Source organism: Arthrobacter sp. MYb227, from assembly GCF_002975435.1.
In the GTDB taxonomy this organism is placed as follows: Bacteria; Actinomycetota; Actinomycetes; order Actinomycetales; family Micrococcaceae; genus Paeniglutamicibacter.
Genome location: NZ_PCPT01000003.1, coordinates 170,474 through 281,026, shown reverse-complemented (window position 1 = coordinate 281,026; position 110,553 = coordinate 170,474). Strand labels below are relative to the sequence as shown.

General features: G+C 55.1%; 127 protein-coding genes and 2 pseudogenes (1 of these 129 running past the window's edge). 66 read left to right on the top strand and 63 right to left on the bottom strand.

All coding sequences use genetic code 11. The annotated features are described in order from the left end of the window. The first annotated feature begins 44 nt into the window (after positions 1-44). Both CQ018_RS08870 and CQ018_RS08865 read left to right on the top strand, forming a co-directional pair. A complete protein-coding gene (locus CQ018_RS08870) occupies positions 45-941 on the top strand; it encodes a LysR family transcriptional regulator (RefSeq protein ID WP_105549628.1) in 897 nt (298 codons plus the stop codon). 69 nt (positions 942-1,010) lie between these two features. Then, entirely contained in the window at positions 1,011-1,322 is a 312-nt protein-coding gene (locus CQ018_RS08865) for a putative quinol monooxygenase (protein WP_105549627.1), read from the top strand. Between the two features lie 53 nt (positions 1,323-1,375). Here the strand turns inward: CQ018_RS08865 and CQ018_RS08860 are convergent, their stop codons facing one another. From CQ018_RS08860 to CQ018_RS08850, 3 genes are all read right to left on the bottom strand, one after another. Then, positions 1,376-2,077, bottom strand: a complete 702-nt coding sequence (locus tag CQ018_RS08860) for a class I SAM-dependent methyltransferase (RefSeq protein WP_105549626.1) — start codon at positions 2,075-2,077, stop codon at positions 1,376-1,378. Positions 2,078-2,216: 139 nt separating this feature from the next. Continuing rightward, a complete protein-coding gene (locus CQ018_RS08855; protein WP_105549625.1) occupies positions 2,217-3,491 on the bottom strand; it encodes an MFS transporter in 1,275 nt (424 codons plus the stop codon). After that, entirely contained in the window at positions 3,488-4,528 is a 1,041-nt protein-coding gene (locus CQ018_RS08850) for a MerR family transcriptional regulator (protein ID WP_105549624.1), read from the bottom strand. The genes CQ018_RS08855 and CQ018_RS08850 overlap by 4 nt, the downstream gene beginning before the upstream one ends. A 179-nt stretch (positions 4,529-4,707) precedes the next feature. On the opposite strand from CQ018_RS08850, the gene CQ018_RS08845 reads away from it, so the two are divergent. Then, positions 4,708-5,355, top strand: coding sequence for an HAD family hydrolase (locus CQ018_RS08845; protein ID WP_105549623.1), 648 nt, complete (start codon positions 4,708-4,710; stop codon positions 5,353-5,355). Between the two features lie 17 nt (positions 5,356-5,372). Here CQ018_RS08845 and CQ018_RS08840 read toward each other — a convergent pair whose 3' ends face one another. Then, positions 5,373-5,987 carry a hypothetical protein gene (locus tag CQ018_RS08840; RefSeq protein ID WP_146111864.1) on the bottom strand — a complete coding sequence of 205 codons (615 nt, stop codon included), beginning with the start codon at positions 5,985-5,987 and terminating at the stop codon, positions 5,373-5,375. Between the two features lie 540 nt (positions 5,988-6,527). Between CQ018_RS08840 and CQ018_RS08830 the strand changes: the two genes are divergently transcribed. Beyond that, a complete protein-coding gene (locus CQ018_RS08830; RefSeq protein ID WP_146111863.1) occupies positions 6,528-7,211 on the top strand; it encodes a hypothetical protein in 684 nt (227 codons plus the stop codon). Between the two features lie 250 nt (positions 7,212-7,461). On the opposite strand, the gene CQ018_RS08825 is transcribed toward CQ018_RS08830, so the two are convergent. The 3 genes from CQ018_RS08825 to CQ018_RS08815 form a co-directional block, all read right to left on the bottom strand. Continuing rightward, on the bottom strand, positions 7,462-8,142 hold the full coding sequence (locus tag CQ018_RS08825; RefSeq protein WP_105549619.1) for a hypothetical protein: 681 nt from the start codon (positions 8,140-8,142) through the stop codon (positions 7,462-7,464). 279 nt (positions 8,143-8,421) lie between these two features. Continuing rightward, a complete protein-coding gene (locus tag CQ018_RS08820) occupies positions 8,422-8,649 on the bottom strand; it encodes a hypothetical protein (RefSeq protein ID WP_105549618.1) in 228 nt (75 codons plus the stop codon). After that, on the bottom strand, positions 8,625-9,089 hold the full coding sequence (locus CQ018_RS08815) for a VOC family protein (RefSeq protein ID WP_105549617.1): 465 nt from the start codon (positions 9,087-9,089) through the stop codon (positions 8,625-8,627). Before CQ018_RS08815 ends, CQ018_RS08820 begins: the two co-directional genes overlap by 25 nt. A gap of 365 nt (positions 9,090-9,454) precedes the next feature. Between CQ018_RS08815 and soxR the strand changes: the two genes are divergently transcribed. The 3 genes from soxR to CQ018_RS08795 all read left to right on the top strand — a co-directional run bounded on the left by soxR (position 9,455) and on the right by CQ018_RS08795 (position 11,675). After that, the gene (gene soxR, locus CQ018_RS08805) at positions 9,455-9,940 is read left to right on the top strand and encodes a redox-sensitive transcriptional activator SoxR (protein WP_105549615.1); all 486 of its coding nucleotides are present in this window, start codon (positions 9,455-9,457) and stop codon (positions 9,938-9,940) included. A 308-nt stretch (positions 9,941-10,248) separates the two neighbouring features. Further along, complete coding sequence (locus CQ018_RS08800; RefSeq protein WP_146111862.1) at positions 10,249-10,620, top strand: hypothetical protein; 372 nt, start codon at positions 10,249-10,251, stop codon at positions 10,618-10,620. A gap of 386 nt (positions 10,621-11,006) precedes the next feature. Then, positions 11,007-11,675 carry a hypothetical protein gene (locus CQ018_RS08795; protein WP_105549613.1) on the top strand — a complete coding sequence of 223 codons (669 nt, stop codon included), beginning with the start codon at positions 11,007-11,009 and terminating at the stop codon, positions 11,673-11,675. 460 nt (positions 11,676-12,135) lie between these two features. Here CQ018_RS08795 and CQ018_RS08790 read toward each other — a convergent pair whose 3' ends face one another. From CQ018_RS08790 to CQ018_RS08755, 8 genes are all read right to left on the bottom strand, one after another. Continuing rightward, on the bottom strand, positions 12,136-12,888 hold the full coding sequence (locus tag CQ018_RS08790) for an ABC transporter permease (protein ID WP_105549612.1): 753 nt from the start codon (positions 12,886-12,888) through the stop codon (positions 12,136-12,138). Between the two features lie 3 nt (positions 12,889-12,891). Then, positions 12,892-13,644, bottom strand: a complete 753-nt coding sequence (locus CQ018_RS08785; protein WP_105549611.1) for a hypothetical protein — start codon at positions 13,642-13,644, stop codon at positions 12,892-12,894. Further along, positions 13,641-14,381 (bottom strand): ABC transporter ATP-binding protein, encoded by a 741-nt coding sequence (locus CQ018_RS08780; RefSeq protein ID WP_105549610.1) that lies wholly within the window; start codon positions 14,379-14,381, stop codon positions 13,641-13,643. The genes CQ018_RS08785 and CQ018_RS08780 overlap by 4 nt, the downstream gene beginning before the upstream one ends. 128 nt (positions 14,382-14,509) lie before the next feature. After that, entirely contained in the window at positions 14,510-15,208 is a 699-nt protein-coding gene (locus CQ018_RS08775) for a response regulator transcription factor (RefSeq protein WP_105549609.1), read from the bottom strand. Then, a complete protein-coding gene (locus CQ018_RS08770; protein ID WP_146111861.1) occupies positions 15,201-16,322 on the bottom strand; it encodes a sensor histidine kinase in 1,122 nt (373 codons plus the stop codon). Before CQ018_RS08770 ends, CQ018_RS08775 begins: the two co-directional genes overlap by 8 nt. A 441-nt stretch (positions 16,323-16,763) precedes the next feature. Beyond that, positions 16,764-17,009, bottom strand: a complete 246-nt coding sequence (locus CQ018_RS08765; protein WP_105549607.1) for a hypothetical protein — start codon at positions 17,007-17,009, stop codon at positions 16,764-16,766. A gap of 21 nt (positions 17,010-17,030) precedes the next feature. Beyond that, complete coding sequence (locus tag CQ018_RS08760; RefSeq protein ID WP_105549606.1) at positions 17,031-18,029, bottom strand: SRPBCC family protein; 999 nt, start codon at positions 18,027-18,029, stop codon at positions 17,031-17,033. Continuing rightward, positions 18,026-18,271, bottom strand: a complete 246-nt coding sequence (locus CQ018_RS08755) for a hypothetical protein (RefSeq protein ID WP_105549605.1) — start codon at positions 18,269-18,271, stop codon at positions 18,026-18,028. The genes CQ018_RS08760 and CQ018_RS08755 overlap by 4 nt, the downstream gene beginning before the upstream one ends. Positions 18,272-18,685: 414 nt before the next feature. On the opposite strand from CQ018_RS08755, the gene CQ018_RS08750 reads away from it, so the two are divergent. Further along, positions 18,686-19,195, top strand: coding sequence for a nucleoside deaminase (locus CQ018_RS08750; protein ID WP_105549604.1), 510 nt, complete (start codon positions 18,686-18,688; stop codon positions 19,193-19,195). A gap of 499 nt (positions 19,196-19,694) precedes the next feature. Here the strand turns inward: CQ018_RS08750 and CQ018_RS08740 are convergent, their stop codons facing one another. Together CQ018_RS08740 and CQ018_RS08735 are read right to left on the bottom strand one after the other, a co-directional pair. Further along, positions 19,695-20,387, bottom strand: a complete 693-nt coding sequence (locus CQ018_RS08740; RefSeq protein WP_105549602.1) for a hypothetical protein — start codon at positions 20,385-20,387, stop codon at positions 19,695-19,697. A 261-nt stretch (positions 20,388-20,648) separates the two neighbouring features. Next, positions 20,649-20,918, bottom strand: coding sequence for a hypothetical protein (locus CQ018_RS08735; protein ID WP_146111860.1), 270 nt, complete (start codon positions 20,916-20,918; stop codon positions 20,649-20,651). A 127-nt stretch (positions 20,919-21,045) separates the two neighbouring features. On the opposite strand from CQ018_RS08735, the gene CQ018_RS08730 reads away from it, so the two are divergent. The 3 genes from CQ018_RS08730 to CQ018_RS08720 all read left to right on the top strand — a co-directional run bounded on the left by CQ018_RS08730 (position 21,046) and on the right by CQ018_RS08720 (position 23,292). Further along, on the top strand, positions 21,046-21,882 hold the full coding sequence (locus CQ018_RS08730; protein WP_105549600.1) for an esterase family protein: 837 nt from the start codon (positions 21,046-21,048) through the stop codon (positions 21,880-21,882). 559 nt (positions 21,883-22,441) lie between these two features. Further along, a complete protein-coding gene (locus CQ018_RS20800) occupies positions 22,442-22,738 on the top strand; it encodes a GNAT family N-acetyltransferase (RefSeq protein WP_105549599.1) in 297 nt (98 codons plus the stop codon). Positions 22,739-22,980: 242 nt separating this feature from the next. After that, a complete protein-coding gene (locus CQ018_RS08720; protein ID WP_181149810.1) occupies positions 22,981-23,292 on the top strand; it encodes a GNAT family N-acetyltransferase in 312 nt (103 codons plus the stop codon). Between the two features lie 88 nt (positions 23,293-23,380). Here CQ018_RS08720 and CQ018_RS08715 read toward each other — a convergent pair whose 3' ends face one another. Next, positions 23,381-24,340: a hypothetical protein gene (locus CQ018_RS08715; protein WP_105549597.1), complete on the bottom strand. Its 960-nt coding sequence runs from the start codon at positions 24,338-24,340 to the stop codon at positions 23,381-23,383. Positions 24,341-24,627: 287 nt separating this feature from the next. After that, entirely contained in the window at positions 24,628-25,104 is a 477-nt protein-coding gene (locus tag CQ018_RS08710) for a GNAT family N-acetyltransferase (RefSeq protein ID WP_105549596.1), read from the bottom strand. Positions 25,105-25,561: 457 nt separating this feature from the next. Here CQ018_RS08710 and CQ018_RS08705 point away from each other — a divergent pair, with 457 nt between their 5' ends. Both CQ018_RS08705 and CQ018_RS08700 read left to right on the top strand, forming a co-directional pair. Next, entirely contained in the window at positions 25,562-25,924 is a 363-nt protein-coding gene (locus tag CQ018_RS08705) for a PadR family transcriptional regulator (protein ID WP_105549595.1), read from the top strand. Further along, entirely contained in the window at positions 25,921-26,355 is a 435-nt protein-coding gene (locus tag CQ018_RS08700; RefSeq protein WP_105549594.1) for a hypothetical protein, read from the top strand. The genes CQ018_RS08705 and CQ018_RS08700 overlap by 4 nt, the downstream gene beginning before the upstream one ends. A gap of 189 nt (positions 26,356-26,544) precedes the next feature. On the opposite strand, the gene CQ018_RS08695 is transcribed toward CQ018_RS08700, so the two are convergent. Next, positions 26,545-26,982, bottom strand: a complete 438-nt coding sequence (locus tag CQ018_RS08695; RefSeq protein ID WP_181149809.1) for a hypothetical protein — start codon at positions 26,980-26,982, stop codon at positions 26,545-26,547. A gap of 261 nt (positions 26,983-27,243) precedes the next feature. Between CQ018_RS08695 and CQ018_RS08690 the strand changes: the two genes are divergently transcribed. After that, the gene (locus CQ018_RS08690; protein WP_181149808.1) at positions 27,244-28,287 is read left to right on the top strand and encodes a DUF1963 domain-containing protein; all 1,044 of its coding nucleotides are present in this window, start codon (positions 27,244-27,246) and stop codon (positions 28,285-28,287) included. A 189-nt stretch (positions 28,288-28,476) separates the two neighbouring features. On the opposite strand, the gene CQ018_RS20795 is transcribed toward CQ018_RS08690, so the two are convergent. After that, positions 28,477-28,890, bottom strand: a complete 414-nt coding sequence (locus CQ018_RS20795) for a GNAT family N-acetyltransferase (protein ID WP_374954183.1) — start codon at positions 28,888-28,890, stop codon at positions 28,477-28,479. A gap of 190 nt (positions 28,891-29,080) precedes the next feature. Continuing rightward, a complete protein-coding gene (locus CQ018_RS08680; RefSeq protein WP_105549591.1) occupies positions 29,081-29,638 on the bottom strand; it encodes a TetR/AcrR family transcriptional regulator in 558 nt (185 codons plus the stop codon). Between the two features lie 30 nt (positions 29,639-29,668). Here CQ018_RS08680 and CQ018_RS08675 point away from each other — a divergent pair, with 30 nt between their 5' ends. The 4 genes from CQ018_RS08675 to CQ018_RS08660 all read left to right on the top strand — a co-directional run bounded on the left by CQ018_RS08675 (position 29,669) and on the right by CQ018_RS08660 (position 34,331). Beyond that, complete coding sequence (locus CQ018_RS08675; protein ID WP_105549590.1) at positions 29,669-31,234, top strand: MFS transporter; 1,566 nt, start codon at positions 29,669-29,671, stop codon at positions 31,232-31,234. 447 nt (positions 31,235-31,681) lie between these two features. After that, the gene (locus tag CQ018_RS08670; protein WP_146111859.1) at positions 31,682-32,107 is read left to right on the top strand and encodes a hypothetical protein; all 426 of its coding nucleotides are present in this window, start codon (positions 31,682-31,684) and stop codon (positions 32,105-32,107) included. Between the two features lie 1,025 nt (positions 32,108-33,132). Next, a complete protein-coding gene (locus tag CQ018_RS08665) occupies positions 33,133-33,675 on the top strand; it encodes a hypothetical protein (protein WP_105549588.1) in 543 nt (180 codons plus the stop codon). A gap of 146 nt (positions 33,676-33,821) precedes the next feature. Further along, the gene (locus tag CQ018_RS08660) at positions 33,822-34,331 is read left to right on the top strand and encodes a tetratricopeptide repeat protein (RefSeq protein ID WP_105549587.1); all 510 of its coding nucleotides are present in this window, start codon (positions 33,822-33,824) and stop codon (positions 34,329-34,331) included. Here the strand turns inward: CQ018_RS08660 and CQ018_RS20790 are convergent. Beyond that, the gene (locus CQ018_RS20790; protein ID WP_105549825.1) at positions 34,273-34,683 is read right to left on the bottom strand and encodes a putative quinol monooxygenase; all 411 of its coding nucleotides are present in this window, start codon (positions 34,681-34,683) and stop codon (positions 34,273-34,275) included. The two genes, CQ018_RS08660 and CQ018_RS20790, sit on opposite strands and share 59 nt — an antisense overlap. A 239-nt stretch (positions 34,684-34,922) precedes the next feature. Next, positions 34,923-35,396: a GNAT family N-acetyltransferase gene (locus CQ018_RS08650; RefSeq protein ID WP_219844035.1), complete on the bottom strand. Its 474-nt coding sequence runs from the start codon at positions 35,394-35,396 to the stop codon at positions 34,923-34,925. Between the two features lie 280 nt (positions 35,397-35,676). Here CQ018_RS08650 and CQ018_RS08645 point away from each other — a divergent pair, with 280 nt between their 5' ends. Continuing rightward, positions 35,677-36,153, top strand: a complete 477-nt coding sequence (locus CQ018_RS08645) for a GNAT family N-acetyltransferase (protein ID WP_105549585.1) — start codon at positions 35,677-35,679, stop codon at positions 36,151-36,153. Positions 36,154-36,241: 88 nt separating this feature from the next. On the opposite strand, the gene CQ018_RS20300 is transcribed toward CQ018_RS08645, so the two are convergent. Beyond that, a complete protein-coding gene (locus CQ018_RS20300) occupies positions 36,242-36,829 on the bottom strand; it encodes a hypothetical protein (protein ID WP_146111858.1) in 588 nt (195 codons plus the stop codon). A gap of 276 nt (positions 36,830-37,105) precedes the next feature. Here CQ018_RS20300 and CQ018_RS08640 point away from each other — a divergent pair, with 276 nt between their 5' ends. The 4 genes from CQ018_RS08640 to CQ018_RS08625 all read left to right on the top strand — a co-directional run bounded on the left by CQ018_RS08640 (position 37,106) and on the right by CQ018_RS08625 (position 38,615). Further along, positions 37,106-37,369 carry a type II toxin-antitoxin system Phd/YefM family antitoxin gene (locus CQ018_RS08640; protein WP_105549584.1) on the top strand — a complete coding sequence of 88 codons (264 nt, stop codon included), beginning with the start codon at positions 37,106-37,108 and terminating at the stop codon, positions 37,367-37,369. Between the two features lie 131 nt (positions 37,370-37,500). Beyond that, positions 37,501-37,626: a type II toxin-antitoxin system RelE/ParE family toxin gene (locus CQ018_RS20295; protein WP_219844034.1), complete on the top strand. Its 126-nt coding sequence runs from the start codon at positions 37,501-37,503 to the stop codon at positions 37,624-37,626. A gap of 214 nt (positions 37,627-37,840) precedes the next feature. After that, positions 37,841-38,026, top strand: a complete 186-nt coding sequence (locus tag CQ018_RS20290) for a hypothetical protein (protein WP_105549583.1) — start codon at positions 37,841-37,843, stop codon at positions 38,024-38,026. A gap of 4 nt (positions 38,027-38,030) precedes the next feature. Next, entirely contained in the window at positions 38,031-38,615 is a 585-nt protein-coding gene (locus tag CQ018_RS08625; protein WP_105549582.1) for a hypothetical protein, read from the top strand. 300 nt (positions 38,616-38,915) lie between these two features. Here the strand turns inward: CQ018_RS08625 and CQ018_RS08620 are convergent, their stop codons facing one another. Continuing rightward, positions 38,916-40,157: a hypothetical protein gene (locus tag CQ018_RS08620; RefSeq protein WP_105549581.1), complete on the bottom strand. Its 1,242-nt coding sequence runs from the start codon at positions 40,155-40,157 to the stop codon at positions 38,916-38,918. Between the two features lie 88 nt (positions 40,158-40,245). Beyond that, positions 40,246-40,476, bottom strand: a pseudogene (locus tag CQ018_RS08615) (ISAzo13 family transposase); the annotation flags it as partial. A 366-nt stretch (positions 40,477-40,842) separates the two neighbouring features. Here CQ018_RS08615 and CQ018_RS08610 point away from each other — a divergent pair. Continuing rightward, positions 40,843-42,051 (top strand): MFS transporter, encoded by a 1,209-nt coding sequence (locus CQ018_RS08610; protein WP_105549579.1) that lies wholly within the window; start codon positions 40,843-40,845, stop codon positions 42,049-42,051. Between the two features lie 149 nt (positions 42,052-42,200). Here CQ018_RS08610 and CQ018_RS08605 read toward each other — a convergent pair whose 3' ends face one another. Further along, positions 42,201-42,806, bottom strand: coding sequence for a TetR/AcrR family transcriptional regulator (locus CQ018_RS08605; protein WP_181149805.1), 606 nt, complete (start codon positions 42,804-42,806; stop codon positions 42,201-42,203). Between the two features lie 128 nt (positions 42,807-42,934). On the opposite strand from CQ018_RS08605, the gene CQ018_RS08600 reads away from it, so the two are divergent. The 6 genes from CQ018_RS08600 (at position 42,935) to CQ018_RS08575 (ending at position 49,246) form a co-directional block, all read left to right on the top strand. Then, positions 42,935-43,855 carry an ABC transporter ATP-binding protein gene (locus CQ018_RS08600; protein ID WP_105549577.1) on the top strand — a complete coding sequence of 307 codons (921 nt, stop codon included), beginning with the start codon at positions 42,935-42,937 and terminating at the stop codon, positions 43,853-43,855. A gap of 171 nt (positions 43,856-44,026) precedes the next feature. Beyond that, positions 44,027-44,596, top strand: a complete 570-nt coding sequence (locus CQ018_RS20285) for an ABC transporter permease (RefSeq protein ID WP_258142469.1) — start codon at positions 44,027-44,029, stop codon at positions 44,594-44,596. A 94-nt stretch (positions 44,597-44,690) separates the two neighbouring features. After that, positions 44,691-46,169: a serine hydrolase gene (locus CQ018_RS08590; RefSeq protein ID WP_181149804.1), complete on the top strand. Its 1,479-nt coding sequence runs from the start codon at positions 44,691-44,693 to the stop codon at positions 46,167-46,169. 124 nt (positions 46,170-46,293) lie between these two features. Next, positions 46,294-47,181: an NAD(P)H-binding protein gene (locus CQ018_RS08585; RefSeq protein WP_105549575.1), complete on the top strand. Its 888-nt coding sequence runs from the start codon at positions 46,294-46,296 to the stop codon at positions 47,179-47,181. Positions 47,182-47,421: 240 nt separating this feature from the next. Further along, on the top strand, positions 47,422-48,111 hold the full coding sequence (locus tag CQ018_RS08580; protein ID WP_258142468.1) for a CPBP family intramembrane glutamic endopeptidase: 690 nt from the start codon (positions 47,422-47,424) through the stop codon (positions 48,109-48,111). A 337-nt stretch (positions 48,112-48,448) separates the two neighbouring features. Continuing rightward, complete coding sequence (locus CQ018_RS08575) at positions 48,449-49,246, top strand: DUF4240 domain-containing protein (protein ID WP_181149803.1); 798 nt, start codon at positions 48,449-48,451, stop codon at positions 49,244-49,246. Between the two features lie 43 nt (positions 49,247-49,289). Here the strand turns inward: CQ018_RS08575 and CQ018_RS08570 are convergent, their stop codons facing one another. Together CQ018_RS08570 and CQ018_RS08565 are read right to left on the bottom strand one after the other, a co-directional pair. Next, a complete protein-coding gene (locus CQ018_RS08570; protein WP_105549573.1) occupies positions 49,290-49,607 on the bottom strand; it encodes a transcriptional regulator in 318 nt (105 codons plus the stop codon). Continuing rightward, the gene (locus tag CQ018_RS08565; RefSeq protein WP_105549572.1) at positions 49,597-50,067 is read right to left on the bottom strand and encodes a hypothetical protein; all 471 of its coding nucleotides are present in this window, start codon (positions 50,065-50,067) and stop codon (positions 49,597-49,599) included. Before CQ018_RS08565 ends, CQ018_RS08570 begins: the two co-directional genes overlap by 11 nt. A gap of 74 nt (positions 50,068-50,141) precedes the next feature. Between CQ018_RS08565 and CQ018_RS08560 the strand changes: the two genes are divergently transcribed. Beyond that, positions 50,142-50,561 carry a hypothetical protein gene (locus CQ018_RS08560; protein ID WP_105549571.1) on the top strand — a complete coding sequence of 140 codons (420 nt, stop codon included), beginning with the start codon at positions 50,142-50,144 and terminating at the stop codon, positions 50,559-50,561. A gap of 1,024 nt (positions 50,562-51,585) precedes the next feature. Here the strand turns inward: CQ018_RS08560 and CQ018_RS08550 are convergent. Then, positions 51,586-51,786, bottom strand: coding sequence for a hypothetical protein (locus CQ018_RS08550; RefSeq protein ID WP_105549569.1), 201 nt, complete (start codon positions 51,784-51,786; stop codon positions 51,586-51,588). Between the two features lie 297 nt (positions 51,787-52,083). On the opposite strand from CQ018_RS08550, the gene CQ018_RS08545 reads away from it, so the two are divergent. Next, entirely contained in the window at positions 52,084-53,295 is a 1,212-nt protein-coding gene (locus CQ018_RS08545; RefSeq protein WP_219844032.1) for an MFS transporter, read from the top strand. Positions 53,296-53,320: 25 nt separating this feature from the next. On the opposite strand, the gene CQ018_RS08540 is transcribed toward CQ018_RS08545, so the two are convergent. Then, entirely contained in the window at positions 53,321-53,794 is a 474-nt protein-coding gene (locus CQ018_RS08540; RefSeq protein ID WP_105549567.1) for a hypothetical protein, read from the bottom strand. Positions 53,795-54,275: 481 nt separating this feature from the next. Beyond that, complete coding sequence (locus CQ018_RS08535; protein ID WP_105549566.1) at positions 54,276-54,575, bottom strand: hypothetical protein; 300 nt, start codon at positions 54,573-54,575, stop codon at positions 54,276-54,278. A 205-nt stretch (positions 54,576-54,780) separates the two neighbouring features. On the opposite strand from CQ018_RS08535, the gene CQ018_RS20280 reads away from it, so the two are divergent. The 7 genes and pseudogenes from CQ018_RS20280 to CQ018_RS19840 all read left to right on the top strand — a co-directional run bounded on the left by CQ018_RS20280 (position 54,781) and on the right by CQ018_RS19840 (position 59,206). After that, on the top strand, positions 54,781-55,146 hold the full coding sequence (locus CQ018_RS20280) for a hypothetical protein (RefSeq protein ID WP_146111856.1): 366 nt from the start codon (positions 54,781-54,783) through the stop codon (positions 55,144-55,146). Between the two features lie 155 nt (positions 55,147-55,301). Beyond that, the gene (locus CQ018_RS08530) at positions 55,302-56,669 is read left to right on the top strand and encodes a TrkH family potassium uptake protein (RefSeq protein ID WP_105549565.1); all 1,368 of its coding nucleotides are present in this window, start codon (positions 55,302-55,304) and stop codon (positions 56,667-56,669) included. A gap of 25 nt (positions 56,670-56,694) precedes the next feature. Continuing rightward, positions 56,695-57,360, top strand: a complete 666-nt coding sequence (locus tag CQ018_RS08525; protein WP_181149829.1) for a TrkA family potassium uptake protein — start codon at positions 56,695-56,697, stop codon at positions 57,358-57,360. A gap of 47 nt (positions 57,361-57,407) precedes the next feature. Beyond that, on the top strand, positions 57,408-58,016 hold the full coding sequence (locus CQ018_RS08520) for a flavin reductase family protein (protein WP_105549564.1): 609 nt from the start codon (positions 57,408-57,410) through the stop codon (positions 58,014-58,016). A 299-nt stretch (positions 58,017-58,315) separates the two neighbouring features. Further along, on the top strand, positions 58,316-58,465 hold the full coding sequence (locus CQ018_RS20055) for a hypothetical protein (protein WP_181149802.1): 150 nt from the start codon (positions 58,316-58,318) through the stop codon (positions 58,463-58,465). 104 nt (positions 58,466-58,569) lie between these two features. Continuing rightward, positions 58,570-58,770: pseudogene (locus CQ018_RS20470) on the top strand (transcriptional regulator); the annotation flags it as partial. A gap of 217 nt (positions 58,771-58,987) precedes the next feature. Then, entirely contained in the window at positions 58,988-59,206 is a 219-nt protein-coding gene (locus CQ018_RS19840) for a hypothetical protein (protein WP_146111855.1), read from the top strand. 262 nt (positions 59,207-59,468) lie between these two features. Here the strand turns inward: CQ018_RS19840 and CQ018_RS08510 are convergent, their stop codons facing one another. Both CQ018_RS08510 and CQ018_RS08505 read right to left on the bottom strand, forming a co-directional pair. Further along, positions 59,469-59,894 carry a hypothetical protein gene (locus tag CQ018_RS08510; protein WP_105549563.1) on the bottom strand — a complete coding sequence of 142 codons (426 nt, stop codon included), beginning with the start codon at positions 59,892-59,894 and terminating at the stop codon, positions 59,469-59,471. A gap of 192 nt (positions 59,895-60,086) precedes the next feature. After that, positions 60,087-60,977 carry an EamA family transporter gene (locus CQ018_RS08505; RefSeq protein WP_105549562.1) on the bottom strand — a complete coding sequence of 297 codons (891 nt, stop codon included), beginning with the start codon at positions 60,975-60,977 and terminating at the stop codon, positions 60,087-60,089. A 45-nt stretch (positions 60,978-61,022) separates the two neighbouring features. Between CQ018_RS08505 and CQ018_RS08500 the strand changes: the two genes are divergently transcribed. Beyond that, complete coding sequence (locus CQ018_RS08500; protein WP_105549561.1) at positions 61,023-61,508, top strand: MarR family winged helix-turn-helix transcriptional regulator; 486 nt, start codon at positions 61,023-61,025, stop codon at positions 61,506-61,508. A gap of 246 nt (positions 61,509-61,754) precedes the next feature. After that, on the top strand, positions 61,755-62,057 hold the full coding sequence (locus tag CQ018_RS08495) for an antibiotic biosynthesis monooxygenase (protein ID WP_105549560.1): 303 nt from the start codon (positions 61,755-61,757) through the stop codon (positions 62,055-62,057). Between the two features lie 570 nt (positions 62,058-62,627). Here the strand turns inward: CQ018_RS08495 and CQ018_RS20465 are convergent. From CQ018_RS20465 to CQ018_RS19835, 6 genes are all read right to left on the bottom strand, one after another. After that, the gene (locus CQ018_RS20465; protein ID WP_258142465.1) at positions 62,628-62,834 is read right to left on the bottom strand and encodes a hypothetical protein; all 207 of its coding nucleotides are present in this window, start codon (positions 62,832-62,834) and stop codon (positions 62,628-62,630) included. A 123-nt stretch (positions 62,835-62,957) separates the two neighbouring features. After that, entirely contained in the window at positions 62,958-64,061 is a 1,104-nt protein-coding gene (locus CQ018_RS08485; RefSeq protein ID WP_105549559.1) for an ABC transporter permease, read from the bottom strand. Next, complete coding sequence (locus CQ018_RS08480; RefSeq protein ID WP_105549558.1) at positions 64,058-64,702, bottom strand: ABC transporter ATP-binding protein; 645 nt, start codon at positions 64,700-64,702, stop codon at positions 64,058-64,060. The genes CQ018_RS08485 and CQ018_RS08480 overlap by 4 nt, the downstream gene beginning before the upstream one ends. Beyond that, a complete protein-coding gene (locus tag CQ018_RS08475) occupies positions 64,699-65,727 on the bottom strand; it encodes a peptidoglycan-binding protein (protein ID WP_181149801.1) in 1,029 nt (342 codons plus the stop codon). The genes CQ018_RS08480 and CQ018_RS08475 overlap by 4 nt, the downstream gene beginning before the upstream one ends. Before the next feature lie 40 nt (positions 65,728-65,767). After that, on the bottom strand, positions 65,768-66,481 hold the full coding sequence (locus tag CQ018_RS20050; protein WP_181149800.1) for a hypothetical protein: 714 nt from the start codon (positions 66,479-66,481) through the stop codon (positions 65,768-65,770). 299 nt (positions 66,482-66,780) lie between these two features. After that, positions 66,781-67,164, bottom strand: coding sequence for a hypothetical protein (locus tag CQ018_RS19835; protein ID WP_146111854.1), 384 nt, complete (start codon positions 67,162-67,164; stop codon positions 66,781-66,783). 30 nt (positions 67,165-67,194) lie between these two features. Between CQ018_RS19835 and CQ018_RS20275 the strand changes: the two genes are divergently transcribed. From CQ018_RS20275 to CQ018_RS08460, 3 genes are all read left to right on the top strand, one after another. After that, positions 67,195-67,416 (top strand): hypothetical protein, encoded by a 222-nt coding sequence (locus CQ018_RS20275; RefSeq protein ID WP_146111853.1) that lies wholly within the window; start codon positions 67,195-67,197, stop codon positions 67,414-67,416. 576 nt (positions 67,417-67,992) lie between these two features. Further along, a complete protein-coding gene (locus CQ018_RS08465; protein WP_105549555.1) occupies positions 67,993-68,979 on the top strand; it encodes an NAD-dependent epimerase/dehydratase family protein in 987 nt (328 codons plus the stop codon). A 26-nt stretch (positions 68,980-69,005) separates the two neighbouring features. Then, positions 69,006-69,644: a class I SAM-dependent methyltransferase gene (locus CQ018_RS08460; RefSeq protein ID WP_105549554.1), complete on the top strand. Its 639-nt coding sequence runs from the start codon at positions 69,006-69,008 to the stop codon at positions 69,642-69,644. A 334-nt stretch (positions 69,645-69,978) separates the two neighbouring features. Here the strand turns inward: CQ018_RS08460 and CQ018_RS20270 are convergent, their stop codons facing one another. Further along, positions 69,979-70,530, bottom strand: a complete 552-nt coding sequence (locus CQ018_RS20270; protein ID WP_105549552.1) for a hypothetical protein — start codon at positions 70,528-70,530, stop codon at positions 69,979-69,981. A gap of 177 nt (positions 70,531-70,707) precedes the next feature. Here CQ018_RS20270 and CQ018_RS08445 point away from each other — a divergent pair, with 177 nt between their 5' ends. The 3 genes from CQ018_RS08445 (at position 70,708) to CQ018_RS08435 (ending at position 73,054) form a co-directional block, all read left to right on the top strand. Continuing rightward, complete coding sequence (locus CQ018_RS08445; protein WP_146111852.1) at positions 70,708-71,208, top strand: hypothetical protein; 501 nt, start codon at positions 70,708-70,710, stop codon at positions 71,206-71,208. Between the two features lie 284 nt (positions 71,209-71,492). Continuing rightward, positions 71,493-72,095 carry an RNA polymerase sigma factor gene (locus CQ018_RS08440; protein ID WP_105549550.1) on the top strand — a complete coding sequence of 201 codons (603 nt, stop codon included), beginning with the start codon at positions 71,493-71,495 and terminating at the stop codon, positions 72,093-72,095. Next, the gene (locus CQ018_RS08435; protein ID WP_105549549.1) at positions 72,092-73,054 is read left to right on the top strand and encodes a hypothetical protein; all 963 of its coding nucleotides are present in this window, start codon (positions 72,092-72,094) and stop codon (positions 73,052-73,054) included. Before CQ018_RS08440 ends, CQ018_RS08435 begins: the two co-directional genes overlap by 4 nt. A gap of 190 nt (positions 73,055-73,244) precedes the next feature. Here the strand turns inward: CQ018_RS08435 and CQ018_RS08430 are convergent, their stop codons facing one another. From CQ018_RS08430 to CQ018_RS08420, 3 genes are all read right to left on the bottom strand, one after another. After that, on the bottom strand, positions 73,245-73,487 hold the full coding sequence (locus CQ018_RS08430; protein WP_105549548.1) for a hypothetical protein: 243 nt from the start codon (positions 73,485-73,487) through the stop codon (positions 73,245-73,247). A gap of 154 nt (positions 73,488-73,641) precedes the next feature. Beyond that, entirely contained in the window at positions 73,642-74,676 is a 1,035-nt protein-coding gene (locus tag CQ018_RS08425; protein WP_105549547.1) for a CU044_5270 family protein, read from the bottom strand. Beyond that, positions 74,651-75,238, bottom strand: a complete 588-nt coding sequence (locus CQ018_RS08420) for an RNA polymerase sigma factor (protein ID WP_258142464.1) — start codon at positions 75,236-75,238, stop codon at positions 74,651-74,653. The genes CQ018_RS08425 and CQ018_RS08420 overlap by 26 nt, the downstream gene beginning before the upstream one ends. A 316-nt stretch (positions 75,239-75,554) precedes the next feature. Here CQ018_RS08420 and CQ018_RS08415 point away from each other — a divergent pair, with 316 nt between their 5' ends. Beyond that, a complete protein-coding gene (locus CQ018_RS08415; RefSeq protein ID WP_105549546.1) occupies positions 75,555-75,803 on the top strand; it encodes a type II toxin-antitoxin system Phd/YefM family antitoxin in 249 nt (82 codons plus the stop codon). A gap of 256 nt (positions 75,804-76,059) precedes the next feature. Here CQ018_RS08415 and CQ018_RS08405 read toward each other — a convergent pair whose 3' ends face one another. Further along, positions 76,060-76,560 carry a hypothetical protein gene (locus CQ018_RS08405; protein WP_105549545.1) on the bottom strand — a complete coding sequence of 167 codons (501 nt, stop codon included), beginning with the start codon at positions 76,558-76,560 and terminating at the stop codon, positions 76,060-76,062. Positions 76,561-76,682: 122 nt separating this feature from the next. On the opposite strand from CQ018_RS08405, the gene CQ018_RS08400 reads away from it, so the two are divergent. From CQ018_RS08400 to CQ018_RS08390, 3 genes are all read left to right on the top strand, one after another. Continuing rightward, the gene (locus CQ018_RS08400) at positions 76,683-77,198 is read left to right on the top strand and encodes a hypothetical protein (RefSeq protein ID WP_105549544.1); all 516 of its coding nucleotides are present in this window, start codon (positions 76,683-76,685) and stop codon (positions 77,196-77,198) included. A 128-nt stretch (positions 77,199-77,326) separates the two neighbouring features. After that, positions 77,327-77,911, top strand: coding sequence for an N-acetyltransferase (locus CQ018_RS08395; RefSeq protein ID WP_105549543.1), 585 nt, complete (start codon positions 77,327-77,329; stop codon positions 77,909-77,911). A gap of 115 nt (positions 77,912-78,026) precedes the next feature. Continuing rightward, the gene (locus tag CQ018_RS08390; protein WP_105549542.1) at positions 78,027-78,500 is read left to right on the top strand and encodes a DUF5956 family protein; all 474 of its coding nucleotides are present in this window, start codon (positions 78,027-78,029) and stop codon (positions 78,498-78,500) included. Here CQ018_RS08390 and CQ018_RS08385 read toward each other — a convergent pair. Further along, positions 78,497-79,252, bottom strand: a complete 756-nt coding sequence (locus CQ018_RS08385; RefSeq protein ID WP_181149827.1) for an SOS response-associated peptidase — start codon at positions 79,250-79,252, stop codon at positions 78,497-78,499. The genes CQ018_RS08390 and CQ018_RS08385 overlap by 4 nt on opposite strands. Positions 79,253-79,443: 191 nt before the next feature. Here CQ018_RS08385 and CQ018_RS08380 point away from each other — a divergent pair, with 191 nt between their 5' ends. The 6 genes from CQ018_RS08380 (at position 79,444) to CQ018_RS19825 (ending at position 83,781) form a co-directional block, all read left to right on the top strand. Continuing rightward, entirely contained in the window at positions 79,444-79,938 is a 495-nt protein-coding gene (locus CQ018_RS08380) for a DUF1801 domain-containing protein (RefSeq protein WP_258142463.1), read from the top strand. 141 nt (positions 79,939-80,079) lie between these two features. Next, positions 80,080-80,352, top strand: coding sequence for a glutaredoxin domain-containing protein (locus CQ018_RS08375; protein WP_105549540.1), 273 nt, complete (start codon positions 80,080-80,082; stop codon positions 80,350-80,352). Positions 80,353-80,462: 110 nt separating this feature from the next. After that, the gene (locus CQ018_RS08370; RefSeq protein WP_105549539.1) at positions 80,463-81,548 is read left to right on the top strand and encodes an S-(hydroxymethyl)mycothiol dehydrogenase; all 1,086 of its coding nucleotides are present in this window, start codon (positions 80,463-80,465) and stop codon (positions 81,546-81,548) included. Further along, positions 81,548-82,177, top strand: a complete 630-nt coding sequence (locus tag CQ018_RS08365) for an MBL fold metallo-hydrolase (protein WP_105549538.1) — start codon at positions 81,548-81,550, stop codon at positions 82,175-82,177. Before CQ018_RS08370 ends, CQ018_RS08365 begins: the two co-directional genes overlap by 1 nt. 567 nt (positions 82,178-82,744) lie before the next feature. Next, positions 82,745-83,218: a hypothetical protein gene (locus CQ018_RS08360; RefSeq protein WP_105549537.1), complete on the top strand. Its 474-nt coding sequence runs from the start codon at positions 82,745-82,747 to the stop codon at positions 83,216-83,218. A gap of 167 nt (positions 83,219-83,385) precedes the next feature. Beyond that, positions 83,386-83,781, top strand: coding sequence for a hypothetical protein (locus CQ018_RS19825; protein WP_146111851.1), 396 nt, complete (start codon positions 83,386-83,388; stop codon positions 83,779-83,781). A gap of 218 nt (positions 83,782-83,999) precedes the next feature. On the opposite strand, the gene CQ018_RS08345 is transcribed toward CQ018_RS19825, so the two are convergent. Both CQ018_RS08345 and CQ018_RS20045 read right to left on the bottom strand, forming a co-directional pair. Beyond that, a complete protein-coding gene (locus tag CQ018_RS08345) occupies positions 84,000-85,619 on the bottom strand; it encodes a DUF6636 domain-containing protein (protein ID WP_105549534.1) in 1,620 nt (539 codons plus the stop codon). A 1,268-nt stretch (positions 85,620-86,887) separates the two neighbouring features. Beyond that, positions 86,888-87,061, bottom strand: coding sequence for a hypothetical protein (locus tag CQ018_RS20045; protein ID WP_181149797.1), 174 nt, complete (start codon positions 87,059-87,061; stop codon positions 86,888-86,890). Between the two features lie 3 nt (positions 87,062-87,064). Here CQ018_RS20045 and CQ018_RS08340 point away from each other — a divergent pair, with 3 nt between their 5' ends. Both CQ018_RS08340 and CQ018_RS08335 read left to right on the top strand, forming a co-directional pair. Next, entirely contained in the window at positions 87,065-87,490 is a 426-nt protein-coding gene (locus CQ018_RS08340; protein WP_105549533.1) for a hypothetical protein, read from the top strand. 198 nt (positions 87,491-87,688) lie between these two features. Then, positions 87,689-89,140, top strand: a complete 1,452-nt coding sequence (locus CQ018_RS08335) for an APC family permease (RefSeq protein ID WP_105549532.1) — start codon at positions 87,689-87,691, stop codon at positions 89,138-89,140. 273 nt (positions 89,141-89,413) lie between these two features. Here the strand turns inward: CQ018_RS08335 and CQ018_RS08330 are convergent, their stop codons facing one another. Next, the gene (locus CQ018_RS08330; RefSeq protein WP_219844030.1) at positions 89,414-90,382 is read right to left on the bottom strand and encodes a DMT family transporter; all 969 of its coding nucleotides are present in this window, start codon (positions 90,380-90,382) and stop codon (positions 89,414-89,416) included. Positions 90,383-90,468: 86 nt separating this feature from the next. Beyond that, complete coding sequence (locus CQ018_RS08325; RefSeq protein ID WP_105549531.1) at positions 90,469-91,212, bottom strand: lipoate--protein ligase family protein; 744 nt, start codon at positions 91,210-91,212, stop codon at positions 90,469-90,471. A 37-nt stretch (positions 91,213-91,249) separates the two neighbouring features. Between CQ018_RS08325 and CQ018_RS08320 the strand changes: the two genes are divergently transcribed. Together CQ018_RS08320 and CQ018_RS08315 are read left to right on the top strand one after the other, a co-directional pair. Then, positions 91,250-91,861 (top strand): uridine kinase, encoded by a 612-nt coding sequence (locus tag CQ018_RS08320; protein WP_105549530.1) that lies wholly within the window; start codon positions 91,250-91,252, stop codon positions 91,859-91,861. A gap of 112 nt (positions 91,862-91,973) precedes the next feature. After that, on the top strand, positions 91,974-92,534 hold the full coding sequence (locus tag CQ018_RS08315) for a hypothetical protein (protein ID WP_105549529.1): 561 nt from the start codon (positions 91,974-91,976) through the stop codon (positions 92,532-92,534). 95 nt (positions 92,535-92,629) lie between these two features. Here CQ018_RS08315 and CQ018_RS08310 read toward each other — a convergent pair whose 3' ends face one another. Next, positions 92,630-93,457, bottom strand: a complete 828-nt coding sequence (locus CQ018_RS08310; RefSeq protein ID WP_105549528.1) for a thioesterase family protein — start codon at positions 93,455-93,457, stop codon at positions 92,630-92,632. Between the two features lie 233 nt (positions 93,458-93,690). Between CQ018_RS08310 and CQ018_RS08305 the strand changes: the two genes are divergently transcribed. Beyond that, positions 93,691-95,235 (top strand): DUF4357 domain-containing protein, encoded by a 1,545-nt coding sequence (locus CQ018_RS08305; protein WP_105549527.1) that lies wholly within the window; start codon positions 93,691-93,693, stop codon positions 95,233-95,235. Positions 95,236-95,260: 25 nt separating this feature from the next. Here CQ018_RS08305 and CQ018_RS08300 read toward each other — a convergent pair whose 3' ends face one another. Next, positions 95,261-96,238: an NAD(P)/FAD-dependent oxidoreductase gene (locus CQ018_RS08300; RefSeq protein WP_105549526.1), complete on the bottom strand. Its 978-nt coding sequence runs from the start codon at positions 96,236-96,238 to the stop codon at positions 95,261-95,263. Between the two features lie 116 nt (positions 96,239-96,354). On the opposite strand from CQ018_RS08300, the gene CQ018_RS08295 reads away from it, so the two are divergent. Then, the gene (locus CQ018_RS08295; protein WP_105549525.1) at positions 96,355-96,957 is read left to right on the top strand and encodes a helix-turn-helix domain-containing protein; all 603 of its coding nucleotides are present in this window, start codon (positions 96,355-96,357) and stop codon (positions 96,955-96,957) included. Between the two features lie 92 nt (positions 96,958-97,049). Beyond that, the gene (locus tag CQ018_RS08290; RefSeq protein ID WP_105549524.1) at positions 97,050-98,120 is read left to right on the top strand and encodes an alkene reductase; all 1,071 of its coding nucleotides are present in this window, start codon (positions 97,050-97,052) and stop codon (positions 98,118-98,120) included. A 50-nt stretch (positions 98,121-98,170) separates the two neighbouring features. On the opposite strand, the gene CQ018_RS08285 is transcribed toward CQ018_RS08290, so the two are convergent. From CQ018_RS08285 to CQ018_RS08275, 3 genes are read right to left on the bottom strand one after another with little or no spacing between them, the layout of a single operon-like run. Then, on the bottom strand, positions 98,171-99,328 hold the full coding sequence (locus tag CQ018_RS08285) for a hypothetical protein (protein WP_105549523.1): 1,158 nt from the start codon (positions 99,326-99,328) through the stop codon (positions 98,171-98,173). Then, positions 99,325-100,425 (bottom strand): hypothetical protein, encoded by a 1,101-nt coding sequence (locus CQ018_RS08280; RefSeq protein WP_105549522.1) that lies wholly within the window; start codon positions 100,423-100,425, stop codon positions 99,325-99,327. The genes CQ018_RS08285 and CQ018_RS08280 overlap by 4 nt, the downstream gene beginning before the upstream one ends. A 15-nt stretch (positions 100,426-100,440) precedes the next feature. Then, positions 100,441-101,136, bottom strand: a complete 696-nt coding sequence (locus CQ018_RS08275; RefSeq protein WP_105549521.1) for a DNA alkylation repair protein — start codon at positions 101,134-101,136, stop codon at positions 100,441-100,443. A 201-nt stretch (positions 101,137-101,337) separates the two neighbouring features. Between CQ018_RS08275 and CQ018_RS08270 the strand changes: the two genes are divergently transcribed. Both CQ018_RS08270 and CQ018_RS08265 read left to right on the top strand, forming a co-directional pair. Further along, a complete protein-coding gene (locus CQ018_RS08270) occupies positions 101,338-102,129 on the top strand; it encodes an SGNH/GDSL hydrolase family protein (protein ID WP_181149796.1) in 792 nt (263 codons plus the stop codon). A 45-nt stretch (positions 102,130-102,174) separates the two neighbouring features. Beyond that, positions 102,175-103,518: a hypothetical protein gene (locus tag CQ018_RS08265; protein WP_105549519.1), complete on the top strand. Its 1,344-nt coding sequence runs from the start codon at positions 102,175-102,177 to the stop codon at positions 103,516-103,518. A 158-nt stretch (positions 103,519-103,676) separates the two neighbouring features. Here CQ018_RS08265 and CQ018_RS08260 read toward each other — a convergent pair whose 3' ends face one another. The 7 genes from CQ018_RS08260 to CQ018_RS08230 all read right to left on the bottom strand — a co-directional run. Continuing rightward, positions 103,677-104,258, bottom strand: coding sequence for a dihydrofolate reductase family protein (locus tag CQ018_RS08260; protein WP_105549518.1), 582 nt, complete (start codon positions 104,256-104,258; stop codon positions 103,677-103,679). Between the two features lie 333 nt (positions 104,259-104,591). Beyond that, positions 104,592-105,572, bottom strand: a complete 981-nt coding sequence (gene nrdF / locus CQ018_RS08255) for a class 1b ribonucleoside-diphosphate reductase subunit beta (RefSeq protein ID WP_105549517.1) — start codon at positions 105,570-105,572, stop codon at positions 104,592-104,594. A gap of 134 nt (positions 105,573-105,706) precedes the next feature. Then, positions 105,707-107,827, bottom strand: a complete 2,121-nt coding sequence (nrdE, locus tag CQ018_RS08250; RefSeq protein ID WP_105549820.1) for a class 1b ribonucleoside-diphosphate reductase subunit alpha — start codon at positions 107,825-107,827, stop codon at positions 105,707-105,709. A 17-nt stretch (positions 107,828-107,844) separates the two neighbouring features. Further along, positions 107,845-108,324 (bottom strand): class Ib ribonucleoside-diphosphate reductase assembly flavoprotein NrdI, encoded by a 480-nt coding sequence (gene nrdI / locus CQ018_RS08245; protein ID WP_105549516.1) that lies wholly within the window; start codon positions 108,322-108,324, stop codon positions 107,845-107,847. Positions 108,325-108,374: 50 nt separating this feature from the next. Next, a complete protein-coding gene (gene nrdH / locus CQ018_RS08240) occupies positions 108,375-108,620 on the bottom strand; it encodes a glutaredoxin-like protein NrdH (RefSeq protein WP_105549515.1) in 246 nt (81 codons plus the stop codon). 760 nt (positions 108,621-109,380) lie between these two features. After that, the gene (locus tag CQ018_RS08235) at positions 109,381-109,836 is read right to left on the bottom strand and encodes a DIP1984 family protein (RefSeq protein WP_105549514.1); all 456 of its coding nucleotides are present in this window, start codon (positions 109,834-109,836) and stop codon (positions 109,381-109,383) included. A gap of 37 nt (positions 109,837-109,873) precedes the next feature. Continuing rightward, on the bottom strand, positions 109,874-110,553 hold the 3' portion of the coding sequence (locus CQ018_RS08230) for a bifunctional hydroxymethylpyrimidine kinase/phosphomethylpyrimidine kinase (protein WP_105549513.1). 133 nt of this gene lie beyond the right edge of the window; the window shows 680 of its 813 coding nt (coding positions 134-813); the start codon falls outside the window, past its right edge — the gene reads right to left on this strand; the stop codon is at positions 109,874-109,876.

The window sequence follows — 110,553 nt, the reverse complement described above, 5'->3', positions numbered from 1 at the left end:
GAGAATTGACGATATACCGTTCATAAATCATGGACAATAGGTGAATGGACACCCGTCGCCTGCGATATCTTCACGAACTAGCTCAGCTCGGTTCCATGCGCGCCGTTGCAGATGTGCTGGAAACCACCACGTCAACCGTCTCCCAACAGATTGCCGCGCTTTCCAAGGAAACCGGTGCTCAACTGCTTGAACCCGTTGGGCGGGGTGTGCGGCTTACCGCTGCGGGGCGCCGACTAGCCGAACATGCCCGGAAGATCCTTGCAGCCGTTGACGCAGCACAATTAGACCTTGATCCAAGTGCCGAGCCATCGGGCACACTTCGAGTTGGCGGTTTTGCCACAGCCATCAGAATCACGTTGATGCCAATCATCAAGGAGCTCTCAACGCTTCACCCGGCCGTAAACATAGTGGTCTTTGAACACGAACCCGCCGAAGCGCTGAATCAGCTTGGCGTCGATGATCTCGATCTGGCACTCACCTACGACTACAATCTGGCACCCGATCCCCCGAACCCTGGAATCGAGAGCATCCAGCTGTGGAGCACTCCCTGGGGCTTAGGAGTTCCGAGCCAAGATGCCGAATCACTTCGCACGGCCAAGGACCAACCCGATGCCGCGGGAATCTTTGCTACATTCAAGGAACGAAATTGGATTGGTAACTCACGCAATATCGCCGATGAAACTGTCCTGCGGCTGATTTCCTCCATGGCTGGCTTCCAACCAGCCATGCGTCACCAATCCGACAGTTTAGATTTGGTAGAGGACTTGATCTTGGCCGGACTTGGTGTGGGTCTCTTGCCAGAAAATCGTCCGCCACGAGAAGGAATTACCATCCTTCCACTGCACAACCCGGATCTTCATTTGCGTTCCTTCGCACGAGTTCGTGCCGGGCGTAGCGCATGGCCGGCCTTGCGCTTAGTTCTCGATCGAATGGGCGCATAGTGCTTGTCCCATACAGGCATTCCCGTCCTCCAAAGAGTCTCCAGATTGCTCCGTGAAAGAATCCAAGATATGCGGAATATCAAATTAGCTGGCCAGCTCATCTGTCACAACAACGCCGAAGCTGCCCTCGTGGAAAAGCACCTGGCTCGGCACATTGAACTAACACGTGCCGAGCCAGGGTGCCTATCGTTTGAGGTGGTACTAACTGAAGATCCGCTGGTGTGGAATGTGGCAGAGCGTTTCCAAGACGCCGCTTCTTTTCGCTTCCACCAAGCACGCGCGACGGCTAGCGCTTGGGGACGGGCAACTGCGGCCATCAAACGTAGCTATACGGTCACGGGTCTCTATAGAACAGACAGTAAGAGCCCCGTGGAGAAATAACTGCTCGTTCTTCCACCACCTGTATCCGCGGTTTATGGCCGGCGAAAAGTTTCTTACACTGCTCGCAACGCAAAGAAGATGAAACTCAGAAAAGATGTTCGATCTTTGAACTGTGGTGGAACAATCTCCGCCGGTGCGTCGCTCGAATATGGAGGCTCGCTAATCGTTTCAATCTGGAATCCAGCCTTGCTAAAGGCGTCAGTCATGGCGTGTAAGGGGCGATGCCAATACGTCAAGGTGCCCGGTTGGCCGTTGAATACGTGCTCGTCCGAATACCGGGTGGGTTTGAAATAGTCGGTGCCGGGGTTAGACCATGGGTAAAGGATCGGATGATTCACCGACATAATGAGCCTGCCACCAGGCTGCAAGACGCGACGGATTTCTTCCAACGGACCTACCCAGTCCTCCAAATAGTGGAAGACCAATGAAGCAACCACATCGTCGAATGAATCATCAGCATAGGGTAGCGACTGGCTCAAATCAGCGACGCGTAAATCCGTCTGATCTCCAAGCCGTTTCCTTGCAAGATTGATCATCTCTTCACTGGCATCAAAGCCGCTCACGCGGGCGCCACGTTCGGTGAGCGCCTGAGCTAGTGGGCCCGAGCCACAGCCAGCGTCAAGGATTCGATGGTTGCTGACATCTCCGGCCAGTTTTAGCACCGCGGGCCGTTCATAGAAGGCATTGAGCAGACTGGTTTCGTTTTCTGCCGAGTACGCTTCGGCGAAAGTGTCGTAATTCGTGTCCTGCAACATCTATGTTTTCCTCCGAAGTCCTGAGCGAATAATTCATGAGCATAACAGGCTGACCTCAGCGTTTAGCTACAAGAGAGGTCCCACCGGCCAAACGTTACGACCCGGAGATCTTGACCACCGATGACGTAGCTACCTGCAGTTATGCGGCGACTTTTTGCTTCTTCTCGGCTTCACGAACACGGCGGGAACTACGCAATTGCGTTGATCCCAGAGCAAGGATTGCCGTCAAAACAAGCAGGACCGAGCAAAAAACTAGCGCAACCCGGGCGCTGGTGAATTGTGCCAAGGACCCCAGCATAAAGTTGCTCACTAACAATGGCAGGCTCTGTGCGATCGCCACGACAGCTTGCACCCGCCCCAGATGCGTTAGTGGGGTTCCACCAAGCAAAAGCGGGCCAATATGGGTGCTGAAGAGACCCACACCGAGGCCAACCAGCGCGCCGGAAGTAACCAACAATGCTTGCCCCGGAAGCGTCGCCAGTCCCAGAATTCCCACAGCGGCGATACCAAGACCGCCGCATCCGGCAAGCCCGGGCTGAGTAAAGCCTCCAGTGAGCAGAACCCACAAGGCAACGATCGCTGTAAATGCCGTAGATACCCCATAGATGAGACCCACATGGGTCGCTTCCCAACCTTGCTGGCGGGCCAGTACCGGAAGAAGCAATGAAAGTACCGGCAGCAAGAACGCGGCGCACCCAATCAGCATCAAAAGCCCTGGCCGCAAAATGGGGTCAGTGAGCGAAATGCGTAATCCTTCCAACGCTGCTTGGCCAAACTTTGCCTTCTTAGTTTCAACCGGAGCCGGCTCGATTTGTTGCACGCCATTTGTGGGACGGATAAGCAAGAGAATCAAGAACATCACGGCATAGGCCGAAGAGTTGACGATAGCTGCGGCAGCAATTCCCACGCTTGCCACCACGAAGGCACCAATCGGTCCGCCCACAACTGCCGCTAGCTGAACACTGATTTGCCTTGCCGACATGGCTTGGGCAAGTTTTTCATCGGGCACGAGTCGTCGCGGCATAGAACCCGACGCTGGCATATAGAACGCGTCGACCGTGCCCATGAGAATTGCAACTAGAAGCAGTAGCCACGGGCTAGGACCCCACACTAACAAGGCGCCGGCAAAAATACCGGTTACCAGTGTCATGACTGCATCACCGCAAAGCATCACACGCCACGCACCCACTCGGTCAACAACCGCTCCACCGAGCAGTAACAGCAGTGTGCGTGGGAGGTTAATTGCTGCAAGCACTAATCCGGCAAACGCCCCGCCGTATCCAGCCGCAACCCAAGCCATCGCAAAACCAAGAATTTGGGTACCCAGAGAGGCAAGGCTCAAGCCACCGAGCCAAACCCAAAAGCGTGTAGGAATGGGCAGTGCCGAAATTTGCGGCCCCGGCACCACATTCATGGTTTGTCTCGGCGGATCGGCATCAGGATCGAAAAGGCTCCAGGCTTATCTGTTCGACGAATGGCTAATGGAGCAAACTGTCCATTTATTTCCAAGCTCAGCTGTCCACTACCTGCTGCCTCAATAGCTTCCGAAAGATACTGTGCCTGCAGGAGCAGGTGTTGTTCACTGCGTGCTTCGTCTTGAGAACCAACCAGAAGCTCACCATCGGCGTCAATCTCTATCAGCCAGCGTTCGGCCACAAGGTCTTCTCCAAGTGTCTGGCGTAGCCATTCACGATCCACCTCGGCCCGGCAACCTTCCTCAGGGAACGTTGTGAGGTGCGTCAAATCGGGGAAGTCGACATCTAACAGCCGGCAGGTCAAGGTCCCTCCGCCAAGAACGAGGTGAAGATCATCGGCGAATGTCAGGGTTACTTCACCTTGAGGTTGAAGGAATTCGTTCAATTCCTCTACAGCTGATTTTGCTAGAACCTTTCGAAGCGTGGATACTCCTGTGGCCGCTTCCATGCTGTAGAACGCAGCACGGAAGCGGTCCGTTGCACTCACGTTCAAGAACCCCTCCGCTGCTTCAAAAAGAATTCCATGCAATGCGGGGAACTGCTCGTCATCCCCCATCGCAAAACGCACCGAGCTCAAGGCAGCTCTCAGCTCTTGTGAACTTACCTTAATCTCTGCGCTGGCCTCTACGCCCTCATCGGTCCCCCAGCGGGCCACGATTTGGCCAACCTTTGCCTTGGCCGAAGTCAGTCCCTGTTCAAGGCGAACCACGTGTTCGGCAAGAACTTCTCGCAAAACATCTTTGTCATGATCGGGCGACAGAATCAGAGAAATTTCGGGCAGTGCCAAGCCCACACGGCGCAGGACAGCGACCAACTCGGCAGTATGAATTTGTTCCTGTGAGTACCAGCGATACGCAGTTGCTGGATCTACCCACGCCGGCACCAGCAGACCCACACGATCATAGAACCGCAGGGCGCTTACGCTTAACCCGCTCTGACGTGAGGTATCACCGATACTGAAGAGTTCGTTTTCCATACCCTCAATAATGAGCCCTCAACCCGCTTGAGGGTCAAATGGTGAACCAGCCCGGTGAAAGTCCCAGAGATGCACGGAATTCCTGTGCTGAGGAATGCTCAAATTTGTATAGCCCACTTCTAAAAGATGATTTCTAGGAGCACCAAAGAGATTCGCAGTCGTCAGCTTAGGGTTGAAGCATGCTACTTCTCGTGGATTTGGATAACACGTTGATCGACCGCGCCTGGGCGTTTAATTCATGGGCCGCCAATTTCGTTTGGTCGATCGGCCTACCCGCTCCGGAGGCAGAGTGGCTTATTGAAGCTGACCGTGATGGCTATGAACCCAGGGACTCCCTGGCCCGGCAGATCAAAAGTCGATTTGAAATAGACATGGCACTCGAAATTCTCGTGGACAAGCTTCTCTATGAACATGTGGATGCCATGACCCTTGGGACTTCGACAAAGCATGCACTCGCGAATGCCAGAGATGCTGGCTTCAAGATAGCCATTGTCACGAATGGAACGGTCTCTCAACAAACGCTCAAACTCCAAAAAACTGGTCTTGGCGCATACGTGGATGCCGTCGTCATCTCCGAAGCCGAAAACGTTAAGAAACCAGATCCCGCAATCTTCCGTATTGCGGCTCGTCAGCTAGATACCGAATTGGACGGTGGTTGGATGGTCGGTGATCATCCAACCGCAGATATTGCTGGTGGCCAAGCAGTTGGTCAAGAGACAGGCTGGGTTTCGCGCGGCATGGCATGGCCAGCAGAAGCCGTAGTTCCCACTCTCAGCGCGGGCACTGCGGCCAAGGTCGTCGAAGAAGTTGTTCGTCGCTTGCAATAACGATTCCTTCCGCACCACTAGTCCGTTGGCTTCTCGGCCGAGCGCCTTCCTCTGATATTTCGGCCTGTTTTCTTCTGGCGTTCGAAACCTGCAGGGAGTAACCAGTCGATTACAAAGAGAGCCAAGATTAGTGAAAAACCGACAATCCCTACGGGCAGGAATACATCACGAGCTAAATTCGGTTCCCAATACTCGGGGTCTCCCACTCCGACTGTCCACAATGGATCGACGGTATCGATGACGTACGCTACGGTGTCGCCAGGGTGAACCTCAAGAGTGTCGAGCGCTTCGCTGTGTCCAAGCGTGAATCGATTTCCATTGGATTCAACCACGTACTCCGTGGGTCCCCGAAAATGTTCACGTACCTCTACTACCGTGGCGACTTGTCTAGGTGCTGTCTCCACCAGATTCTTATACTCAGCCGATGTATCTGAACCGAGAAAAACAGCACTTACTGCCAGCGCAGGCAGCCCGAGAGCAATAATGACGGCAAGAACACGCCGGAGCACTAGTCGCATCAATTGAACTGATACAGATGGGGACTCTTTTTCACTTCTCCAGTCTAGAACGCGACTCCATGTCCAAGGCATCTCGGAAAACGACACGTTCACAACATCATCAGACGAGAGCATTGACCCGCGTTCTATAGCTCTTGAAAACTAATTCAGCTCTCAGCCGCCGACAATCGAATCCGTCTCCAGCGCAAGATGTCTTTTCCCGCACTCATAAACCCGTGAATTAAGCTCCTACTACACCCGAACATGCGCCAAGCTCTGCTTGCAAGAAGGATAAGGTACTGCAGCGAATACGAGTGGGAACCAAAGCGCGGCGTTTCCAGTCCACCCGACGCCCACACCGTCGTCTCCGGAAAACGCCGAACATTCGAGGAAAAGGCCCAGAAATGGATCGCCCCCACTTGCATAGCCACGGAAAGTATCCCAAAGATCGCCTCTTTAATAGCAATAACGTCCAAAGTGAATAAGCCCGGCATCGAGTAGCTTCACGTTTCATGCCCCTCGGGTAGAGCAAATCCATCGACACAAAGGTGGCATCATGTAGTAGGTCGATTTGTTTCCCGTCTGGTGATTCGTTCCCAACGCTGTCGGAACTGCTCGCATGACAAACCAACGCCAACCTGATGTTTCGTTCGACTGCGCAGTACTGGATTCCACGTGAAAGGCACCTACTTGGCTCCGCCAAAGATGACCCGGTCCCAACGCAAGGCGAGCGCCGAGTTGCGTGAATCAAGACGAACCGCCGAACGGCTTCGGCGGCAACGTGCTTCATATCGAAAACGTAATAAGCCTGGAATTTTCACACGGTTATTGGGCGCGCTCCATTCATGGCACGTCGCCATTCGAGGATTCCTTCTTGTGCTGGTGGTGATCGTAGGAATCATATGGATTCATACGGAAAGCACCGCCGCCGAAGAGCATCGAATAGCCGATATAGCTCTGGTGCAGAGCGTTAAGCCCCAAGAAGCTCTCGTCGTGAATAGACCCTGGTGGTCAAATGGGAAAACCGAAACCACATACGTTGAAATACAAGGACAGCGTGTGCTTCTGTGCCACAGTGGCTACCCGGATGTTGGCCCGTCAGTAGGAAGCACAATTCAAGTGGTAGTGGATCCAGCGGATAAGTCACATATCGTTGCGACCAACTTTGACGACCCGTATGTACCCACCGACTTCCTTGATTACTTAGTATCGTTTATCCCGATCGGTCTCATAATTCTTTTTTCGTTGACCGGCACGTACTTGATCGCGTTTCTTTTCCTAGGGCCGGAGCTGCTGGCACTTACACGTAAAGTGCGGAAGAAGTTTCTGCCGAACTGGAAGAAATCAGACAACACCTAGTGGCCCCCTAGGCCCAAAAACTTCAAAGACGGTGCACCATAATAGAGCTTGGGGCGCTTCGGGTGCGATGCCGCCCTTCAGGTATGAGTCACTGACGGCGCTCTGTGGCTACCAAAGCTCATCAGCGATTCCGTCTCCAACGTTGTAAGGCCAAAAAGCGCTGAAGTACGGCCAGCTCTTCCCTTTTTGGGATGGTCGCTGATGCTGGAACGCCAGCGCACATTTACCAACAAACTGAGTTAAACGCTGCTCATCGTTGCTGGAAATAGCGCACGAGGTGTGCCTCGCGAATTAGGGCCGTCGCGATGCCGGCGGTGATCCACCAAGCAGCCGCGGCAGCACCAACAACACGGGCACCGGCAAACCAAGCCGCCAGCAACGGATCGGGATTTTGCCATGCGGCCAGGAAGGCAAAGGTGCTCAGCGCGATGACGCACGCCGGTACCAGCCAGATCGTCGTCTCGGCAAGGGTGACGCCGACCAAATCAGGGCCGGTGACCCCGATGTGCCGTGCGGAGGCAAGCTCAAGTCGACGAAGCCTGACACTGGTCAGCGCGAGCACCGCCGAGATCGCTGCGGCTGCGATGGTCAGCTCCGTGAGCGGCAATGCATGGAACGCTTCTGGCGGGTTGAAGATGCGGCCAAGGCTTGAGTTCCATTGCACGGCCTCGCTGGCACCGTGGTTTGCGGTCACGGGGATACTTAGCAGCTCAAGGGGATTGCCCGCCGGTGGCCAGAACCGAACCCAACAGGAATCAAAGGCATTCTGATCCGCCGCGATACCGAGCGCTGCCCCGCTAAGTGTCGCATCCCGCCCATCATCGGGATGTTCAAAGGTTCCGGCTATCGGAACCTGTTCCGCGCCGGTTGCCAGATAGGTGCCCGCCGGTACTCGCCCAATACCCAAGGATGCGCCAAGTTCCGCATCCACGATCAGCCCGGCACCCGGGATACCGGGAATCCCCCAATCAACTTCGCCATCCCGGGCGTGACCTCAAAGTACGGGGATGGCAAATCCGGCAACGTGGCAAATCGAAGTGCTTCGCCGTTGCGGCTCGCCCCGGCCTCGTCGACACCGTCCACGGAAGCCAGTGCGTCACAGGCTGCGGGGTCCCAATAAGGGTTGGCCCGTACGGGCGTTCTAACTCAGCACAGAGGACTTCGAGTATCAGTGCAGTCCTCGTCAGAAGACAAACCAAGACCTTAGCCGTCAGCTCACTATCGAGATATTTGAGCTGAGATTCACCGGAAATTTCCCCGCAAGTGGTTCGACCCGAACGGTCAGGGGTCCACGAGCTGATTTAGATACCTTGGTGGGGAACCAGAACCGGTCCTGCTGCACAATGATCAGGAGGCCATCGTGGCTGCCCATCGAGGCGAAAGTGCTGGAAAGATCATAGTAGTTGGGGATGGCTAATTCTTCGGACAGTGTTGCCACGCTGGCCAGCACGTCCTCCACACCAATTCCAACCTCGCTGATGGACAGCATGTGCGGATTTCGCCCACGCTGGGAACCGTGGACGCGTCAGCGTCGCGGGCGATGAACTCCAAGATGATGCCTTCGGGTCCCAAAAAATAAAGGGAGCGGGATTTCCAGTCATCCGAGCCCAAGATGACATCTGAGCCATCCGATTGGAGCAGGGAGACGCGTCTGGCAAGCCACTCGTGGGCTAGCTCAAACTCCGCGGGCAGGATTCCAAAGGCAAGGTGATGGACACCGTCAAAACTTTCCCCCATGTTCAGCGTCAGCGTGCTTGAGCCGATGTTGACCTCCGTTCCAGCGGGTGTAGATTCGACCGGCAGTAGCAAAACATCGCGGTAGAACTTCCCCGCCTTCGCTAGGTCACTGACGGTGATGGAAACGTTGAGAATTTTCATTTTGGAACTTCCTTCTCATAGAAATGAGTTCTAAAGGTGTACTTTTCAGGTCAGATGATTCTCGAGCCAAAACTTCCAGCTAAAAGCATCCGGAGTGATTCGTGCGGTAGCTGGATGCTTGCGTTTCGGCTTGAGTTTCTTCCCTCGCGGAACAGTCTCCTCAGCAGCCTCAATCTTCGGCTTTTATCACGGGTGGAGATTACAATCTGCATCGGGGCTTGTTCACTATTCCCCGCGGTAGTGGCTTCGCATCCCTTGTGGATCAATATGGAGGTCATGGTTTTCCTTGAGCCCGAGGTCGTACGCACCATCGAACTAGGTAAAGCTAGCTTGAGGTCAAGCTGGCGGCATGCAAACATGGGCATATGACCCACGTCACACCCGGAAGCCTCCTGCCCATCGGCGAAATCGCAAGCAGGACAGGCTTATCGGTACCCACAGTGAGGTATTGCGAGTCCCGCAACTTGATCACCTCTGAACGGACCGCCGGCAACATGCGAGTCTTTCGCAGGTATACCCTGCGGCGATTGGCCGTCATAGCCGCGGGACAACGGGCAGGGCTGACCTTGGCCGAGATTGCTGAAGCCCTCGCCGGACTCCCCTCGGATAGGGCCCCGACCCAAGACCAGTGGCATCAGCTCAGCACGCACTGGGCACAAATGGTGGCACGAAGAATCCGCCAGCTTGAAAAACTCCAGGGGTCACTCGATGACTGCATCGGCTGCGGTTGCCTCTCCCTGAAGAAGTGTCACCTCTTCAATCCGCGAGATGAGGCGGCATCCGAGGGCCCAGGTTCGCGCTGGATGCGAAAGAGCATGGAATACGACGAAGATACGGATTCATACGGCTGAAAACTGTCGCTTCTCGTCCTTGCATTGAGGAGACTTTACGGGACACCGCCCGGTAACGCCCTTCGGTATACGGGCAGGGAAGAGCTAAGCAAATGAGGGCTGAGTCTTGTGCGGATGGACTCTGAACATGGCACCATGCGGGTGGCATTGCGTAAAGAAAGCGCTGCATAGGCTTAGCCTGATCGAAAGAAATAGTTGTTGAAAACCTACTGATCACCAGAGACTGTGTCCAGCAGGACCGCTTGACACAGTCTCACAAGAGTACTCCACTGAGGAATCGATTCGCTTGTATCTCTGAAGGAATGTATTTGATGATTGCAGTGGCGATATTTGGAGTAATTTACGGAATCGTGCTGACTATTTATCTTGCAATCATATGTTCCGCGGCAATGGCTAAGGGGCTTCTTGGAACTCTGATAGCAGGCACGTTAGTGACCCTGCAGGGGCTGGTTCTTATCTTTGAAACTTCATGGGCACCGCGTCCCACACGTGTTGCTGAATACTTAGGGATTAGCGTCACAAGTGATGCCAGAGTGACCATGTTTGCGACCATTTTTGCAGTCGTTGCGGGTGGGTTTGCACTTGCATATTTCAGTGGATTAGTCCGGTGGCTATCACGCGGGATTGATAACTCTAAGCCTAATGCTTTGTCCGTTACTGAAGGGCAATCGCAAAAATAATCGGGTGTTGTTTCCGTTGCGCAGGAACGGTAAATCTTCGATTTCCGCCTGGTTCAGTAGCCCTACTGAATTCGTTGCACTTGCGAGAACGAAAATTTAGATAGTTGCCGGCATGCCAATCATGACTGCGCTGTTGTTGGATGGAATGAACGACACCCTGCCCTTCTCATAGCTTCCCCTTCGTGCGGCGCACTGCGGAAGATTTCCAACATTCAGCCCAGTCCCCTTGAAAATGGCATTTGCAAAAATTTAGAAGTCGCCTGCACGTGCCGGGATGAACGACCCGCTTGCTGGACGCATCGAGAGCAGCTCGATCCGCACACGCACAATTACGTGAACTGTCATTCAATGGTTGACATCCCTCATCTTTGAGTTAGGTTTGACCAATGACAGGACGTACGGATTCACCACTTGAAAGGCTTGCTGAGCTCCTTGCTGATGCTTCAAGCCTCGGAACAGCACCAACCACCGGGACTGACGCACTCAACGCCGTCGAAATCGGCAACCATCTAGAACAGGCAGCTCGAGCACATTTGGAAGAATCCGTCGCCGTAGCTAGGGCACGAGGGGTGTCATGGCAGGACATTGGAGATGCCTTCGGCATCACCCGACAAGCAGCATTCAAGCGCTTCGAAACCATATCAGCGGCAACACCAAGAGAAGGAACGATGGGCAACCCAATCATCGACCTCGTCTCGCGAACCGAAGAAGTCTTTGGACATCTCAGCAAAGGCGAATACGGCTCCGTGAAATCGCTAATGACCTTCACTTGCACCCGAGCCCTGACGAAGAAAAAACTCATGGGCGTCTGGGACCAGATCGTGGTAGGCAGTGGCAGGTTCGGGTCTTGTTCCAACACCACCATTCAAACCGCTGATGGAACAAATGTTCTTGCACAGAAACTGAACCAGTTTCTAGCTGGCGGCCTGACAGGACAGACCCAACTCAATCACGAATCAGGTGAATGGATCGGCCGAGTTGCCTACAACGGTGCAGGAAAAATCACCGGAATTCTGATTGTTCATCCACTGCAGACGGACAATCTCCCCTTCTAGCGAGTCCATTGATGTTCGCTGCGAACTAGGCGACACCAAAGGCGTTGCCCACTTATGGCTCCAATCACCAACAGAGGCTCCCAATGGAAAAAATAGTAAACGTTGCATGTACCCTGCTCACAGTCGTAGTCCTCTTCGCTGTTTTGGGCGCATGGGCAGTCGATGAATCAGAGCGGTTTATTTGGGCGGCCCTGTTTGCGGTAGCCTTCGGCTTCATCTTCTTCAGAACAAGCAAAAAATCTGAAAAATGAATCCTATCCGCTTGATTGTTGCTCATCCCAGGCACCCTTGAAGCATTTCCCCTCCACAAGCGATGCGTTGTTTCACTCGTAGTGATTCCGAGAAACCGGAGCGACACCTAAGGTAATCCCTGCCTACGCCTTCTTGGAAGTGACGTCTCGCAGAGCGTCCCCTTGCGGGCACATTTCTCGTGGGAGCCGCTGATGGCTGCTCCGGGCTTCTAGCTGGTTCCTACATCCCGGGTAGAGAACAGCCACCACCCAATAATTCCAAGTCCAAGTGCCCAGATCATCATGACGAGCGCACCATGTATCGATTCAAGAAGACCGATACCGGGGTATGCGGTCAGGAGTTGGATTCCCGCCAAATCGGGAAGGAATTTCAGTAACGGGATTGCCCCGACCAAAGAGATTGTCAGTCCAAGCACCATCGGGACAAGAACCACGATGGCGGCAATGTAATTCCGCATGATCATCGTCGCACTGGCAGCGATCAAGCCGAGCAGGCTGTAGTTGACGATTACCCCCAGCAGGTTCCATGCCATGGCTGTTGAGAATTGGCCCAAATCCAGTCCGTGGTCATCGAGGACAGCATGTTTGAGGAGCACGGCAACCGCCGTGGAGAGCGCAGCAACAACCGCGGACAGAAGTGCGGTAATCATGAGTTTGGCCCCGAAAATTCTGGCCCGTGACGGTGTCGCGATGAGCGTTGTTCGCACTTGAGCATCCAAGTACTCGGTGCCCACCAACAAAGCCGCAAACAGGATGATGATCGGTTGTCCAAAGCCTGCGGTCTCAAAGCCATGTGACTCAACGGGAAACCCACCCGATGCAGTGCGAGTGGGATCGAAAGCGAGACCTGAGAAGAACGCCAACAAAGGCGGTACCAAGACAGCCGCAAGTAAAGTCGCCTGGATACTGCGTAAGGTGAGCGCCTTGGTGAGTTCGGAACGAAAGGTATTTAGCATGGCCATGTCTCAGACATCTCTACGACAAAATGAAACGTAGGCAACGCCGAGCAGCCCGAGTGCCCAGAGACCTTGAACGATTCCACCGGTGACTGGGGTGAGGTAGGTTCCTGCGGCGGGATGGCTATACATGGAGGCTCCGGCTGCCACGGGCAAGTACTTTGCGCCACTCCAGAACATGGCAAGAAAGTCACCGATGCCGATGACCAAGGGAGTGATCAGCAGCAGTGGCAGGATAGCCGTGCGGGCGAGGGACCCGATGGCAAAAGAGATGAGCGCGGTCAACGTCCAAGCGAGGGTCACCCCGCCAAGGTGCTCCCATGTTTCGGGCGACAGCTCCCATGGGTCAAGGCCGGAGCTTGAAGCCATATGGGTGATGATGATGGTGCCGGTCATCGTGATGAAAGCGATGATCCCGACGCTCACCGCCAGCAATAATGCTTTTGTCAGGAAGAGCCGTCCGCGTTTCGGAGTGGCCATGAGACTGGTACGGATCTGCATCCCACTGCCATACTCGCTTCCTGCCCAGAGCGCTGCCAGAACGACCACGAGCACATATCCGAACCCTGCCATCTCGAATCCTTGGAACTTTAGTGCAATGGGTTCTGATGAAAAGAGCCGCGGATCATCGGCCGGTAGATTTGAGGCTCCCGCGTTGCTCAGGGCCATCGGCCAAGTCGCCAGGACCGCGACACCGGCAATGACCCAGGTTGAAACGTTAGTGAACAACTTTGTGGTTTCGGATCGAAAAAGAATCATCATGCTTGTTCGACGCCATCGATTCTGCCGGAAAGATATTCTGTTTGTCCTTCGGTAAGTGCGAAGAATGCTGTCTCTAGATTGCTGTGGTTTCCGCGGACTTCGTCTCCCGTACCTTGTGCGACAACGCGACCCTGGGCGATGACAACAAAGTCATCAGCGGTTTCTTCCATCTCTCCCATCAGGTGACTGGAAACAAGAACTGTTTTCCCCTCCGCCGCCATGGAACGCAAGAATCGGCGTATCCAGCGGATCCCGTCGGGATCAAGCCCATTGGTTGGCTCATCGAGCACCAATATCTCAGGATCTCCCAGTAGCGCCGCAGCAATGCCCAGGCGTTGGCCCATCCCGAGCGAAAATCCGCCGATCCTGGTGCGACTGGCGCCGCTCAGGCCGGTCATCGCGAGGACCTCGTTGATCCGAGAGACCGGAATACCGTTGCTTTGTGCGATCCATGTGAGATGGGCTTTGGCAGTGCGGCCCTTGGTGGCGCCTGGACCATCGAGCATCGCCCCCACGGTCCTCAGCGGATTGCGCAAGCTTCGATAAGTGGCTCCGTTAATCAGCGCCGTGCCGGCGGTGGCCCTGTCCAGTCCCAAAAGAATGCGCAGCGTGGAACTTTTCCCGGCTCCGTTCGGTCCGAGGAAACCGGTGACCCGGCCAGGGTGCGCGGTGAAGCTGAGGTCATCGATGACATTGCTGGTGCCGTGGCGTTTGACGAGATTACTGATTTCGATCATGAGTTCAAGTCAAACAAGATACGAGATAGTTCTCTGCCCCCTGGTGTTGACACTTCGGAATAACTTGGCAGTCAACTACCAGTGCTCAAGGATGAATGCAGTCCGCGAATGTTGACAGTTTTGCTCGGTCAACGTTGAGATGCCTGGTTCTCAGGGGTGATGAATCCTGTTTCGTAGGCGATGACGACAAGTGAGGCGCGGTCGCGGGAATCTAGTTTGGTGAGGATGCGACTGACGTAGGTTCGCACCGTCATGCGGGACAGGTGGAGCTCGGCGGCGATTTCGTCGTTGGATCTGCCGCGCGCGATTAACGCAAAGGTTTCACGTTCTCGCACTGTTAACCTCTCCAGCCGTGTATCCGAGCACGGTGCACCTGTACTCATGGCGGAAACATTCGACGAGGGTGCCAACGTGGCGATGAGACGTTTGGTGATTTCGGGGGCCAACAGGGCGTTACCCTCGTGAACTACCTTGATCGCGCGCAACAATTCGGCGGGAGGCGAGTTCTTGAGCAGAAAACCCGAAGCCCCGGCACGAAGCGCCTCATAGATGTACTCATCGAGGTCGAACATCGTCAGCACAATGACCTTCGGCCCATCTACCTGTGAACAAAGCGCACGGGTTGCCTCTAGCCCACTCATTCTGGGCATCTGCACATCCATCAACACCACATCTGGACGATGTTCGGCGCACAATGCGCTGGCTTCTTCTCCGTCGGCAGCCTCGGCAACGACCATCATGCCCGGGTCACTATCGACCAGAAGCCTGAAGGTCCCTCGCAAGAGTTCTTGGTCATCTGCGATCAGAACCCGTATTACGTCACTCATGCTCACCATCTTCGCATTGGGCCAAGGGCAGTACGGCCGATACTTCGAATCCCCCGGTATCGGAAGTCGCCGCATGGAACGTTCCACCGAGCAGATCCACCCGCTCTTGCATTCCCAGCAGTCCGAAGCCTTCATGTACGTGCGGGATATCGCCACAGCCATTGTCGGTGACGGTGATGGCCACAGATCGTTCCGTTGCAATGACCTCGATGTCGCAACGGGTTGCCCCGGAGTGCCTCATCATGTTGCTGACTGACTCTCGCACAATGCGATGTGTGGTGATGTGGTGTGCGACCGGCAAATCCTCGATACCGGTGGCCGTGATGCTCGTCAAGACACCAGATTGTTCGGCCGTACGTGCGGTGTCGGCCAGCAAATCAGACAAATCCGCCGCAAATGCGGCTGTGTCATCCGTGCCACGCGTCATGCTGAGCAGCGTCTTGAGCTCGGCAATGGACGAACGTGAAAGTTGTTCGATTTCTCGCAGGGTGGAGCGAAGCTGCACCTGGCTGAGCCCGTCAACATGTGCTGCAACGCCTGCCTGGACACCGATCGATCCTAAAGAATGGGAAAGCACATCGTGGACATCTCTCGCCAAACGCATACGCTCTTCGATCGCCGCGTTCGCTGCGATTAGATCCCGTGCCGTTCGAGTTTTCACACCCATGGCCCACGCCACGCACAACGTGATCCCGCTGAACAACACGGTGCGCATGTCATCTTCGGAACCGGCAACGTCAAGAAATAGCGCTACGAATGCCCCGGCAAAAGCCACGCCCAGCATCCACGGAGCAAAAGCCCTGCGACCACGCCGGGCTGCGACCGAATTCAAGGCGATACCAGCCAGCAATAATGGATCAACGGTAAGTCCCAACGCCATCGCAACGACCGTGCTGACGAATGCGAGGCTGAATGCCGTCCGTGGGTAAAGATGGCGTAGTCCAACACCGGTGATCGCCACGATCCCGAGCGCGATCTGGGTGATTTTCAACGTCAGATCGGGAGCTGGAATGGTCACCCACAGGACAAGGACGACCATGATCGAGGCCAGCACCTGGAGCATAATCCGTTTGAGCTGCTGCCCAGCCTTGCGCCGAATATTTGCGTGGATCACCTCGGTTTGACGAGTTTCGTGATTGAACTGAACGAGAATTCCCTTCCGCGGGCCCGGAGTATGCGCACTTGATCTAGCCTACCGGCCAATTTCAACAGCAGAACGGATTCAAGGTGCTGACTGCGGGAGGCAAGCGGCAGCTTTGGCTAAGTGCTCTCCCTACGAGGCAACTAAGATGCCTTGAAGGATCAGCTTCAGCCTACGCATCGGACTACTGCGCAAGCGACTGTCCTAAGGTGTCACAGCAGAGCGTTCCCTCTGCGGGCGCTGCAGCTCAGTGCAGGGGACTTTGGACGGTGCAGTCGCCTTAGAGGAAAATGACATTCGAAACATTTCCGAAGGCGGCTGCATGCGTTCCGGTGAACGACCGGCTTGCGGGAACCTTGAAAATCCCGGGGCTTCGTTCCACGGCCCTGACGAGTCTGACGTGCCTCAGGCTACTTAAACATCTATTTCAGGATCTCCGGAAATACCGCCGTGCCCTTCCTTGCGGCCGTGAGCCCATGCGTTCGCGATGAGTGCGGTACCGCCGAGAAAGCTGAGCATGGCAAAACCTTGAAAGGCCCAACCGACAAGAGTACTGCTGCTCGCCCACTCGTTGAGAGGTTCTTCATGCCGCGAGATCAACCATGCGAAGAGCACGACGATCATGACGATGCCGAGAACAACTTGTGCGACTCGTTTCATTGCATTGTTCTTCTCGGCTATTTAGCGGAATACTCGACTGATACCGCCGCTCAGTTGCGACAGCTGCATCCAGATCCCGAAGCGCACGAACGGGCGGACAAGCACCCCGCGGATCAGGCGAGCGGGCAGAGTGGAATTGCGTTCCCATTCCAATGAGATGCGTAGCTGAGTACCGCCAGCGGCGGGCTCCAATTCGATCCGAATGCGCTTCACGTTAGCCCGTGCTGAATCGGGATAAGCGAACTGCCACTCGATCAGTGCCCCTTCTGTGCATGCGACAAGCTCGACAACCTGCCTCTGGAATTCGGGCTTGATCCGAATCGGTTTTCCATCAGACCGCTGCGTGCGGGCGTGAGTTGTCCAGCGATCGCCGATCCGCGGTTCTGTCTGCGTTCCTTCGAGCGCGACATCACCAATCATCGGTTCCCACTCAGGCATCCGTGTTGGAATGGCAAGCAATCCCCAGACTTGCTTGACCGGAGCCGGGACGAAGGCCTCGCAGGCTCCCGAGCGCCGGCCTGACTGGATGGCACGTTTCGGCGTGAACGCCGGGTAGCGCTGAACTTCGTCGAGTCGTGCCATCACCAGATCGGGCGTGGAGCCCAGACGCTTTAAGACTTGGTCGATCATGCCGCTTGGCTCCGTGACGAGTTCGCGCAGTACAGCGGCAGCGTCGCCACGCTTCTCGCCCCGGCTCGCACGCTTGAGGATTTCCAAGGCCCGGTCACTCCACTCGTAGCCTCCAGTTTCGTGGAAGACGATCCGGTCTTGCGGCGGGAGGCGGGTGCCAATGCCGAGTGAGGCCAGTTGTGCTGAATGCTGCCCTACTACCGCCTCCCGCGCCGCTTCAAGCGTGATCCCCTCACTACGCAATACCTGCCCGGCAACCTGTTCGCTGACCACCAAGGCAAGAAACATGTGGTCAATGTCGGTGCTGCGCTGGCCGAAGCGGGAGGCTTCCTCCATAGCTGCGACCGAGAGGGTGTGCGATGTCGTTGCCGCGTCGGTGAACTTACTCACTGGTTCCTCCTTGGAACGGGGATGCTCTGGTCTACCTTCTTCGCGTACTTTTTATGCACTGCCTGCCTGGAAACTCCGAGAGCATCGGCGATGTTCTGCCAGCTCATACCCAAAACCAGACCCGCCTCAACTTGAGCGAGTTCGAGTCTCTCAGTGAGCGCACGGAGGGAAGCGATGGCTCGAAGCCCGGCGCGCGGGTCACTGGTGTCTGAGGCGACAGTTGCGATCTGTACTGACTTCATGCTGTCAACTTACATTGCTAAAACAGTTTTCGTCAACCATGGTTGCTAACGGGCAGCTGTTTGCACATGTCCAGCTCCGCTGTCCCGCAGACCGGTTTACCGGACGCTTTGCCAATGTCTATCCGGGCCCCATTCGGGACGGCGCAACCGTTCTGGCTGCAAAGAAGCGCTCGTGTCGGTGACGGTCGAAAAGTGAGCCATCGTGACAGCCCACGAAAGGGCTCACTATTTGACCAGCGCTGACAGCTCTGTCCCGTACCGAGTGCAGGACTCTGGTGTCGCCACCGTGAAACCTGTGTTGCAGAGGGCAATGGATTACGAACTGGATTAGGATCGACTCGTTTGTTATTCGCCAGGGGCTGGGCAGGTGGGTAGACCGTCGCCTATGCCTGATGAGAGAGTTCGGGGATTGTCATGGGGCCAGAGGATGCTGTTCGTCTTGCTATTGAGGTTGCAGAAGATGGCTTGAATGCCGGGGAGATGCCTATCGGCGCCCTTGTGTTGCGTGGGGACCAGGTGGTAGCGAAGGACTTCACGCACGAGCGAGCTTTGGGCCGCCGTATTGTTCATGCCGATTTGATGGCAATGCTGGAAGCCGACCGGAGCATCGGGTTTAGCCGTTCGTCCCTGCCCCTGACGCTGGTGGTCAATCTCGAACCGTGTCTCATGTGCATGGGCGCTGCCATTACTCTGGGGGTAGACCGGGTCTGGTTCGGGCTGGAGTCCCCCAACGACGGCGCTGTTGAGTTGTTGGAGCAGTGGCGCCCTCCGGTTGAGCAACCGTTCTTTAGGAGGCCACAGGAAATCCTTGGCGGTATCCACCGGACGGCTGTTCAGGACCAGTTCGCCCGCTATGCCACTTCGTCAGCGCCGGCCGGAATGCGTGAATGGGCCCACGGGCTTTCAGTACAGCCTATTCCGTAAGCAGAGCGTTCCTCATAGGACGCGATGAAGAAGGCAAGCGTTGCTGTGTTTGAATGAAGTGTGAAAGCTTCTAGTAAGGCCGTTTGCCTGACCATAGGACTCCTGCTGACTCTCGCAGGAGCAGCAGGTAGTTTCGTGATGCTCTTGCAGCCATGGCGGAGCTGTCCTGAGATTGATGACAGTTCTGCGGGTTGCCCTGCGACATCAAGCGACACAGCCTTACTGGGTCTTGCCATAGCTGTGTTTCTCTTTGGCGTAGCGTTCTTGATCATGTCCAGGAAGCCAGAGCGGATTCCGCTCGACGCTGCCGGCCCCTTTGGGAAACTCGACTAAAGTCCGATAACGAGTCGCACCAGCAATTGAGCGACGCTCTGCATCTACCCTGCACCGTCCCAGCGAGCGTTCCCGAACCGGACGCCGCGAGAACCCCGGCCACGGACCCCAGTTCGTGCGTTTTCAGCATGTCGACGACCAGCCTCCGGGTGCCATGGAGCGCTCGCTAGCTCCGCGTCACGAAATGGAGCAGGATGTGCTTGAGTGCGGTGCGCGGAAGCACCGCGGTGACGACGACGCCTTCCAATTCCGCACCGACGCCGTACACGAACGGATCCGTATCGATCTCCACGGCGGGCACATCGACACCATTGACAAGGACGCTGCCCCGTCCGCTCACCGACCGGCCGGTGACTGTGGGTCCGGTTGCTCGACGGCCCCATTGGTTGCGGCCCAGCCCCCGTTCCCTTCGGTAATAGTTCCTGAGGATGTCGTTGATGTGCTCCACCAGCAGGTCGCCCACCGTGGGGCGCTCGGTTGGGTCAGGGTGCCAGGTAGTTCGCACGGCCTCCATGAGCAGTGGGTATCGTATTCGCTCCACCTGCTCGAGCATCCATGCGGGTCTCGGCGAATGTGGTGGTACGTCCTCGATGGCGCTTGGTCGCTGCTCATCGGGGTCCGCGAGGTTTATCGGGTCCGAGCGGTCGTCCGGGTTTCGCCAGAGTGTGTAGGTGACGCTCGCTGACATTTCGGTGTATCCGCGGCCATCCCATTTAGATTGGATTCCTACGTCACCTGTGTCCTCCACCGAGGGCTGGGGCGCGAGCCCCATCACCGCGATGGGCATGAGTTTCAGGAGCCAGGCTTTCTCGATGCGTGGGTTGGGTTCGTCGTCCGGGAGAATCCTATCGAATCTCATATCTCGATTGTGCACTAATTCACGTGATCAGGAGCCGGGATTTCGGAAAAGAGATTTCCGGTGCACCTCGTCCCCACAGAGTCCGATTAGGGCACGCGATCCAGCAAATTTTCCGCTTTATCCCAGCGTGCCATGGTTCAATTTCTCCCACAGCCGATCGTGCTCGATACCTGTGATCTGGGTTGCCGCAAAGCTCACTCCTTGACCGCTCAAGGTGTCACTTGTGACAACGTATCCACCCGGTAGATCTTCAACTGAGTACTATCCGGGGCCGTGGCCTTCCCCCATGTATTCATGCTTGCCGTCAAACCAATGTACTTGGGACCACAGCTGTTCCTGCTTGTCCCAAAAGATCGGGAATGACCGCATGATACCGACGGAGGTAGTCAGCCACCCTCCGCTCTCGCCGTCTAGGGCAAGCTCCCACACGGCATCACAGAACACATCCACCGGGGGATCCCGCGGCCAGCCTGTTTCGCCGAACCACTTATCGAGCAATCCCATTCCATAAGTGCTACCGGTTCTTGCCACGGATCTAGTGACGACCAGCTCGCGAGGAATCCCGCAAATACCGCAGACAGTCAACTGAATCTAGCACCACAACCGGTGAAGGTTCCTTGCGGAGCAAGTTCGGGAGCCACCGCTAGACTTACTATTTGTGACGATCAAGCTCCCGTACCAACCGCTGCCAATCGACCAGTCCTCCGTGCGCTATGAACATGGGCCCGACTCAATTCTTCAACCCGGAGTCCCGGTAGGAAGCATCATCAAGTTTGAATGGAACCACAGCGTTATCTATCCAGAGACCTCTCGGCAGTTCTGGGTCTATGTCCCGCAGCAGTATCGTGCTGGAGAGCCGGCTTCGCTGATGGTCCTCCAAGACGGTTGGCTCTACCTCGATCCCGAGGGAGAGGTTCGTGGCGGAATTGTCTTGGACAATCTCATCCACAAGGGCGATGTCCCGGTCACTATCGGGATCTTCGTCAATCCTGGGATATTCGCCGACTCCGAACAGCCGAAGAACCGCAACACAGAGTATGACGCTTTCGATGACCGGTACGTTGAATTTCTGCTTACCGAGATCATCCCGCAGGTCACCACGCGCTACTCGATCTCCGAAGATCCAGACACATGGGGAATTTGCGGTGGGAGCAGTGGGGGCAATTGTGCCTTCACCGCCGCGTGGCTGCGCCCAGACAAGTTCCGTGGTGTCATCGGGTTCCTGTCGAGCTTCGCGCAGATACCCAACGGAAATCCCTACCCCGAACTTATCCCGAACACTCCCACCAAGCCGCTTCGCATCTTCATGCAGGCCGGTCACCGTGATCTGCATTGGAACGAACCAGACTGGAACTGGCTATCAAATAACCTTCGCGTCTCGACAGCTCTTGCCGAGGCAGGCTACGACTTCCGCCTTGTCCTCGGCGACGGTGGCCATAGCCCCAATCACGGTGGCGTCCTACTCCCCGATGCCTTCCGCTGGCTGTGGAGGTAACATCCCAAACATGCTCGGACCCATGAAGTACACGGCAGGTGCACCCAAGTTTAATATTCCTTATAAAAGCTCGGTTTGCCGGACGCCATTCTCGTTTCATGGTGACGATTCCGTTGAACCGAGGCCAAATCGATTTAAGGGTCTCTGGCATAAGATGCATTCAACTGAAGGGACCATGTCAGCGTAGAGGCCGCGTCTCAAGGTAGGTGATGATTACGGAAATGCTAAATGATTGGAATATGACAATTAATTGGGAAGTAGAGGATGCCGCGGCATACGGTGTCAGCGTACTTCGTGGCGATAAAGTACGCTTCCGTGCGCTGAGGGAAAGTGATCAACCGTCGCTTGAAAAGTGGTGGCCAGGCCCGAATGCGCGGTGCTTCAACAAGCCACCATCAAGCCGCGCCCCGAGGGCTCAACTGCAGACTTGTTCAGGCAATGGGGCACGAACACCACACCCGGCAGCACCGGATTCAGCATTGAGACGAGCGAAGCAGGAAGCTTCTTCGGATATGTGAGACTCTACGGGGCATCGATGCCGTAACGAGCTGCAAGTCTGATGATCATCATCGCCCCAGCGGAAACGGGTAAGGACTATGGTACAGACGCAGTGAGGACTGCTATCGATTACGGTTTTCACCAAATGGGACTAAACCGAATAGAGCTGCGAGTCTGGGCTTTCGACAACCGAGCACGCAAGGCGTACTCCAATTCCGGGTTCACCGAAGACGGGCGACTCCGTGAAGTGACCTATTTCAATGGCACCCACCACGACGCGATAGTCATGAGTGTCTTGCGGAGCGAATGGGAGCTCTTCCGTCAATCTGGTTCTTCAACCTCCGCCAACTCGAATTGACCACAGTTGATCCCCGTCGTGGGAACGGCGTCCACGCATTCGTTCCCAAGTGGGGTATCAACAGGAAAGATTGAATTAAAAAATGCTGATCCGCCCTTACACTGAATCCGATGCCCCAGCCACCCTGAACGTTTTCCTATCGGCGATAACCGAAACGGCTGCTACTGACTACACGCCAGAACAGATCGAGGGCTTGGTCTCGCCCTCAAGAACGAGACATCCACCAAGGGAATTCCGCGCGCTTGTCCTTGAACACAATCGCGGCTGTCTTCGGTGGCGAGGTCGCAAGATTTTCTGACGTTAGCGAGTACGGCTACATCGACATGATGTTCGTGGCCCCAAGGTACGGCAGGCAAGGCGTGGCCAGTGCGCTCCTTTCGCATCTTTATGAGAGAGCCGTAGTTGAGGGCGTTTCCGAACTGTGGACCCAGGCCAGCATCACCGCACGCCCGTTCTTCGAAAGGCACGGCTTTATCGTGGCTGCCGAGCAATATCCAATCACCCACGGAGCGCGAATGATCAACTACCGGATGACGCGACAGCTCACACCCTGATTCGCCCGGCCCGTCGTTTTCTATACACGGACGCTGTTCCACTTTCCCACTCACCGTTGGGTTGTGGGAATGTCGTGGTGAGCAGGGATTAAACGCTTGTTGTGGATTCAAGGCAGTCGGGCAGCCGCGGGACCGGGGCGGTGAAATTGTGTCGCTTCCCGCAGTCCTCCAAGACCATTTGAAGATCGATCTGCGCGTTCTTCCGGATGTCTTCGATGCCAAGCTTTCGAGTAGCTGATTCGATCAGGTTTACGCGAATTTTCAAGACGCTGCCGGTATTGGTGTGGCGCACTCCCCTGATCCGGGAATCGCCCGCGCTGGTGCCCATCGCGCTGGTCTTGGATTCTGGCGGAGATGCCTTTTCAAGAGTGAGTTCGATGCGGTGCCACGGTCCGCTCCGAAGCCACGACCACCACTGGTCACTTTCGTTGAGGCCCGAGACCATATTGTCCACAGCATCCCAGTAAAGCCTGACCTGTTCGGGAACCCTTGAGCGACCAAGACACCGAGGGTTTATGTAATCAAGGACCCGGCTTGAGTGCATCTGACCACTGGCCCGGATATGACGTGACCAAGGTTCGGAGGTGACGGCCTCGTAGGCTCGTGGAAAGTCCTCGTCCAGGAAGTTCTGCCCGAGGACCCCGTTAAGGTAAAGCCATTGGCTCTTTCGGATGTACGAACCAAGCGTGTCCTTGTCTTTGTCAGCCTTATGCTCCAATGGCTCGACGTAGGCAGGTTCTTCGTCCGTTAGTTCCGTGTGTGCGTGGAGGCCGGCAAGACAATGGTTCAGCCGACGGTAATAGGCCGGCAACGCTGTCGCCACGGAAGGTACGGGGTGCCGTGCGAAGTAAACGGGAAGTACGAATTCATTGATACCCACGCGAGAGGATGCGGCAATGGCCCTAGCGTAGAGTTCCTCGTGCAGCCCCAGGATCTCGGTCCCGCTCATTTTCTTGAGCGCCTTCACCAGGTACTCGGAGGGCTCGTCGTAGCTCCAGAGTTTTGCCGATGCAATCAACCCATCGAGACCAGATACTGCCATTTCCATCCGAGAAACCCTTCCCAACATTTGCTGTCCAGTCTACGTGGCACAGCATCGATACTTCTGTGTCTCACCGCCCATCGAACGGCGAAACACATCATCAATGCGATCCGGTACGAAACCAATCCTGTAGCAAAACGAGAACCCCTACAACCAGAATCAGCGCCAGCCGAAAACGCTGCCACAGTATAACGTTCCGACTTACCAGCGTCGTCCAACAAAAATCCTGACGTTTGATGTTGCGAGACTTATCGCTACAAGTCACATGCCTTGGACACAGCAAGCCTGACTAATCATGTGTTGGCCGAACGTAAGTCGAGGGTAAATCCTGGGTATTCTGGGAAATCACCGACTCGGTCGGCTTCAAATCCCAATGATTCATAGAAGGAAACCGATCCAGGCGTTGCCTGCCAGTCCAGAATCATCGGCAATGGACGGGCTTTTGCCCACTCGAAGGCGAACTTCACCAATGAACGACCAATTCCGCTTTCGCGCGCATTTGGATCCACAAATAGGTCGTGGATCCGGCCCACGGTAAAAGAACCTCGTAGTCCGCGCCCATAGTCTTGAGCTGCAACATATCCTGTCAGACGGCCCCCATCCTCTGCAACGGCAACCAACCAGCTAGAGCCCTTCAACAAGGAACGAAAGTGGGCCTCAAATTCACTCACGCTCGTCTCCAACCCGGGAGTGAACATATTTGCAAGGTCAAAAAGTGCTGCCGCATCCTCGGCTGTTGCGACCCTAATCTCAACCCTGTCGATAATCATCTTTGAAGCCTAACGGCTTATCTCCGGAATTCTCGGAAAAATTCCCCGGGCCTCCGAGAGAATGTTTAGCTCTGACCGAATATTTGAATATCTGCAACCGGCCTGTGTCCCGTCAAACGCCGTTCATCTTACGGGCGCACCAGCTGGATGCAGTCGTCTTCTGAAAATGTCAGCAGGTCAGGAACGAGGAGTGTCCGGTGATAACCCTTGTGGAATGCCTTCAATATACGCTCAACTCCAGCATATTAGTTCTGCCGGCCCCAGCGACCAACCGCTATACGGGGCTGCATCAACGATGCGTCCCACATTATTCACAAGCCTGTTTCAATGTCTGGCCAAGATCACAAGTCCGTCCACCTCGAACCGACACAACCACGGGCAGGTCATTGAGTGAAAATAATGATCACTCGTCATTGGCAATTGCCATAGTCTTGTGACGCAAGGTATCTTTTAACGCATGGCACAGAACACTGCAAGTACTCAACTCCGACGAGGAGTGATCGGGCCATGCATTCTCGTCTTGCTATGCAGCGGCCCCCGCTACGGACTGCAACTCGTCAGGGAACTCGATGAGGTAGGCGGCCTACTGACCAGCCAAGGCACGATCTACCCGCTACTCAATCGACTGCAAGAAAGCGGATTCGTGACAAGCCAATGGGAAGTTGAAAGCGATGAACGGCCCAAACGCTACTACCAGATCACCCAAGCCGGACGGGAAGAAGCAGAAACCTTCAAGCGTGACTGGGGACACTTCACACAATCCGTAGCAACACTGCTAGACCAACTGCCAACCAAAAACACCGACGAGGAAACCAAATGAGCAGCTTCGAAAACAACCCGTCTGTAAAGAAGTACATGTCATTCTTCGACGAGCAAGCCAAAGTTCTTCCTAGATCTCGCCAAGTAACCCTCCGCGCAGAGATCCTTTCCCACATCTCTGCACTGCTTCCTGAAAATGCTGAACCGGAAGCTGTTTCTGTAGCGCTGAGGCAACTCGGTTCTCCGGTGGAAATCGTGAGCCAAGAGCTTGAAATGAGCCCAGAACCAACTACGACTAAGGGCGGCCGCGCTGACCGCGTTGCCCTAGTGGTGATCGCGGTGCTCGCCACGATTTGGCTCGGTCTTGCGGGAACGCCATTGCTTCTGACTACAATTGCTCCTACACCAGGTTGGCTTCTCATTGCTTGCGGTTTCGTCATGATCATCAGCGCCGTCGCCTTGGTCATGTCCCTTCGACGCTTGCGCCATTGAATATCCATGAGGGAAGAGCTTGCTGGACCACGTGGACTAGGCAGAGCTGCCTAGATCAGGCCTAGAGTAAATTCTCGCCCAGACGCCTCCAACTGCTTCAATTTAACTGTGGGCGACCGACCAACCATATGGATCCTTTCCCCATCAGGACTGAGCCGCATCTCCACCGTTGCCCGCTCAATATTCGGACTACGGGCCATCAATATCAAGTACAAGCGAGCCGTGCACGCGACAACACAGGCATGGTGGAGCCTCCATTAGGTCCGTCCTATCCGAGTGGCGAAGGCCGATGACCGCCGGAGGCAATATCTTTTCGAAGCGGCCCATCTCCACGGATTCACCGGCGTTAGGATTACTTCCGAGCAGGCGTACCAGCCCAGTCTTCCGCGAAGTGCCAAACGGCGCCTCAGGCTCGAAGTCCATCTCGGCGAACAACTCAAATGTGCGTCCGTTCGCGTGTTCGTCAACCCACCCGAGCGCCTCGGATACGTCCCGGACCTCAACCAGCACGTAAGCGTCAAGAACCCACGAATACCCGGGACGCGGTTGCACCCAAAAGTTAACGCGATAGCACGGCGAATCCATCGAGTCGCGTGGTTCAGCGTGATCTGTCTGTATTGCGCGCATGGCACCAACATACAAGCCGGTGCCATCAAATTCCTAGGACACCCACCCTGACCGAATGCTAATCATCGACGACGATAAATAGCATTCGGTCAGGGTTCGGCTTCCGGACGTCTGCAGGAGTAGAAACAACGACCGTGGAAATTGTCCCGTTGTTCTGCAGCTTTTTGGTCGCCTTCAAGATGTTCGAGCGTGTCCTAACCAGACTGCGAGATTTACCGGTAAGAAGCAAAACAGATCTGTCGGAAGCTAATGATCAAATCAATGAGGGTCTACGACCGATTCTCGCACCCAAAATCGTGCGACAGCGTCGCCACGGCCCGTATCTTTATCTTGCTTGAACTTGAAAGGTCAACGTTGGTGGAACAAACCTTCCCGGATCCCTATACCTATTTGTGGGCCCCCGATGCGTATGCGCGTGACCTTCGGGAACCTTTGCCAGGTGTCGACCCCGAGCCGAAAGTCGCTTTGGGGCTCGGTGCCATGGAATTCAAGCAGCCGAAGAAAATGCGAAGAGAACTGGATGACGAGCCCACCAGGTTCGGTGCTTCCTGGTTCGGCGGACGACCCTTCGCTACCGGCCAGTCGTGGCCAGTAGGACCGGACGGCATCCCCCTGACACACATCGTCCAGGTCGATCTCGGCTACGAAGCAGTCAACGTTGGAGACCACGGCTTCGAGCCAACAGGCCTTCCACCTGAGGGCATCATCCAGCTGTTCCATGACACCGAGAACATGGGAGATCCTGAAGACGTTGAGGATCTGGCGTCTCCTCCATGGGCCGTCAGGTATTTCATTCCAGCATCCGATGAGATCGATACTTTCGAAATCCTCGACACTCCAGCGGGCGTCCGTGACCCAATCCCGCTGATCCCGTTGGATATCGACGGATTCATGACCGTGAAAGATCAGTTCTCCATCAAGTTCACAAACGAACGTGTGCATGATCGGTACTCGGAGCTCTTCGAACTAGCCGAGTTCGAAATCTACGACAGACTACTGAGGTTCGAGGCACCGAGGCTAGAGCATCGCCCCGGTGATCCGGGGTTTCATGCCGAGGAACGGATCAGCAGGATGTCTGGATGGAGTCCAGGTGAGATCCGGGAGGAATACGAAGGCATCCTGCCCGAGGTATTGCCCCTCGCCGACACGAGCGACGGGTATGTGCTGTTGTTCGAATTCAACCCACGTACCTTTGACACGCCCGGGTGGTTCCACGAGCCGCCGCTTCAGGTATGGATCCTCAAATCCGACCTTGATGCCCGCCGCTTCGAAAACGTGCGGTGCTTGATCTGGACAGATTCCTAAGTAGAGATTCTCCCCCATCGACGCACCACAGAATAGTGCCCGGTCAAGGTTCCGCTAGCGGGGTTATCTCGCGCGGGAAATCGGGTGCCTCCTGCAATGCCGGTCAGTCGCTTACGATAGGTCTTTGACAGGCAGTTGATCGCGTTCATTGGCCTGCTGGACATTTCCATTGTCCGAGACCCATGCGTATTAACTGACATCCGCAATCCCGGTCTTCCGGTACCCCAGACTCAGATACAAGCGCTCAGCATGGGGATTTCCATCGGCCGCACCGACCGCTTCTTGGAGCCTTCCCTCGCACCAGATTAGTCGCTCCGCTGCTGCGATCAACGCAGTCCCGACCCCTTGGCCGCGACAGTCGTTGCGGACCTGCAAATGGTTAATCTCCACGGCCCGGGAGAACATCTGCCGAGCTTTAGTTCTAAGGCATCCATCCCACTGCACGACTCCCGAAATCAGAGGCTCTTCACCCCTCCCAGCAACCACGTACGTAGTGTCATCGGCGAGCTGGCCTAAAGGGTGCTCTTCGTGGACGCACCCATAGACTTTCCACCTTGAGGAAGGTATGGCGAGGTCATCGTCGGTGCACGGGCGTATCTCCATGCCCCCGCGTTCAACACTACATGGCATAAAGGGCGGCAATAGCGGTCGAATACAGGCCGTTGTCTGGCGGTGCTGAACAGAAATGCACAATGTGTCCTGTGAAGGTTCTTACGAGCGCAACAGCTCAATGGAGGGAACTTCGCTCTGTGCAATCGGCATTAGAGAAAAATGACACCTTGCATTTGATGGATTAGATGATGAGCAAATGACTGATGATAGGTCGTAGTGTCGCGCGGAATTCTTCTGTCCGCTTCGGGTCATACAGAAGCTGCAGGGCGAAGCCGTCCGAAACTGCAATGATGGCAGCCGTAGCGGCTTCCGGCTGTGAAGTGCCGAAAGAACGCAAGGATTCCACCAGTTGGGCAGAGACCAGGTGGTCCTGGGCTGTAAGTATTTCGGCGATCCACGGCGTGTGGACAGCCTCCGCGGCAAACGCATTCCAAGCGATGGCTTCCTCCCTGCGCAACTGGTCGAGGGGCAGGGTTTCTTCGATCGTACGTACCAGGTAGTCCACGACGTCTCCCTCGAAAGGAACAGCATCCATGCGCGCTTCAGCCCTGGAAATAACCAAATCGACGGCAGCGCGGAGCAAAGCTTCCTTAGTGGAGAACGTCTTTTGCAACGCTCCGACCGACCAGCCCGAATCTGCTGCGACCGTGCGGATGCTGACGGCCTGAATGCCGCCGCTGACAATCAGGTCCAGTACCGATGCGGCGAAGAGGTCCCGCTTGTTTGTACCTGATTTCATAAACAAAGAATACGTGTGTATTCTCTGAATATGAAATCGCCGTCCAGCACTCAGAGTGCTTCCGTGCGCCGGGCCTCGGCGAATTGGTCGGCTGCGTTGGTCGGTGGCCCCGCGGACTTGCTGGATTTCCTGATTCCCTTATGGGCGGGCGCGGCTATGGGTTTGGACGCAGCGGTGATCGGGCTGCTGGTTGCAACGGAACTCTTTGTCTCCTTTGTGGCCAGGTTCCCTGCAGGCCTCCTGGCCGATGTGTGGGAGCGGCGGAATATTGCAGCTGCTGGGGCAGCGTTGTATGGGATTTCTTGCGCTGGATATGCGCTTTCAACCGCTCCGGCGATGGCCTTCATCTCGGCAGTGATCGGCGGTCTCGGGGGTGCACTGTTCTGGGTATCAATACGTGCCATCGTCAGTGAATCGGTGGTCTCGGATTCTTTTGCATTCCCCAAGTTGATGTCGTGGCAGGAAACCGGTTCGTGGGTGGCCTTCGTTGCCGGCCTGACACTGATAAATATCCTAAGTTTCCAAGGCGTTTTCTTGGCCGCCTCCGGTGCCTGCTTCATTGCGGCCGTGCTAGTCGCAACCGCAATCCGACGGACGTCTTCGCCATCAGAAAGGGCGGAGCTAGCCTTTCCGACGCAGCGATTGCGGCCAATGCTGATTGCCACCGCACTGACCTCGTTGGCTGAAGCGGCCATCGGACTGCTGCTGCTACTGCACCTTCAAATGACCTTCGCTCTCGACGTGGTTTCCATCGCGTTGGTGTTCCTGCCCGGAGCCATTGTGATGAGCCTGATACCCGGGCCAGCGCACCGACTCACGATGCGCATCGGGCGGCAAAGAGTCGCCGTTATCGCTGCGCTATCCAGTGCCACATTCGCGTTCACGCTGGCCTTCGCACCCTCAGCTCTTCTGATCACCGCCCTATGGATTCTGAGTGCAGCGGCATGGGCGGCGATCATCCCAATTGAACAATCCGTGATCGCCGAGGTCGCAGGTGAACGCGCCGGAAAGGGATTTGGGCTCTACGAGTCAGCCAGGCTCGCCGGTGCGGGAGTTGGCGCGCTACTGGCCGGCATCAGCTACGAAGCAACGACCTGGCAGATTGTCTGCATCCTGTTTGCGGCAGTTATTGCCGCCGGAGCAATTATCACCCCGTGGGCCGTGCGTCACTCCGGCGTCACCAACATCCCTAAAAACGATGCAATCCCGGAGATAACGCTAGCTGAATGCACTCCAGAAAGGCCAAACGCGCCGACCCATCAAACTCGGATACCCGAGCAAAACGAAGAGGGAGAAACGATGGCAATGACCAAGACAAACCGCTCCAAGTTCACAGACCTAGGATGGCATCTAGTCATTTTCGCTGTTGCTCAGATCGTCCTTGCCTTCATGGGCTGGTCCTGGATAGCGGACTCTTTCAGCACTAACGACTTGAGTGAACACCTCGCCTCCGGAGGACGACCAGAACTCGAGGGAATCCCGAGCTTCTTATACGGTGCAGGGAAAATATGGGTCATCATTTTCGTCATCGACGTCATATGGACTCTGGCCACAGGACGAAAAAACAATCAGACCCCAAAAAACCAAGAGTCATAATCGACCCCAATCAAATAGCACCGGTCGCTATGGCGGTGGATCGACCACATATTTGGGCCGCCTGGTCTGTGTCCGATCGTTTCAGTTCGATATCCACGGCCGGTTCCCATTGTTGCCTTCACCATTTCTCGATTACGTCAGGCCGAGGCGAAACCCAGGAAAGGTGTCACAGCAGGAGGTTCCTCTTATGGGGAGATGTTGTGCGCCAGAGACGAACAACCCGAACGCGAGCAATTAACGTGGCACGTAATTGCCTCCGGGGTCGCAGCGGGCTGGTTTTCTGCGCTACCTAACGCCACGACTTTAACGCTGAGTATCCAATTACCGTGTCGGGGTGAGAAGACTGGCGAGGTTGCATATTCTTAGTGTTCATCTAAGGCTGCTTCGGAAAGTTTGAGGAATTTGATGTTTAACCGTTCACGAATCGCTCTGGTTGGTCTGTGCTGCATGCTGTTTGCGTTAACAGGCTGCAACGGGGCACCGGCTCCGGATGGCGCTCATTCAGCCGACACCGGCCGCGACCAAACAGCGACTATTGCCGAATTCGCGCAGGCGTTGGCAATATCAACAGAATCCGAAGCGGGTGCCAGCATCGGTGGTACTGCCGGTGATATTTCGGAAGTACCGAGCCGCGTAAATCTCGGGAGTGTCTCCGGGAAGGGACCGTTCACTGTCTACTTCACTTGTCAGGTCCCCCGTGGCAGCGTCACGCTTACCCTTGACTCCACGACAACGACCGAAGTTGACTGCAACGCGGGGACCAAAAAGATTACTGGAATCCAGCAGATTGCCCTCGCGGGAGGCCTCAACATTGAGGTCCAAGGCGAAGCCAAAGCCGGTATCTGGGCGCTTGTCGCCAAGGGCAAAGCATAGTTTCTTTGCTTTGACCCCTTCTCGGGTTTTTGACGACTGCCGCCCACGCCACAACGCTTGCGTCCGAAGATCTGCGAAATTTTCCGCTCCGATATCACTCAACTGAACCTTGAAACGTGAAAGCGTCCAGCTAAGGATTCCCCAGTGGAACAGTGTGAACCGAGAATCATTGCGTTTGGAAATGCGATATTTAACGTTGAAAACTAGATACCTTCTGACACTGACATAGGCCGTAGTTATTACCGTAGCTGTTTACACCGCCGGGTTGTTCTTCAGGTGAGGCCAATAAGTTCAGCGAGGCCGTCATGACTGCAGAGGGTTCCTTGGGCGGAGGATCCCTGCGCGTGGGTCAAGGGACTCCAGCAGACGATGAATCCGGCATCGTTCTCAACTATGCTTCCGGTGCCCGGTGACGGGGATCAACGTAAGTTGCTTCGGAGAAGGGACAATCCGTTTCGGATTCACTACCCTGTCCGGGTCTTCCTGGAGGGGTAGCGAATCTGTTGAAGTGCTCTGTGATGGCGAGGAGAACGCCGTGCCGGTTTCAGAGGCCCTGTCCAAGACTTACGTCGATGTAGTGCAATTCAGCGGTGTTCTCAGTAAGGGATCGGGTGGAGTCCTTGCCGTCGCCGTCTCCGGAGTGGCTAGCTAGTACTCTCTGCGATCGTCGATGTGGCACTCGGAATCTCCAAAGACGCCCCCGCATCGGTCACTGGGCCGTAGTGCTTCAGCACGAGTGAACCTTCGAGGACTCCAGTGGTCACCGCTACCACGTTGTTTTGTCTAACCGGCAGGATGCCGAGCTGGTGGCAGAAATAATCCCTGCTTGGCCTCCGTTCGATTGTGGAGCAGGTCATCGGGTAGAGCGAAGATGATTCTTATTTGCAGCGGGGGGCCTTGTCTGGACATGATTTGCCTGCAAAGCAATCTTCAGCGGGTGCTAGTAGATGAAGCTGAGACTAATAGACTTGGAACTCTTGTTGTTGTAGCAGTTTTTATAAAGAACACCGCAGGGAAGTGTATAGATGCCCCAAAAGACCGCGCAGTATTCAGTGTTTGGAACGTGGGCGCTTGCTGTCGGTATCCTGTCACTGACCCTATGGTCTGTCTCCCTGGCTGACTGGCCACGAGCAATTGGATTTGCCATCGGTGGCTGCATTGTCGTCGGCTACAGCATCCTTCAACGTAGAAGGGCACGTGCGTCCCCCGAAATTGGTCTCCCCTCTTTTGCTCGTGCACGAAAGCTCGCAGAGCAAAAGAAATTCACACCTGATTTTGCGTTTGTGAATCCAACGCCCCATATCGGGGTGGTACGCAGTGAACAGGACTATGGAGCATACGTTTTCCTGCAAAAGCGACCCAGTGATGAATCCTACTGGTTGGGTGTATCCCACGAGTTCAAACGTCACTCCAACCTACAAGTATCATCCGCCGTTGCTCTTCAAACAGTCATTGATGACCTAGATGTCCGATGGGTTCCACCCGGAAAAATCCATCGTCAAATCATGAAAGACCGTTTCAGGAGTTTTCGCCTGTATTTATTGCTGCTCCGTCTTACCAAACAATAATTCGCTTCGACAACAGGAGCTGTCACGTCCCACAAGAGGATCGCTTTTGGGACGGGATGTGCTCCAATCCGGGTAACTCCAAACCCTGAATTCGCGGACCATCCAGCAACCTACTAACGAGTGTTGCATGTGCAAGACTGAGCGGCATGGACCTAAACGACGAGCTCGACAGGATTTTCATTCTCCGTGACCGGAACAATATGCAGCCAACCATCGATGTTCTGCTCCCCTTTCTTACTTCCCATCCCGGCGATGCGCGGGTGTCCTATGAGGTAGGAGGGGCATATGACACAGCAGGCCAGGAAAAAACGGCTAAGGAATTCTATGAGCGCGCCCTTGCCGCCGGCCTGGAGGGTGATCTGCTCAGACGTTGCTATCTCCAATATGGGTCAACCTTGCGGAATATGGGAGAGCACAAGAAGTCCCGTGAAATCTTCGCGACAGCACGCAAGGCATTTCCTGAGTCCCCGGCTTTGGGGGTCTTCGAAGCAATTACACTTCACTCGGCAGGTCAACCGGAGGAAACCATTGCATCACTGCTTGAACTGATAGTGGAATTCGTTCATACCCCCGACCTCGACCAGTATAAGCCGGCAATCAGTGGGAATGCGGCCCACATTCGCTCGTTGGGCTCGCCTCCAGAAGATACCCGGTAGAGGTTGGAGATGCGGTACCGCCTCGCTCAGTGCCCGCAATGAAAACAACCCCCGGCAATCTCGTGGACGAGACAGCTCGGGTGTAAATCATTGCTGGCGCTGCCGTTTCCAGGGTCTCGAGCTTGGTCATGGCTTCAATGAAATGAGCTGTGCGTGTATGCGCGTCCAGATGCTCTTGTGACAGCCATCGTTCTGCAAGCATGAGTTCGCAAGGATCGTCACGAAGTTGAAGCAGCTCATAGCTCACGCATCCAGGCTCTTTAATCGTTGTAGCGACTAGTTTCCCGTAGACCGTTAGAACCTCCTGGAGATTCTCCGCTGCAACCGAACTCCCCACCAATACGTTGATCATTTTTCTCCCGAGCTCAAAGACTGTTGGGTGATGCCCTGCGGGCACTTTCAGCTTCTCCTCGAGACTACCAAGAATGAAGTTCCCTAGGATTGCATGCAAGAGGTATTCCTACCAAATGGGTTCGGCCCGCCTAGCAAGTGCTGCCGCTCCGCTCAAGGCCCCCTGCGAAACAGTGTGAACCGAGAGTTGTTGCGTTTGGGGTTGCGATATTTAGCGTTGAAAGCCATACAGTTGAATAGCTAGGCCGTCCAGGGAAGTTTGTGATGCAAGGCATGCAGGGTCACGGTTCCACCGTAAATCGGAGAGGTACCGAGCTCCGAAAAACCCCAGTGCCCATACATCTCTCGGATTTGGGAGACTTGGCCAAAAACACCTAGGACTACATCTTGTTCGGGGCGGCTCGAGAGGAGTTCACGGATGCACTGTTTGGCTATCCCACGACCTCTAAAGGTTTCGTCGACAGCGAGTTCCTGGATAATAACTGTTCTCGACGGTGAGATGACCGCGTCTGGCGTTGGCAACATCGCGTTGAGTCGTCGCAACCAGGAGCTGTCCTGGTCAAGCCGCTGAGATAATGCAAAGCCGACCATATGTCCATCGTGCCTCGCCACGACAAGTCCCCCACCAGGACTAGCAAGCTTCTCGGGACCCCACTGAACAATGCCTTGTAATTCATCTGGTGATTCAACATAAGGAGGGGCTGCGAAACTCAAGACGAAAAGACTCACGACCTCAGCCCAAATTTCGTCCGGGGCAACCTGCTCGAACCGAACGTAATCAACTTCCAAGTCAATATCTCTCACAGTGGCTCAGTCTATATCCGGTTTCCTTATGAGCATGCTAGGTGAGGGGGCCGAGCGGCAGTAAGCAGTACGTGAAGGGCCATCGATAGGTGCGCCTTCTCGACGTATTGAATATGTGACAACCCGCGGATTCAAAACCGGACTAAGCCCTTGGTAGGTTGGCAAAGACACCCAACATCGAAAGGTTCCCATGCCGAGCACTCCCCCGATCAACCTGCGCCCATTCCTCGAGACAGACACGGAATTCTTCGCGGTCATGGCCACCGACAAACGGGTGACCCGCTTCATCGGCGACGGCAAATCCTGGGATGAACAAACCATCCAAGAACGCGTTCGCGCAGCTCTTCAACAAGACCCGTTCGACGCCGTTGGGTCCTCCCGTTGGTTTCTGGCCACCGAGGCAAACGAACCTGTCGGCATTATCGTTTCAACCCGCAAGGAAGATGGCATAGAGATCGGGTACTGGGTCTCACCTATTCATTGGGGACGTGGCGTCGCCGGAGTCATGGTCGATGGCGCACTAGCCACGATTCCCCAGGCCTATGGAACTAAGAAACTCATCGCCCGCGTGGATCCGGCCAATACTGCATCGGCAAAGCTGCTCATCCGACGCGGCTTCATACTAGAAACCAATCATGAAGGGCTCGATCACAACGCCCTGGTGTAGCACCTAGCACCGGCAGACCGTCCGCATAGCGGCACTTCCCGTTCCGCAAAGGGATCTACTTGCAGAACCTTAGAGAGTCGAGAAATCGTCAATCGAGCCATGGGAATCCCCCGGAGTATGTGGCAGCACGCGTAGAAACCGTTTCAAAGTCGTGGAGCAGTGGGACGATGGGCAAGTTTTCGGGCCTTACTGATATCTCAGCTAATACGGGAACCGGTTCCGTGCTGATCATCTGGCATTCAGTAATCAGTCCCAGAACAGGATCGCTGTAGCTGGGCATTCTTGTAAAAAATCTTCGCGGAAGCGCATAGACCACCCCCGCGTTGAAAGGTGGCTGACCACCTTCGGTAGAAGCGTATGAAAGAAAGATCCGCCGCTCCGACCACTCCCCGACCGTTGCTCCAGGATAGAAACACGCATTCAAGAAACTTCGACACGTAGAAGCACGGATCGCATATGCGATGGCCCAGGTGGGGTCTTCGGTGGCATAGACAGCAGTGGTTTTGGAAAAATCGTCAAAGCTGAAATCGAGCGGCGCTCTAGGCTCAATCAACGATAAACCTGGTGTCCGTGAACCATGCAACACGATTTCGTCCGTTGTGACAAGTTTGGCCAAGCGGGTCCAGATCTTGTCACCAGTCATTGGAGCGGCGACGTGCCACGTAGAGGTAACCACATTTCAAAGGCTAGCAGTGCTTTAGCCGTCTCGTTAGAAATAACTGTGTGCACTATGCTATCGACCCTGCCGTTGATTCGTCGTTTCACGATCAGGAATAGATCGTTCCTAAATGAGCATAATTCTGCTTCCGCTAGCACCCTCGAACCATTTCTCCTCCTTTGTGAGTCACAACCGAGTCGTTGCTTTACGGACGCACCAGCGTCCGTCTGTAACGGACGTTTTTCCTAAAAGTTCCACTGCGGTAACTGTGTACACAAGCGCCATAATGGATTCATGAACTCGATTACCTCAACCGTTACGATTCGAGAGCTTCGCGAGGGTCTGGGCGATGCTGTGGGCCGCGCCAGCTACGGACGCGAACGCGTACAGATCACCAAGAATGGTAAGCCAACAGCCGTGCTCATTGGACCCGAGGATTTTGAACTGCTGGAGCAATTAGAAATGCTCCGCGACGGCGCCGAGTATCGTGCGGCCAAGTCGGTGGATGACGGCGAACGTATCAGCCTGATCGAACTGCGTGCTGAGCTAGACGCGTGAGTTCTTACCGCGTTGAATTTACAAGCGCGGCGGCCACGGAACTTAAAAAGCTTGACCCAAGTATCCGATGACGCATACTGTCCGGCATTGCTGAGCTTGAACGGGACCCCTGCCCGGCCTGGTGCAAGAAATTGGCCAGTGAACCTAGTTCCTGGCGGATACGCATCGGCGACTACATGATCCTCTACGACATCATTGATAACACGCTCGTGGTTACCGTGGTCCGAGTGGCACACCGCCGCGAGGTCTACAAATAGCCGTCCACCTAGCCTGATGAACACATTGGTGTCCTCAACTTCGGCAATCCTCAACACATACTTTCAAATAAACCTCGCCAGCAGGGTGGTCGCCTCCCTAATCTAGGGGTCCTCAGTTTTGGTGTTCTCCACATCGCAGACGGCAGCAGAAGGCTGTGGGCACTCGTTGAGAGAAAAAGATGTTACATATCGCCGCCGAATAAATACCCCTTAGATGACCAACATCGGGACAAGTCAAAATTCTTATCCAAACGATCCAATTGCGGAACGAAGCGAGTGTTTCGGCGGCAATAAAATTCTCTTCCCGTTCGTAGACGAAGACGCCGCCACCGAGGATCAGGACCTTCGATTGGAGAATGGTCAAAATATTCGTCAAATCATCTGGGCACTGAAATACTGAGCGCATGCCGGAACTTCACGCAAATGCCCTTTCTTCCATCACTGCACGGTGGAACAAGATTGAGGAGACGGTGGAACTCGTCGTGGACGGCACCCCGGTTCCAGCAATCGTCAATATGAAACACAATGTAGGAATATCACCCTTCGCGCATCGCTTTCTCGAATCCGAAGTCAACAAGTGGCTGGCAGGATACCGAGATCCAGAGCGTCGAGGAGCAACCAAGGAGCTGGCACCTGGCGAGCTAGAGCTTACGGTATGCCCCTACGATGCGGACATCCTGTGCGGAACCTTCGCCGTGTGGCTGGCTCGCACCGACGACCGTGTTATCTGGCATGGACCTCATTGGGCCGGGGACAACATCGCAGCGGAAATCATGGGCCGCAAGGACGTAGCGACGCCAGAGGGAGACGACGATCCCCTGAATTGGTTCCCTGCCAAGCTGGAATTCAACGCTGCCGAATATAACGCAGCCATGGATTCGGTGCAGCACCTCATCGAAGTCCACCTGTGGCCCGTTTCCCCTTCAAAACCACCATCAAAGATTACCCGCATGCTGATCCAGCTAAGTGATAAACGGGACCACGGATAGGGCCGTCTGCAAACCCGCACGAACCCAGACGGATGATCCCGTTTGTTGTTTCCCTTGCGGATTCGCAATCGTCGCACGTGCGAATTCGGACTCAGGGCAGCGTCTTCGGAATCAATTCGGCCAGGCCCAGAGGTGCGGTGTGGGCCAGTGGGGTTGGAGCAGGTGGCAGTGTTATTCAACGGGCGTCCACGTAATACGCTCGGCTTGATGACTCCAGCCGAGCGTATTACGTGAATTATTATCGGCAGCGTAGACCGTTTGGTGTTGCAACGCCCCCTAGAATTCACCCTTCTCAGTGGGCTATTTCGCCCGGGTGAAGAACTCCGTAGCAATCGCATGGAGATCGACAAACTGCTCTCCCGGTAGCTCCATTGGCGTACTCCTCGTTGTCTTCAAAGTGGAGGGGTCTATGCGGTGGATATCTCCGACATAGTCTCTGTCTCCACTTCGTGCAGCGAACGAGAAGTCCCGGACGTACAGGTCGAGCCGCCCATCGGGCGCCGCTTCCAGCCGTTCGGCCTTCGCGTCTTCTCCATTTCCGAATTCGCGCTCAGCGGTGATCTTGGTACCGTCAGCGGAGAGCAATGCGACCCGATGCTCGGCCAACACGTAGATCCGATCCCCGATGTTCTCAACCCGGATCCCTGAGTCTTTGAATTCTGTGATGAGGGTCTTCTCCCAGGTCTTCGGGTTGATCCGCACCAATTTGTTCCAGGCGAATTCCGGATAGTCAGCGTCGTTGAACGAATCGGACTCGAGACAGTAGATCATCTCACGGGACATCGCACACGATTGGATTCCGCCAGTGCCTACCCAGTCGTGCTGATCGAGCACCTTCATGTTCTTCAGGTCTACGACGATGACTCGCGATCCTGCGTCTTTCGGATCTGGCGGTACGATTTCACCGGCCAAATACAGCTCATTGCCTTGAACGATTGCGCTTTGCATGTACCCATGCAGCTTGAGACTGCGAAGAGTCTTGCCCGTGCGGTCATGAACAACGAGGGGATTCGAATATCCCTGCTCCGCCTGGCCAACATTGATGAGTGAAGCGATCTCATCGGTACCCAACCATGCTGCTGCCGTGACTCCGGTTCCCTCGGGGTAATCCAGGTACCCGGTGTCCACCGAGCCATCGTCATTCACGAAGACCAGATCCGCAGACCGAGCACCGAGCAGTCCCACCGTAGACTTTGAGTCGATGCGGGTCAACAGGTTGGTCGCCTTGAGCTTCGCTGTGGCAACGAGGGCCCCATCGTCTTCCACGGTGCTTGCGTTGCCATGATTACTATCCATATCGGTGTAATACACGGAGTATGCACCTGATCCTGGCTTGATATCGTCCTGGAACGTCGGCTTGCTAGTTCCAAGCATCGAACACCCGGATGCAGCAAGAACAAGGCCCGCAAGTGAGATGACTGTGAGCGCTTTTCTCACCGATGCTTGACCAGGCAGGTGTTCGAGGAATTCACGATATCCGCCGGCGTGATCGCCGCGTTCGGGAACCAGCCCTTTTCGATGTCGATTCCTTGCTTGAGCCATGCCTTCCAGATTAGCCGACTGCAGTCGAACTTAAGGACTGTCAATTTTTAGCACGCGTTCCTGAGGGGTTGAGGATCTAATTCCATTCGGGGTCCCCGCGGAGGGTGGGTTCCACCAGGGCCAGCAGTGCCGGAATCAGCTCAGGGCCGGTGACCGCGGCAGGCTTGCGTCCGCCACCGGCCCGGCGGTTCCTGCCCAATGGCGGCGCTCCTGACTCCAGTTCGGCCACTCCTTGCTGGATGAGAGAACGTGAAGTCCTCGAGGCCTTGGCTACCGCAGCAATCCCGCCATATCCCAGGGAACGGGCTTCGGCTGCCAACACAAACCGTTGGGAACGTTCATCCAGATGCGGCAGCACCGTATCGAACTTCGCCCGCAACAATTCTTCCTGTTCCACATCAAAAGCCCTACACCGTGGTCTCACCTAAAACACTAGAAAACGTGTTTATTTATTGACGCACCCTAAGAGGCACCAATAATCCCAAGATCAAAATGCATCGCTTTTCTAAGACTGCTGCACCACCCCCAATATCGAAGACTGTCACGGGTGACCGATCGTCTATGCAGACACCGGCCCATCGTTTCCGAGCCCAACATATATGGACTTCCTTTGAAGATCATCCAGTAGGAGCGTCACTAGTCAGGTGTCATCTGAGCTTGAAGGTTTCCGGTAGGCTCGGTCACCATGTCGACGGGACGAGAATATCGGAAACTCTGGGCCGGAAATGCGGCCGCCAACTTCGGCGACGGCATCAGTTTCATCGCCATACCGCTTTTGGCTACGCAACTAACCACCAGCCCATTGCTCATCGCTGGCCTGCCCATGGTCTACTCAGCTGTCAGGTTTCTGGTGGTTCTGCCCGTCGGTGCCTTCGTTGACCGGTTGGACCGCAAAACCATTTTGTGGGTCTCCAATCTGAGCCGCGGCATCCTGTTGCTCGCTCTGGCCGCGCTGGTCGCCACCGGGACGGGGTCAATCCTCGCGCTGTACGTCGTCTTTACAATGATTGGGCTATTGGAAACGGCAGCCGACAACGCGGCACTATCCATCCTGCCGTCGCTCGTGGGCACCAAAGACCTGGACAGGGCCAATAGCCAGATCACGGCAACTCAGCTTGTCGCAGACGAATTCGTCGGTCCCCCGCTTGGCGGACTGATGTTTGCAGTCGCCATTTCCTTGCCCATCGCAGTCACCGGCGGCGCCTACGCCGCAGCAGCCTTGTTTTTTCTGGGAATGGCTGGCAGCTTTCGCCCCCAGCGACTCAGCACCCACGCGCCTTCGGTGCGCCGTGAGGTAGCCGAAGGCGCCGCTTGGTTGGCCCGGCACCGTTTGTTGCGCTCATTGGCCATCATTACCGGGTTGGCCAGTGTCGCGTACATGATGCCATTTTCAATTCTCGTCCTCTTCGCCGAGGACATCCTGGGGCTGGGAGCTGCTGGCTACGGGATTCTTCTGTCGGTCTCAGCTCTTGGCGGACTTGTGGGATCGGCGATGGCGGCTCCGCTGCGGCGCAAGATTGGGTACGCCGCAACCACGACGGGAAGCTTAGTCCTAGGTTCACTTAGCTTGTTTGCACTCTTCTTGACCGATAATTCTTGGTTGGCGGGATTGTTCTTGGCCGTATATATCCTGCACGCTGTCATCTTCAGTATCTGCGTCAGTTCGCTGCGCCAACGTCTTGTCCCGGATGACCTGCGCGGTCGGGTCAATGCCGTGTCCAAGCTGTTCTCTCTGGCTGGTCTCACCATTGGGGCCGGGCTCGGCGGCTTGTTCGCGACAGTCGGTGGCCTTGCCGCCCCATTCCTAGCAGGGGCGGTGGTCGTCCTCCTCTGTGCACTCATCGCGTGGCCAAGCTTGCGGAAATGGGAGAACACCCACCCCGCATTCTCATGACCCAAGGCCTTTCCTTGGCCCCCATTTACAGATGATGTCTGGGCTGAGCTCCCCCAACGCCTCGTGCCCTTCTGCGGGCTAGAGACAGCATGGACCAACGGCTTGAGACAATTTCCCATCTGTCACGCTCGCATACCAAGCAGGTCGCATCAATCTCTCTGCAACGGGATTCCAGAAATCGGGGATGCTCCAATGGTGCGCAGGAGCAACCCGACTCCCTCATCAATGAACCGCTGGCTATCCATCTGCGGATGACCCGGCAGGTAATAGGCAGCCGCGTCGATGAGCGAACGGATCGAGTGTGCCACGTAGTCGGCATCGAACTGCTCGAAGCTGCCATCCTGTTGGCCAGCTATAAGCATGCTCCGCAGCGGCGCGATGGCTCCGTCCAACTCGACGACTCCGGTCTTTTGCACGATCCTTTGCGTCGCGACAACGTGCTCAAGGTTTTCAACGATGAACCGCAAGTTCGACTCGAAGTAGGCCTCAATCTTGCTTCGTGGAGTATCAGCTGCGGCAACAATGCGTTCCGACATGTACACCCCACCAGCTTCAAACAAGGAGTTCATCACGCTCTCATATAGCTCTTCCTTATTCGCAAAATGATAAAGGGCCGTTCCCTTACTCGTTCCAGCTTCCGCCGCAATCCGTGCAAGTGAAGCAGCTTCAATGCCGTCACGGAAGATCAATCTGATCGTGGCCTCAATCAAATCTTCTCGACGGGCTTTTCGGGTGCGAGTTACAGGGTTGGACATGTAAAGAGCATACCGGAGCTGACCATTAAGTCTAGACTTTGACCACATGGTCAAAGTATCGTTTGTTGCGTGGGATTCTCACGGAGTCCGCGATACCTAATTCAGACAGCTGGCAAAGGACAACGGTCATGGCGATCCTCGAGGTGGATCATCTCGTCAAGCACTACGGCGAGCGCGCAGCAATTGACGGGATAACTTTTACCGTCGAGCAAGGCGAGATTTTCGGTGTGCTTGGGCCCAATGGTGCCGGCAAGACCACCCTCGTTGAATGCATCGAAGGACTACGCGCTCCCGATAGTGGCTCGATCAGTGTCTGCGGGCTCGATCCACGGCGAGATGAAGCTAAATTGCGCCAGCTGCTCGGCGCGCAGTTGCAGGAGAGTCAGCTTCCCGACAAGCTCACGGTCGGCGAAGCAATGCGCCTATACAGCTCGTTTTATCGCGCCCCGGTGGATTGGCATGAACTACTTGGAATGTTGAGCCTCACCGCACAGATCAACACGCGATACCACCGGCTCTCGGGAGGCCAGAAGCAGCGTCTGGCGATCGCCCTCGCGTTGCTTGGTGATCCACGGGTAGCAATACTCGACGAGCTAACGACCGGGCTTGATCCCCAAGCGCGGCGTGACTCATGGGCACTGATTGAGGCGCTGCGCGACCGCGGCGTGACAATCCTTTTAGTCACACACTTCATGGAGGAAGCCGAGCGGCTGTGCGATCGGATCGCGGTGCTCGATGCGGGGCGTATCGTCGCGCTCGATTCCCCCAGTGGCCTCGTCAACGGCGTCAAGCACACGCAGCAACTTCGTCTCCGCCCATCCGCACCACTGGACCCGGCCCTGCTGATGCTGCTGCCGGAGGTGCTTTCGGCAAAGCAGTCCGGGGAAGAACTCGTGGTGAGAGGAAAGGGGAACTTGCTTCTTGCGGTCAGCAGCTTGCTTGCACGTGAACAGCTCGCCGTCGAAGGCCTGCAGATTGAACGAGCCTCACTCGAGGATGCGTTCGTCGCACTCACCGGTCATCGCCTCGCCACGAGAGAGCAGAACTAATGTCCGCGCTGCTTCGACTCACCATTTCGGAGGCTCGACTCTTCTCCCGCGAACCGTTGGAATGGGGCTTCGCGCTCGTTGCACCACCACTGCTACTTGTAATCCTCGGCGTGATCCCCTCATTCCGAGTGCACCAAGAACACCTGGGTGGGCTGAGGATTATCGACCTGTATGCACCGATCCTCGTTGCACTCGCGATCACTGTGCTGGCGTTACTCACGCTGCCGCAACGGTTCGCTACTTACCGCGATAAGAAGATCTTGCGGCGCATGCGCATCACCCCCAGCCAGACCAGTGCTCTTGCTCTCCGCGCAATTGATAGTATGCCTGTTTGCCTCCTTCATCAGCATGGTCACAATCCTTGCTATCGGGTATTTGGCCTTCGCGGTGCGCCTCCCGCAAAACCTTCTCGCATACATTGTCTCGTTTGGCTTGGCGGCGTTGACGATGCTCTGCCTGGGGCTTCTGGTAGCCTCGCTGGCTCCAAGCGGGCCGGCTGCCGGAGCACTTGGGACGGTATTGTTCTTCCCTTTACTTTTCCTCGCGGGCTTGTGGATTCCCCGGGCTTCGATGCCCGATGGACTCTTGGTAATCAGCGACTTCTCTCCCCTGGGCGCGGCCACGCAGACATTGCAGGATGCCACGGCAGGCAGCTGGCCGCAGCTGCTGCATGCCGCAGTACTCATCGGCTGGTGCATCGTATGCGGGACGCTTGCCGCACGATGCTTTCGATGGGAATAGCAATGACCTCGAACTTCCAGACGCACCCTGGTCTGGCCGGAGCACTACCGTACCGGCTCACGGAGCGCACACCACACGTTACGAAAGCAGCACGATGAGAACTTACAAGAGATTTGTAACTGCGACACTCGCTGTCTTGGTGGCCTGCTTAGTATTCGCCCTGCCAGTATCGGCCGGGGCCGGGGCAGCAGAACAGAACGTGGGCATTGATCATTTCGTTGAGCAATACCTTGAAACCCACCACCTTCCCGGGGCGAGCATCGCTCTGGTACGCGACGGCGAGGTGCTACACGAAGCCGGGTATGGCCAAACCGCCACCGGAGCACCTCTCACAGAATCCAGCCTGATGCGGATCGAGTCGACATCTAAACCCTTCACTGCCTTCGCCGTCCTGCAACTTGTCAAGGACCACCACCTTGACCTGGATGATCCGGTCATCGAGCATTTACCCGAGTTCAATCTGGGCGGTGCGGGTGCCGATAAGATCACCGTTCGCCAGTTACTGAGCCATACCTCTGGAGTAGCGACTCCGACGATCATCCCGCCCGCCAATACTCTCGCCGAGGGCGTGGCACGCACCCACTCGTGGTCACTGGCATCCGAGCCCGGCTCAAGTTACCGATACAGCAATGCGAACTACTGGATCGCGGCCCGAATGGTAGAGGTCGTCACGGGGCAGCCATTTAACGACTACCTAGCCGAGCACATCTTTACTCCGGCAGGCATGGCGGACACGCTTAACCTGACCACCACCACTACCCCGGTTCGAGGCCTAGAACTGGGCCATGTGCTCTCCTACGGTCTGGCATTTCCCGTGCCAGAGGTGACTGCAATGATCAGCGGGGCCGGCGGTATGGTCAGTACCGCCCACGACATGGCGCTGTGGGTTGCGGTTCAACAGCGCAACGGACAGGCTGCGGGCGGTCAACAACTTTTGTCGGCGGAGCTGGTCGAAGAGTCCCATCGCATCCAACCGCATGCCAAGGGATCAGGACTGGGCTGGATGCGCAGCAGCCAGGAGAATGAACCGCTAATCCAGCACAGTGGGGTGGGCACCGCCTACAACGCTCAGGTGATGCTTGATCCCGCCGCCGGCTACGGCGTAGTAGTGCTCCTAAACAGCTTCACCCCGACGCTGGAGCATGCCTATGAGATCTCTTCGGGGATCTTGGATCTCTCCGGCGGAGCTAACCCTCAGATCGGTGTGCCGGCGGCGATCTGGATCGACCTCGGGCTCGCCGGCCTCACCCTGCTCGCGCTTGTGGGAGGTGTTCGTGGCCTGTACCGCGCACGCCCATGGGCTCAGCGCCGACGCCATTGGGGTGGCTGGCGCTTCGGACTTCGGCTCGTGCCTCAGCTGTTCGCGCCCGCTGGCACAGCGTTCTTGTTTCTTGTCCTCACCTCGCTTCAGGGCAATTCGTTCACGCCATCCAACGTGTTCTGGCTTTATCCCGCATTCATGGTGCTCCTGCTGGTGCTCTCTATCGCAGGCATTGCCACTACCGGTGCGCGATTGAGGCACAGACTACGCACATACACTGCAGCTGCGCAGAAGGCTGCGCCGACACCTTGACCCCCGGAACGAGCATCAGCAACGTCGAATCTCTGGCGGTAGATAGAGAACGAAGCGTCCAATACCCACGTAAGTTCCCAGGCATTATTCCGTGACTGGGCTTTGAAAGGAAAGGAAAGCAAAAATGACTATCGGAGTAGTTACACCCAAAGGAAACGTCGGAGCGCACGTACTGCGGCTGCTTGTCCAGGCCGGAGAACAACCTCGCGCCCTTATACGCGACCCGCGCACCCTCAATGCAGAGATTGCCGAGCACGTCGAAATCGCCGTCTTGGACACCTGGAACAAGGAATCGGTCATCGCGGCTACTCGGGGGCTGAGTTCGGTGTACTGGGTCAGTCCAACAGCGATCGACCGCGATCCGCTCGAGGCACACGCGCTTGCTGCCGGAAATATTTGTGCCGCCATCAAGGAGAACGGGATCGCTCGAGTAGTGTTCCAGTCCAGTGGCGGCGCAGAAAAACGCCACGGTGTCGGGGAAATCGATGGGCTGGCGGCCACTGAAGTCGCTCTGGATGCCAGTGGCGCCGCGGTCACTCACCTGCGGTGCGGCTATTTCTTCAGCAACCTGCTGATGGACCTGCCCGCCATTGCCGACGGCGTGCTCGCTACCTCGATGGATCTTGACCGGTCTCTGCCATGGGTAGCACCAGCTGACATTGCTGCGGTAGCGGTGGCTCGTCTGCTCTCACCGGCGTGGACCGGCCGAAACGTTCAAGCCGTGCACGGTCCCGAGGATCTTAGCTTCCGACAGATCGCACACCGGTTGAGTAAAGTTCTGGGGCATCCCGTTCAGGCTCGGCAGCTCACCGACGACGATGTGCGGGCACAACTGACTGGATTCGGCCTGCCGACCAACCAAGTCGAGGCGATTGTGATGATGACTGCCGGGATCAGAGATGATTACAACCCCGAGAACCCTCGATCGTATGTGACAACGACCCCCACTCGCCTGATCGACTGGGCGGCTTCGAACTTCCCTGGTCGGGCCCCCTCATCGTCAAATTACTAAAAAGGGCTCTGCCCTACGTTGCTGTAACAGACCTTTTCTTGCAGGTAGCTCGGAGCATAAACTGCAACAGTCGAGAATTACCTGTTTAAAGGAATGAAATTTGCCGCACCCTGAAACCTCCTCAGCCTGGAAAAAGTTCTGGGAACGCGGCGGCTGGTGGAAGGGCGTCGTCCTAGCTGCCGTCTACTTTGTCCTTTAGCAAATCATTAGCCTCGGTGCCGGATTCCTTTCGCCCCATTCTTGGATGATCCAACGAGCGGTAGTTACATTCTTCTGTTCTACGCGCTGCCGATCGGCTTAGCTGGCTTGCTCCTGGTGCTATTCGCACTCTCACTGGGCTGGCTCAAGGAACTCTTTGCTCACCAGCCCATCCGCGGCAGCCGTTGGATGTGGATAGCCGTTGCCCTGGTACTAGTGTTCAATATGGCACGCTTTGCCACCACAAACTACGCATCCGCCGGCCTTGGATACGTTGCCAGCTGGCTGCTCGCAGGCCCGTGCGTGGGCTTCGCTGAGGAGGTCTTGACGCGAGGCTTCGTGGTGAACCTTATGCGCAAGGCCGGGCACAAGGAAAGAGCCGTGGCCCTGGTATCGGCCGGAGTTTTTGCCGCAATGCATACCGGTAATCTGCTGTCCGGCCAAGCATTGTTCGCCACGGCCCTTCAGGTCGTGTACACCTTTGCCTTTGGAATTTGCATGTATCTGACGCTGCGTGTGACGGGCAATCTTATGTGGCCGGTGCTACTACATGCCACCACGGACCCGAGCATCTTTCTCCAGGCGGGATACCCGACAGAAGGACTCTTCGCCCAGCTTGCCAGCATGGGAAACATTCCGGTCATCTTCTTCGGGTTTCTCGCAATCTTCTTCATCCGTGGAGAGCTCGAATCACAGGAATTTCCGGCCACAGATGAGTTGTCTCGAGGCTAGGAACAATCGGCCACTAGTGGGCCCACCTTGATCCGGGACACCAACCAAGCCATCCAATTTTGGTGATTGAGTGCCGTGCAGCCGAAGAAGCCTGCACCACAGCAAAAGGGTCAGCTGAGAATCCCCGCGGTTGATGCCCATTACCAAAAACTCAAATACCCACAGAAGATTCCCGAATCGGAACGGGTGAAATTATCCGTTCGGCACTATGTTGCCACGGCTCTGCTCCAGGAAAAAGGACTCGGGCAGATACACCGAGATGCAACGAATCGTGCCGGTAGAGTTCCCCATAGCGCGACTTGGTCGCAATTGGACTTACGAGCCCGGGGAAAAAACTATGAAAACACCTCATCACGCCATCGGCGAAGCCGGACAGCTACCTCACGGGGCTGGCGCCCACACACACATTCCAAGGTCCAAATCCGGTGTAGTAGCAGTGTTGGTAGCGGTGGCCATGGTGTTGGTCGGGTGCGCCGAACAGCCCCCTGCCGGAAGTTCAGATCCGGCCCTTGTGGAAACAACCAGTGTTCTGCCTCCGTCATCGACTCTCGAACCTCGACCCACCGGAACAGCTACGGTTGCCCAGCCCTCAACTTCCATCAAGCCTGGGCTGCAGCTCATGGAAGATGAACAGTTCTGGGACATCACAGGCCGCTCTCTGGAAGCATCGGCCGGAAGCATCGAGCGCCAAGCCACCGAGCTGGAGGATATCCTTGGGGCTCTGCCTCCTGCGCAGGTCGCTTCCTTCAACGCAAGGTTCGTCTCCAAGACCAATGAACTTTACTCGTGGGAATTATGGGGCGCGGCCTACGTACTCAACGGAGGATGCTCCGATGACTGCTTCGATTACTTCCGCAACTGGGTGGTCGGCCAGGGCCGCGATTACTTCAAGGCCGTGCAACTGGATCCACAGGTATTGAACGATGGACGTTTAAGCTTTGCCTTTGAGAGCGATGACGCGGAATTGCTATCCTACGCCGGTGCGGACGCGTACAGGCGAGCCAGCGGTGGCCGGGATCTGTATGAGGACTACCCGCAGAGCCCGTCGACCACTACGGGTAGTGAACCAGCGGGGACGGCATGGGACGAGGACGAGGTTCAGGATCTCTATCCGGAGATCACGCCCCTTCCCTGATCGATGAACATAGGGTGCAGGTTGTCGCGCGATCCAGCAAACGCTACAGGGAAGATGCTGAGCCGGCAGCGATCTGCCTCAAGGCTCGAATATGGCCATCAAAGACGGCTCTTCCTTCGTCTGTGAGTTGGAGCCAGGTCATTCGTCTCGCGTCCGTCCGTGTTGCAGAAGCAATCTTTTTTGAGCTCACAAAGCCCGCCGTGGCGAGCACTTTGAGGTGCTTCGATAGGGCGGCGTCGCTGATGCCGATGGTGTCTCGGAGCACGGCAAAGTCGAGTTCATCAACGGCGCGCAGCAGGCCGCAGATTCGCAGTCGTATCGGCTCATGAACAAGATCGTTGAAAGAGCCTTCAGGCGACATGACTTACGCGTCCTCGCATGGAAGATGCCACTAGCCGGGCAAGGCTCGTTGCAGCCAGGAAGCCAACGATCACGGGGGCCATGATCCACCAGCGGAACCCGCTGGCAGCAAGTCCCAACGAGACGCTGTACAAGAACAAAGTGGCCACAATGGCCACAGCGAACAGTGCCCCTTCACGGAATCGGAATCCGAGTAGCTTAACCCCGGTCACCCGCTGATATCCAAGCACGATGAAGATGCTCAGCGTGACGAGGGAGGTCAGCACGAACCCTCGGTTGAACGATTCTGCCCAGGCCGGGGACGAAATGAAGATTGCGGCTATTGCACCCAAACCGGGCGCGAACCACTTCGGTTCTCGTAAACGCTTAGCTAGGTCCGCACGGTCGGCGTTGAGACTACCTAGGAGAAGGGCAGCATCGTTCCGCGGGCCAGGATGCTCGGCAGGCAAGTTATTTTCCATAGAGGCAAGTCTATAAGTTACTTTCCCCATAGGCAAGTGAAGTGTCTGGGGCGAATTAGGTCGGGTTAGCTCAATTGACATTGAGCGCCAAGACGACTGCCGTATTTTCATCCGAAAGCATTGTCCAGCAGGGCGTTCCTTTGCGGAAGTTCTCGGAACCGGAAACCGAAATCGCGTTGCGCTCAGCTAACGGCGAGCGCGGGCAGACCGAATTGCTGGCATTTAGTTCGGTCGAATGGCGATTCCGAATAGGGGGCGATCTCTGGGACCCGCGTACCCTTGACGCTTTCCGCAGAAATCAGCTTGTCGTCGACAGTGAATCACTGAGGCCAGACCCCATCGCGTGGCTAGTTAGCCAAATTCACAAGACGGCGTTCAGAAAGGGTTCGTTTGCGGAGACGGTAGCCATCGAACACTCGCCGTCGAAGCCCAAGGTTTCAATGGTGCTCGCAGTAGCCCTACCTGCCGACTTCAGCGATGTGCTCAGTCAGTGAGGGTACGCGCCACTCGTGCTGGTGTACCAACGACAACTAAATTCTCCGGCACTTCCTGGAGGACCACTGATGGACCACGAGATGGCCGGGCGCAGACCGCTTTTCCACCTAAGCATGCCCATATGTGGCTGGTGCGGAGTCATAGTCGCCTACCAAACTCGGCAAACCCACACGCAGTGGCACGGACAGACCCAAACGAGACAACGCCTTCGATTCGTTTGTAAGAGAAAATCTCCTTCTTCGTTCAATCGCCGACATCCAAGGTCCTTCAATCTGCTAGGGTCCGCAGCAATTAAGACGAGGCTGTCGAGTGGCCTATCTCCGGATCTTGGTGAGATGCCAGTCTGGGCCGTTTATCCGGGGTATTGGGAAATATGGTCGGCGAAGAATGCGGCTCTTGTGTTCTATTACTGGACCTCTTTGGAGAATGAACCTCGAAATCTCATGGAAGGCGTCCTGCGCAAATTCGATGGTCTCATCCAAACCTTCTGGGACAGTCCGAAAGTCGCGATACCGGTTGTCGTAATGAAGCTCCGGTGCCTCGCTTCCTAATACCAAGGTAAAGACGCCCAAGCTACCCCCTTTGAGGTCAACGCACACGCTATGGCCGTGATGATAGACGCGCCCCTCGACTCCTTCCGGTAGTTCGGGGATGATCCTCTCAACGCTGTCCTTCAGACGTGCGAGATACCGCGAAGCTTCTTCACTAATTTTCATTGTTCTCCAACGGTTGTAGCCTCGAGACAGCACGGACCTCTTTGCTCTCCCGGTAGTCATCCGCCCCTGCGAGCGCTCCAGCTCAGTGCACAGGACTTCGGGCGGCGGTCCGCTCAGCAAAGGAAACCAACAACAAATCAACAAATAACTTGCCCCCTGTAGGAGGAAGCCACTGCTGACGTAGCCAAAAGTACTACTCTTCTTGGTTCCCCACATAAAGAAGCTAGGCGTTCGGGATGCGCCGGGGCCCAGTTTCCGGCGCGGCAGACGACGGGCCTAGGCGTTAGAAGTTTGATCGGTTGCCGATTTACTGGCGGTCCAACTCCTCGTTGTTATTCCGCTTTTGCCGGAGTTTGGACCACTTACTCAAGGCGTTGGTGGCGAGTAATCCAAGGCCAACGGCTATGGTCCACCGAATCAGCATAGGTAAATCCGTGTATATGTCCAACGCGATGTTAGCGGCAAGGGCGACAACGGTGCTCAGAATGACGATCAAGTTGGTGCGCATGTCATTGAGGATGTCACTTCAACCGTGTTGGTGACAACTAGAACCCATGGATGCATCGTTTTACGACAAAGAAAGTCTCTGCACATTCACAAACCGGGCCAAAGTCCGCTTTTGACTTACGGCGCTGAATCGGGAAGATTTCCGCTAGTGCCGAGACTATTCAAGACACCACGCTAGACTGACAGCTTTGCAACCGAAATTTATGAGCACTCACATTCCCTCGTCAGCCGAAGAAAGTGCGACCACCACATGAAAAGCACAGGCACACGTCAAAGGACGTCGACTCTCCCGCTCATCATGCTGGTCGTCATTTCTTCCTTGGCCGTTGTAGGCGACGAGGCAGCCTCCATGTCCATGGTGCTGACCGCCGTGAACCAGGGACAACCCTGGATGGTTACGTGGTTCTCCCTCTCCTTGGCACTTCCCGCGATGATCTTGGCTCCCTTTGGCGGTGCCATCGTGGATCGTTACGATCCACGCAAGATTTGGGTGATCTGTTTAGCGCTCCAGAGTCTTTGCATTGGAGTAGCCGCGCTGCAAGATGACTTTTGGGCTCTTCTCGCCTTGCTGGCAGCTTCAAATGTCATCAACATTCTTTCTAGCAGCGCCTCATTTGCGTTGTTACCCAAATTGACCGGGTCCATCCGGATTGAACGAGCAAATTCGCTGATGGCCGTCGGTTCGTCTTTGGCCTACATGATCGGCCCTGCCCTCTCGGCGTGGCTCTTCAGTATTGTTGGGGTTTCGCTCATGTTCGGGGTCAATGCGGCTACCACCCTGATACTTGCAGTTACTGCCTTATTCCTGGTGTTGCGAGCCGATAGACCCGAATCTGCCGATCCCAGCTCGTGGAGTTTATGGGGTGGCGTGAGCGATGGATGGAAGGCTATTCGCTCGGCCCCGGCCGTTGCTTCCCTGATGCCATTGCTGATTCTCATCATGATTAGTGGCGCCATCGAAGCGGTGGCGGGCGTGTTCTGGCTCAGACAAATATCGGGCACCGACACCCTGTATGGTCTTGTTCTTTCGTGCTGGGCTATCGGATCGCTCATCGGTGCCTACCTTGCGGGGACCAAACGTCTAGCTCCCCGAACCATGCTTCTGATTGTCGGTGGCGGGCTATGCATGGCTCTGGCCATATTGACCGAAGGTTTAGTGTCGATAGCCATCATTATTGGTATCGCCTTTGTCATTGGTGGTCTGGGGAACGGGGCTCATAATGTGGGTGTCCGAAACCTGATCTATCAGCAAATCTCGAAAGCTCACGTTGGCAGTGCGTGGGCTTACTACCGCATGCTCACCAGTGCTGCGGTGGCCATCGGATACGTCGTTGGAACTCCACGAACACCGTCGGGAGCTCAGAGCATGGTGGTGATCGCCGGTATTTGTGCGCTGGCAGGAGTATTGATCGCCATAATTGCGCTCCGCCGCAAGGTAAGACACCTAGCTGCGCAGGCCTCTATCGCCCCAGATGAAGACCGCGAGTCAGAAACGTTGCGCATCCCATAGCTAGCATCCGAGCGACAAGCATCAATTACTTTGTGGCAAAAAGGGTAACCCAGATTTGCGCATCTTCTTCGACCTTGATTTCTACCGAATGATCATTTGTGGGTTCACCCACCGAATGCCTGGCACTACGGAACGGCTCTAGCGAGCAGGCTCCCTGGCTCCAGGCAGGTTCCGTCTGAACAACTGCGGCTTTCCATTCGCCAGCACCGGTACATGCCACGGTCCAGCCTAATTCCGTATATCCCTCGGGTAGGCTGTCGACGGGAATAGTTGAGGGCCCTGTACCGCTAATTTGCTTCAGAACTACCGCTGATGCTTCAGTTCTTTCAATAGAAGATTTCTGTTGCCCGAAAATCTCCGCATTGTCATGGGTCGATTCAGCCTGCGTTGGCTCTGGGGTCGGGACCGGTGCCATGTCCGCACCGGTACATCCCGACAAAACAAAAGTTGCCAGTATTGTGGCGAGCAGCAGGGTCATCGCGTTCTTCTTGTTCTCCATTTGCAGAGCATACCTTCACCTTGTGGAGCATACTCTCGACACATGACCATGTCACGCCGGAAATTTTATAAGTAACTTCTCGCTAGCTGAAGAGTTGACTGGCTCGGGCCCCCTAAGTGAACACAACCCCATACTGGTGGCACCGCACAGAAGCGTCGACTTCGAAAAGGATGTCTTCGCTGCGTACTCAATTGATTTTCCGTTACGGAATAAAAGAATTTCTCTAATGGAAAGTGAGAAACCGGTGAACGGCGGAATATCTGGTGTTTGTGGCTGCGGGCGCTTCGGGACATCAAGGTCAGCCATCGCTATCGTGCGATATTTTTTTGAGATTCAATTCCGGTTCGTAGGTTCGGGACTCAGGAATCAATCACCACGCAATTAACCAAGTTGGCTTTTCAGTTGAGCAGAACCATAGATTGAACCAGCTTTGCGGCATGATCCCCCGACATACGTTTCATTCGAAGCACCCGCCCATGAATTAGCGGGACTTATTTTCATTTGCTCTTATCAGCTCTTCCAATTCGCGACTTTCCTCAATCGTGGGTACGGTCCTGAATCGCGCATCAAAGACTTCGATCATGTTGAGAATAAATTCGAGTTCGACTCCTTCTGCGTCTGGACCATAGGTTATCTGCCGTTCGGATGCATCAAGCGTGCAGTCGATGCCAATGGAATGAAGAAAGACCGCAAGCTTGTTCATTGCCTCGCGGCTAGAGACATCACGAAGTCTTGGGACGCAAACCCGAATCTTTCTAACGCTGGATTCTTCGCTAGGCATCTGAGCTCCTTCGGACGGGGCAGAGGAATGGCTTAGTTGCCAACTATCGTGGCTACAGCGTACTTCGGCAACCTCTTGAGCAACCTAGTATTCTTCCCATCCAAGTACCACGCAGCGTCTGCCAGAACATGCTCGCGCGGCGAGGAGCACCACTGCGGGTCACATATCTTTGGACATGTCCTACTAGACGGTCAACAATTAATGCATGTCACCGAATGAAGAAGATTTCGCGCTGCTAGCTGTGGCTCCAGTGTTCTCAACGACCAATGTTATGCGCTGGCTGGAACACTATCGTCGACTCGGATTTAGTGTAAAACCACACGACGATAACTACGGGTACGCCTCATTGGATAGCGTGGAGATCCACGTTTCCCATAATCCCGACCACAACCCTCTCACGAGTGCCGGTTGCTCGTTTCTCAATGTAGCGGATGCCGACGCGGTATACGCCAGATGGTCGTTGGTGTCAGGGGGCAATAACGTCAAACCGATCGATACCGACTACGGTATGCGAGAGGGTGGACATATTGATCCCGACGGCAACCTCCTGCGTTATGGGTCCCGTAGCTAGTCTTCCGTTGACCGCCAAACGCACAATTTACCTACGCACTCCCCGAGCTAAAAGCCTAGGTCAATACGGCGTATCCAAAGGCTGTATGACTTGCACTCACCAAAGATTCACCACGGATAACCGAATTTTTGAACCCAGCGCCTATTCTTTGTTTTATGCATGTCACAGCACCTAGGGCTAAAGCACTTGGACGAGCCCTGATCCCCCGCCATCCGGCACAGGCAATCGCCACGGGCTTTGGGCTCACCATTCTGGCCGGAACCCTGGTGCTCATGCTCCCCATAGCAAAAACCGGACCGGGTGGCGCCGGGTTCATTGAAGCGATTTTCACGGCAACATCTGCCGTCTGCGTCACCGGATTAGCCGTTGTTGATACAGCAACCTATTGGACACCTTTTGGGCAGGTCGCAATCCTTGTCATGATCCAACTCGGTGGGTTTGGCATCATGTCTTTCGCTTCCCTGCTCGGTGTGCTGATGGCCCGGCGACTGGGACTCAAATCCAGAATCCAAACGGCCGTGGAAACCAAAAGTACAGGATTCGGCGATGTACGCGCCGTACTTCTCGGGGTCTTGAAGATCACCGCCGGCACCGAACTGGTAATCGCTATTCTGCTGACCTTGCGCTTCGCCATCGGGTTGGGCAACGATTGGGCTCATGCCCTCTGGTTAGGGATCTTCCACTCCATTTCTGCCTTCAACAATGCCGGCTTCGCGCTCTATACCGACAATCTCATGGGATTTGTTGGAGATCCTTGGGTTAGTTTGCCCATCGCCGCGGCCATCATCATCGGCGGACTCGGCTTCCCTGTACTCTTCGAACTTGGCCGCCACTACCGCCGACCACTGCACTGGACCATGAACACCAAACTGGTACTTTCTGGCAGCGCCATCCTCTTGGCCGCCGGCACCATGTTTATCTGCGTACTGGAATGGACCAATCCCAAGACGCTAGGTGCCCTGAGCACCGCCGATAAACTGCTGGCCGGCTTCTTCCAATCAGTGGTGACCCGCACTGCCGGGTTCAACTCACTGGATTTTGGGCAAATGGACCCGGCCACCTGGCTTGGTATTGATGTGTTGATGTTTATCGGCGGCGGGCCGGCCGGCACCGCCGGTGGCCTAAAAATTACTACCTTCGCGGTACTCTTCTTTATCCTGCTCACCGAGGTCCGCGGTGGCACAGCGGTCAACGTCTTTGGCAAACGACTCTCGCGTTCGGTGCACCGTCAAGCCATCACCATCGTCCTATTGGCCGTGGCCCTGGTCATCGGATCCACCATGGCACTGATGTTGATGACTGATATTGGGCTTGACCGACTGCTCTTTGAAACAATTTCCGCCTTTGCCACGGTGGGACTCTCCACCGGCATTACCGCTTCGCTGCCGCCGGCCGGGCAATTGCTCTTAGTGTTCCTGATGTTCGTCGGGCGGTTAGGACCGGTCACCCTGGCCTCCGCGCTGGCGTTACGCGCACGCCCCATGATGTATGAATTCCCGAAAGAGAGGCCACTCATTGGCTAAGCACCATTTATTCACCCCCCGGTCCATGGAACGGATCGCCGAAGCCAACTCGGTAGTCGTGATTGGATTGGGACGCTTTGGCGGGGCGCTGGCCCTGGAGCTGGCGGCCGCCGGCACCGAGGTTTTGGGCATCGACAACGATGAGGACATTGTCCAGTCCTTCAACGGAAAGCTCACCCATGTGGTGCGCGCCGATGCCACCAAGGAAGAGGTGCTGCGCCAACTCTCGGTGCACGAGTTCGACCGCGCTGTGGTCGGTATCGGTAGCGACCTGGAAGCCAGCATCCTAACAACCTCCGCACTACTGCGCTTCAACAAACCCACCATCTGGGCCAAGGCCGTCAGCGCCGCACACGGGCAAATCCTCGAACAGCTCGGCGTGGAACACGTGATTCGTCCGGAACAGGACATGGGTCGGCGCGTGGCACACCTGGTCCGCGGAGCCATGCTGGACTACGTAGAATTCGAAGACGGATTCGCGATGGTCAAGACCAGACCACCGAGGGAAACCGTGGGCAAAGCCTTAGGCGATACCGGGATCAGAGCCAAACACCGTGTCACTATCGTGGCCGTCAAACGACAGAACAGCGAATGGGATCATACGACCACCGCCACGGTGCTACACGAGGACGATGAGATCATCGTCGCCGGGGCCACCGCGGATGCCGAACGCTTCGCCGCACTGCTCTGAGGCAGTCCCCCCCCCTTAGGCCCAATGATTGATGATTGAATGTAGGGATGACTACGCATTTCTACCGACCGGCAGAAGGCCACCGACTCGCCCACGATCCATTCAACGCAATCGTCGGACCTCGACCAATCGGCTGGATTGGCACGCTATCCCCGACCGGCGTTCGCAATCTAGCACCGTATAGCTTCTTCAATGCGTTCTCCTATAAGCCGCCGCTCATTGGATTTTCGAGCACCACGCGCAAGGACTCGGCACGTAACGCCGAGCTCAGCGGCGAGTTCACGTGGAACTTGGTCACCCGGGCGCTCGCCGAGCGGATGAACCAAACCTCGACCACTGCCGAAGTTGATGAATTTATTTTTTCCGGTCTTGAAGCCGCCGATTCTATTGATATCAGCGCACCACGTGTTGCAGCCTCGCCTGTGAGCTTTGAATGCAAGGTCAGCGATGTGATCCCCTTACGAGGTGCGGACGGGAGCGGCTCCCCCGGTGTGCTCACCATCGGGGAAGTGGTCGCTGTACACATCGATGAGGCGCTGATCCCCGATGGCACCTACCAGACGCTTCTAGCCCACCCCGTGCTGCGCGCTGGTGGTCCAAGCGCATATTTCGAGCTGCTGGCCGAGGGCCGTTTTGATCTCACGAGGCCGCGCTAGATCATCAGAAAAGGTCCTCATGGGCAGACAGCTACTTTGGCCTTTAACTCAACCCACCGGCAACCTCATCCGAGGAGCACCCCCTTTTTTGTCTTCTCTTCGATGGTCAGCGGCGTATTGAAGAGACGCTTGCATCGGTCTTCGGTTTTCGATCCTGTTTGAGCCCTGGGGTGAAGACAAGAATGCGAGCTCCCCCCGCACGGGGAGCGGACACCCTCAAGGGTCATTTTTGATGTTTACACCCATCGAAGTACTCGTGGGCTCGCCCTGATTTACGTGCTCTGTTATTGGCGCTGGCAGTGGCTGCCGTCTGGGTGCTATCCGCTACTGGTCCTGCCGTTACTTGGGCCGTATATCTGGCGGCAGGGCTGGGCCTAATACTGACAATGGTCATTGGCCCGCTTATGGACACCCGCTTCGAACACGCCATCCGGGCCGAGCATCGATGAGCGATGGATTCTATGAGCTCGTCCACGTGCCGGCCCAGTTGCGTGCGTGTTCCATCCTGGCCGAGATCGCTGAAGTTGAATTTGGAGTGGTTTGAGATTCGCTTGGGCTGAGCGACTCGGCACTCAGCAAGCATCTGCGCGTCCTGGAAAACGCCGGATATGTCTCTCGACGCAAGGGGATTGTTGATACGCGTACACGGACATGGATCAGCCTAACTAAAAGTGGTCGCGGTGCATTTCGGACCCTTGTCGGGGCTCTGCGAGCCCTTGCAGCTAGTGCAGATATTCCAGACAGCTACAATTAGTGCTCCCTAATTAGTCTTCCGATACCACCATCCCGCGTGAGGTTCCGTCTTCAGGACCGGCTATATGAGGCATAGGCGACGTTGCGTAACAGGTTCAAGCCCCCTTGGGCGAAAACACATCGCACTGGGGCCAAAGCTGGATGTTCCCCCCCTCACACCCTGTTACTTGGCCAATCTATTTCTATGCTGGACCGCTCTATCCACCGTGCTACTTCTCATGTCGTGGATCGGTCTGAATCCCTGGGACAAACCAGCCGGTTACTACCAGAAGCAGATTCCTGCTCGCCAGAGAATGCTCGTCGTAGCTCTCGCGGTTCCCCAAATCGCAGCGCTAACGGCAACTCGATCCATCTTTGTCGCCCCACGGAGTCGTCCCAAGCTGATTGGTGCCTTGGTAATCTTGCTGCTACTGCAGCCATTTAGTTCTGCTGCGTGATCGGACTTGACGCTGTAGAGCGTGCCAAAACCCATGCAGAGCGCTACGGAAACTGACCAGTAAACACTGACTCATCCGCCTGCCAGAAATGAACGAACCAGCTTCGATCACCATATTTTACGATGTTGATTTGGGTTGCTTGGCAATCCTCGGCCCGAGATCCGCAGGCCAAATCTCTTTCCGGAGCTCATCCGCAAAGGGGCTTCTGACTCGTCAAGGTGAGCCCCTCGCCTCTGTGTAGATAAGGGCGCGCTCAACTGGGTCAGCCAACGGACTCGAGCGTCGACCAAGCAACGTCTATTATGCAAAGACCGCCCTCGGTCTCCCGGAAAAAGATGTCTCCCGGAAAGCGCGTTCCGGGCACAGCGCCGTCGGGGAGCCCCTCCAAATTGATGTTCCACTGAGGGTTAAGCTTCGCTTGTTCCTCCCAATAATCGGCGAAAAACTTTTCCGGCTCGCCAGCAGAAAGTCCTGACCAATCGCTAGGAACCCCGAGATTCGACACGGAATCCGTGCAGACACTATCCGAGGCTTTACCCGAAGCCAAGTCGCCCACAAACTTCTCGGTCGTTTGAATCACCTGGGCTCCAGCTTTCCCCCAGATCAATGCATCAATTGAGCAACCAGTGAGCATCACCGAGAGTGCTGCAACTGAAAGTCCGCAAACCGCTCTGCGAATCAACGTCATTCTTCAAATGTATCGCGCAACCCATCGAGCCGGCGCATACACGGTCGATACGACTCCCGTACATCCACCGAAGTCACCGCCATATTCTCCAAGAAGGAACCCAAACATCAGCAATAAATAATGTCGCATGCCGCCGCTATCCACCTGACACGACCTCATGCCGGTCTGCCTGCGCAACCTCTATGAGTAGCGCTACCTGGCCAGCGCTTCGCATTCGACGGGAATCTTCGGCTTCTTGGCAATGATCGCGGAAGTGATGGATCCCAGCACTAGGACGACTCCCAGTAGCTGCAGTGGGGTGAAGCTCTCCCCCGCCACCGCCCAGCCAAGCATTATGGCCACGACAGGGCTGAGCAGTCCGAGGAATGCTGTGGTGCTTGCGGGAAGCTTGGAGATGCCTCGAAACCACACGACATATGCAAAAGCGGTGCCAACCAGGGAAAGGTAGGCATACCCACCAAGGTTTGACGCCGTCAGCGCCGTCGAGGGAAATCCCTCACAGAAGAGCATGACCACCAGAAGGGCGAGCCCACCGGCAATCAGTTGCCAGGCGGTGGTTGTCAACGGCGGGGCGGGTTGCCCCCACTTTTTAGAAAGCACGATTCCCGTGGCCATCGAAAGAGTACCGCCGAGAGCAGCCAGGACACCAACAGCATCAAGGCGAGCCTGGGCCTGAAGGGTAATCAGAGCAACCCCAAACACGCCCGTCAAGCCCGCTACCACCACACGAACAGTCAGGCGTTCATGAAGAAACTTGCTGGCCAATAGCGCAACAACAAGCGGCTGAATGCCGCCAACTATCGCTGCGACACCGCCCGGCAGCCGGTAGGCAGCAATGAAGAGCAACGCAAAGAACGCCCCGATATTGAGAATTCCGAGCACCCAGGACTTCCACCACCAAGAGCCGCTTGGCAACTGGCGGCAAACTGCTAGAAGCAGCAACCCAGCGGGAAGCGCACGCAATGTCGCTGCAAGCAGCGGGCGATCCTCGGGCAGAAACATGGTTGTCGTCAGGTAGGTGGTGCCCCACAGCATTGGCGCAAGGGCGGTGGTCAGGATTAAGAGACTTCTTTTGCTAAGCACTTAGCTATTTTAGCTAAGTGCTTAGCAAAAATATAGACTTGCACCATGACAGATCAAGTAGACCGCATCCTTGAACAGTGGCACCGGGAAAAGCCTGAGCTTGATGTCTCCCCGATGGCAGTCATTGGCCGCTTAAGCCGCGCGGCGCTTTCTATCGAATCTCGACTTGCTGGCACCTTCGCGGAACACGGCCTGGATACATCGTCCTTCGACGTGCTCGCGACACTGTTGCGCAACGGCACCCCATACAGGCTCACCCCGGCAGAACTCGCGCGGGAATCAATGATCTCCACGAGCGCGGTGGCACAACGTTTGAATAAAATGGAAGCGCGCGGACTCGTAACACGTGAGTCAAACCCCAACGACGGCCGCGGCACGCTCGTTTCCCTCAGTAGAGTGGGGAAAGAACTCATTGAAAAGGCCCTTCCAGACCACCTAGAAACAGAACGCGCCATCTTGTCGCCGCTGAGCAGTGAAGAGCAAGCAACCCTAGCGTTACTCCTTAGCCGAATTGGCGGTACTGCGCTCTAACCAGAATGCGATCGCCATCGCGAGGCAGGTCGGCTTTTCTCTCCTTTGCGGGCGTAGGCTCGGAGCAAAGCCGATGTTGCACGAAACTGCTAGAACAGTTTCCACCAGAGAACACATATGCGAAATTTATCGAGGGTGTTTGGTTTCTGAACCGTCAAGCGTTCTTTGAGTTGAGGAACGAGCACTTGAGACCAAACGCCCAGCGCTTCCATATGGCTACCAATGTTTTCCTAGAATGGAAATCCCATGAAACTAATTCACTGCTTTGAGGTTCCGTCGGGACGAGAAGACGAATTCCTTGCAGGTTGGCACAAACTGACTGCCGGCCTACAAGGGGCAGACGGCTACTACGGTACGCAGCTGTTCCGTCAGGCCGGCGATGTCGGCAAATTTGCCTTCATCAACTCTGGCGATTGGCGTGATGAAGACGCTTGGCGACGAGCTGTCACTTCGGACGCTTTCCGGGCCGAATTGGCTCCCATGGCCGATTTCAAGGGCACCCCTGGACTTTATGAGATGGTCTACGAAGAAGTTTTCCCCAGGCCATAACCCGAGCACAGGGCAGGACTAGGGCCCAGAATCCACCATAGAACCTCAGCTGGTGGATCCCTTAGAGTCGGTCAGCACCAGGTCCACATGGCTAACTCCGAGTCGAGTTTGGCCGGGTCACTGCGTAAACCAGAACAGTAAGTCCCGTGATAATCAGGCCAAACCCCAGCATGCCGAGCTGCGCTATCGAAATGAGAAGCGCACTGGATAAGAATCTTGCTGCCAATCCAGTGAAAGATCTACCTTGTCCGCTGTTTCACCGAGAATAAATTTCGGCTGTTCCAACGCCACTCCAGTGGGAGAAACATCAACAGCGTTGTCATCCTGAATCGGAGGAGCCTCAGCGTTAGTTTGCTCCGCTGTTACCTAAATTTAGCAAAAACGCGTACAGGCCCAACACTGAAATCGGCTCCTTCGGTCAGCCCCATGGACTCATATAAGGCACGCTGTTGTGGTTCGTCGTCTGTGATGAGTACCGTCTGACGTACGTGCTCATAACGCTGCAGTACCTGCTCGAAAAGAGCACGCCCCCACGCCTGTTCTGTGAAAGTCCGGGCGAACCAGGATGTCCTAGAAATAGCAGATTGTTGCGTCATCGGAAATCGTCCGCGCTAGGCCCACGAGCTGGCCTTCCTCCGTCCAGGCAGAAACGACAAACGCCGAACTCCTAATTGCCCGGATGAGCACCTCTGGGCTCTTGGTGTAGGCGGTCCAACCCACCGAGTTGTACAGCGAAAGGATAATTTCTGAGGCTGTAGACAACGTGTACTGAGACATGGGGCAAGCTTCGCACAATGGCTAATCAACCGCATGTTTATGACCGGTTTTGAATCCCGGTCACGTTCAGCGCTAGAACACGGCATCTTCAAGAAGTAAGAACTGTACAGTCAACGAGCAGATCTATGGGGTGCGCAAGACCTTGACCGGATCCGAGTGGGCGGCGTAGGTGGCCGGGACCAGGGCACTGGCACCGGCAACAACCAGTGCCAACACCACGATGCCCAGACAAAAATCCAGCGGCGGCAGAGAACCAGCCCGGGCGGCAAGCCCCATTCCTACACCCATGCCCAAGACCCCTCCGATAATGGCCGGTATCAAGGTGCGCAGAAGCATAAGCAAAATAATGTTCGCTCGCGTAGCGCCAAGCGCACGTCGCCGGCCCAAATCCTTGCGGCGCACCAAGATATCGGCAAAGACGACAATCCCAACCAATAGGGCACCAATACCCAATGCCCCATAGAGCAACGTACGCCCAAAGGATCCAAGGTCGCCAACAATTTCGTCATGTAATTGAGCCAGTTGAAGAGGCGAACGGACAGAGATCGATTCGGGATCGGGCAGTTCACCGAAGAGCCCAATGACAGCGCGCTGTGCGCTTGCCGCCTGGGCTGCGTCTTTGAGGACAATGTGCAGGTGGGTAGCGCTGCTACCGCTTGGTGCACCGAAGATCAGGCCGTGGGCCAGATCCGTGAATGGTTCGCGAGCGGTAAAGGAACCCACAATTGTATAATCAATGGGCACGGTGGAATCTGCAAGACTTGCCGATCCAATGGGCTGTTGCAGACCGAGTTTCTTTAATGCCGTACCGGAGATCAAGGCTTCACCGGGGCCCGGTAACCGCCCGGAGTCCAGTACCGCCACCGTTTCAATATCTCCCACTATGGGCCAGGCCGGAATCGGGTCTCCCCCGGCACCAATGACCGTATTATGCACATCCACCGGGGATTTGATGCCCACGGCCCGATCCGTCACCGAGAGTCGGGAGGCCATCGAGATTAGTGAGGATCCAATAAGATCCGCCCCACGTTTGTCGGAAAGTACAAGCTCCCTGGCCCCGGCCGAATTGATGCGTTCGGCAACTTGTGCCTCGGCCGCTGCGGTGCGCCCAACCGTAGAGATCGTCATGATGCACATCGCCGCAACAATCAGGCACACCAGCGCGGACGGAACTTTGTTCGCCCACGTGGTGGCCAAGGCCTCACGCAATAGCGCCAAGTGAGTCACAGGGCCAACACCTCATCTGCGCGACCGATCACGTAGGGATCATGAGTGGCAATGACCACCGTGCGCTTGCCTGTTCCAGCAATACTGGAAAGCACATCCAAGACTCCGGCAGCATTGGCTGGGTCAAGATTTCCAGTGGGTTCATCGGCCAGCACCACGGCCGGATTATTGATCAGGGCGCGTGCCACAGCTACCCGTTGGGCTTGCCCGCCGGAGATTTGTCCGGGTTTATGCTCCGCACGCGCCCCAACCCCGAGTTCTTCTAGAAGTTGGGCCGCACGCTTGATGGCCGTGGCGCGTTTGATTCCTGCATACATGGAAGGTTCAATCACCGAGTCCAAGATGCTCCGAGACGGATCAAGGGCCGCGTCTTGAAAGACGAATCCTAGTTCGGCGGCCCGGACCCGTGACCGAGCGGCATCAGGTGACGCCGATTGCCCGAGTCCATGCAAAACAACCTCTCCACGGGTGGGAGTAAGCATCAGGCCCAAGATATAAAGCAGCGTTGATTTACCGCGACCCGATGCGCCGGTCAGGGCGGTGACCTTACCTTCGGTAAATTCGTAATTTAGCCCGCCAAAGAGTTCTTCCCCGTCCGGTGTATAGCGGAAGGCTAGATTTTGGACACTCAACGCGCTCATGGTGTCTTAGTGCTAACTTCAAGGACGCGGACCTTGGTTCCGGCTTCCAAGCCATCGACGATCACTATGCCTTGGCCGCTGGCCAGCACCTTGACATGGGTCGGTCCGGATTCCGTGGTCACCTGGGTTTGCCCGGAAGGATCAGTGGTAATGGCCGCGGCAGGTATGCCTATGCCGCTGGTGGCGGGCACAACTATCACCTTTGATCGTAGGGTTACGTTGCTACCGGAGGGCAGTTCCGTGCATTGCGCGCCGCAAACCTCCCCACCGTCCTGGGCGCTAAGAGTATGAACTATATTGCCCGTATCCTCGTTTGAGGTTTGGGCAATGACTGATTTCCAGATTGATTTTTCGTGTTGGACTTCAACCACAGAATCCTGCGGGATCATTGCGGCCTGTTCAGCTGTCAATGACAGGGTAAAGGTTCGTTTGCCACTGGCCGCCATGACAGCATCTTCTCCCCCGGCCAATTGTTTGCCCGGGCTGATGGCTTCCGAAAGGTCAATCTGGGCGGGAAGCGAAGAAATTGCTACCATTCGGCCCAACTCGATGACCCCGTCGGGTTTCTGTCCCGTCGAGGTTTGCCAGGCCTTGATGGCCCGTGCAGTTCCCGCATCATAGGAACTATCGGGTGTACCGGTGAAGAAGTTGAGCGACTTGAGGAAAGCTTCAACTTGTTTCACGTTTTGACCCGAGGATTTCGGCGCTATGTCTTGGTAAAACGGGGTTGACCCTTGGATGACATGCACGTCTTTGCCGGACACTGAATACAGCTTGTCGCCCGACTTTTTCTCACCTGTGTCCACCGCGGATACAACCCCGGTGAGGTGATTGCTTGCCACGACGCGAACCGGCTGTTTGACGGTGGTCGAGAGGTTTAGAGCCGAGCCAATGGATGAGTCTTCGGCCTGGATCCAGATGCTTTGTTCTACTTGATCCGTGGCTGCTCCACCGCCCACAAGTGTCGCACCAATCGCCCATCCGGTCGCACCGGCGGCAATGGCAACACCCAGTCCGGTGCCCATAAACCTCAACCATCGCTTGTTGCTTTTTCGATGCAGAGTCCTAGCTCCCATAGAGCACCTCAGAAGGTGGCATGCTCGGGCAATCCGACTCTCTGGCTTTAACGTCAATCGCATCGATGTTGGCATCGTCGTAGGGTGTCCACTCTGCGGTTCCTGTGACGATGCCTTCCACATAGGTTTCCTCACTGGGCTGCTGACCGGTTTCCAAACCTAAATTCTGGAGGCATGGGATCAGTTCGTCCCGGAAGTAGGCGTAGATGATTCTCAGTTGCGTCCGGGTGAAGGCCTGGGCGTAGCGTAAATCCTTAGGGTACTGGATGCTACAGGTATAGCTAGCTTCGGCGAGCGCCTCATCTTGATCCGACACGCTCAACGTCTGGACTGAGCCGTCGGATTCAACGGTGCTGGGGAAGCCCAAATCAGTCAGGCATTTGGCCTTGACATTGGCCCATTCTTCTTCGGTCACGTAGCGAATTCGTTCCACCTCTGGCCATGAGTTAAGACCGCTCATCTTTTGTGCCGACTTAACGTAATCGTCCCAGGTGTATTCGGCGTAACCGCCATTATCGAGCGGATCGTTTGAGCTGCCGGCGGATGAGGGCTGCGGAGATACGGTATTGACCGCAGCTGCTGTGGCCGTTGCCGACGGAGCTGAGGAATCGACGCCCGTTAGCGGCCCAGCGGTGCAAGCCGCCAAAAATAGGGGAAGCGTAACGGCCAGAGCAACGATCTTGGGTCGAACCATTTTTCTCATTCGGGCATGTTCCTATTTCCGCAAGGCCTCAACGGCGGGACCAGAGTCAACTCAATAACGCTCTCCACCACCGGGTTTTCAAAAATGTGATGAATGTTACGTGAGGCTTACTATATCCAAAGTTCGTCACTGAACTGTTTATCCGCGCCCCATGTCGCATGTTTGGAATTAGTGGCCGCAAAGGACTCTTCTGCTCGGCCACGTCGTTGAGCATTCACAAAGAATCCGGGCTGCAATAAATTGGTGCAGAAGAGCCATCGCTGTGCTCCACGCAATACGGAGCCTTTTATACCTTCCGCTCACTTTGTTACCCATAAAGTACTGGATAGAGCAGGCTTATCGAGAACTAAACCACTGAGCGTTCCGGCGGTCAGGTAACTATGCCGCGTTGGGATAGCGTGGAAGCTTCCAGATAGTAGTGTGCCCATCCACGGCACTAAGGTGGTGCCATGACAACGATAATTTCGGCTCCGTCTGATCTCATCATCGCTAACAGTGACGGCATCAAAATTCGCTTCGCCGGCATCGAACCAACGTTCATATTTCCACCAGGCATAGGCCACGGGTCTCAGAATCGCGGCATCACAGTACATTTTCAGGGTGTAACAAGTTCCGAGACCATAGACCGAAACCATCACTATCTGGCCGAAATCGAAAAATGGGCTAAGCAAAGAGACCTCCATGGCACCGCTGATATGGAGCTGCTTCCAAGGATGCCAGCAGTTCCAGTCCTCGAGCGTGTACAAGTAGAAGTCTCGGACGACGTTGGTACCGAATACCGCTGGGCCGGAGGAAAGATTGCGGGTACCGGGTCAGAGTGGGAAGGAAGCTGGGGTTTCATTCCAGAGCCGCCCTCGAATGCGCGGCTCCTAACTTTGGCTTTTACCCTTGATGGCGAACCCACGGGGAAACTCTGCCAGCTGCAGTTGAAATAGGCCTTTTCCTCGCGAAAAGAAACCACTATCAATGCGGCACATAGCGTCGATCTAAGAGTTCCTTACGTAGCGATACAAGTTATCGAACGCTCAGAATCATTCCAGCTTCCAGCACATAGCTAGTAGTAGAAAAGGAACCAGCGAAATTGCTGGCAAGTCTTCACTATTTACGCCTTGGTAAATTCTCTTCGACCTCAACTGGCCGTTTTCACGATCAAGGCACCGGTTCGGTGCCTTTGGGGGGAAGAAATCTCCGACCTGGCTGAGGTTTCGAGCATTGAGCAATTGTCAGGTGATTCATAAGCCTGATGTTCCTTCTGTGACCCGCCCCCTAGACTTACTTTGTCGGGTGTCTCCCCGTTCGGGAACAATCGTGTAGCGCCGACGCATCCAATGTATCTGCACGCAGCTTTCAAGCCGAACAATAGATGTAAGAGTGGCTAAGGAAACTAGCCCTTCTCACGCTCAAAGTTGCTCGCAAAGAATCTTTCTGGTTAGTTCAAAATCCTAACGACGCACTCTGCGCCAAGCGCGAATCTCCTTGGTGCGCTACTGCCCTTACGATTAGCTAAGACCATGACACGCACACTTATTCTGGGTGGAACCGCATGGCTCGGACGAGAGCTAGCCAAGCAGCTGATTGCCAAGGGCGTTGAGGTTACCTGTCTAGCTCGTGGTGAATCCGGGAAAGTGCCCAACGGAGCCAAACTCCTTCAGGCAGACCGGCGAGCGCCGGCTGCCTACGATCGGGTAAAGGACCTCGATTGGGATGAGGTCATTGAGCTTTCTTACGAACCCGAGTTTGTCACCGGTGCTCTAGACAACCTTGCCGAGCGAGCAAAGCATTGGACGTTAGTTTCTTCTGTCTCCGTGTATGCAAGTAATCAAGAACCCGGTGCCGGTGAATATGCGTCGTTGGTTGAGCCCACGGATCTTGAGGACTATGCCCAAGCCAAGGTCGCAGCCGAGTACGCCAGCACCGCGGCTCTAGGTGAACGTTTGTTGATCGCTAGGCCGGGGCTAATTGTCGGCCCCGGAGATACAAGTGACCGCTTTTCCTACTGGGTATCGCGCTTAGCCCTTGCCGGGCATGAGGACGTGTTGGTTCCGGATGTATCGACTCGGTTCGTCCAGTTTATTGATGTCCGGGATCTTGCCAGCTGGCTTGTTAAGGCTGGGGATCAAGGACTTGCCGGAACTTTCAACGTCGTGGGGCAGGAACACCAGTTCGCTGATTTTCTACAGGCCGTCACGCTGTCCGCTTCCTATTCCGGAGAGTTTGTGACTGCTACGGATCAGTGGCTTCAAGAACATGATGTCAAGTATTGGGCCGGACCATACTCGTTGCCGCTCTGGTTGCCGAATGGTGAGGAGGGCTTTGCGCAACGAAGCTCATTTCGATATGTGGCTTCCGGTGGGAGTATTCGTCCGCTCAACGATACTCTCGGTGATGTTCTTAGCGATGAACGTACTCGCGGTCTTGAAAGAACACGCCGTTCGGGGCTCAGCCGTACGGAGGAGCTAGCCCTTCTCCAGCAATTCAGGGCCGAGTCATCAAGTTAGTTCACCCGGCAACCTAGGCTACATAGATGACTGATGAACAGGTTCGTATGGCCTACTCCGCACGTGCGGCCGAATACACAAGTATTCTCGGGTCCATTGATGACATGCATGAGCTTGACCGAAAACGTATCGCCAGTTGGGCAGAGGACATCGAAGGTCCTATCGTTGATGCCGGTTGCGGTCCGGGGCATTGGACAAATTTTCTGCATCAGCGCGGGGCAGATGTATCCGGGGTGGACATCGTTGAAGATTTTGTTGCTGAAGCACGGATTCGATTCCCCGAAACTACTTTTCAGCTTGCTTCGCTCCGCTCACTAGATTTGCGAGACGGAAGCGTGCAAGGAGTGTTGGCTTGGTACTCGCTGATCCATCTACCGCCAAAGGATCTTCCCGAGGTTCTTGCAGAGTTTGTCCGGGTACTCGCACCCCAGGGCCATCTCCTCATTGGTATGTTCCACGGAGATACGGCGCAACCCTTTACCCATGCGGTTACCCCGGCCTATTTTTGGTCCGTCGAAGAGATGAGCCGGCTACTAAACCAAGCTGGTTTTGATGTGATCGAGGCGGATACTCGCTGCAATCCAGGAATGCGGCCTCACGCGGCAATCAGTTCTCTCCGTCGCGCCTGCTGCCCCCCCAAGGGCTCACTACCGTCCCAGCGGTAAATATGTTTGGGAAGTTTGCGGAGTTGTGGCAAAGCGGCTGCAGCTGATGTTCTTGCTGCCAGGCTGAATGCTACGTAGGCTCAAGGGTCCAGAGCGATTTATTCTCGAGGGAAGTGGCGAAATGTTGAAGGGCTACCGTAGTGTCCCGCTAATTTTCTTATTAGTCGTCCTGATTGTTTTCGCTTTTACCCAGTGGCTTCCGTTATTACTACTGCTCCCGGGTGGTGCTGCGATGATGCTTGCCGGTAAAAACGGATATGCCACAAATCCTTACCAGAAACCGCAGAATAATAAGCCTCCGTATGAGTGATCTGACCGTCTAGCTTTCCTTGTCCTACCGGTCCCACGATGGTGTGAACAGATTTCGTAATCGTTCCGGCAATGCCGCATCGCTTTCTGGCCCCCGATACCAACCGCTTCTGTTGGCGTACTTTTCCACGGCTGCCAATGCATCGTCATATGCTGTTCGGTTGAATACTAACAACTGGGGCAAAAGTGATGCAGGGTCATTGGCATCGGCCTCTTCTTCCTCTTCATCGTTGTCTCCAGCCCAATGCGGTTGTTTCCAGATGACCAAGTCGGTCTCGAATACAACATCTACCGCGAGATTTCCGCAGCCTAGGTCTCCACACGCAGAGCAAACCGCGATTTCTAGTTCGCTCTCAGAATGCCTCTCGTCCCGGTCGGCAGAGACACCTCGATATTCGGCTAACGATTGGCGTACCGCTCTACGTGGGAACCGACGTGCAAAAGGTGAAACTCCCCATGATCGAGTGGGATCAACAATATCGATGAGTGCCCTACCTCCAATGACAAGATCTACGGCTTGTTCCGCGTGATTCCAACGCGCCAGAATTGATGCCAGAGAGCTTTGGTATGCAGTCATTTCGTTAGTATCCCATATGCCTATTTGGTCCTTGGCACATCGGGGGTTGTGAACGCCATTTGTCTGGGCGGATTCAATCGTTAGGAAACAACATCGGGTCAACGACACACGGCACCATGCTCGTAGGCCTCAGTTCATGCGAGATAGGCTCACCGTATGCCCAAGAAAGTACCCGCCGTGGAGTTGACCCCCATGCCTTTTACTGTCGCAGAGCTCATAACAAAGTTGGTTGTGATGCCTTGGCCGCGCTCGGTCGGAGAACGTGAAGTTCTCTTCACGAAGCTTGAATTTACTTCAGGAAACCTGTTGGAACTAGAAAACGATGATTTTCCGCATCAGATAACGGAACTGGGCACGGCTCTCGGCGGAGCAGTTCGCGGATCGTGGGATACCTACAAGCGAGAATTTCTGGGAATCACACTTCATCTCTACAGTGCTCAAGAGCCGCGAAATCATGCTGCTCGCACTGGATTTGATGAACTATGTAGTCAGCTCAGCAAAGAATTTGGTCAACCCAAGCACCCCTGGGAAGGCGAAGAGACACCACCGTGTCTTTGGGAAGCCAATGGCAGAATCATCACCACACACTTATTTACGCACCGGGACAGTAGCGTGATGTTGAGCGTAGAAGATGCAGTTCTAGCCTCTATGGCCGATGACGATTCGATTTCTGGATAAACGATTCCCCTTGTATGACGCTGAGAACTTCACCCGGCGAGCTCAGGAAGCATGCAACGGTAGTCCCCCCTCTACATGAGGAGTCTTCGAGTGGTTCTGTACAGCCAAGTGTCTTAACCGGCTCACTCATCCTTTTGAGACAACGATTAGTTTTGCCCAAGAATACGGTGTTTGTCAGAGTGAGTATCGGTAAAAGCAACCACTCTGTCCCAATCACATAAAAATGATATGTCAGAAATGTGTCTAAAAATGGAACTAAATATTGCTTGCGGACAGTACAGGATATGAACCAAGAAAAATCGGTTCGTGACCGGGAACTGCTAGAACGGGGACTCGCCGGTAACGGACACAGCTTCGGTGAATTATTCGAAAGGCATCGCGATCGGGTATTCCGGCATACCTTCAGTATCCTGTCCGATGCCACTGCCGCGGAAGATGTCACCGCCATGGTCTTCTACGAAGCCTGGCGCAAACGATCAACCATCCGCATTGTCGACGAATCAATCATTGCGTGGTTATTGGTAACTGCGAACTTCACCATCCGAAACCACACCAGACAACAACGTCGGTACCGGAAGTTCCTCTCTCAGCTCCCGGAGCCCGAGCGCGGCAACGACCTCGCCCAAGATGTTATCGATCAACAACATGCCGAAGATGAGGGACAGCTCATTCCAGCGGCTTTCAAGATGCTCAACGCCCAGTCTCGCGACATACTCACGCTATGTGTGATTGAACAGCTTTCTATACAGCAGGCTGCAAGCGTCATTGGGGTCCCCGACGGCACGATCAAATCTCGACTCTCACGAGCCAAAAGCAAACTCGGCCAATTTTATTCCGACGCTGTTACATCCACGGTCCCTTCTTTATCTGAAAGGTGCTTGCCATGAAAACCCCAACCTTTGATCCACAACGCTCCGAAGCCATCAAGGCACAGCTGGCCCACATGTCCCAAGCCAAAGCATCATTTCAGGAGAAATTCCCACGCCGCTCATCTCGTGGTCGGCGCCCCATTTTTGCTCTGGCCGCAACCGCAGTAATCGGTTTGGGACTCACCGCCGGGTTCCAAATGAATGCAACCGCTGCACAAGCCGGAGCAACGCTCAAAGACTTAGCCCAGGTCTCCATCAATTACATCGACCCGCAGCCTAGCGCCAATGAATACCTCAAAGTAAAAAATAGCGGGTTTTGGGAGAACTGCACCCAAGATAACAACACTCCATATTCTTGCGTCCCGGCCCCGGAACGGATAGGCATCACATACAAGCCCGGTGACGAAAATCGCAAATGGGTGCACGAATCGATAGACAAGGGGCACCCTGAATACGATGAGGTAATCCATGCGTTTGATGGTGCATTCTTCGGCACCAGAATGTATCAGGTCGAGGATCTATTGCCTCATGCCACGAGCGGGCAAGCCCTCTATGAGTATGTGGATGGAAGCTACGACGGTGGTTCATCCTCGCACGCGGAAAATAATTTCGTGCGGCTCACCGATGCGTTGCGCTCCGGAGTCATCCCGGCCAAACAACGAGCTGCATTCTACGATGCACTCACCCGTGTTTCCGGAGTCACCGTCGAGCTAGGTATAGAGACTGCCGATGGCCGAAAGGGCGTTGCCATCGGCCGCACCGAACCTCTCCGGCTGGGCAAACGCTCCGAGTTGATCGTTGACCAGTCAAGCGGACAGGTGATTGGGGAACGCACTATTATGACGGTCGCTGTCTTGGGGTACGGAATGAACGAGGTCAACGGCCAAAGTGCAATCACTTACTCGGTAGTCGATCAGGTTCCTACTGCAACGCGTGAGCCCGAACCGACCTCCGATGAGATGCCCTACGGAGACTAAATAAATTTCTTGTCGGCTGATGCATTGTCATCAGCCGACAACACAAATGTCTCCAAAATAACCGCAGGTCGCTTCCTCAATGGAGAACCTCCTCCTAAGCAATGCAATGGGTCCACAATCCATCTGTAGTGTTTAGACGGGAAGCGAAAGTACTGCATGAAGGCCGCAGCATGTTTATGGTTCAGAACTACTAATTAGCGGCAGGGATGCGCTCACGCTGACAACGAGCGATGATAATTTTTGCCACGCTCGCGGCAGCAATTCCAGTCATCAAGGTAACAAGCACGCGCCATTGATCTTGTGGCCACTGAATGAGGATCAGCATCCAGTTCATTCCAATAGCAAAGATGACCCAAGCTGCAAAAGGAACCGATATATCGATAGGTATGCGACGCCAGTCTTCAAATCTAAAGACTTCCGCAACGATCTTCATACTTCTTCTCTCCAAACGCTGGCTTCCGACATAAAAGAAAAGCTAAAGTAGGCTCGGCCCGATAATAGCAAGAGCCAGCTTGTACGGGTGATCTGCTTCCAGTTAGTCCACCCGTACAAGCTGGCTTTATGCGTGTATTCAATTATGGCACCGGCTACGGAGCAGAGTCCACCACGGTGGTGCGGATGGTTGTCCAACCAATTGTTGATCCGGCCGGGACAGAACCCAAGGGTTCAAGTGTGACCTGCCGTTCACCAATCAGCTGACCCGTCTCGGGATCTATGATGATGTCTTGGCGGAAATTTGAAACTGTCTCAACCCTGCCGATGGAAATCCCCTGTTGGTCATCCAGCGTTGCTTGGTTTTCGGTCACCACTACTCCGGGGATCATTGCCGCGGCCTTGTACAGTGCCGACCGTAAATCGGCCGGCACCAAGCCGGTGCGTAACAGATCAGCAATGAATACCAAGGCTTGACCATCAATAGATTGTCCGCTCCCGATATTTTCTAGGTAGATCTTGTTTAGCAACATTCGAGGATCTCGGGGATAAGCCGCGAGTTCTTTGGTACTCGGAAAGGTGCTGGGAGAATCATAGAAAGCACCATTTACAGCACTAAGATACTGTGCAGACTCGCCCTGTTCCTTTGCCTGTTGATAGGCAACTTCCTTCGATTTATCACCAAAGAATGTAGTGGGGACGCGCCCTGACCGTTCCCAAACCCATTCTTGGTCACGATTGGCGGGGACGTAGAGCGACCTTTTCTCGGTGTCCGTCCACTCAACATGATCATTAGAGCCGACGATGCCCGATGTATCCTGTACGCCGTAGGTACTCAACGAGAGGTTGGTGCTTTCCACTTTCAGGTACTGTCCGGGCCCCACTCGGGGATCCACGGTCTTGATGGTCAGCGCCGCAGCGTTGTTCAATACCTCGGCAGCCTGGGCGCTGGCGGCACCGCGCCAGCCTGCCAACCCAACTACATTGGTACCTACTAATACGGTAACAAGCCCGAAAGTGGCAGCAGCCATCAAGCTGACGCGCAATGCCGTCTTAGAACGGCGCTTGTTCTTCTTTATTCCTGGCGAAACGATGTGCTGCAACAGTTGCGCACGTCCATCGTTTATTACCGATTCTTTGACGGTAGGGTGCTCAATGCGTAGCTCACGCAGTAACTTGAGTTCGTCCATGGTCTGCCTCCTCAGTGTTGTTTCGGAGCGCGGCGGCAGCGTCCTTTAGTTTGCGCCGGGCCCGGTTCATACGTGACCTCACGGTGCCAACTGGCACGTTGGTTGCTTGGGCGATGCCCTCGTACGTCAAATCCGCCCAGGCATAGAGCAAAATGCATTCTCTGTCGACAGGCGATAATTTACATAGCGCTAAAGCTAGTGCCGAGGTGGTTGCGATTGCATCGAGCTGCTCGGCAATTTGTTCCGTACTGTCTGTATAAGCGTCACGGCCAGAAGATTTAGCAATAATCTTGAGGATTTTTGCTTCTGTCCGATGGTGCCGTCGAAGTAGGTTGGTTGCGATGCCAAATAGCCATGGTCTGGCGTCATCCCAAGCATGGTCGAAAGAATCACGTCCTTCAAAAGCAGCAAGGAAAGTTCCTGCCATCACGTCTTCGGCTGCTGATTCCCCTGCACGGCGGAAAGCATACCGATAAATCATCCGGGCATATTTGTCATAGAGCTCGGCGAAAGCCGCAGGTCTCTCGCGGGATCGGCGAATAATGTCGCTGTCGTTAGTCACACTATGTATTGCCCATCGGATGAAAAAGAGTTCACGGAAAAGAAAACTTTCAAGAATAGTTGCTAGAAGCGAGATAGTTAGCGCAAATTTTCAGTGACTTATCAACCAGGCTCCTCCCATACACTGGTACAGGCATCATTTTCAATGACTCAGCTTGTGCGATTCTGGGGTCCGGTTCATCCTCCGGTACAACTCCGGCAAGTCTCATGGCACGAGTATCCCCGAAGTCTCTGGCTTCCGCACACGGTATTGCTCTCCTTGAAATGTCACCAACCTCTTCACGTACGCCACAACACTAGAAACATACAATTTCGGTATGGCCAATGTCAGCGTTGCAGACGTACGTAATAATTTTTCAGATCTAATTACCCGGTCACAGACCGAAGCCGTCTTCATCGAACGCCGCGGGCAACGAGCAGCAGTGATGATCAGCCCTGCATATTATAAACGCATGCTCGAAGCGCTAGAAAAGGCAGAAGACATGTCGGCCTTCGACCTTGCTATGGAAGAAGAAGGACCAAATATCCCTTGGAGCCAGGTGAAGTCTGATCTGGGCCGGGTATGAAATATCAAATAGAAATGCGCCCCGCAGCATTTCGTGCACTGAAGAAAGTTGATCGTCAAGAACTCGATCAAATTAGGGGCACACTCGCTATATTTAGGTGAGAACCCAAGACCTCCAGGAGCAAAAGCTCTTCAAAGCCGTCCAGGATTCCGAGTCCGAGTTGGTGACTATCGCATCAGTTATTCCATCAACAACGGCATCCTTGTTGTAGCTAAGTTGTAGTCCTAACCCACTATTTCCGATTGGAACGACAATCCTAGCTGCGCGCTTGCACCAGGTTGGCAAACGGAAGTCCACCATGAGCCAAAACAAACTCGGCTTGGTATTTGGCCAAGGAAACATTGAGTGCGTCCAGCGGTAGTTCTTTCCACGCAATGAGAAGATCTTGCGGGTTTGCGAGCTGCCAGATCAGTCGTCCATCCCAATGTCCCGGCGGTTTGCCCTTCCCAAAGTCCACGAATTCTTGAATCTGACGACGTAGCCCTCGGTTGCCATGGCTTCCCACTCCTGCCTTGCCGATGTATAGCACTTCGGCATCCGCAATCCATTCGGCAGACAAAGCAGACTCTGTCAGTGTAGGATTCTTTTTCTTGAAAACCCCAGCCGTGCTCTTGGCCAAGTATTGGGGGTCGAATCCCGTAGGGCGCACAATCACGAAGATCCCCTGACGTTGTGGAATCCGGGTGATCTCGAGGGCCTTCATGGGCCGGAACCCCGTGAATCCTTCATCTTTAAGAGACTTCATGGTGAACTGCATCGGGTTCCTCGGCGTTGGAAGACATGGGCTAGTGCTTGGCGTTCTCCCGCAGGATCATGATTCGCACCTATGATGCTACCCGCATCGCAGTGGTAAAGGCCTGACTCGAATATGATGAGCTCATGCGCCATACCTCGGGACAACAGTTCGGAACCCTATTCGCGCCGTTGCTTTTGCGCGGAGTGTTAGCCGGGATGGTTGTTGGATTGGTTCTCGGTTCTGCCATGACAATCCAATCAATGATTGAAGCCGCAAATGATCCCGAGTTGTGGGCCGGTTGGGGTCCTTGGGGTTATGGCCCTGTCCCGTTACTTTACGGCACGTTTGTTGGTGGAGTCATGGCTCTAGTTCCCCTCATCGGAGCTTTCCTTGCACTGTACGTGCATTCCGGTATTGTCCCGCTCCCTTCGGTGAACCAACAGGCAAGGGCAGCTTGCTACGGAGGAACCGCAGCATCAATGATTCCGGCGATCATGCTGATGGTGACGAATGACGAAGGAGCGCCAGCAGTGATTTATATTGCCGTTGGGTTCGTTCTTGTTTCAAGTTTGATCACTTTTGTTCTCACTCGCAGGTTTCTAGGACGTCTAAAACGCCATGAGGAATTGACCATTCGTGTCACCCGGGAAACCGTATAGAACGTACCTGCTCCGCATAGTTCGGGTATCTTCACCCGCCGGACTATGTGAACAGCGGCATTCGTCATCGTCTCAACCGTAGCCAACAACAATAATTTGCCGTATCAATAACAGGAGAACACCACAAAATGCACGGAGTCCGGATTGCCACTCAAACAAACTTGGACACGGCGGCGAAGGTTCTGGCCTCTGCATTCGCTGACTATCCGTGGACTCGTTGGGTGCTACCCGCTGATGAGTACCAAGAACGCCTCGAAGAGATTCAGCGTCTATACCTTGCCCACGCATCCGAAAACGGCATCGTCGTTGTGGATGATCGTGTGCGTGCAGTAGCTGCTTTCCTTCCACCTAACGCTCCGGCTCCATCAGCGGCTCTCCAGCAACGCGTAGCGGAGCTTCACGGTTCACGACTCGAAACACTCATGTCACTGGAACTACCGCAGTCCCCCGAAGGAAGCTGGACATTCGAAACTGTTGGCGTGGAACCAACTCAACAAGGACTTGGGCTCGGCACTGCGGTTCTATCCCATGGCTTGGCGCTGATTGATGCACACGAAGCAACGATCTCACTCGAGACTTCGGATGAACGAAATGTCCGTCTCTACGAGCGACTCGGCTTCAAGACCAATGACGTTACGACCATTCCAAATGGACCGATGGTTTATTCAATGGCGAGGCCAACGCAATCCATCCAGAAAACGAACCAATCCTAGACTCGTAAATTGGTTTGATCCCAAAATCGGTTCCCGGACTAGCGCAATCACGTTCAAGCCTGCGAAAGTTAGCAGAGCTTGTTCAACTGCTTGGTTTTTAGAAAGGTGAAACTGGATGTGGGATAGCTACCGCATTGCAGCCTGCCCCGCTGGCTGGATTGAGTTGAGTGAAAATGGTCGGGGAGCCATAGCGGCCTGGTATGCCGGATCCAATCGTGTAGTCCGAGCACCCATGGGTGTACGTACGGATCAAGTTCAGGTGACCTGCGAATACCCTGACGGCAGTAGCAAATCTTGGTCAGAGACCTTTACGCCGGCCGAAGTCGAGGAAATCGAAAAGGATATCGACTCCTACTTACACGATTCACGCCTCCGATCGCGACCTCATGGATACCGCTGGTTTATGCGCCTGCCCCCAAAGGTTAAAGATGAACGCGAATTCTGGGGCCTACTCGGTCAAGCCGATGCAAAGATGCCACCAGCCAATCGAGATCTTCCAGCGGAAGCTAAAAATCTCGGTCAGACCATTGCTACCCTTTTCGAACGTACGGCCAGCAAAGACACTCAAGCCTTCGCTGGCAATCACTAAAACAATCCAGAATGAGGTTCGATGAGTTCTGGGCCATTATTTCGCACGTTACCTACTGCTGCGTCTACTTCACGAAGGGACCACTTAGCTGCCACCTCATAGGCATCGGATCGAGCCATTTCCACGAGCTCTGCGGCATTCTTGTTTTCCGGATCAAGCCATTCGGAAAGCGCTTCTTTGGCCAGCGGGATGGGGAGTCGGTCGTGGAGTCCATGAAGCTCTTCAAGGATCTCCGAGTCGGAGTCTGCCGGAGGTGACGGGCAGGTGAGGATGGTGGTGGACAGGAGCCACTGGTCTGGGTCACCATCGGCTTTTTCTGGGTCTTTCCACCATTCGTAGAGTCCCGCGAAGAAGATCAGGGAATCGTCGCTGGGATGTACGTAGAAGGGGCGCTTCTTGGCTTTGGGACTGTCTCCGGCTAACCATTCGTAGTAGCCCTCGGCCGGTACAGCGCAGCGTTTCGATTTGATGGCGGCGCGGAAGGTTAGCTTTTCCGTGACAGTTTCGCTGCGTGCGTTGAACGCTCGGACTCCGACTGCAGGGTCTTTGGCCCAGCCGGGAATCAAGCCCCATTTGGCGACGTGGACTTGCCTGTGGTTTTCGCCATCGATGAGGCGCTCTAGGACTATTGGGACATCGGTAGTTGGGGCGATATTCCATGATTGTCGCAGTTCCAAGTTTGCGTCTGCTTCTGCTTCTGCCTCTGCGACGAGGTCACCAATGGCTTTGGCCATGACGTATCTTCCGCACATCACTTTCCCCATTCTCTCTTAGCGCTACAACGTTTAGTCTCGCATATTTGCGCGCCTCGATGGTCTCCTACGCACGGTTGGGAGAGGCGCACCCATCGGGAGTCTTCCTTGAAGGATTCCCCAATTTATTGCCGATCGCTTTAAGCGAAATGCTAATGCTTTAGTTCTATCCCCAGAGGATCATCTCTCGCATGAATAACAAGAAAGATCCCGAGCCAGAAGCTCAAAACACAACCGCATCTACCTCCACTCAGCCAAGCACGACTTTTGTCTTGCCCGAAGCCATGACGGGTAAGGCAAGTCCAGCGAAGGCAGCCCTCGGTGACAAACCAGTTTTCTCTTATATCGCTAGCGTCCCAGAGCCCCAACGTGGCATCCTCGAAGCCGTCGATGCACTTGCATCCACGACTTTGCCCAACCTGCAACGCTCCGTGAAATGGGGCATGGCCTACTACGGCGTTGGCGATGGTTGGTGCTTTAGTTCCGGAGGTTTTGCCCACCATGTGAAGCTCATGTTTATCAACGGCATCAACCTGACGCCGGTTCCACCGGTGACACCCGTGGGGATGGGCAAAGCAACGCGAGGGGTTGAACTTGAATCCATTGAAGAGCTTGACGAGTTGCAGATTGCCCAATGGATGAAGCAGATAACAGCGGTTCCAGGAATTGGTGGCAAGAAACACTGAGCCCAAGCTTTCCAACTGGGTTGCTCAAATTCGTCCAAGCCTATAGTTCATCTCTGGCTTGGATGACATCGCCGAATCCATGAAACCGACCATACGTTGGGCCGATGAAATAACTGCCTCGCGTCCGTGGTTATATGAAGTATGACTGAAAATGCAAAACTTTCCCCCTACATCCCCGAAGCCGGGTCCGTCACGATGTTCACCACCTCGTGGTGCGGATACTGCCGCAACCTCAAGCGACTGATGGATGCCAAGGGCATTGGCTACACCGAGGTAAATATCGAGGAAGTTGAAGGTACCGCAGAGTTGGTTGAGCACTTCAACGGAGGCAACCAGACGGTACCCACCTTGATCTTCTCCGACGGTACCGCCGCAACAAACCCGCGCATTGAAGAGGTCCTAGAGCGCGCCTAGTCATCCTGTGCTTGGATAGAGGGGTGAGATCTGCCATTCACGGTAGGCCTCACCCCTCTAGCAGTTAACAATCCATGGCCGCGAGACGGCCACGCATGAAATGGAGTGTCATGTCCCAGAAGGTCCAGGCCGTCATCGTCCGAGCCAAGGATGCCCCGGTCGAAACAGTCACTATTATCGTTCCAGACCCAGGACCGGGCGAGGCAGTCGTTGATATCCTCACCTGTGGTGTCTGCCACACAGACCTGCACTACAAGCTCGGCGGAATCGGCAACGAGTACCCCTACTTATTGGGACACGAAGCCACCGGTGTAGTCTCCAAAATCGGTGAAGGCGTTGACAACGTACAGGTCGGCGACCGTGTGATCCTGAACTGGCGTGCAGTATGTGGCCAGTGCCGCGCCTGTGCCAAGGGCCAAGCCCAGTACTGCTTCAACACGGCTAACGCCACCCAGAAAATGACCCTCGAGGACGGCACGGAGCTCTCCCCAGCCTTGGGTATTGGCGCATTTGCCGAAAAGACCCTTGTTGCTGCCGGGCAGTGCACCAAGGTTGATGAAGATGTAGACGCAGCAGCTGTAGGCCTGCTGGGTTGCGGTGTCATGGCTGGCATCGGTGCGGCAATCAACACCGGTGAGGTCAAGCGCGGGGAATCCGTGGCCGTCATCGGCTGTGGCGGGGTCGGTATTGCTGCGATCGCCGGGGCCCAGCTGGCCGGGGCCACCACCATCGTGGCGGTGGACATCGATGATGACAAGCTCGCCATGGCCAAGAACATGGGTGCTACGCACACCGTGAACTCCAAGAACGAAGATGCCGTCGAAGGCATTAAGGCCGTTACCGGTGGCTTCGGCGCCGACGTGGTCATTGAGGCCGTGGGTCGCCCCGAAACCTACAAGCAGGCGTTCTACGCCCGCGACCTCGCCGGCCGCGTCGTCCTGGTGGGCGTCCCGACCCCGGAAATGAAGCTTGAGCTTCCGCTGCTGGATGTCTTTGGGCACGGCGGATCGCTGAAGTCTTCCTGGTATGGCGATTGCCTGCCAAGCCGCGACTTCCCGATGCTAGTTGAACAGTACAAGCTGGGACGTCTGGACCTTGATGCGTTTGTTTCCGAACGCATTGGCATCAATGACGTTGAGGCAGCCTTCACCAAGATGGGTGAAGGTAAGGTTCTTCGTTCGGTGGTGGAACTCTAATGAGCGCACAGATTCAGAACATCGTCACCTCCGGTACCTTTAGCCTTGATGGTGGCACCTGGGATGTCGATAACAACGTATGGATCATCGGAAACGAATCCGAGGTCTTCGTGATCGACCCGGCTCACGAGCCGGCCAAGATCGCCGAGGCAGTGGGTGAGCGCACCGTCAAAGCCGTGCTGCTGACCCACGGGCATGATGATCACATCCGTTACGCTCGCGAGTTCGCTGATCTGGTCAAGGCACCGGTTCACCTGAACCCTGCCGATCAGATGCTCTGGGAGGATGTTTTCCCCGGCACCAGCGCGGATCATGAGATCAGCGACGGAGATACCTTTGAGATTGCAGGCGCCACCCTGGTTGCTCTGCACACTCCCGGGCACTCCCCCGGCTCGACCTGCTTCTACGTGGAATCCTTGGGCACCGTATTCTCTGGTGATACCTTGTTCAACGGTGGACCCGGTGCGACCGGACGCAGCTACTCGAACTTCGAGACGATTATCGAATCGATCCGCGAGCGCTTGCTGACCTTGCCGGGTGACACTGTTGTGAACACCGGGCACGGGGATGCCACAAGCATTGGTGCCGAGGCACCAAACCTCGATGAGTGGATCAAACGCGGACACTAACCGCAGCTGATTAATGGGTAGGGGCGGTGAGCATTCGAGCTCACCGGCCCTACCCATTTCTACGTTCCCAGAGAGGCCAGTTAAGTACCGAGGAGTTTCTCCTGATGACCAGACGACTTGTGCGGCAACCGTCGCGATCGTCAAGTTTTGAGAAATTTTGATTGATTTTCTTCTTACGCTGCTATTAGTTTGAACTGCTTTTAGCATTCGGCTAGGGCCTTCACTGGGGGGCAAACCCTAGTCGTTACGATGTGGCCCGTGCCTGTTGGCCCAAGACTCGACCCTATGAAATGGCACATTCCATAGGGTCGAACTGTGCGTGTTCCTGGCCAACACGATATTGCCCGAGTCGGTATCAGCAGGAGGCTGGGCTGCCAACTGAGTTTTGCCGTACTTAGCGAATATTGCTGCTAGGTGCATTCCCCAAGACGCACTGCGCTGGGTTTGTACCGGCATTTTGTGGCTGATCGTCATCACTCTGCTTCCCAGCAGGCGTGAAATTGAACATTAATATACCATGGAGCGCGGAGCCGGCTTATCCTCGTCCTTGCGGGATGGGTTCTAAAAATGTCAGAACCTATCCTCCTGCTAGAGATCTCTCTGGAGTTTCCCGCTCCACTATTTGAGAACTTGAGGCATCAAAATCACGCCGAAGTTGAACATCTACTCGCACGGTGGACGGAAGCCTTCGGCCCTCCAGCACATTCTGTGGCGGGTGATTTTGAGCGATGGATCGAGTCTGCCTATCGCTTTGACGGAGCCACAGAAGCCTTTAGTGCCGAGAACACTCTTGTCCGAACCAAGAGCCAAGACTTCTACAACTTTGTCACCTGCTCACCGGTCAACAAACCTTTATCCCCAGACTTCGTGTTCGGTCCGGTACATCGTTTTGATAGGAGCATCTGCAGTGCTGCCGGACCCGATGCCAGGTACTGGGAGATTGCATTTAAGGCGATTGCGGGCCGCAAACGGGCGCTGGCAGGCTATCACCCAGAGGTAGGCCCAGACCTTATCGAGGTATTGCAGGAGCTCTTTGAATAAGGTGTGCACACGCTTGTGGTCAAGGGTACTCAGCCGAAAACAGGGATTTGGAAGTTCACGCTCGCTGAGAGACCCCGCGATTACTGTAGCCCTGTCATGCCAGAAGATTTCACGGAGATGGTTGGCTACCAGGTCATTGGTGCTTCAGAGGTCTTCTTGGTCCAGGAATGGATCCCAATGGTGGACGAGTACCAACTGTTCATGGCTGGCCTGGTCCAGTTACAGGTGCCGGTTGCATCGAGCACCACACACCGCTGGATAACAACGGACAAGCCTTTGACGCCAAGGTCAGTGGCTATCGTAGTAGCCTCGCAGTTCGCAAGGACCAAAATTGTGTGAATGTGCTGGTTGGGTTCGGTCACGTTGTCGGTCCGCAGCTCTTTGCTCAGGCACCATCGCTAGGTGATGTCTGGGTCATGGATATTGCCATCAATTCCGATACAGGCGAACCAGTGGTGATCGAACTGAATCCTGCCCACAATTCTGGGCTTTATGCCTCCCAGCCGCGCATCCGGATGCAATATGTTCACCGCCGAATTAGGGAGCGCACATGCGCAAGTTAGAGCAGTGGTTCATCCAAAGGATCCTAATTCCATTAGCCGACCGACTTCATACCGCATTTGGCCGATCCTTGGACAAAACCTGTGATGAATTGGCTAAGGCTGAGCAGCTGGATCCGCGCAGCAATGGGTTGGATACGATCAGCCCTACTATTGAATAGAACCCCTGCACGATACGTTCGTGTACAGGGGTTCTATTCTTAATCAGACGGGTGGCTGCTCTAGAAAGTTTTGAATGATTTCTTGGAAGCATGGAACCCAGTTCCATCGGATTCGCTCTCACAGACGATGCCAGTTTGGCTTGAAGTGCAGGTTACTCCATAGAAATTTGAAGACTCACCGTACGCCAAGACCTTTGCATCTTCATGGGAATAAAATCCCTGAGGGCTGCATAGTTTGTTAACTTCTTCAGTTTTGAAGCTGAAGCCAACAGTTGATGCGGACGAGCCTAGAGGATCATCGCATTCAGGCATATTCTCAACACTGGTTTGTGACATGCAGCCAAACTGTCCGCCCGCTCCCATAAGGAGCGCGCAGTGAAGGTTTCCGGATGGGGACTTGAAGTAGGTCTGGCCACGGTCACCAGCGGTGAACTTTGCTGGGTCGACCATGACGCGCTTAGGTTCGGGTGCCACCTCTGCAGTCTCGGTGGCGTTTGGTGATTCGCTAGGTTCTGGGGCCACTGCTGCCTTGGGCTTGCCGCCTTCAGAGTTGGGGCTCTCCGGGAGGCCCGTTAGCTCAAAGATTTTGAAAGACTTCTCTGAATTTTCTTCAAAGTTCACATAAAAAGTTCGGTCATCTATCATGCCAATTGTATGGCCCACATCCTGAGCGCGACCACCAAGCACAAGTTCAGGATCAAAGGTCGAGACAATATTACCCGTTTCCCAATCCAGAAAAGTCAGCATCATTACTGGCTCCTCGGCGTCGGATTCCTGAGTTTTGAACTCAAGAATCCGATAGACAGACTGCAGACGGGACGTGCTGGCTCGGTAGCTATCGTCCCTCCATGAGAGGCTCTTGTCTGTGTGCGACCAAACAATGTTCCTGTCTGAATCTACTCGTTTATAGAGCACTTCCCCCTCCGGGCCACCCGCGCTTTCATACTCTAGGTCGTCGAACTCGGGCGGGTCCTTGACCTCGCTCGATTTAAGTAGCGGCCCTAATTTACCGGTCTTAAGTTCAATAGTCTGGCTGAAGCTATCGTCACCATCCTCAGACTCATAAGTCAGCACCGAGCTGTCGCCAAGAGGATCATCCCCACTCGGCTTGCTAACATCACCCTTTCCAAGTTCGCGCATCGCTGGAACCCTGTATAACTCTTTGCCGGTTTCTAGTGAGTAGGCAATGTGCGAGGACTTGATTTCGGATATGTCAGTTTCTATCAACATGACATCCTTGTTGACTACGCCGTCTGTATGGGTGGGGATCGCAGCTTCCCAAATGGTTTTTCCGGTTTGCGGATCGACTCGAACAAAGCCTCTTCCTACCGCTAAGCCTGACTCATCAGGGATGTTAGCCAGGTCGCCCATCAAAAGCACAGCGCCTTCAACCGCACCAATTTCATATTTGTGAGCCATGGCGGGGTGTGTTGTCTCAGTGGACCAAGGCATGACATTCCCATCTTTGTCAAAGACTCCTCGTTGCTCGCCAGCTATCCATCCAACGAACAGCCCGTCTCCTACAGGAGCCTGAATTTCGCCCTTGCCCTCTCCCGTGAGAGTCGGAGTCACCTTGTTGGCTTTAGCATCGCTCCCCATTGGGCCGATGGCGCTGCAGGATGTGATTGTGAGTGCGAGGGCCGCAGTCAGGGCAATCATCATCGATTTAGTTTTCTTCATGCTTCCCCAAAAGTAGACAACGTAATGTTTAGCAAATCGTTTAAACCCTACATTGACTTATAGAGAGAGAAATTCAGGTCAGCCTACATAATCTCTTCCTTGGAGTAGCCTCGGCGCCGGATACACCTAGGCATGAGCACAAATCTTTCAAAGGCCCCAGCCGCGTAGCAGGGCAACTGCTACCAGAACGGGCAGGTATACATTTGGTTTGCGTGTTGGGCCGGGGGCAGTGAATCTAACAGCGACTGTTCCAATCGCGACTCTGGAGCGTCGCTATAGTAAACGAAAGTTCTCAGCTGAGATGGATAAAGTCCGTATGAAACGCATTGAAGCTAGTTGCCGCGTCAGCATCATCTTCATACAACTTGGTACTGCGAACTACCGCATTGAGCATAAGGGTCACCATGCTGCCGGATTGTTATAGACCCATGCGGTGAAACACTTGCGCGCTCATTGGAACGAATACGAAAAAGACCCCGCTAAAGAACTTCGCCATTTGGTTGCTGCTGCACAGGCAGAATTCCAAGACTTACAGTCCAACACACGGCAAGAATTCATCGCCGACTTATCTCGATGCTCTAGCCGCTTACCGAACGGATCACCCGCACCACCGCAATAACAAGACAACGCGCCAGTATAAAGACTATCGATCCCTGTATTTCAGCCGCAACTATTACTGGAAAATTCGCCCGAGATGGTCCGTAGAGCCAAGCACATGCTAGCCGTCGACGAGCAGTTGAAGTCCAACGAACAGAAGTTCGACGAGTTGGATTAAATCAGCGAGGATTCACCCTTATTCCATCAGAAGGGCTCCCGCGCAGTGTCCGCGGCGAAATATTTGGTGGCTTGGTCGCACGAAATACGAGTCCGCAACCCGTCTTCCTTCGTCAGTTTGACTGGCGTGAAATTCATCCCCGTCGTCAGAAGCGCGGGCGCCATCTACTGAATAAGGCGGGGACTGGAGGCTCGACAGCGTCCTGCAAATAGCTACGGTCAGCAGGGTGACTCATGACGCGAAGACATACGAATACGTTGAGATACGCCGCACCGAGGGGACAACCGGCGAAGAGATCCGATGCTGCGTCAAATGCTATCTGGCACGACACGTCGTCATGGTTCGAGTTGCCTCGACCCGTTCAAAAACATCTAGGAAACCGTTTGACAGACATAGAAAATTCCATGTATCCAAAAGTGGCCTTACCAACAAGCCAGAACAGCACAACCGAGTGAGGCTATGCAGCACGTACTAGGAACCGGTTCTTCGTTGCCTATCCGTTGCCAGAGATAGCCGACTTCTGCCCGTTGCCATAGGAGAACTGGTTCACCGCGCCCAAGGTCTCGATGGTGGTATTAACCGGCCCTTCTTCCTGACCCCAAATGGTCTTGGCAATGCCCGGCAAAATGCGCAGAAGGATTTCGACGACTACGTCTATATCGCTCAAAGTATGAACAGCGATCTCAATCTTGCCGCCAGCGAACTATCCAAGGAGCCCTTGGATCGCATCGTACGATGCCTAGCTGAGCAGAAGTATTCTCTCACCCGAAATACACAAGGTATTGCCGGATTCGACACCACTATTAGGTTCGGGGACTTTGAGCGCCCAGCGCAAGAGCCACACATCATTATTCGAATCGGTATGGAATATGTCGCGGCCATCAAGCCCAATCGATATATCCCCACGACCAAAGAATCCGAGCTTGCTGCAGCCTATGTTGAATGTGGCAAGTCCACCGGGGCAGCTACAGAGTACCTAACCGCGATTCGGCGTGAACAACAGAAGATCGTGGACAGGTACAATGCTCAGCTCACCGAGCTCACCCCGCGGATCGAAGAATTGGCGAAGAAAACCGAGAAGATCGTCGGTGGCTAGAAATCTACAATGGATCGAGCCGGATCGTACTATTCGCCGTCAAGCTCTTGGAACGGTCGTAAACGAGCAAGGCTACCGCTACTACACCAAACCCCTCATGAAAACCGATCACCACTCTTGATCTGCCTGCCTCTTAAGGGTTAGTTTGAGGCAGGCGTCGATTTCCTACCGGGCCGTAACGTGCAACCGGAGGCCCCCATGTCCGATCCCACGCAGCGCCAGGTCCTCTCGACGCGCAAGGTCGTTTTTCTTGTAATCGCGGCGGCCGCACCCATGGGCGCGATGGTGGGCAACGTTCCGCTGGCGCTCACCCGGACCAACGGGATCGGGCTTCCCGCCGCTTTTGTGCTTGCCGCGGTGATCCTGTTGTGCTTCTCGGAGGGCTATGGGGCAATGAACGCCCGCGTAGTGAACTCGGGAGCCTTCTATACCTACATAGCCCGGGCCATGGGTAAACCAGCGGGGGCCGCCGGTGCCTACGCGGCATTTGTTGGTTATACCTCCATGGCACTGGGTATCGGAACCGCATTCGGCTACTTCACCCACTTGGTCTTTGCTGGACTTGGCTTGTCGGTACCTTGGTTTGTTTTCACCGCCTGCGGGAGCGCGTTGGTAGGTTTCTTGGGCTATCGCAGCGCCGAGCTATCCGTGAAGGTGCTGGGAGTACTGATGGTGTTGGAGTTTGCGATCCTGATCATTTTCAATATCGCGGTGGTCGGCACTAAGGGAGTCGCCGCGTTCCCAATTGATTCGTTCGCCCCAAACCAAGCCTTCTCCAGTACCCTCGGCATTGCATTGCTCTTTGCGTTAACAAGTTTCATTGGATTCGAATCGGCGGCAATCTACGGCGAGGAATCCAAAAACCCTGAGCGTACGGTACCGCGAGCCATGTATATCTCGGTAGCCTCGATCTCCGCTTTTTATGTGATCACCGCGTGGATTATTATCGGTGCCGCCGGTGGCCTGAAAGCACCTGCCATGGCCGAATCCCAGCTTGGCGATTTGGTCTTCACCTTGGCGAAGGACTACGGCGGGGAAGCTCTTTACAGCGCCACTGCAGTATTGCTGTGCACCAGCATCCTTGCCTCCTATTTGGCCCTGCATAACGCGGCAAGTCGTTACCTCTTTGCCCTGGGGCGCGAACAGATGATGCCACGTGTCTTTGGTGGATTCCATGCACGGCATCTACGCCCACACATTGCTAGCCTCACCATCACCGCATTTACCGTACTAATCCTGGGGTTCATGGCGTTACTGGGCGTTGACCCGTATACGGTGATTGCCGCAGGCTTCGTGGGATTAGGAACCCGTGGAATCATCTTTGTCCAGGCCATTACCGCAGTGGCGGTATTGATGTTCTTCTGGAAACGAGAAGACCGTTCTCTCTGGCGTGGAATCATTGCCCCGGCGATTGGTGCCCTCGGGTTGGGAGCTGGATTCATCCTTGCCACGCTGAACTATCCGACGCTCACCGGTTCCGATTCCGCGTGGGTCAACCTGGTACCTCTCTTATTGCCGCTCGTGGCAATCATCGGCGTCTTCGTTTCACTACGCCAACGCCAATCCAATCCCGAAGCCTACGCAAACTTCGCTGCATCCGTACTACGCACAAGTAAAGAGGAGTCCTCGACACATGCTCACACAGGCTAACTCACCCCCCAGCCCACTGGCTTGACAAGACCTCCACCGCTCAAACATTTCATTACAACGGTTGCTCAGTTCGGGCCCAGACAGCATCATGGCATGACGCGAAGGCTGATACCACACGCCGAAAACTCCAGAGCGAATCGGGCAACAACGCTGCCATCGAAATCTGCTCGGCCCCCGAGGATTTCATTTCGCGAATTCTGGGGCAACGCCGCTGTCAATTCACGCCCCATGAACAATCCCATAATTAGTCCAGCTGGAACCGTCCAAAGCCTCCTAAGAATCAGACTCTAAAGATCCAACCACGGCTGCCATTCTCGTCGCTTTATGATTTCTCTTCTCAGGGACAGCCGAATCGTTTGCTGGTGCCAAGGCCAAGATCCCCAGTACCAAGGCAATCACCCCAAGACCTGCCCAACCCAGGATGCCAAGTTGCTCGCCAACTATCAGTACAGCAAGCACCGTGGCAATAGCCGGTTCAAGAAGCGTCACGGTGGTTGCAGTACTTGCAGATACCCGAGCCAGCCCCATCCCAAAGAGCAGATAACCAAGGAACATTGGCACCAACGCCATATATGCGGCAACCGCAAAGCCCTGCCCCGAGGCCACCAGTGGAGCACCCGTCACGAGCAATACCGGGATCAGCAAGGCACCACCTACACCGAACACCGACCCCATGGCTGCGCCCCGGCTCACCCTCGCATGCATCAGCCCATGAACCACCCACGAATAAGTCGCATAGGTGGCACCAGCAATTAACCCCAACCCAATGCCGGCAAGCATTGGAAGAAGTTCAGTTGCTGCGCCTTGCAACTTTGAGACACACAGCAATGTACTGCCAAGTACCCCAAGTCCCGCGGCCAGCATCCACCACCGGCTCAGTGGCCTACGATCCACCAGCCATTCCAATACACCCGAGGCAAGTGGTGCCGAAGCCAAGGAGAGTACCGAGCCCACGGCGACACCTGCCAAATGCATAGATGAATAGAAAGCCAACGGATAAATTCCCACGGCAAGGCCACCGAGTAATACCTTCGCCCGGTTGGCCCGCAATTGGGGAGCCGCAACCCGCAAGGCAGGAATGGCAATCACCGCTTGCAGCAATCCACCAATGCCTAGGGCAGCAGCACCGATAGCCAACGGGCCGACCTCTGGAGCAAATGTTGCAACTGTACCGGTAGTCCCCCACAACAATGCGGTAATAACTATCGCCAGCAGTCCAACATTGTGCCTTCGCTTACTCACTAAGAACACTTCCAAATCTTTTTGCCGCGTTGGAACCAAAATATGTAGTCAGGGGGCTGCATCGGGCTCGTAAAAACAGCAATTTCCTAGGTTCCTGACTCATTGACAGGAATGTATTTTCGGTATTCGGCAACAAGATGCTCACAGAATTTTTCGACACTCAGCCCCGTCACTAGATCATCTGCGGCGCCAGCCGTTGCCGGATTCATGTCAATTTCCATGGCCTTGTACACATCATCGAGTACCGCTCGGATCGGCGCCGAATTCTCGATGACAAAAACACTGGAAAACAGCCAGGCTCCGCCGACTACGCGTTGTGCTGTACCCACAAGTTTGACCTTATTCTGCGTTGGAGATCCCGTTGCAGGCACACCGTGAACGCTATATTCACCCGGGCAGTATTCTCCATCGATCTCCCCCACTCGGGCATCGACGCCAGCGCTTTGCAATGCATCAGCATAGAGCTGGCCCAGTACTTTGAAGCGTTGCTGATGGCCCATCATGGCTTCTTGGGCAAGTTCCACATGGTCAACGATCAAGCACCCCCGGTGATAGGCCGCAGCCCGTCCACCGGCCTTGCGTACCACCGGCGCAAATCCATGCTCGGTGGCGCTCTGAACCGCAGCATCGTAGCCGGGTAAACGAACATCGCGTTGCCCGAAGGCCAGGGTTGGATCCGGACGATAAAGCCTAAGCGTTTGAGGTTTGACCCCATCACGTACCTCAGACAATAGTTGGATCCCCGTCATCAGATCCACCTCTGGATCACCCGTTGGCTCATCATGTACTAGGTGAAGCGCGGTGTTTGCAGCAGAATTCCAAAGACTCATGGGCTCGATTCTAGGTCCGCGGGCAGTGAAGGGAATAATGGGTCAAGTGCCGCAACAACAAACTCCCTTAATATTGCTCGGTGGAACATCCGGATCCGGTAAATCTTACCTCGCCCATCAGTTTGGTCGCCCCCACCTAGAACTCGATAACTTCTATCGCGAACTTAGTGAACACACACCGGCCTCGCCCTTGCCGCAAACCCCTTATGGTGAGGTTGATTGGGATCATCCAGGCACTTGGAATTGTGACAAGGCGGTTGATGGAATCGTTGAATTACTAGAGACCGGGCAAACTCATGTGCCCAATTATGCAATCAGCACTTCAAGCTATGACGGCACTCATACCATTGAGCTCAATGGAGGACCGCTAATCGCCGAAGGTATCTTCGTCAGCGAGGTCTTAGCCCCACTGCAAGGACTGGGTTTAGTCGTTCAGGCCTACTACATCGAAGTTTCACCACTTCTCACCGCCCTGCGACGTTTCATCCGTGATGTGAAGGAACGTCGAAAGCCAATCCTCTTCTTGCTCAAGCGCGGTTATGCGCTTTTACGCGCCGATCGACAGATTCGCTCCAAATATCTGGAAGCCGGTTTTATCCCAATGAAAAAGAAAACGATCAAAAGGATGCTCGCTACCCCACGAACGTAGCACGGGGGCATTCTCCTCGCACCCTTGACCCGTTCAGCCAGTTCAGGGTGAAATGGGAGACTAGGCTCGGTATATACCGTTCCGGGCCGCGCAGCCTTCGGAGGTAGTCGACATGCTTGCTATCGCACTCGGTCTATCCGCAATACTCGTTACTGCCACAACTATCTGGCAAGCAGTTACTAAGTCCGTGAACCCTGAGGACCCCGATGCAAGCTTCTGGTATGCCTTCACCGGTGCATGCATCTACCTTCCGTTATTACTGATTGCATCGGCCATTTCGCCGTGGGCCGGCGCAGCCACCCTACTGCTCTCCCTAGCAGCCGCACTATCCACCGCAAAACATGCGATATACCAACGTGCGCGCCAGCGGACCGAACGCAACGAATACTTTAATGCCACAAACCAACAAATGCTCACCGATCGGCATGACTCTGTCCTCAACCGCTGGATCCGTTACGAGCTCGACCCCGCTGCACGTATCGACTACCCGGGGATGCACGACATACATGTGCCAGAAATTTCCGCACTCACTCAAGCGCTGGCCCGGGCCGAACAATTTCGTGCTCGGCCCGCATCCACTACGGCTGAGAATGCACAGGGGGGTTATAGACTAGCCATCACCGCGCTTGAGGAAGCCTTCCAAAATGCCGAGAGTAAAATTACCGGGGCATAATTATTACTAAAATTAGCCCTGTGTAGCTCAAGCCGCGCAGTGCTGGTCGCGCAGCGAAATCCAAGAAACTACGCCACCCACCAGTGTTTCTACACTTATTGCCCAGGCAGTGGTCGAACGGTAAGAATCTGCTCGGTACGACCAAACGGCCCATTAATATCATGCAATACCGCAGAGGTCAGCCCAATGCCATCGGTTCCATAGGTCTGCTGAGCCTCGATACCCAACCATTCACCAACCGGTGCTCGGTACATGTGAATCTGCAGATCAACATTGGGGAACATCCACGATCCTGGTCCGGGTGCAACACGCGGTGCTACCCCATTGGCGGTATCAACCATGCCCATCAGGCGAACAAAGTCTGGACTCTGGATGCCTTGAACCATCTCAAAGTGGTTGCGCATCCACACCACGCCCTTGCCCGGGCGATGCCCGTTGGCACCACGGAATTCAAGGCCCCGAATATAACCACCCGGCCATGGCGTCATTCCCTCAAAAGCAACCAACTCTTCGGGATGCGTCACCTCTGTATCTTCCAGGGCCGCCACCGCAGTTGAATCACTCGTCTTCAACCGCCAGCCCCGGGCCACCACACAGGTCCGGCCCTGCGAAATCATTTCCCCTTCAATCAACTCAATTGTTCGTCCCGGACGAATCATCCGGGTCTTGATCTCAAAGTCTCCAGCGTGGATGATGCCATGAATATCCAAGCTGATCCGAGCCATACGCATTTCCTCGCGTGGCTGGAACTTCTCCATTTCATGAACCAGGATCCCGGTAGCCGGAGCCATATGCTGCTCATGCGGATTCCAAGCACCCTGCGCATGCACAGTCGAGCGATAGTGCCCATTGCCCAAGGGCTGGTAGTAGAAATCTCCCACCGCGAGTTCCGGCAGGTCAGGCTCGGTTGCTGTTTGACTCATGTCAACATCCTTCGTTACAGGTGCTTGGCACCAATTCCTCTTTTCGTTTTAGCCTATCTATCAATGCGAGCTGTACCACAATCCTCGGCCCTGATTTTTGCGGGTGACTACCGACTCACGTTGACAGTTGTCATATTGAGCAGCACTAGTGCGCGAGTCAAAGAGCGTTTTGAACCCTTAAAAAGGCTTCGGGACTAGGATGTTCTCAACCATCATTTCAGGAGGGACCCCCTGTGAAAATCGCATTCGCGGTAAATTTGGTGCATGATCCAGATTTTGGACAGCACCGACTCGGAACCTCACATGAGCCAATCCATCTCTCGACATTCCTATATCCCGGCACACCGCTACAGCCAACAGCAAAAGTTACGTCAAACACTCCAAACACCTCGGAATCTTTTACCGTGGAGCTGTGGTGGATTCAAGGATGTTGCCCGGTTGTTTCAATCGAATCAAACGTACAACTTGCTGTACCGGGCACCAGCGAAATCAGCCGCGCCGATCTTCAAGAAGTAGTTGACCGCGCGCTAGATATCCTCGGTCGTAGTTCTCAAAGCGTCTTTGAGCTCTTCCCCGAGGTGCCGCTGGTTCCTTCTTCCATTCTCGGCCCAGAGACGGGCGCTCCAGGCAGCCCTGTCTCGTGGAGCCGTCTATTCATCGAATCTCCTGCACTCGACATCGACCCTGCCGCCATACGGCAAATCGACCCGGATTTAGATCCGCCAACCCAGATTCTGGAACTAGCGATAGAAACAAATATCACTAGGCTGAGCCATGAATTTCGGCAATGGTCCGCGGGTCCGATAAACGGTGAGGAAAGTGAATTCTCCGCGTGGCAGGCTTGGGGTACCGCGCTGCTACACAGCATCATCCATGCGCACATCACGCTGAGTACGCAAAAATCTGCTCATCAAACCGACCTCGGTGGCATTACGCGCAGTGTTCAGCGCCTAGCCATTCTGCATCGAGAAGCAACAACAACTATCCCGGTGCTCCAACAATCCTTGGCCAAACAACGGGAAGGCTCCCTCGAAGAAGCCCGCGAAGCAGCAAACCGCGAACGCTTACTCACAGAAGATCGGCAACGCCTTCTTGATGCCGCACTCGCTGATAAAGAAGAGCAAGTCCATAAGCTTCAGGACAGATTCGAAAAACAAAAGTCTTACGCTTATGGAGCCATCGGCCTGGTCATTTCTGTCATTGCTCTGGTGCCAACCATTGGTGCGCTACATCCTAATTCACTCGAGACTCCCTACGATGGACAAGTAGCATGGCTGGCCGCCTCGCTCCCCCTGTTGGTGACCTTTGCGGTGAGCTTGTTCGTGTTGATACGTTCACGCAGTAGGCTCACCACGCAATTGCTCAGGCTCACCACCGAGCATCACCAAGAAGTGAGCAGTGTACCTCGGTCTACCAGGCAATCGCCCATCCCCATTTGCGGCGTGTATTCGCCCACACATGAGCTTGGGACTGCGGGCCGACTCCATGCAATGGCTCACGTCATGGAGGACGGAACCACTGTTATTCTCAAGGATTCACTGGCCAAGGCGCAAACCCACGTAAGTGTTTCGCTACATACAACCACGCTGCGTAGTCAGCTGATTTCTGCAGGGGTCTTGGAACATAGCGAAGCGGATGGATATCTTGTCTTCATCCAAGACCACGCATTCATCTCGCTTGCCGCCGCCACCCGTGTCATTAAAGCCAAGGCGCTGAGTCGTTCGGAATGGCGGCGCATCTCACCCTCGGCTGTTGCACAAGGTACCCCGGATTCCTGAGCCCATCCGGTGGACGCAAGCTCAATTACCGAGCCACGGTGGTTGCTCGCATGAGTTCCACCGCTGCCCGTGTTTCCTCGGCCATAAGATCGGCATTCACTGCTGCACCCACAGCCAGGCCGCTGGCTGCTGCCATAATCACCTGCATTTTTGGATCCGCGAGTGATCCGGCAACCCACAGTCCGGGAACCGGGCTTTGCCCCATGACATCCACTTCTACATAAGGCACCAGGCCCATGGGATGCTCGCTGATTTCCAGCCCGAGCGAGGCGACAGCGCTCAGATCGGCTTCCATCTTTGGCATAATGACAAGCGCTTCGATGGGGTATTCGCTACCATCGGTCAGAACCGCTGCACTTAGCGAGTCAGCGGTGCCTAGGATCGAAGAAATAGTTCCTTCAACAATGTGTACGCCGCGCGCTAAAAGTTGCTCGGTTTCTTCGGTTCCCAAAACTCGCTGCGGGGACTTGAAGAGCGTCACCGAGTCACTCCATTGGGTGAACATGAGTGCTTGGTGTGCCGCAAAGTCACTGTCATTGATTCCTAGCTGTTTGCCGCGTACTTCCCAGCCATGGCAGTACGGGCAGTGCAACACATTATTACCCCAGTGTTCCTTCACCCCGTCGATTACCGGGAGTATGTCACGCAGACCAGCGGCAAGAATCACGCGGCGAGCAATGGCAGGGGTTCCGTTGGGTAATGAGAGTTCAAATCCCTGCTCGGTGCGCCTAATATCCAGAACCGTTCCGGAAACTATGTCCACATCATAGGTTCCCAATTCTTCGCGGCCCACGGCCAGCAGTTCAAGTGGGTTCATTCCGTCTCGGGAAAGGAAGTTGTGCATTGCGTGGGCAGGTGCGTTGCGTGGGTTTCCCGCGTCGATAACCAACACCTTGCGCAGGGATCGACCCAGAGCTTGTGCGGCGCTCAGTCCAGCTGCTCCCCCACCAATGATTGCAACATCATAGTGTGGTGTTGTTTGGTCGCTTACTGACTTCTCCATGGTTCGGTTACTCCTAGAATAGCTATGATCGCGGATCCGTTATCCGCGTATTTCAACTGTGCACCCCATGATGCCGTTTGGGCAAAGCTTTTTGCCGGTATGGCAAACTAGATATTATGGAATCCGACATTGATGAAACTCTCGCGTTGGTGGGCCCACGGCTCAAGGCCTTGCGCACCGCATCAAATACAACTCTTCAAGAGCTCTCGAGCCAGACCGGAATATCGCTAAGCACACTTTCTCGGCTGGAGTCCGGTCAGCGACGCCCAACACTTGAACAATTGCTTCCTTTGGCCCGCGCCCACCAAGTTCCGCTAGATGATCTGGTCGGTGCACCGGCAACGGGCGACCCCCGAATCCATATCAAACCAATCAAGAGCAATGGCATGACCGTCCTGCCGCTAAGTCGAGGTTCGGGAAGCGGATTGCAGGCATTTAAGCATTTGCTACCTGCAGGCTCGGACCGCACCATCCCGGATTTACGTACCCATGAAGGCTACGAATGGATTTACGTGCTTAAAGGTAAGCTCCGCCTGTGCCTTGGCGATCATGACATCACGCTCAAATCTGGAGAAGCCGCAGAATTTAATACCAAAACCCCACATTGGTTTGGCCGTGCCAACTCTGAAGCCGTCGAGTTTCTCACGCTCTTTGGGCCGCAAGGCGAACGCATGCACGTACGCGCCAAACCCGTCAGTAAATCCCCGAAAAGCAACTGACTTTCCAGAGCCATTGAGTGCGGCTGAAATAATTACGGGCCATCGAGAGTTACCCACTGTTTGAAGGCAACCCGAAAGGATCCCCCACCCTCATGCTTTTCTCACCGCTAAAACTTGGCTCACTTGATCTTCCTAACCGCTTAGTCATGGCCCCGCTGACCCGGATCCGCGCCGGTGAAGCCGGTATCCCTGGTGATCTGCTCGTAGAACACTACCGGCAGCGTGCCAGCCTTGGGCTTATCGTTTCCGAGGGTACCTATCCGAGCCACGCGGGGCGAGGCTTTCCCGGCCAGCCAGGACTTGTCACCGATCAGCAGCTCGCAGGTTGGAAGTGCGTCACCGATGCCGTCCATGATGCAGGTGGCCGTATCTTTGCTCAGGTCATGCACGCAGGACGGGTCAGCCACGAAGCAACCACCGGTGGTCACCAAATCGTGGCACCCAGCGCACTTGCCATCGATGGTGAAACCCGCACCTATGAGGGCAAGCTGCCCTACCCGGTTCCACACGCATTGGAGAGCACAGAACTTGCCGGAGTTCTTGAAGAGTTTGTCACGGCATCCCGCAATGCAATAGCTGCAGGCTTTGACGGCGTAGAACTCCATGGTGCCAACGGTTACCTACTCCATGAATTTCTGGCGCCAAACTCGAATACGCGCACCGATAACTATGGAGGAACCGCCGCCAACCGTGCTCGCTTCGTCATCGAGGTGGTACGAGCGGTTGCCGAAGCAATCGGTGCCGACCGCGTTGGCTTACGCATCTCCCCCGAACATGATGTCCAAGGCACCCTCGAAAATAATCCTGCCGATGTGCGCGAAACCTACGGCACTTTGGTAGATGCCATTGCCCCATTGAACCTTGCCTACCTCAGCGTCCTACACAAGGATCCGGCGAGCGCCTTGGTACAGGATTTGCGTGTGCGCTTCGGTGGAACCTTCTTGCTCAATACCGGCTTTGGTGTCATCACCACGCGAGATGAGGCGCTTGGTCTTATGTCCCAGGACCTTGCCGATGCCGTGGTGGTCGGCCGCCCCGTTATTGCCAATCCCGATTTGGTGCGGCGTTGGAGCGAAGATCTACCGCTGAACGAGCCCGATGCCTCAACGTTCTATGGTCCCGATGCCAGGGGCTACACCGACTACCCGTTCCACCAGAACTAGAAGTCGTGGTGGCGGCGGGTTGACTCCGCCACCACCAGATTTACCAAACTCTAGATATCAAGAAAACCTCCACGTGCTTCGCTCAGCGCTGGCAAGTCCTTGGTATCGAGGTCTTCCATCAGGTGGATTGAGGCATAGGGGTTTAGCTGAACGCGTCCGGAATCGTCAAAGACCCGCAAAGTTCTGCGGAGCCTAACTCCCGGTCGGTATCGGTAATTGAACGTGAGGATCACAGTGCTCTCCGGCCAGCTACCCACCACGTTGACTTCTGTCTGGCTCAGGCCATTTGACAGCGGGACAGTTGTTCCGTTCTCGGTGTTCCAGTAATGATCTGCATCGCGGAATTGGCGAGCAATCGCTTCTACCGCGCCGTCGATTTGTTCTTGGGAAAGCACCGCCTTTTTCCATGCGGTGTCTTCGATGTTTGATAGATCTACGATTGCATCTTCGGTGGGAGTTCCCCATGGATCATATTCAAGCCCCAGGCGCTTGGCGGATAGCTCCGGTCCCCAACCGCGGGGAACAAAATCCCTGAAACGGATTTCCTGCGGCAGTTCCGACAGGTGCCCTAGCTCCAAGGCGGTACAGCGGTAGTGATAGCTCATGCCGCCATGATGGTCTGGAAGCGCTAGTGGTGGTGATGGATTCACAAAGATGACGAGCCCCGAGGATTCCTCACGTACCGCAACGACGTACCTATCGATCTGAAGGCTACGGGTTTCAATGCCCGGTGCATGAACTTGCAAAGTTGTTGGGGTGCACCATTCGGCGGGCAGTTCATCACCGCGGTAGTCATCATCAAGTTCCTCAGTGCTACGTGAGCTGGTCCAGAGTCCCTGCGCGGTGGCACCAGCGATCGATGCGTCATCAAGGGTGAGTATGCCCATGGATCCATCGATGCCAAGTCTCACCACGGCGACACCTGAATCTTCATTCAACGCAGCGAAGTCATCATGCTCCCCGTCACTGGCCCAGGAGTAACACACCCAGAGGGCATCCGGCCCTTCGAAAAGCCTCAGATAGGGCGCGAGGATTCCCATTTCCAACGCCGGCCACGTATGAAAAACATCTGGCTTACCCGATCGCTGTACCAAGGCCACGGGCTTTTCTTCATCAACCAGGAAAGTTGTGCCATCGATTGTGACTCGTGGCAACGGCTTCATCAGTGTGCTCACATCATCAACAATATCTGCTTCATCGCAGGTCATCCTTCAAGTACGCCATCACGAATGGTTCCCATGCTCGGGAGACTGCAGGTATCTAGATCTTCTGCAAACCACACACTCGCGTAGCGATCCACATCAACGCGTCCGGCTCGGTCAAATACACGGTAGGTACGCCGAATCCTGCCCTCGACAAAGCTCGGATGCGTCACCTCAACCATGAGGCGAGTTTCCGGCCAGCTATCTTCCACCCATACCCGGGTATCTCGTGGGCCATAACCAATCTTTGTATCCGGTACGGGATTCCAATAGCTGTTGTGTGGAAATTGTTCGTTCAGGAGCCGGACGGCAGCTTCTTGTTGTTCGTTACTCAGGAAGGTTGACTTCCACTGGATCTTGTCTGCTTCGGCGATAATCACCTCTTGGTGGCGTTGCAGAACTTCGGGAATACCCTGAATGATTTCTGGTGCATCTTCCTTCGTTCCCCACCCGTCAGGAACAAAATCACGGAAGTTCAACTGGTCTGGAATCTCCTTCATCCCACCCAGCACCAATGCGGTGCTTCTGTAGGAGTATGTGCTTCCCGTTGAATCATTAAACACGACCGGTGGTGATGGATTCATATACACAACCGTGCCGCGTGAATCCTCGGCTATCTCAAGAACGTACCTGTCGGCAATGATGCTTCTCGCCTTCTGCCCTAGAGCATGAAGCAGCATGGGTGTTGGAGAAGACCAGCCGGCCGGCAGCGGGCCACCGAAGTACTTTTCATCGAATTGTGGCAATAGATTAGGTGCGCTCCAAAGTCCTTCTCGTGTTGCCCCCAGTACACGATGCCCCGGGGCTGTGAAGGATTCATGAGTTCCATCAAGGCCCACCCACACGGCGACTAGGCACTGTGGTTCGTAGAGAATCCCAAATTCTTCTTCATCTCCATCCGAACCACATCCATAGATCACCCAGACGCCCGCCTCGACGTTGAGCAGAGTAACCTCGGGAGCAACTACTCCCAAGTTGAGGTCCGGCCAGCTCACCACGCGCTCTTGCTTTCCGGCGCGCCGCAACACCATGACGGGCAGCGCCCGATCAAAAAGGAATTCCGTCTCAGCAATAGTGATCTGGTGCGTTGGAATCAACGTCATACTCCCAGTGTAGTTTTAGGCCGGCTGTTCTTGGCGTCTGACGATCTCGTTGATCCAGCTTGGGGCAAACGGTGAGGTGCAACCGGGCGGCGTCGGATAGTCGGCAAGAACCTGCAACCTTTCCCCGATGGCTAGAGCTCGTTCGCGGAGATCCGGATGCACGATACCGATTTCGGCCAGAGTATGGTTCATTGCCCATTGCAAACGCTCCGGAGCATCCTTCATCTGAGTTTCAATGGTGTCCAATAACCCCGAAAGATCCAGCATCTCGGGGTTCTTAGACACCTGCATCACGGTAAGTTCCCAACCGGCACTTGCTACAACGGGATCGGCATCGCTGAACCACAGAACTCGAAGGTCTTCGCAGTATTTGCTCTTCTTCACCACGTAATTCACAAACCAGTCCTGCACCTTGGGAACCACGGACTCGCGCAACATGACATCAAGCTGTTCGAAAGAAAAGGCCTTCGGCTTGCAAATCAACAACGCCAATAGCCTGGTAGCAGTCTCCTGCGTATTCCACAGCTGAATAGCCAATTCCTGGTTACTTTTCAGCGCCTTAGCAACCGCACGTAGCTTGGTCAGATTCACACCATAGTCATTGCCCTGTTTTAGATTGACTGTGAGCATACGTTCGTCATGTAATCCAGCCAAAACAGTCTGGATCTCTTCTACGCTGCTGGCCGGGGTGATTACTGAAATCTCTGCCATGATACGGCTCCTTATGTCTTCGTTCTTGGAACCCACCCTATTGGATGGAACTGCCATTTTGGTGTGCATGACCGGTGCCCGTACCGGCATCAGGGACTTTGGCCACTTGTCCGCAGGACTCTCGCGGGTATGCACTAAGAGCGAGGTTGTTTTGACGACATGAACTACATTTCCATGAACCGTGCAGAACGGAGTACTCGAATGCCCTCGCCAGTTTTCGATCTCACAGCACGTCATTGGCAGCGATACGTCGCCATCGGCGACTCATTCACCGAAGGATTCGGTGACCCTTCACCGGAAAGTCCCGGTGGATTTCGAGGCTGGGCAGACCGGGTAGCCGAGGCTCTGGGCAAGGCTAACCCCGATTTTGACTACGCCAACTTAGCCATCCAGGGACTGGGCGTACGCGATGTCATTGATTCGCAGCTTGATGAGGCTCTCGCACTGGAACCAGACCTTGTGTCATTTCAGGCAGGCGGCAACGACCTGATTAAACCATCAGCTGACCCGGACAAACTCGCCGAACTCATTGAACCTGCCCTGCGCAAAATACTTCTCACCGGCGCAACGGTATTGCTTTTCATCGGCCCAGATTCTGGCCCACATACGGTGCTAGGTCTGTTGCGTGCCCGGGTAGCTACGTTCAATGAGAATCTGCGTTCGATTGCCAAGAGGTTAGGAGTTCTGGTTGTCGATTTGTGGGCGTTACGTGCCTTGCATGATCCTCACATGTGGGACACCGACAGGCTCCACCTCTCACGTGCCGGACACGAATGCGTGACTGCTCTGGTGCTGAGCATTCTTGGCAAGATAGACCCGGGTTGCCTCTTAAAGCCGGAACCGCAAATACCCTTGCACTGGCGAGAGGCTCGAGCCCAAGACCTGGCTTGGACAGGGAAGTACTTGATTCCTTGGCTGTTACGGGCTGCTGCTCCACATCGCAGCACTGAAGTCCCCACGGCAAAACTTCCCCGACCCGAGCATCTTGACTAGGCCCAATGCCACCCAACGGTAGCCTCTCGATGCAAGAATTACCGTATGCCCACCTCAAGCACGACATACACCTTCGTCAGGCCTTCCGCCGAAGCTTGGCAGGGATTACCCCGGCGGCAGACAAAGCTACGCCAAAATGTGGTTGCCGTTTCCATTGCCCTACTCACCACCATCGCCGCGTTCGTTGTTGACCGGGGTTGGGCGACCTTTGACGAGGATGCGTTTCTTGGCCCGTATCGCACTATAGATATGTATGGTTTGGCCGGGCTGTATTTGGCAGTTGCATTCTCACTGGGTGGTTGGGCGATGGGACGCTTGGCGGTGCCAACAGCTCCCCTGGTGCTTGCTTGCGCCGCGGTTCCGCACATGCTTGATGGCTACGCAAGCGCACCATTCTGGTGGGCGGGAGCAATTCTCGCCTCCTTATGGTTCGCTATCCAACTACGGGATTCTGTACGAGAAGTTCTTGTGGTCAGTGCCTTGGCACACGCCTGCGCTACCGCAGAGACCGCGATCATCAGTGCTAGTGCACAATCCACGATCCGTCGCATCCTACTCAAGAGCACCCTCCCTGCGCTGATCTCAAGTATTGCAGCAGTGGCATCGTGGGTTTTCACCTACATGAGTTTTGCCGATGAACAAGGGCTCACCTACCAAGAACTTCAAGAAGAGAGCGTCTCTGATTTCTTCGCCGCAGGGGCTCTGGCGGCAAGTATCCTGGCGCCAATCTTGTGGGGAAGATTTGTCTGGCGCATATTTTCGCGCTCGTTCTGCGGTAATAATCTGTGGGTCATCCCCTCCGATGCTGGCCCGGTGGAACCGCTCCCGCAGATACGATTTCACGACAATAGCTCCATCCCCAGCGAGGTCATGGACAAAGCGACCGACTGCACTTGCCTGATGGAACATCTTAGAGCAAATCCCGAATACGAAGGTGACGACGACTGTCTCCTTGAATACGGAATTGAGCCCAGCGTGTACTGCCCGGCCCATGGAATCGATGCAATCAATTCACTGGACCACACCGAGTTCCGCGCCGCGGTTACCGCTGTATGGCTGTGGGATGAAGACACATTGCTGCCCCTGAGCAATATCGCTGATGCGGATCGAAGTCTCTTGCTTGGATATTCCGGACATGGTTTTACCGGTCTGGCAGCCGTAAAGTCAGGTACCAAGATTGATATCCGCCTTGCTTGGGACGAACTCGTCGACGAACGCGGAAAGCAGGAAGCATGGGACTACGGTCATGGTCCTTCCCGACCCCAGGGCGGCGTATTCGATACCATCGACTTACGTCTTGCAGGTTTCGATGGTCAGGCTGTGCGCTACACACATGGGCGAGCTTGGTTTGAGCCAACCAGCCAGAAGCTTCGGTCGCTCAATTCCTGAGATATATGATTTGTGCCCGCCGCGGGTTAAATGAATCGACAGTACGCGGTTAAGAAACATATTGAAATAATGCGGATCAAAGCGCATCTTGCGGGATGGCCGCACCATTCGTGTTTCGTTGTTCGTCGCAGGCTAATCCGACCGTCAGCTCCGATTCTTCAACGGCGCACCGCATATCGCAGGTGAAGCACCCGGTTGCCCTGAATCACCTCGTCGGGATCTTTCAACAGCTGCTGTGCTTTAAAAGACCCGAAGTATTTCTTGCCAGATCCAAACACAACGGGTGCGACGTCCATGCGAATTTCATCGATAAGACCTGCTGCAAGAACTTGGCCACCTACATCCCCGGCTGCAACCTCAACGATGCGATCCCCCGCGAGTTCCTGAGCTCTTGCCACGGCTGCCTCCACGCCGTCAACAAAATAAAACGGTGCCTGCGGGTCCCACGCATCCGGGACCGGCCGGTGAGTCACCACGATCACGTGGTCAATTCCACTCGGAGGGTGCCCATCCCAACCGTCAGTCAAATCAAAAACATGCCGGCCGACGATCGTTACCCCGATATGGTCCCAGTACGCCCGAATATAGTCGTAGGAGCTCTGGGAGACCATTAGCATGCCACTCTCATCCAACGGAACATCACCAGTGGTCAGCCAATCAAACAGCGCTCCGGGTTGGTCGTTTTGATCCGCGATGAAGCCGTCAAGCGATACCGAGGCGTACATGACTACCTTGCCCATGGGGGGTATTCCTTTGTTTCAGGATGCCCCAAATTGTACTCTCGCACGGCTTCAAACGATTCATAATCCAAACAAAAGTTCGGCATCCGCGACAATGGGCAACCGCTGTACTGTCGGTACCGAGCTAACGTTTCGACGCTTATGCACTTGGCGCGGCCTTGATCTCGACGAAAAATACCAAGGCAGTTACTGCCCGTAGTTCCAATTCTCATGAGCGGCACATTAGATGAAGGCAATTAGTGGGCATTCATCGCGCGCAGAACGCACTGAAGGGCGCTAGCTTCCTTGAGTGGATGCTAGCGCCCTTCATGACAACGAGGGTGTTATAAGGACTTAGAAGTCCCAGTCCTCATCTTCGGTGTTTACTGCCTTACCAATGACGTAGGAGGAACCCGAACCGGAGAAGAAGTCGTGGTTCTCGTCGGCGTTCGGGCTCAGTGCCGAAAGGATCGCCGGGTTAACATCGGTGACCGATGCCGGGAACATTGCCTCGTAACCAAGGTTCATCAGCGCCTTGTTGGCGTTGTAGTGCAGGAACTTCTTAACGTCCTCGGCCAGGCCGACACCGTCGTACAGGTCGTGGGTGTACTGAACTTCGTTTTCGTAGAGTTCGTAAAGCAGCTCGAAGGTGTAATCCTTCAGCTCCTGCTTGCGCTCTTCGGTGATGCCCTCAACTTCAAGGTTCCGCTGGAACTTGTAGCCAATGTAGTAACCGTGTACTGCCTCATCGCGGATGATCAAACGGATCAGGTCAGCGGTGTTGGTCAGCTTGGCGCGTGAAGACCAGTACATCGGCAGGTAGAAGCCGGAGTAGAAGAGGAAAGACTCGAGCAGCGTCGAGGCAATCTTGCGCTTGAGCGGGTCATCGCCGTAGTAGTAGCTCTCGATGATCTGAGCCTTCTTCTGAAGGTTCACATTCTCGGCGGACCAGCGGAATGCCTCATCGATTTCCTTGGTGGAAGCCAAAGTGGAGAAGATCGAGGAGTAGGACTTGGCGTGCACTGATTCCATGAAGGCAATGTTGGTGTACACGGCTTCTTCGTGCGGGGTCATGGCATCTGGGATCAGCGAGACCGCGCCCACGGTGCCCTGCAGGGTGTCAAGCAGGGTCAGACCGGTGAAGACGCGCATGGTCAGCAGCTTCTCGGTTTCGGTCAGCGTGCCCCAGGACTGAATATCGTTGGACAGCGGCACCTTCTCCGGCAGCCAGAAGTTATTGCATAGACGGTTCCAGACTTCTACGTCCTTCTCGTCCTGGATGCGGTTCCAGTTAATGGCTTCGACGTGGCCGGCCAGCTTAAGCTTCTCAGTCATTTCCGTCCCTCTTCTTACTCAAGTTTGTGGTTGTTGCGGGTGTGCGTACGACGGCGGGTGGGATGCCCGCCGTCGTACGCAGATCGGTGTTTAGGGCTTTTACTACCTGACGACCGGTGGTGATTCGACAGCGATTAAAGTGCGCATGAGACGCAGCCCTCCACCTCGGTCCCTTCAAGTGCCATCTGACGTAGGCGTATGTAGTAAAGGGTCTTGATTCCCTTGCGCCATGCGTAGATCTGAGCCTTGTTGATATCACGCGTGGTTGCGGTGTCCTTGAAGAACAGCGTCAGGGACAGGCCCTGGTCAACGTGCTGGGTTGCAGCGGCGTAGGTGTCGATGACCTTTTCGTAACCGATTTCGTAGGCATCCTGGTAGTACTCCAGGTTGTCGTTGGTCAGGTACGGAGCCGGGTAGTACACGCGGCCGATCTTGCCTTCCTTACGGATCTCAATCTTCGCTGCCACCGGGTGGATGGAAGAGGTCGAGTTGTTGATGTAAGAAATTGAGCCGGTCGGCGGGACCGCCTGCAGGTTCTGGTTGTAGATGCCGTGCTCCATGATTGAAGCCTTCAGCTCACGCCAGTCATCCTGGGTCGGGATGTGGATGCCAGCAAAGAGTTCGCTCACGCGCTCGGTAGCCGGAACCCATGCCTGATCGGTGTACTTATCGAAGTATTCACCGGTTGCGTACTTCGAATCCTCGAAGCCGTCGAAGGTCTGCTGCTTTTCGATGGCGATCTTGTTCGAGGCGCGTAGTGCGTGGTAAACGACGGTGTAGAAGTAGATATTGGTGAAATCAATACCTTCCTCAGAGCCGTAGTAGACGCGTTCGCGAGCCAGGTAACCGTGCAGGTTCATCTGTCCCAGACCAATGGCGTGGGTGCGAGCATTACCCTGAGCAATCGATGGAACCGAGTTGATGTAGGACATGTCCGAAACAGCCGAGAGCGCACGAATAGCGGTCTCGATCGAGGCACCCAGATCCTTGCCGTCCATGGCCTTGGCAATGTTCATCGAACCGAGGTTGCAAGAAATATCCTTGCCCACGGTTTCGTAGCTCAAGTCTTCGTTGTAGATCGACGGGGTCGAGACCTGGAGGATTTCCGAGCACAGGTTGCTCATGGAGATCTTGCCCTTGATCGGGTTCTCGCGGTTTACCGTATCTTCGAACATGATGTACGGGTAACCGGACTCGAACTGGATCTCGGCCAGGGTCTGGAAGAACTCACGAGCGTTGATCTTGGTCTTCTTGATGCGTGCATCATCGACCATCTCGTAGTACTTCTGGGTCACGAAGATATCCGAGAACGGAACTCCGTAAACCTTTTCAATGTCGTATGGCGAGAAGAGGTACATGTCCTCGTTCTTGCGTGCCAGATCAAAGGTGATATCCGGTACCACAACGCCCAGGGACAGGGTCTTGATACGGATCTTCTCATCGGCGTTTTCGCGCTTGGTATCCAAGAAGCGAAGGATGTCCGGGTGGTGTGCGTTCAGGTAGACGGCACCTGCACCCTGACGTGCGCCAAGCTGGTTGGCGTAGGAGAAGCTGTCTTCGAGAAGCTTCATCACCGGGATAACACCCGAGGACTGGTTCTCGATCTGCTTGATCGGGGCCCCGTGTTCACGAACGTTGGTCAGCGAGAGGGCAACACCGCCGCCGCGCTTGGAAAGCTGCAACGAGGAATTAATGCCACGGGAGATTGATTCCATGTTGTCTTCGATGCGCAGCAGGAAGCAGGAAACGAGCTCGCCGCGCTGGGCCTTACCGGCGTTCAGGAACGTCGGGGTTGCCGGCTGGAAGCGGCCATCGATGATCTCGTGGACCAGAGCGATTGCCATTTCTTCATCACCGCGGGCAAGGTGCAAGGCAACCATGCAGACGCGGTCTTCGTAGCGCTCGAGGTAACGCTTGCCGTCAAAGGTCTTAAGCGTATAGGAGGTGTAGAACTTGAAGGCGCCCAGGAAGGTTTCGAAGCGGAACTTCTTGCCGTAGGCGGTGCGGTAGAGATCGCGAATGAAGTTCATGGTGTACTGATCGAGGGTTTCACGCTCGTAGTACTCGTGCTTGACCAAGTACTCAAGCTTCTCGTCCAGGTCATGGAAGAACACAGTGTTGTTGTTCACGTGTTCCAAGAAGTACTGACGTGCTGCAGCACGGTCTGCCTCGAACTGAATGCGGCCATCGGAACCGTAAAGGTTCAGCATGGCGTTCAGTTCGTGGTAACCCAAGCCCTGAAAAGCGGCAGGCATTTCTTTAGAATCCTGCTTCACTTCGAGCTCCGCGACATTCGTGTCCAAAAGACTTCCAATCCTTCGCGAACTCTGGTCACATCTTCTTGGGTGCCCATGAGTTCAAATTTGTAAAGAAGTGGAACATTACATTTGGCGGCAATCTTGATTGCCGCCAGGCAGTAAGTGGTTCCAAAGTTTGTGTTGCCGGCTCCCACAACACCGCGCAATAGGTTTCTATTGCGTGCGTCGTTGAGGAACTTCACGACCTGGGGTGGAATCGATCGCTCCCCTTTTTCTCCACCGTAGGTAGGAAGAAGAAGGACGAACGGCTCCGTGGCCACAAGTTGTGGTTCTCTGGCTAGCAGCGGGATTCGAACTGAATCAATCCCGAGCTTCTCGGCGAACCGGTGTGTGTAACCGGAGGCCGAGGAAAAGTAGATCAAGCGGCTGTTGGTGAGTACCTCCGCCACGTGGGCGTGATCTTGCATCGGTGTTGCCAACGATGAAGTAGGCATCGTGATCGCCTCGATATTACTTGTTTTCGGTAATGCTTGGAACGGGCTGGTTAGGCCACTGCAACGGACAAACCCGCTGCAAGCTCATCGATCTTGTCCGGACGGAAGCCCGACCAGTGATCGGCGTCGGTGATGACGACAGGTGCCTGCTGGTAGCCCATGGCAAGTACGCGCTCGAGGGCTTCAGGATCCTTTGAGATATCTACGCTCTTGTAGACGATGCCCTTCTTGTCCAGTGCGCGGTAAGTTGCGTTGCACTGTACGCATGCTGGCTTCGTGTAAACGGTGACGGTCATGTCCGTAAATCCCCTCGTGCAAAAATCTGTGTATTTTATGTGTCTGGCTTCCGGCAGTACCTCTCAAACGGGGTACCTGCCGGAACTAGCTGACCCCGGGCATTTTCAGCCTTCGAGGGGGGCGGAGATTCATGCGCTTCCCCGACTTTTGGGGGATTTAGCATTCGGCCTCGCCAGCGGTTTCAATACTACATCTAGTGGGCAGAGCTTGCTCCAACCCCAACATGATGTATTACAAGTATGTCATTCTCCCCACAGGTAGTCCACACCCACTGTGGATAAGTTGGGCTGTTTAAACCCCGTGAATCCAATGAATCGCCTCCCGTATCCACAAGCTGTGGAGTGAATAGCTCAAGTTATTAATTTTGGCGTGTCGAGCAGCTCCGGCGTGTCGTTTTCCTTGGGATAAACCACAACATGTGGCGTACCTCAATGAGGTCAAACACTATAGGTAGTGTTCAGACCTTTGGCCGTCTCATAAATTTAGCGCTCGATACCGACATTTTGATCGTTTTGTCCCCGAACCCACCCTCGTACCACTAACAAGCCTGCGCGTGGTGATAATTTGTGCGATGTGATGCCCGTTTAGAGCCCAGTGCTGGTGTGCACGGTGAAGGACGTGAACTGTGTCCGGATTGACCCGGCGGATTGGTCCTTCAATCCCAATGCAGCCATCCAATTAGGCCCGGATGGCGTTGGGCCTTGCGCACGCACCTGTGAGAGGTACTACCGACTTTTACGATCTAGTTATAGCTTGGGCTCATCGAAGGTCGTTGAGCCAATTTGCTTCCTGTATACGAGTGTCTAGCTCGCGAAGCTGTGCGGAGAGCTCATCAGCCTCGGTTCGTACCAGCGGAACATCAACGATTGAAACGTAGCGAAGTTCACTTCGAGTACTGCGATCAAATCGTGCCGAGGCGCGCTGAGCAACGCTCTGGCGCAGACGAACTTGTAGACGCAGGACATCTCGGTGCGCTAGCGCATCTGTCATATTTTGGTGCCCCGGAATGCTCACCTCAAGATTCGTGGTGTTGATCCGTAGGATCAGTTCACGCAAATCATTGGCAAGTCGATCATGTTCTACAAGCAATGCCAGCGGATCTTCTGCCGGTTGCTCACCTTCTTGAACCAATACGTTTTGCTCAATACGTGCAGCCAGCTGGCTCATCCTGGTGCTCATGTCAGCTCGGTGGGCCAAAGCCTCAGCTAATTTCATAGATTTAGTCTAAGCATCAAGGATGGTCAGCACTCGCCTAACGCGCGGCGAAGTCTGGATCTTTTCCAGCCAAGGCACGAGCGGTGGCAGTAGCTGCTATTTCCATCGCCGCTTCAAGCTCGAGCCCGTCGAGTAATCCGGCAACTGTAGTGCCCAGGAAGTGATCTCCTGCGCCCTTGGCTCGGCTTTCAACCCACGGCGTATTGATTTCCCAGTGATTGACTTTGGTAACCAGCAGGGTACGCACAAACTTTTGCTCAGATTCCGTTGCGGAGGCACTGGTGACAGCGACCCATTCCAACTCTTTGCCAAGCATCCCGCGTGCCCGGGTGATGACATCGCCCGAATCAACACTGGCAAGCAGGCCCAGCTCAAAGTTGTTAGGTGTCATTCCGGTGGCCAAGGGCATCAAGAACTCGGCATACCCCTCTACCACTTCGGGTGCGGTGTATAAGCCCACATCATCATCTCCCATAGCTGGGTCAACTATGAGTCGGATGTTTGGGATCATTGACTTGAGTCGGGTGAACCATTCACCGATGATCCTTGCTTGGCCAGGATGCGCTAAGTACCCGACGCAAACATAGGTGGCACTAAGCAGCACCTCGCGGGCTAGTAGTTCCTCGAGGATTCCAGCGAGCCAAGCATCATCAATCGCTCCCCCGGCCAGTGATGGGTAATGCGGAAGATTGCTCAGCAAGACCGTCGGGACGGCAA

Coding starts and splice junctions, on each gene's coding strand:
- CQ018_RS08870 (WP_105549628.1), top strand. CDS start 45: ATGGACACCCGTCGCCTGCGATATCTTCACGAACTAGCTCAGCTCGGT.
- CQ018_RS08865 (WP_105549627.1), top strand. CDS start 1,011: ATGCGGAATATCAAATTAGCTGGCCAGCTCATCTGTCACAACAACGCC.
- CQ018_RS08860 (WP_105549626.1), bottom strand. CDS start 2,077: ATGTTGCAGGACACGAATTACGACACTTTCGCCGAAGCGTACTCGGCA.
- CQ018_RS08855 (WP_105549625.1), bottom strand. CDS start 3,491: ATGAATGTGGTGCCGGGGCCGCAAATTTCGGCACTGCCCATTCCTACA.
- CQ018_RS08850 (WP_105549624.1), bottom strand. CDS start 4,528: ATGGAAAACGAACTCTTCAGTATCGGTGATACCTCACGTCAGAGCGGG.
- CQ018_RS08845 (WP_105549623.1), top strand. CDS start 4,708: ATGCTACTTCTCGTGGATTTGGATAACACGTTGATCGACCGCGCCTGG.
- CQ018_RS08840 (WP_146111864.1), bottom strand. CDS start 5,987: ATGCTCTCGTCTGATGATGTTGTGAACGTGTCGTTTTCCGAGATGCCT.
- CQ018_RS08815 (WP_105549617.1), bottom strand. CDS start 9,089: ATGAAAATTCTCAACGTTTCCATCACCGTCAGTGACCTAGCGAAGGCG.
- soxR (WP_105549615.1), top strand. CDS start 9,455: ATGACCCACGTCACACCCGGAAGCCTCCTGCCCATCGGCGAAATCGCA.
- CQ018_RS08795 (WP_105549613.1), top strand. CDS start 11,007: ATGACAGGACGTACGGATTCACCACTTGAAAGGCTTGCTGAGCTCCTT.
- CQ018_RS08790 (WP_105549612.1), bottom strand. CDS start 12,888: ATGGCCATGCTAAATACCTTTCGTTCCGAACTCACCAAGGCGCTCACC.
- CQ018_RS08785 (WP_105549611.1), bottom strand. CDS start 13,644: ATGATGATTCTTTTTCGATCCGAAACCACAAAGTTGTTCACTAACGTT.
- CQ018_RS08780 (WP_105549610.1), bottom strand. CDS start 14,381: ATGATCGAAATCAGTAATCTCGTCAAACGCCACGGCACCAGCAATGTC.
- CQ018_RS08775 (WP_105549609.1), bottom strand. CDS start 15,208: ATGAGTGACGTAATACGGGTTCTGATCGCAGATGACCAAGAACTCTTG.
- CQ018_RS08765 (WP_105549607.1), bottom strand. CDS start 17,009: ATGAAACGAGTCGCACAAGTTGTTCTCGGCATCGTCATGATCGTCGTG.
- CQ018_RS08755 (WP_105549605.1), bottom strand. CDS start 18,271: ATGAAGTCAGTACAGATCGCAACTGTCGCCTCAGACACCAGTGACCCG.
- CQ018_RS08750 (WP_105549604.1), top strand. CDS start 18,686: ATGGGGCCAGAGGATGCTGTTCGTCTTGCTATTGAGGTTGCAGAAGAT.
- CQ018_RS08740 (WP_105549602.1), bottom strand. CDS start 20,387: ATGAGATTCGATAGGATTCTCCCGGACGACGAACCCAACCCACGCATC.
- CQ018_RS20800 (WP_105549599.1), top strand. CDS start 22,442: ATGATCATCATCGCCCCAGCGGAAACGGGTAAGGACTATGGTACAGAC.
- CQ018_RS08715 (WP_105549597.1), bottom strand. CDS start 24,340: ATGGAAATGGCAGTATCTGGTCTCGATGGGTTGATTGCATCGGCAAAA.
- CQ018_RS08710 (WP_105549596.1), bottom strand. CDS start 25,104: ATGATTATCGACAGGGTTGAGATTAGGGTCGCAACAGCCGAGGATGCG.
- CQ018_RS08705 (WP_105549595.1), top strand. CDS start 25,562: ATGGCACAGAACACTGCAAGTACTCAACTCCGACGAGGAGTGATCGGG.
- CQ018_RS08700 (WP_105549594.1), top strand. CDS start 25,921: ATGAGCAGCTTCGAAAACAACCCGTCTGTAAAGAAGTACATGTCATTC.
- CQ018_RS08695 (WP_181149809.1), bottom strand. CDS start 26,982: ATGCGCGCAATACAGACAGATCACGCTGAACCACGCGACTCGATGGAT.
- CQ018_RS08690 (WP_181149808.1), top strand. CDS start 27,244: ATGAGGGTCTACGACCGATTCTCGCACCCAAAATCGTGCGACAGCGTC.
- CQ018_RS20795 (WP_374954183.1), bottom strand. CDS start 28,890: ATGGAGATACGCCCGTGCACCGACGATGACCTCGCCATACCTTCCTCA.
- CQ018_RS08680 (WP_105549591.1), bottom strand. CDS start 29,638: ATGAAATCAGGTACAAACAAGCGGGACCTCTTCGCCGCATCGGTACTG.
- CQ018_RS08675 (WP_105549590.1), top strand. CDS start 29,669: ATGAAATCGCCGTCCAGCACTCAGAGTGCTTCCGTGCGCCGGGCCTCG.
- CQ018_RS08670 (WP_146111859.1), top strand. CDS start 31,682: ATGCTGTTTGCGTTAACAGGCTGCAACGGGGCACCGGCTCCGGATGGC.
- CQ018_RS08665 (WP_105549588.1), top strand. CDS start 33,133: ATGCCCCAAAAGACCGCGCAGTATTCAGTGTTTGGAACGTGGGCGCTT.
- CQ018_RS08660 (WP_105549587.1), top strand. CDS start 33,822: ATGGACCTAAACGACGAGCTCGACAGGATTTTCATTCTCCGTGACCGG.
- CQ018_RS20790 (WP_105549825.1), bottom strand. CDS start 34,683: ATGATCAACGTATTGGTGGGGAGTTCGGTTGCAGCGGAGAATCTCCAG.
- CQ018_RS08645 (WP_105549585.1), top strand. CDS start 35,677: ATGCCGAGCACTCCCCCGATCAACCTGCGCCCATTCCTCGAGACAGAC.
- CQ018_RS08640 (WP_105549584.1), top strand. CDS start 37,106: ATGAACTCGATTACCTCAACCGTTACGATTCGAGAGCTTCGCGAGGGT.
- CQ018_RS20290 (WP_105549583.1), top strand. CDS start 37,841: ATGACCAACATCGGGACAAGTCAAAATTCTTATCCAAACGATCCAATT.
- CQ018_RS08625 (WP_105549582.1), top strand. CDS start 38,031: ATGCCGGAACTTCACGCAAATGCCCTTTCTTCCATCACTGCACGGTGG.
- CQ018_RS08620 (WP_105549581.1), bottom strand. CDS start 40,157: ATGGCTCAAGCAAGGAATCGACATCGAAAAGGGCTGGTTCCCGAACGC.
- CQ018_RS08610 (WP_105549579.1), top strand. CDS start 40,843: ATGTCGACGGGACGAGAATATCGGAAACTCTGGGCCGGAAATGCGGCC.
- CQ018_RS08605 (WP_181149805.1), bottom strand. CDS start 42,806: ATGTCCAACCCTGTAACTCGCACCCGAAAAGCCCGTCGAGAAGATTTG.
- CQ018_RS08600 (WP_105549577.1), top strand. CDS start 42,935: ATGGCGATCCTCGAGGTGGATCATCTCGTCAAGCACTACGGCGAGCGC.
- CQ018_RS20285 (WP_258142469.1), top strand. CDS start 44,027: ATGCACCGATCCTCGTTGCACTCGCGATCACTGTGCTGGCGTTACTCA.
- CQ018_RS08590 (WP_181149804.1), top strand. CDS start 44,691: ATGAGAACTTACAAGAGATTTGTAACTGCGACACTCGCTGTCTTGGTG.
- CQ018_RS08585 (WP_105549575.1), top strand. CDS start 46,294: ATGACTATCGGAGTAGTTACACCCAAAGGAAACGTCGGAGCGCACGTA.
- CQ018_RS08575 (WP_181149803.1), top strand. CDS start 48,449: ATGAAAACACCTCATCACGCCATCGGCGAAGCCGGACAGCTACCTCAC.
- CQ018_RS08570 (WP_105549573.1), bottom strand. CDS start 49,607: ATGTCGCCTGAAGGCTCTTTCAACGATCTTGTTCATGAGCCGATACGA.
- CQ018_RS08565 (WP_105549572.1), bottom strand. CDS start 50,067: ATGGAAAATAACTTGCCTGCCGAGCATCCTGGCCCGCGGAACGATGCT.
- CQ018_RS08550 (WP_105549569.1), bottom strand. CDS start 51,786: ATGCGCACCAACTTGATCGTCATTCTGAGCACCGTTGTCGCCCTTGCC.
- CQ018_RS08545 (WP_219844032.1), top strand. CDS start 52,084: ATGCTGGTCGTCATTTCTTCCTTGGCCGTTGTAGGCGACGAGGCAGCC.
- CQ018_RS08540 (WP_105549567.1), bottom strand. CDS start 53,794: ATGGAGAACAAGAAGAACGCGATGACCCTGCTGCTCGCCACAATACTG.
- CQ018_RS08535 (WP_105549566.1), bottom strand. CDS start 54,575: ATGCCTAGCGAAGAATCCAGCGTTAGAAAGATTCGGGTTTGCGTCCCA.
- CQ018_RS20280 (WP_146111856.1), top strand. CDS start 54,781: ATGTCACCGAATGAAGAAGATTTCGCGCTGCTAGCTGTGGCTCCAGTG.
- CQ018_RS08530 (WP_105549565.1), top strand. CDS start 55,302: ATGCATGTCACAGCACCTAGGGCTAAAGCACTTGGACGAGCCCTGATC.
- CQ018_RS08525 (WP_181149829.1), top strand. CDS start 56,695: ATGGAACGGATCGCCGAAGCCAACTCGGTAGTCGTGATTGGATTGGGA.
- CQ018_RS08520 (WP_105549564.1), top strand. CDS start 57,408: ATGACTACGCATTTCTACCGACCGGCAGAAGGCCACCGACTCGCCCAC.
- CQ018_RS19840 (WP_146111855.1), top strand. CDS start 58,988: ATGTCGTGGATCGGTCTGAATCCCTGGGACAAACCAGCCGGTTACTAC.
- CQ018_RS08510 (WP_105549563.1), bottom strand. CDS start 59,894: ATGACGTTGATTCGCAGAGCGGTTTGCGGACTTTCAGTTGCAGCACTC.
- CQ018_RS08500 (WP_105549561.1), top strand. CDS start 61,023: ATGACAGATCAAGTAGACCGCATCCTTGAACAGTGGCACCGGGAAAAG.
- CQ018_RS08495 (WP_105549560.1), top strand. CDS start 61,755: ATGAAACTAATTCACTGCTTTGAGGTTCCGTCGGGACGAGAAGACGAA.
- CQ018_RS20465 (WP_258142465.1), bottom strand. CDS start 62,834: ATGTCTCAGTACACGTTGTCTACAGCCTCAGAAATTATCCTTTCGCTG.
- CQ018_RS08480 (WP_105549558.1), bottom strand. CDS start 64,702: ATGAGCGCGTTGAGTGTCCAAAATCTAGCCTTCCGCTATACACCGGAC.
- CQ018_RS08475 (WP_181149801.1), bottom strand. CDS start 65,727: ATGGGCACCGGACTGGGTGTTGCCATTGCCGCCGGTGCGACCGGATGG.
- CQ018_RS20050 (WP_181149800.1), bottom strand. CDS start 66,481: ATGAGAAAAATGGTTCGACCCAAGATCGTTGCTCTGGCCGTTACGCTT.
- CQ018_RS19835 (WP_146111854.1), bottom strand. CDS start 67,164: ATGGAGGTCTCTTTGCTTAGCCCATTTTTCGATTTCGGCCAGATAGTG.
- CQ018_RS20275 (WP_146111853.1), top strand. CDS start 67,195: ATGCCAGCAGTTCCAGTCCTCGAGCGTGTACAAGTAGAAGTCTCGGAC.
- CQ018_RS08465 (WP_105549555.1), top strand. CDS start 67,993: ATGACACGCACACTTATTCTGGGTGGAACCGCATGGCTCGGACGAGAG.
- CQ018_RS08460 (WP_105549554.1), top strand. CDS start 69,006: ATGACTGATGAACAGGTTCGTATGGCCTACTCCGCACGTGCGGCCGAA.
- CQ018_RS20270 (WP_105549552.1), bottom strand. CDS start 70,530: ATGACTGCATACCAAAGCTCTCTGGCATCAATTCTGGCGCGTTGGAAT.
- CQ018_RS08440 (WP_105549550.1), top strand. CDS start 71,493: ATGAACCAAGAAAAATCGGTTCGTGACCGGGAACTGCTAGAACGGGGA.
- CQ018_RS08435 (WP_105549549.1), top strand. CDS start 72,092: ATGAAAACCCCAACCTTTGATCCACAACGCTCCGAAGCCATCAAGGCA.
- CQ018_RS08430 (WP_105549548.1), bottom strand. CDS start 73,487: ATGAAGATCGTTGCGGAAGTCTTTAGATTTGAAGACTGGCGTCGCATA.
- CQ018_RS08425 (WP_105549547.1), bottom strand. CDS start 74,676: ATGGACGAACTCAAGTTACTGCGTGAGCTACGCATTGAGCACCCTACC.
- CQ018_RS08415 (WP_105549546.1), top strand. CDS start 75,555: ATGGCCAATGTCAGCGTTGCAGACGTACGTAATAATTTTTCAGATCTA.
- CQ018_RS08405 (WP_105549545.1), bottom strand. CDS start 76,560: ATGCAGTTCACCATGAAGTCTCTTAAAGATGAAGGATTCACGGGGTTC.
- CQ018_RS08400 (WP_105549544.1), top strand. CDS start 76,683: ATGCGCCATACCTCGGGACAACAGTTCGGAACCCTATTCGCGCCGTTG.
- CQ018_RS08395 (WP_105549543.1), top strand. CDS start 77,327: ATGCACGGAGTCCGGATTGCCACTCAAACAAACTTGGACACGGCGGCG.
- CQ018_RS08390 (WP_105549542.1), top strand. CDS start 78,027: ATGTGGGATAGCTACCGCATTGCAGCCTGCCCCGCTGGCTGGATTGAG.
- CQ018_RS08385 (WP_181149827.1), bottom strand. CDS start 79,252: ATGTGCGGAAGATACGTCATGGCCAAAGCCATTGGTGACCTCGTCGCA.
- CQ018_RS08380 (WP_258142463.1), top strand. CDS start 79,444: ATGAATAACAAGAAAGATCCCGAGCCAGAAGCTCAAAACACAACCGCA.
- CQ018_RS08375 (WP_105549540.1), top strand. CDS start 80,080: ATGACTGAAAATGCAAAACTTTCCCCCTACATCCCCGAAGCCGGGTCC.
- CQ018_RS08370 (WP_105549539.1), top strand. CDS start 80,463: ATGTCCCAGAAGGTCCAGGCCGTCATCGTCCGAGCCAAGGATGCCCCG.
- CQ018_RS08365 (WP_105549538.1), top strand. CDS start 81,548: ATGAGCGCACAGATTCAGAACATCGTCACCTCCGGTACCTTTAGCCTT.
- CQ018_RS08360 (WP_105549537.1), top strand. CDS start 82,745: ATGTCAGAACCTATCCTCCTGCTAGAGATCTCTCTGGAGTTTCCCGCT.
- CQ018_RS19825 (WP_146111851.1), top strand. CDS start 83,386: ATGGATCCCAATGGTGGACGAGTACCAACTGTTCATGGCTGGCCTGGT.
- CQ018_RS08345 (WP_105549534.1), bottom strand. CDS start 85,619: ATGAAGAAAACTAAATCGATGATGATTGCCCTGACTGCGGCCCTCGCA.
- CQ018_RS08340 (WP_105549533.1), top strand. CDS start 87,065: ATGAACAGCGATCTCAATCTTGCCGCCAGCGAACTATCCAAGGAGCCC.
- CQ018_RS08335 (WP_105549532.1), top strand. CDS start 87,689: ATGTCCGATCCCACGCAGCGCCAGGTCCTCTCGACGCGCAAGGTCGTT.
- CQ018_RS08325 (WP_105549531.1), bottom strand. CDS start 91,212: ATGAGTCTTTGGAATTCTGCTGCAAACACCGCGCTTCACCTAGTACAT.
- CQ018_RS08320 (WP_105549530.1), top strand. CDS start 91,250: ATGGGTCAAGTGCCGCAACAACAAACTCCCTTAATATTGCTCGGTGGA.
- CQ018_RS08315 (WP_105549529.1), top strand. CDS start 91,974: ATGCTTGCTATCGCACTCGGTCTATCCGCAATACTCGTTACTGCCACA.
- CQ018_RS08310 (WP_105549528.1), bottom strand. CDS start 93,457: ATGAGTCAAACAGCAACCGAGCCTGACCTGCCGGAACTCGCGGTGGGA.
- CQ018_RS08300 (WP_105549526.1), bottom strand. CDS start 96,238: ATGGAGAAGTCAGTAAGCGACCAAACAACACCACACTATGATGTTGCA.
- CQ018_RS08295 (WP_105549525.1), top strand. CDS start 96,355: ATGGAATCCGACATTGATGAAACTCTCGCGTTGGTGGGCCCACGGCTC.
- CQ018_RS08290 (WP_105549524.1), top strand. CDS start 97,050: ATGCTTTTCTCACCGCTAAAACTTGGCTCACTTGATCTTCCTAACCGC.
- CQ018_RS08285 (WP_105549523.1), bottom strand. CDS start 99,328: ATGACCTGCGATGAAGCAGATATTGTTGATGATGTGAGCACACTGATG.
- CQ018_RS08280 (WP_105549522.1), bottom strand. CDS start 100,425: ATGACGTTGATTCCAACGCACCAGATCACTATTGCTGAGACGGAATTC.
- CQ018_RS08275 (WP_105549521.1), bottom strand. CDS start 101,136: ATGGCAGAGATTTCAGTAATCACCCCGGCCAGCAGCGTAGAAGAGATC.
- CQ018_RS08270 (WP_181149796.1), top strand. CDS start 101,338: ATGCCCTCGCCAGTTTTCGATCTCACAGCACGTCATTGGCAGCGATAC.
- CQ018_RS08265 (WP_105549519.1), top strand. CDS start 102,175: ATGCCCACCTCAAGCACGACATACACCTTCGTCAGGCCTTCCGCCGAA.
- CQ018_RS08260 (WP_105549518.1), bottom strand. CDS start 104,258: ATGGGCAAGGTAGTCATGTACGCCTCGGTATCGCTTGACGGCTTCATC.
- nrdF (WP_105549517.1), bottom strand. CDS start 105,572: ATGACTGAGAAGCTTAAGCTGGCCGGCCACGTCGAAGCCATTAACTGG.
- nrdE (WP_105549820.1), bottom strand. CDS start 107,827: ATGCCTGCCGCTTTTCAGGGCTTGGGTTACCACGAACTGAACGCCATG.
- nrdI (WP_105549516.1), bottom strand. CDS start 108,324: ATGCCTACTTCATCGTTGGCAACACCGATGCAAGATCACGCCCACGTG.
- nrdH (WP_105549515.1), bottom strand. CDS start 108,620: ATGACCGTCACCGTTTACACGAAGCCAGCATGCGTACAGTGCAACGCA.
- CQ018_RS08235 (WP_105549514.1), bottom strand. CDS start 109,836: ATGAAATTAGCTGAGGCTTTGGCCCACCGAGCTGACATGAGCACCAGG.